Annotated in this window: 98 protein-coding genes, 11 tRNA genes, 3 rRNA genes and 1 pseudogene (1 of these 113 running past the window's edge); 61 read left to right on the top strand and 52 right to left on the bottom strand. The window is 18.2% G+C overall.

Annotated elements, in window-relative coordinates:
• Nucleotides 1-189 carry the 3' portion of a 50S ribosomal protein L31 gene (rpmE, locus tag ACMCL3_RS00565; RefSeq protein ID WP_412728644.1) on the top strand. Its footprint begins 18 nt before the window's first position, so the window shows 189 of its 207 coding nt (coding positions 19-207); the start codon falls outside the window, past its left edge; the stop codon is at nt 187-189.
• A 6-nt stretch (nt 190-195) separates the two neighbouring features.
• Here the strand turns inward: rpmE and hslU are convergent, their stop codons facing one another.
• The 4 genes from hslU to glyQ are packed head-to-tail and all read right to left on the bottom strand — an operon-like array spanning nt 196 to nt 4929.
• Nucleotides 196-1506, bottom strand: coding sequence for an ATP-dependent protease ATPase subunit HslU (gene hslU / locus ACMCL3_RS00560; RefSeq protein WP_412728854.1), 1311 nt, complete (start codon nt 1504-1506; stop codon nt 196-198).
• A gap of 17 nt (nt 1507-1523) precedes the next feature.
• Nucleotides 1524-2045: an ATP-dependent protease subunit HslV gene (gene hslV / locus ACMCL3_RS00555; RefSeq protein WP_412728853.1), complete on the bottom strand. Its 522-nt coding sequence runs from the start codon at nt 2043-2045 to the stop codon at nt 1524-1526.
• A 56-nt stretch (nt 2046-2101) separates the two neighbouring features.
• On the bottom strand, nt 2102-4051 hold the full coding sequence (gene glyS, locus ACMCL3_RS00550; protein WP_412728852.1) for a glycine--tRNA ligase subunit beta: 1950 nt from the start codon (nt 4049-4051) through the stop codon (nt 2102-2104).
• Nucleotides 4052-4062: 11 nt separating this feature from the next.
• Complete coding sequence (gene glyQ, locus ACMCL3_RS00545) at nt 4063-4929, bottom strand: glycine--tRNA ligase subunit alpha (RefSeq protein WP_412728851.1); 867 nt, start codon at nt 4927-4929, stop codon at nt 4063-4065.
• A 165-nt stretch (nt 4930-5094) separates the two neighbouring features.
• On the opposite strand from glyQ, the gene rsmH reads away from it, so the two are divergent.
• Together rsmH and secA are read left to right on the top strand one after the other, a co-directional pair.
• Nucleotides 5095-5991, top strand: a complete 897-nt coding sequence (rsmH, locus tag ACMCL3_RS00540) for a 16S rRNA (cytosine(1402)-N(4))-methyltransferase RsmH (protein ID WP_412728850.1) — start codon at nt 5095-5097, stop codon at nt 5989-5991.
• 91 nt (nt 5992-6082) lie between these two features.
• Nucleotides 6083-8557, top strand: a complete 2475-nt coding sequence (gene secA / locus ACMCL3_RS00535) for a preprotein translocase subunit SecA (protein WP_412728849.1) — start codon at nt 6083-6085, stop codon at nt 8555-8557.
• Between the two features lie 88 nt (nt 8558-8645).
• Here the strand turns inward: secA and fbaA are convergent, their stop codons facing one another.
• From fbaA to cysG, 7 genes are all read right to left on the bottom strand, one after another.
• On the bottom strand, nt 8646-9704 hold the full coding sequence (gene fbaA / locus ACMCL3_RS00530) for a class II fructose-bisphosphate aldolase (protein ID WP_412728848.1): 1059 nt from the start codon (nt 9702-9704) through the stop codon (nt 8646-8648).
• 211 nt (nt 9705-9915) lie between these two features.
• Nucleotides 9916-11934, bottom strand: a complete 2019-nt coding sequence (gene tkt, locus ACMCL3_RS00525; RefSeq protein ID WP_412728847.1) for a transketolase — start codon at nt 11932-11934, stop codon at nt 9916-9918.
• A 270-nt stretch (nt 11935-12204) separates the two neighbouring features.
• Complete coding sequence (gene ssb / locus ACMCL3_RS00520) at nt 12205-12693, bottom strand: single-stranded DNA-binding protein (protein ID WP_412728846.1); 489 nt, start codon at nt 12691-12693, stop codon at nt 12205-12207.
• 90 nt (nt 12694-12783) lie between these two features.
• The gene (gene cysC, locus ACMCL3_RS00515; protein WP_412728845.1) at nt 12784-13404 is read right to left on the bottom strand and encodes an adenylyl-sulfate kinase; all 621 of its coding nucleotides are present in this window, start codon (nt 13402-13404) and stop codon (nt 12784-12786) included.
• A gap of 57 nt (nt 13405-13461) precedes the next feature.
• The gene (gene cysN / locus ACMCL3_RS00510) at nt 13462-14853 is read right to left on the bottom strand and encodes a sulfate adenylyltransferase subunit CysN (RefSeq protein ID WP_412728844.1); all 1392 of its coding nucleotides are present in this window, start codon (nt 14851-14853) and stop codon (nt 13462-13464) included.
• Entirely contained in the window at nt 14786-15688 is a 903-nt protein-coding gene (cysD, locus tag ACMCL3_RS00505) for a sulfate adenylyltransferase subunit CysD (protein ID WP_412728843.1), read from the bottom strand. The genes cysN and cysD overlap by 68 nt, the downstream gene beginning before the upstream one ends.
• 41 nt (nt 15689-15729) lie before the next feature.
• Nucleotides 15730-17103, bottom strand: coding sequence for a siroheme synthase CysG (gene cysG / locus ACMCL3_RS00500; RefSeq protein WP_412728842.1), 1374 nt, complete (start codon nt 17101-17103; stop codon nt 15730-15732).
• A gap of 336 nt (nt 17104-17439) precedes the next feature.
• On the opposite strand from cysG, the gene ACMCL3_RS00495 reads away from it, so the two are divergent.
• Genes ACMCL3_RS00495 through ACMCL3_RS00485 form a run of 3 tightly spaced genes read left to right on the top strand, consistent with a single transcriptional unit; the run spans nt 17440 to nt 19411 of the window.
• Nucleotides 17440-18657 carry an IscS subfamily cysteine desulfurase gene (locus ACMCL3_RS00495; RefSeq protein WP_412728841.1) on the top strand — a complete coding sequence of 406 codons (1218 nt, stop codon included), beginning with the start codon at nt 17440-17442 and terminating at the stop codon, nt 18655-18657.
• A gap of 11 nt (nt 18658-18668) precedes the next feature.
• Nucleotides 18669-19052, top strand: coding sequence for a Fe-S cluster assembly scaffold IscU (iscU, locus tag ACMCL3_RS00490; protein WP_412728840.1), 384 nt, complete (start codon nt 18669-18671; stop codon nt 19050-19052).
• Nucleotides 19053-19090: 38 nt separating this feature from the next.
• A complete protein-coding gene (locus tag ACMCL3_RS00485; protein ID WP_412728839.1) occupies nt 19091-19411 on the top strand; it encodes an iron-sulfur cluster assembly accessory protein in 321 nt (106 codons plus the stop codon).
• 273 nt (nt 19412-19684) lie between these two features.
• Here the strand turns inward: ACMCL3_RS00485 and ybeY are convergent, their stop codons facing one another.
• Both ybeY and ACMCL3_RS00475 read right to left on the bottom strand, forming a co-directional pair.
• Complete coding sequence (gene ybeY, locus ACMCL3_RS00480; RefSeq protein WP_412728838.1) at nt 19685-20179, bottom strand: rRNA maturation RNase YbeY; 495 nt, start codon at nt 20177-20179, stop codon at nt 19685-19687.
• Nucleotides 20155-20227: transfer RNA gene (locus ACMCL3_RS00475), tRNA-Trp, on the bottom strand. The genes ybeY and ACMCL3_RS00475 overlap by 25 nt, the downstream gene beginning before the upstream one ends.
• A 95-nt stretch (nt 20228-20322) precedes the next feature.
• On the opposite strand from ACMCL3_RS00475, the gene hemC reads away from it, so the two are divergent.
• Complete coding sequence (gene hemC / locus ACMCL3_RS00470) at nt 20323-21237, top strand: hydroxymethylbilane synthase (protein ID WP_412728837.1); 915 nt, start codon at nt 20323-20325, stop codon at nt 21235-21237.
• A gap of 60 nt (nt 21238-21297) precedes the next feature.
• Here hemC and tgt read toward each other — a convergent pair whose 3' ends face one another.
• The 4 genes from tgt to dnaB form a co-directional block, all read right to left on the bottom strand.
• Nucleotides 21298-22422: a tRNA guanosine(34) transglycosylase Tgt gene (gene tgt / locus ACMCL3_RS00465; protein WP_412728836.1), complete on the bottom strand. Its 1125-nt coding sequence runs from the start codon at nt 22420-22422 to the stop codon at nt 21298-21300.
• A gap of 40 nt (nt 22423-22462) precedes the next feature.
• Nucleotides 22463-24496, bottom strand: coding sequence for a phosphate acetyltransferase (gene pta / locus ACMCL3_RS00460; RefSeq protein ID WP_412728835.1), 2034 nt, complete (start codon nt 24494-24496; stop codon nt 22463-22465).
• 46 nt (nt 24497-24542) lie between these two features.
• A complete protein-coding gene (locus ACMCL3_RS00455) occupies nt 24543-25763 on the bottom strand; it encodes an acetate kinase (protein WP_412728834.1) in 1221 nt (406 codons plus the stop codon).
• Nucleotides 25764-25931: 168 nt separating this feature from the next.
• Nucleotides 25932-27308 carry a replicative DNA helicase gene (gene dnaB, locus ACMCL3_RS00450; protein WP_412728833.1) on the bottom strand — a complete coding sequence of 459 codons (1377 nt, stop codon included), beginning with the start codon at nt 27306-27308 and terminating at the stop codon, nt 25932-25934.
• 305 nt (nt 27309-27613) lie between these two features.
• Between dnaB and ACMCL3_RS00445 the strand changes: the two genes are divergently transcribed.
• Nucleotides 27614-28171 (top strand): YggT family protein, encoded by a 558-nt coding sequence (locus ACMCL3_RS00445; protein ID WP_412728832.1) that lies wholly within the window; start codon nt 27614-27616, stop codon nt 28169-28171.
• 64 nt (nt 28172-28235) lie between these two features.
• On the opposite strand, the gene ACMCL3_RS00440 is transcribed toward ACMCL3_RS00445, so the two are convergent.
• Nucleotides 28236-29150 (bottom strand): RluA family pseudouridine synthase, encoded by a 915-nt coding sequence (locus ACMCL3_RS00440; RefSeq protein WP_412728831.1) that lies wholly within the window; start codon nt 29148-29150, stop codon nt 28236-28238.
• 129 nt (nt 29151-29279) lie between these two features.
• Here ACMCL3_RS00440 and rplJ point away from each other — a divergent pair, with 129 nt between their 5' ends.
• The 4 genes from rplJ (at nt 29280) to rpoC (ending at nt 38530) form a co-directional block, all read left to right on the top strand.
• Entirely contained in the window at nt 29280-29780 is a 501-nt protein-coding gene (gene rplJ / locus ACMCL3_RS00435; RefSeq protein ID WP_412728830.1) for a 50S ribosomal protein L10, read from the top strand.
• A gap of 7 nt (nt 29781-29787) precedes the next feature.
• The gene (gene rplL, locus ACMCL3_RS00430; RefSeq protein ID WP_412728857.1) at nt 29788-30153 is read left to right on the top strand and encodes a 50S ribosomal protein L7/L12; all 366 of its coding nucleotides are present in this window, start codon (nt 29788-29790) and stop codon (nt 30151-30153) included.
• 79 nt (nt 30154-30232) lie between these two features.
• Complete coding sequence (gene rpoB / locus ACMCL3_RS00425; RefSeq protein WP_412728829.1) at nt 30233-34273, top strand: DNA-directed RNA polymerase subunit beta; 4041 nt, start codon at nt 30233-30235, stop codon at nt 34271-34273.
• Nucleotides 34274-34354: 81 nt separating this feature from the next.
• A complete protein-coding gene (rpoC, locus tag ACMCL3_RS00420; RefSeq protein ID WP_412728828.1) occupies nt 34355-38530 on the top strand; it encodes a DNA-directed RNA polymerase subunit beta' in 4176 nt (1391 codons plus the stop codon).
• A 64-nt stretch (nt 38531-38594) separates the two neighbouring features.
• On the opposite strand, the gene rpsT is transcribed toward rpoC, so the two are convergent.
• Entirely contained in the window at nt 38595-38855 is a 261-nt protein-coding gene (gene rpsT / locus ACMCL3_RS00415) for a 30S ribosomal protein S20 (RefSeq protein WP_412728827.1), read from the bottom strand.
• A gap of 198 nt (nt 38856-39053) precedes the next feature.
• On the opposite strand from rpsT, the gene fdx reads away from it, so the two are divergent.
• From fdx to ACMCL3_RS00385, 6 genes and pseudogenes are all read left to right on the top strand, one after another.
• Nucleotides 39054-39389 carry an ISC system 2Fe-2S type ferredoxin gene (gene fdx / locus ACMCL3_RS00410; RefSeq protein ID WP_412728826.1) on the top strand — a complete coding sequence of 112 codons (336 nt, stop codon included), beginning with the start codon at nt 39054-39056 and terminating at the stop codon, nt 39387-39389.
• A gap of 155 nt (nt 39390-39544) precedes the next feature.
• A pseudogene (locus tag ACMCL3_RS00405) lies at nt 39545-39616 on the top strand (UvrD-helicase domain-containing protein); the annotation flags it as partial.
• Between the two features lie 8 nt (nt 39617-39624).
• On the top strand, nt 39625-40290 hold the full coding sequence (locus ACMCL3_RS00400; RefSeq protein WP_412728856.1) for a UvrD-helicase domain-containing protein: 666 nt from the start codon (nt 39625-39627) through the stop codon (nt 40288-40290).
• Nucleotides 40256-40420, top strand: a complete 165-nt coding sequence (locus ACMCL3_RS00395; protein ID WP_412728825.1) for a hypothetical protein — start codon at nt 40256-40258, stop codon at nt 40418-40420. Before ACMCL3_RS00400 ends, ACMCL3_RS00395 begins: the two co-directional genes overlap by 35 nt.
• Nucleotides 40387-40581, top strand: a complete 195-nt coding sequence (locus ACMCL3_RS00390; protein WP_412728855.1) for a hypothetical protein — start codon at nt 40387-40389, stop codon at nt 40579-40581. Before ACMCL3_RS00395 ends, ACMCL3_RS00390 begins: the two co-directional genes overlap by 34 nt.
• A 338-nt stretch (nt 40582-40919) precedes the next feature.
• The gene (locus tag ACMCL3_RS00385; RefSeq protein WP_412728824.1) at nt 40920-41375 is read left to right on the top strand and encodes a 3'-5' exonuclease; all 456 of its coding nucleotides are present in this window, start codon (nt 40920-40922) and stop codon (nt 41373-41375) included.
• A gap of 17 nt (nt 41376-41392) precedes the next feature.
• Here ACMCL3_RS00385 and ACMCL3_RS00380 read toward each other — a convergent pair whose 3' ends face one another.
• Nucleotides 41393-41884, bottom strand: coding sequence for a ferritin (locus tag ACMCL3_RS00380; RefSeq protein ID WP_412728823.1), 492 nt, complete (start codon nt 41882-41884; stop codon nt 41393-41395).
• A 306-nt stretch (nt 41885-42190) separates the two neighbouring features.
• Here ACMCL3_RS00380 and tpiA point away from each other — a divergent pair, with 306 nt between their 5' ends.
• From tpiA to rpmA, 4 genes are all read left to right on the top strand, one after another.
• Entirely contained in the window at nt 42191-42955 is a 765-nt protein-coding gene (gene tpiA / locus ACMCL3_RS00375) for a triose-phosphate isomerase (RefSeq protein ID WP_412728822.1), read from the top strand.
• Between the two features lie 39 nt (nt 42956-42994).
• Nucleotides 42995-44455, top strand: coding sequence for a glucose-6-phosphate dehydrogenase (gene zwf, locus ACMCL3_RS00370; RefSeq protein WP_412728821.1), 1461 nt, complete (start codon nt 42995-42997; stop codon nt 44453-44455).
• A gap of 76 nt (nt 44456-44531) precedes the next feature.
• Nucleotides 44532-44846, top strand: a complete 315-nt coding sequence (gene rplU, locus ACMCL3_RS00365; protein WP_412728820.1) for a 50S ribosomal protein L21 — start codon at nt 44532-44534, stop codon at nt 44844-44846.
• A gap of 10 nt (nt 44847-44856) precedes the next feature.
• Nucleotides 44857-45114 carry a 50S ribosomal protein L27 gene (rpmA, locus tag ACMCL3_RS00360; RefSeq protein ID WP_412728819.1) on the top strand — a complete coding sequence of 86 codons (258 nt, stop codon included), beginning with the start codon at nt 44857-44859 and terminating at the stop codon, nt 45112-45114.
• A 64-nt stretch (nt 45115-45178) separates the two neighbouring features.
• On the opposite strand, the gene rrf is transcribed toward rpmA, so the two are convergent.
• From rrf to ACMCL3_RS00335, 5 genes are all read right to left on the bottom strand, one after another.
• Nucleotides 45179-45294: ribosomal RNA gene (rrf, locus tag ACMCL3_RS00355) — 5S ribosomal RNA — on the bottom strand.
• A gap of 66 nt (nt 45295-45360) precedes the next feature.
• Nucleotides 45361-48247: ribosomal RNA gene (locus tag ACMCL3_RS00350) — 23S ribosomal RNA — on the bottom strand.
• 50 nt (nt 48248-48297) lie between these two features.
• Nucleotides 48298-48370 (bottom strand) — tRNA-Ala (locus tag ACMCL3_RS00345).
• Nucleotides 48371-48402: 32 nt separating this feature from the next.
• A tRNA-Ile gene (locus tag ACMCL3_RS00340) sits at nt 48403-48476 on the bottom strand.
• Between the two features lie 55 nt (nt 48477-48531).
• Nucleotides 48532-50080: ribosomal RNA gene (locus tag ACMCL3_RS00335) — 16S ribosomal RNA — on the bottom strand.
• The 16S, 23S and 5S rRNA genes sit together here with 2 tRNA genes alongside, the layout of an rRNA operon.
• Before the next feature lie 361 nt (nt 50081-50441).
• On the opposite strand from ACMCL3_RS00335, the gene ACMCL3_RS00330 reads away from it, so the two are divergent.
• Nucleotides 50442-50514: transfer RNA gene (locus ACMCL3_RS00330), tRNA-Lys, on the top strand.
• A gap of 39 nt (nt 50515-50553) precedes the next feature.
• Entirely contained in the window at nt 50554-51654 is a 1101-nt protein-coding gene (gene dnaN, locus ACMCL3_RS00325; RefSeq protein WP_412728818.1) for a DNA polymerase III subunit beta, read from the top strand.
• Nucleotides 51655-51658: 4 nt separating this feature from the next.
• Here dnaN and grxD read toward each other — a convergent pair whose 3' ends face one another.
• The 5 genes from grxD to rpsL form a co-directional block, all read right to left on the bottom strand.
• Entirely contained in the window at nt 51659-51979 is a 321-nt protein-coding gene (gene grxD / locus ACMCL3_RS00320) for a Grx4 family monothiol glutaredoxin (protein ID WP_412728817.1), read from the bottom strand.
• A gap of 89 nt (nt 51980-52068) precedes the next feature.
• The gene (gene tuf, locus ACMCL3_RS00315) at nt 52069-53256 is read right to left on the bottom strand and encodes an elongation factor Tu (protein WP_412728816.1); all 1188 of its coding nucleotides are present in this window, start codon (nt 53254-53256) and stop codon (nt 52069-52071) included.
• A 42-nt stretch (nt 53257-53298) separates the two neighbouring features.
• On the bottom strand, nt 53299-55410 hold the full coding sequence (gene fusA / locus ACMCL3_RS00310) for an elongation factor G (protein ID WP_412728815.1): 2112 nt from the start codon (nt 55408-55410) through the stop codon (nt 53299-53301).
• Nucleotides 55411-55445: 35 nt separating this feature from the next.
• Nucleotides 55446-55916: a 30S ribosomal protein S7 gene (gene rpsG, locus ACMCL3_RS00305; protein ID WP_412728814.1), complete on the bottom strand. Its 471-nt coding sequence runs from the start codon at nt 55914-55916 to the stop codon at nt 55446-55448.
• A gap of 42 nt (nt 55917-55958) precedes the next feature.
• A complete protein-coding gene (rpsL, locus tag ACMCL3_RS00300) occupies nt 55959-56336 on the bottom strand; it encodes a 30S ribosomal protein S12 (protein ID WP_412728813.1) in 378 nt (125 codons plus the stop codon).
• Nucleotides 56337-56621: 285 nt separating this feature from the next.
• Between rpsL and eno the strand changes: the two genes are divergently transcribed.
• The gene (gene eno / locus ACMCL3_RS00295; RefSeq protein ID WP_412728812.1) at nt 56622-57923 is read left to right on the top strand and encodes a phosphopyruvate hydratase; all 1302 of its coding nucleotides are present in this window, start codon (nt 56622-56624) and stop codon (nt 57921-57923) included.
• 3 nt (nt 57924-57926) lie between these two features.
• Here eno and tadA read toward each other — a convergent pair whose 3' ends face one another.
• From tadA to ACMCL3_RS00280, 3 genes are all read right to left on the bottom strand, one after another.
• Nucleotides 57927-58394, bottom strand: coding sequence for a tRNA adenosine(34) deaminase TadA (gene tadA, locus ACMCL3_RS00290; protein WP_412728811.1), 468 nt, complete (start codon nt 58392-58394; stop codon nt 57927-57929).
• 38 nt (nt 58395-58432) lie between these two features.
• Nucleotides 58433-59032, bottom strand: coding sequence for a 16S rRNA (guanine(966)-N(2))-methyltransferase RsmD (gene rsmD, locus ACMCL3_RS00285; RefSeq protein WP_412728810.1), 600 nt, complete (start codon nt 59030-59032; stop codon nt 58433-58435).
• 150 nt (nt 59033-59182) lie between these two features.
• Nucleotides 59183-61645, bottom strand: coding sequence for a DNA topoisomerase (ATP-hydrolyzing) subunit A (locus ACMCL3_RS00280; RefSeq protein ID WP_412728809.1), 2463 nt, complete (start codon nt 61643-61645; stop codon nt 59183-59185).
• Between the two features lie 138 nt (nt 61646-61783).
• On the opposite strand from ACMCL3_RS00280, the gene ACMCL3_RS00275 reads away from it, so the two are divergent.
• The 7 genes from ACMCL3_RS00275 to ACMCL3_RS00245 all read left to right on the top strand — a co-directional run bounded on the left by ACMCL3_RS00275 (nt 61784) and on the right by ACMCL3_RS00245 (nt 64192).
• A tRNA-Thr gene (locus ACMCL3_RS00275) sits at nt 61784-61856 on the top strand.
• A gap of 12 nt (nt 61857-61868) precedes the next feature.
• A tRNA-Tyr gene (locus ACMCL3_RS00270) sits at nt 61869-61950 on the top strand.
• Between the two features lie 27 nt (nt 61951-61977).
• Nucleotides 61978-62049, top strand: a tRNA-Gly gene (locus tag ACMCL3_RS00265).
• Between the two features lie 190 nt (nt 62050-62239).
• Nucleotides 62240-62608: a preprotein translocase subunit SecE gene (gene secE, locus ACMCL3_RS00260; protein WP_412728808.1), complete on the top strand. Its 369-nt coding sequence runs from the start codon at nt 62240-62242 to the stop codon at nt 62606-62608.
• A 125-nt stretch (nt 62609-62733) separates the two neighbouring features.
• Nucleotides 62734-63162 (top strand): 50S ribosomal protein L11, encoded by a 429-nt coding sequence (rplK, locus tag ACMCL3_RS00255; RefSeq protein ID WP_412728807.1) that lies wholly within the window; start codon nt 62734-62736, stop codon nt 63160-63162.
• Between the two features lies 1 nt (nt 63163).
• Nucleotides 63164-63853, top strand: a complete 690-nt coding sequence (rplA, locus tag ACMCL3_RS00250) for a 50S ribosomal protein L1 (RefSeq protein ID WP_412728806.1) — start codon at nt 63164-63166, stop codon at nt 63851-63853.
• Nucleotides 63854-63955: 102 nt separating this feature from the next.
• Nucleotides 63956-64192 carry an oxidative damage protection protein gene (locus ACMCL3_RS00245; RefSeq protein WP_412728805.1) on the top strand — a complete coding sequence of 79 codons (237 nt, stop codon included), beginning with the start codon at nt 63956-63958 and terminating at the stop codon, nt 64190-64192.
• A 73-nt stretch (nt 64193-64265) separates the two neighbouring features.
• Here the strand turns inward: ACMCL3_RS00245 and rpoD are convergent, their stop codons facing one another.
• From rpoD to ACMCL3_RS00225, 4 genes are all read right to left on the bottom strand, one after another.
• Nucleotides 64266-65942, bottom strand: coding sequence for an RNA polymerase sigma factor RpoD (gene rpoD, locus ACMCL3_RS00240; RefSeq protein ID WP_412728804.1), 1677 nt, complete (start codon nt 65940-65942; stop codon nt 64266-64268).
• Nucleotides 65943-66043: 101 nt separating this feature from the next.
• On the bottom strand, nt 66044-67807 hold the full coding sequence (gene dnaG / locus ACMCL3_RS00235; RefSeq protein WP_412728803.1) for a DNA primase: 1764 nt from the start codon (nt 67805-67807) through the stop codon (nt 66044-66046).
• Nucleotides 67808-67831: 24 nt separating this feature from the next.
• Nucleotides 67832-68047, bottom strand: a complete 216-nt coding sequence (gene rpsU / locus ACMCL3_RS00230; protein WP_412728802.1) for a 30S ribosomal protein S21 — start codon at nt 68045-68047, stop codon at nt 67832-67834.
• Between the two features lie 39 nt (nt 68048-68086).
• Nucleotides 68087-68158: transfer RNA gene (locus ACMCL3_RS00225), tRNA-Asn, on the bottom strand.
• A gap of 122 nt (nt 68159-68280) precedes the next feature.
• On the opposite strand from ACMCL3_RS00225, the gene trpD reads away from it, so the two are divergent.
• The 4 genes from trpD to trpA all read left to right on the top strand — a co-directional run bounded on the left by trpD (nt 68281) and on the right by trpA (nt 72710).
• Nucleotides 68281-69279, top strand: coding sequence for an anthranilate phosphoribosyltransferase (trpD, locus tag ACMCL3_RS00220; protein ID WP_412728800.1), 999 nt, complete (start codon nt 68281-68283; stop codon nt 69277-69279).
• 5 nt (nt 69280-69284) lie between these two features.
• A complete protein-coding gene (gene trpCF, locus ACMCL3_RS00215) occupies nt 69285-70649 on the top strand; it encodes a bifunctional indole-3-glycerol-phosphate synthase TrpC/phosphoribosylanthranilate isomerase TrpF (protein ID WP_412728799.1) in 1365 nt (454 codons plus the stop codon).
• Nucleotides 70650-70710: 61 nt separating this feature from the next.
• Nucleotides 70711-71901, top strand: coding sequence for a tryptophan synthase subunit beta (gene trpB, locus ACMCL3_RS00210; RefSeq protein WP_412728798.1), 1191 nt, complete (start codon nt 70711-70713; stop codon nt 71899-71901).
• Nucleotides 71901-72710 carry a tryptophan synthase subunit alpha gene (gene trpA, locus ACMCL3_RS00205; RefSeq protein WP_412728797.1) on the top strand — a complete coding sequence of 270 codons (810 nt, stop codon included), beginning with the start codon at nt 71901-71903 and terminating at the stop codon, nt 72708-72710. The genes trpB and trpA overlap by 1 nt, the downstream gene beginning before the upstream one ends.
• Before the next feature lie 8 nt (nt 72711-72718).
• Here trpA and trpS read toward each other — a convergent pair whose 3' ends face one another.
• The 3 genes from trpS to htpX all read right to left on the bottom strand — a co-directional run bounded on the left by trpS (nt 72719) and on the right by htpX (nt 75022).
• The gene (gene trpS / locus ACMCL3_RS00200; protein WP_412728796.1) at nt 72719-73711 is read right to left on the bottom strand and encodes a tryptophan--tRNA ligase; all 993 of its coding nucleotides are present in this window, start codon (nt 73709-73711) and stop codon (nt 72719-72721) included.
• A 79-nt stretch (nt 73712-73790) separates the two neighbouring features.
• Complete coding sequence (rplY, locus tag ACMCL3_RS00195; RefSeq protein ID WP_412728795.1) at nt 73791-74075, bottom strand: 50S ribosomal protein L25; 285 nt, start codon at nt 74073-74075, stop codon at nt 73791-73793.
• 83 nt (nt 74076-74158) lie between these two features.
• A complete protein-coding gene (htpX, locus tag ACMCL3_RS00190) occupies nt 74159-75022 on the bottom strand; it encodes a protease HtpX (RefSeq protein ID WP_412728794.1) in 864 nt (287 codons plus the stop codon).
• A gap of 192 nt (nt 75023-75214) precedes the next feature.
• On the opposite strand from htpX, the gene ACMCL3_RS00185 reads away from it, so the two are divergent.
• The 6 genes from ACMCL3_RS00185 to tyrS all read left to right on the top strand — a co-directional run bounded on the left by ACMCL3_RS00185 (nt 75215) and on the right by tyrS (nt 80583).
• Nucleotides 75215-75288 (top strand) — tRNA-Arg (locus ACMCL3_RS00185).
• A 91-nt stretch (nt 75289-75379) separates the two neighbouring features.
• The gene (cyoA, locus tag ACMCL3_RS00180; RefSeq protein WP_412728793.1) at nt 75380-76234 is read left to right on the top strand and encodes a ubiquinol oxidase subunit II; all 855 of its coding nucleotides are present in this window, start codon (nt 75380-75382) and stop codon (nt 76232-76234) included.
• A 36-nt stretch (nt 76235-76270) separates the two neighbouring features.
• A complete protein-coding gene (gene cyoB, locus ACMCL3_RS00175) occupies nt 76271-78232 on the top strand; it encodes a cytochrome o ubiquinol oxidase subunit I (RefSeq protein WP_412728792.1) in 1962 nt (653 codons plus the stop codon).
• Nucleotides 78233-78236: 4 nt separating this feature from the next.
• Nucleotides 78237-78854, top strand: coding sequence for a cytochrome c oxidase subunit 3 (locus tag ACMCL3_RS00170; protein WP_412728791.1), 618 nt, complete (start codon nt 78237-78239; stop codon nt 78852-78854).
• Nucleotides 78851-79228, top strand: a complete 378-nt coding sequence (cyoD, locus tag ACMCL3_RS00165) for a cytochrome o ubiquinol oxidase subunit IV (protein ID WP_412728790.1) — start codon at nt 78851-78853, stop codon at nt 79226-79228. The genes ACMCL3_RS00170 and cyoD overlap by 4 nt, the downstream gene beginning before the upstream one ends.
• A 77-nt stretch (nt 79229-79305) precedes the next feature.
• The gene (tyrS, locus tag ACMCL3_RS00160; RefSeq protein ID WP_412728789.1) at nt 79306-80583 is read left to right on the top strand and encodes a tyrosine--tRNA ligase; all 1278 of its coding nucleotides are present in this window, start codon (nt 79306-79308) and stop codon (nt 80581-80583) included.
• A 26-nt stretch (nt 80584-80609) separates the two neighbouring features.
• On the opposite strand, the gene metG is transcribed toward tyrS, so the two are convergent.
• Nucleotides 80610-82232 carry a methionine--tRNA ligase gene (metG, locus tag ACMCL3_RS00155; protein ID WP_412728867.1) on the bottom strand — a complete coding sequence of 541 codons (1623 nt, stop codon included), beginning with the start codon at nt 82230-82232 and terminating at the stop codon, nt 80610-80612.
• Between the two features lie 49 nt (nt 82233-82281).
• Here metG and sppA point away from each other — a divergent pair, with 49 nt between their 5' ends.
• From sppA to rplT, 8 genes are all read left to right on the top strand, one after another.
• Nucleotides 82282-83922, top strand: coding sequence for a signal peptide peptidase SppA (gene sppA / locus ACMCL3_RS00150; RefSeq protein ID WP_412728788.1), 1641 nt, complete (start codon nt 82282-82284; stop codon nt 83920-83922).
• Nucleotides 83923-84064: 142 nt separating this feature from the next.
• Nucleotides 84065-85027, top strand: a complete 963-nt coding sequence (manX, locus tag ACMCL3_RS00145; protein ID WP_412728787.1) for a PTS mannose transporter subunit IIAB — start codon at nt 84065-84067, stop codon at nt 85025-85027.
• A 37-nt stretch (nt 85028-85064) separates the two neighbouring features.
• Nucleotides 85065-85865 (top strand): PTS mannose/fructose/sorbose transporter subunit IIC, encoded by an 801-nt coding sequence (locus ACMCL3_RS00140; protein ID WP_412728786.1) that lies wholly within the window; start codon nt 85065-85067, stop codon nt 85863-85865.
• A 14-nt stretch (nt 85866-85879) separates the two neighbouring features.
• On the top strand, nt 85880-86704 hold the full coding sequence (gene manZ / locus ACMCL3_RS00135) for a PTS mannose transporter subunit IID (protein WP_412728785.1): 825 nt from the start codon (nt 85880-85882) through the stop codon (nt 86702-86704).
• Between the two features lie 226 nt (nt 86705-86930).
• On the top strand, nt 86931-87881 hold the full coding sequence (gene trxB, locus ACMCL3_RS00130) for a thioredoxin-disulfide reductase (protein ID WP_412728784.1): 951 nt from the start codon (nt 86931-86933) through the stop codon (nt 87879-87881).
• Nucleotides 87882-87956: 75 nt separating this feature from the next.
• The gene (gene infC, locus ACMCL3_RS00125) at nt 87957-88502 is read left to right on the top strand and encodes a translation initiation factor IF-3 (protein WP_412728866.1); all 546 of its coding nucleotides are present in this window, start codon (nt 87957-87959) and stop codon (nt 88500-88502) included.
• A gap of 23 nt (nt 88503-88525) precedes the next feature.
• Nucleotides 88526-88720, top strand: a complete 195-nt coding sequence (gene rpmI, locus ACMCL3_RS00120) for a 50S ribosomal protein L35 (RefSeq protein ID WP_412728783.1) — start codon at nt 88526-88528, stop codon at nt 88718-88720.
• A 40-nt stretch (nt 88721-88760) separates the two neighbouring features.
• A complete protein-coding gene (gene rplT, locus ACMCL3_RS00115) occupies nt 88761-89126 on the top strand; it encodes a 50S ribosomal protein L20 (RefSeq protein ID WP_412728782.1) in 366 nt (121 codons plus the stop codon).
• Nucleotides 89127-89132: 6 nt separating this feature from the next.
• Here rplT and ACMCL3_RS00110 read toward each other — a convergent pair.
• The 3 genes from ACMCL3_RS00110 to lpdA form a co-directional block, all read right to left on the bottom strand.
• Nucleotides 89133-89206, bottom strand: a tRNA-Pro gene (locus ACMCL3_RS00110).
• A gap of 35 nt (nt 89207-89241) precedes the next feature.
• Nucleotides 89242-89314 (bottom strand) — tRNA-His (locus tag ACMCL3_RS00105).
• A 40-nt stretch (nt 89315-89354) separates the two neighbouring features.
• Nucleotides 89355-90776 carry a dihydrolipoyl dehydrogenase gene (gene lpdA, locus ACMCL3_RS00100; protein WP_412728781.1) on the bottom strand — a complete coding sequence of 474 codons (1422 nt, stop codon included), beginning with the start codon at nt 90774-90776 and terminating at the stop codon, nt 89355-89357.
• 156 nt (nt 90777-90932) lie between these two features.
• Here lpdA and typA point away from each other — a divergent pair, with 156 nt between their 5' ends.
• Both typA and dnaX read left to right on the top strand, forming a co-directional pair.
• Nucleotides 90933-92765 carry a translational GTPase TypA gene (gene typA, locus ACMCL3_RS00095; RefSeq protein WP_412728780.1) on the top strand — a complete coding sequence of 611 codons (1833 nt, stop codon included), beginning with the start codon at nt 90933-90935 and terminating at the stop codon, nt 92763-92765.
• 174 nt (nt 92766-92939) lie between these two features.
• Nucleotides 92940-94214 carry a DNA polymerase III subunit gamma/tau gene (gene dnaX / locus ACMCL3_RS00090; RefSeq protein ID WP_412728779.1) on the top strand — a complete coding sequence of 425 codons (1275 nt, stop codon included), beginning with the start codon at nt 92940-92942 and terminating at the stop codon, nt 94212-94214.
• A 183-nt stretch (nt 94215-94397) separates the two neighbouring features.
• Here dnaX and rpe read toward each other — a convergent pair whose 3' ends face one another.
• Together rpe and greA are read right to left on the bottom strand one after the other, a co-directional pair.
• Nucleotides 94398-95072, bottom strand: a complete 675-nt coding sequence (gene rpe / locus ACMCL3_RS00085; protein WP_412728778.1) for a ribulose-phosphate 3-epimerase — start codon at nt 95070-95072, stop codon at nt 94398-94400.
• 137 nt (nt 95073-95209) lie between these two features.
• Nucleotides 95210-95686 (bottom strand): transcription elongation factor GreA, encoded by a 477-nt coding sequence (greA, locus tag ACMCL3_RS00080; RefSeq protein ID WP_412728777.1) that lies wholly within the window; start codon nt 95684-95686, stop codon nt 95210-95212.
• Between the two features lie 155 nt (nt 95687-95841).
• Between greA and ACMCL3_RS00075 the strand changes: the two genes are divergently transcribed.
• The 5 genes from ACMCL3_RS00075 (at nt 95842) to pnp (ending at nt 100883) form a co-directional block, all read left to right on the top strand.
• Entirely contained in the window at nt 95842-96096 is a 255-nt protein-coding gene (locus tag ACMCL3_RS00075; RefSeq protein ID WP_412728776.1) for a hypothetical protein, read from the top strand.
• 81 nt (nt 96097-96177) lie between these two features.
• Nucleotides 96178-98019 carry a translation initiation factor IF-2 gene (gene infB, locus ACMCL3_RS00070; protein WP_412728775.1) on the top strand — a complete coding sequence of 614 codons (1842 nt, stop codon included), beginning with the start codon at nt 96178-96180 and terminating at the stop codon, nt 98017-98019.
• 31 nt (nt 98020-98050) lie between these two features.
• Nucleotides 98051-98413, top strand: a complete 363-nt coding sequence (gene rbfA / locus ACMCL3_RS00065; protein WP_412728774.1) for a 30S ribosome-binding factor RbfA — start codon at nt 98051-98053, stop codon at nt 98411-98413.
• Between the two features lie 83 nt (nt 98414-98496).
• Nucleotides 98497-98706, top strand: a complete 210-nt coding sequence (locus ACMCL3_RS00060) for a 30S ribosomal protein S15 (RefSeq protein ID WP_412728773.1) — start codon at nt 98497-98499, stop codon at nt 98704-98706.
• A gap of 89 nt (nt 98707-98795) precedes the next feature.
• Complete coding sequence (gene pnp, locus ACMCL3_RS00055) at nt 98796-100883, top strand: polyribonucleotide nucleotidyltransferase (RefSeq protein ID WP_412728772.1); 2088 nt, start codon at nt 98796-98798, stop codon at nt 100881-100883.
• 47 nt (nt 100884-100930) lie between these two features.
• Here the strand turns inward: pnp and cgtA are convergent, their stop codons facing one another.
• From cgtA to grpE, 3 genes are all read right to left on the bottom strand, one after another.
• On the bottom strand, nt 100931-101941 hold the full coding sequence (gene cgtA, locus ACMCL3_RS00050; protein WP_412728771.1) for an Obg family GTPase CgtA: 1011 nt from the start codon (nt 101939-101941) through the stop codon (nt 100931-100933).
• A gap of 213 nt (nt 101942-102154) precedes the next feature.
• Nucleotides 102155-105034: a valine--tRNA ligase gene (locus tag ACMCL3_RS00045; RefSeq protein WP_412728770.1), complete on the bottom strand. Its 2880-nt coding sequence runs from the start codon at nt 105032-105034 to the stop codon at nt 102155-102157.
• Between the two features lie 187 nt (nt 105035-105221).
• The gene (gene grpE, locus ACMCL3_RS00040) at nt 105222-105797 is read right to left on the bottom strand and encodes a nucleotide exchange factor GrpE (RefSeq protein WP_412728769.1); all 576 of its coding nucleotides are present in this window, start codon (nt 105795-105797) and stop codon (nt 105222-105224) included.
• A 114-nt stretch (nt 105798-105911) separates the two neighbouring features.
• On the opposite strand from grpE, the gene ACMCL3_RS00035 reads away from it, so the two are divergent.
• From ACMCL3_RS00035 to ACMCL3_RS00020, 4 genes are all read left to right on the top strand, one after another.
• Complete coding sequence (locus ACMCL3_RS00035; protein WP_412728768.1) at nt 105912-106892, top strand: DNA polymerase III subunit delta' C-terminal domain-containing protein; 981 nt, start codon at nt 105912-105914, stop codon at nt 106890-106892.
• 197 nt (nt 106893-107089) lie between these two features.
• The gene (locus ACMCL3_RS00030; protein ID WP_412728767.1) at nt 107090-108838 is read left to right on the top strand and encodes an assimilatory sulfite reductase (NADPH) flavoprotein subunit; all 1749 of its coding nucleotides are present in this window, start codon (nt 107090-107092) and stop codon (nt 108836-108838) included.
• Nucleotides 108838-110556 (top strand): assimilatory sulfite reductase (NADPH) hemoprotein subunit, encoded by a 1719-nt coding sequence (cysI, locus tag ACMCL3_RS00025; protein WP_412728766.1) that lies wholly within the window; start codon nt 108838-108840, stop codon nt 110554-110556. The genes ACMCL3_RS00030 and cysI overlap by 1 nt, the downstream gene beginning before the upstream one ends.
• Before the next feature lie 50 nt (nt 110557-110606).
• The gene (locus tag ACMCL3_RS00020) at nt 110607-111338 is read left to right on the top strand and encodes a phosphoadenylyl-sulfate reductase (protein ID WP_412728765.1); all 732 of its coding nucleotides are present in this window, start codon (nt 110607-110609) and stop codon (nt 111336-111338) included.
• A gap of 74 nt (nt 111339-111412) precedes the next feature.
• Here ACMCL3_RS00020 and groL read toward each other — a convergent pair whose 3' ends face one another.
• The 3 genes from groL to mnmG form a co-directional block, all read right to left on the bottom strand.
• A complete protein-coding gene (gene groL, locus ACMCL3_RS00015) occupies nt 111413-113062 on the bottom strand; it encodes a chaperonin GroEL (RefSeq protein ID WP_412728763.1) in 1650 nt (549 codons plus the stop codon).
• A gap of 32 nt (nt 113063-113094) precedes the next feature.
• Nucleotides 113095-113388, bottom strand: a complete 294-nt coding sequence (locus ACMCL3_RS00010) for a co-chaperone GroES (protein ID WP_412728762.1) — start codon at nt 113386-113388, stop codon at nt 113095-113097.
• A gap of 116 nt (nt 113389-113504) precedes the next feature.
• Entirely contained in the window at nt 113505-115343 is a 1839-nt protein-coding gene (gene mnmG, locus ACMCL3_RS00005; RefSeq protein WP_412728761.1) for a tRNA uridine-5-carboxymethylaminomethyl(34) synthesis enzyme MnmG, read from the bottom strand.

Genomic DNA, 115343 nt, shown 5'->3' with positions numbered 1-115343 from the left:
CCAAAATATAAAAAAGTTAATTTTAATTGTTCATGTGGAAATATAATTAAAATTTATTCAACTTTATGTAAAAATATAAATTTAGATATTTGTAATAATTGTCATCCCTTTTATACTGGTTCACAACGTAATAATATTTCTGGAAGTAGAATTAATATATTTAATAAACGTTTTAAAAATATTAATTAATTTATATTATAAAATAAATTTATTTAAATCTTCTTTAACATAAAAATTTTTAAATTTTTTTTTAACATATTTTTTATCTATAATAATTATTTTATTTTTTATATTTTCAATATTATATAAAATATCTTCTAATAATATTTCTAATATTGTATGTAAACGTCTTGCACCTATATTTTTTATTTCTTTATTATATATATAAGCAATTTCTGCTAATTTTAAAATACTATCTTTTGTAAATTCAATTTTTACACCTTCAGTTAAAATAAGTCTTTTATATTGTTCAATTAATGAAAATTTAGGTTCAATTAAAATTTTTTCAAAATCTTTTTTTTTCAATGAATTTAATTTTACATATATTGGTAAACGTCCTTGTAGTTCTTGCATTAAATCAGATGGTTTAGAAGAATGAAAAGCTCCTGAAGCAATAAATAAAATATTTTCTGTTTTAATATTACCATATTTTGTTAAAACATTACATCCTTCAATTAAAGGTAATAAATCACGTTGTACTCCTTCTCTAGAAATTTCTGAATTACTATAATTTGAAATTTTACAAATTTTATCTATTTCATCAATAAAAACAATTCCTTTTTGTTCAACGTTATCAATAATTTCTTTATTTATTTTTTTATTTTTAAATATTTTTAAAATTTCTTCTTCTTCAAAAAAAAATAAAATTTTTTTAATTGATATTTTTTTTTTAAAATTATTAAAATTATTTATAATATTTTGTATTTGATTAACAATTTTATTTGTTTTATTATTTATTAAAATTTCATTATTTGTTTTTTTTAAAAATAATTTTGTTTTAATTTTTATATTATTTATTTCATTATTATATAATTTTTTAATTAAAATTTTATATAAATATATTATTTGTTTAAATGTTTTTTTTATAATAATATTTTTAATTAAAATATTTATAATACGTTTTGCTGATAATTTTTTAATTTTTTTTATATTTTTTTTAATATTTTTTTTTTTAACTATTTTATATGAATTTTCAACAAGTTCATGAATAATTGAATCTACTTCTTTTCCTACATAACCAATTTCAGTAAATCTTGTAGCTTCTACTTTAATAAAAGGAGAATTGGTTATTTTTGATAAAATACGAAAAATTTCTGTTTTTCCAACTCCAGTTGGTCCAACCATTAAAATATTATTTGTTTTTATTTTTTTTTTTAATTTTTTTTCAAGATTTTTTATACGCCAACGATTTCTTAAAGCAATTGCTATCTTTTTTTTTGCATTATTTTGTCCAATTATATGTAAATTTAATTTAGAAACAATTTTATTAGATGTCATTTTAAACATATTTTATTTCCTTATATTTAATTTAATTCTTTAATTGTAAAATTATTATTTGTATAAATACAAATATCACTAGCAATTAATAAAGATTTTTTAACTATTTTATATGCATTTAATTGTGTATTTTCTGTTAATATTCTAGCAGCTACTAATGCATATGTTCCACCAGATCCTATAGCAATTATATCATTTTCAGGTTTTATAATATCTCCATAACCAGTAATAATTAAAGAATTTTTTTTATCAACTACAGCTAAAAAAGCTTCAAGTTTTTTTAAAAATTTATCGTTTCTCCAATCTTTTGCTAATTCTACTGCAGCTTTTATTAATTTACCATTATTTTTTTCTAATTTATTTTCAAAAATTTCAAATAATGTAAATGCATCTGCTGTACTTCCTGCAAAACCAGCAATTATTTTTTTATTATACATATATTTTACTTTTTTAGAATTTGATTTAATTATTGTATTTCCTAATGTAGCTTGTCCATCTCCACCCATCACTGTTTTACCATTTCTACGTACACTTATAATAGTTGTCATATTAACCTTATATTTTTTTAAAATAATTTAAAATTAATAAATAAAATTAATTAATTTTAATTTAGTTTTGAAATATTTAAAATTTTTAAAAATATTTTTTTAATTTCATTTAATAATTTTAAACGATTAACACTTAATAATTTATTTTTGTCCATAATTAAAACATTTTTAAAAAAAATATCAATTATTTTATTAAATTTTATATATTCTTTAAATATATCTTTATATTTTTTTTTATTTATTAAATTTTTAATTTTTTTTTTTAAAATATTTATTTTTTTATATAATTTTATTTCATATTTTTTTATTAATAGTTTTTTATTAATTTTATTATTTAAAATTTCTTTTGTTTTTTTTAAAATATTTAATATTCTTTTATTAGAAAAAATTAAATTTTTAGATTCTTTAAAATTTAAAAAATATTTAATTGATTTTAAAATTTTAATAAAATTTAAAATATTTAAAAATTTATTTTTATTTATAGATTTAATAATTTTTTCTGAATATCCTTTTTTAATATATAAATAACAAAATCTTTTAAATATATAATTAATAACATCATTTATTACATTATTATTATTTAATTTATTTCCATATAATAAAATTGATTTTTTTATAATATTTATAAAATTTATTTTTATTTTATTTTTTATTATTGTATTTAATATATTTGAAACACAACGTTTAATTTCAAAAGGATCATTTTTTTTTTTTGGAAAATTTTTAATTCCAAAAATTCCAACTAAAAAATCTATTTTATCAGAAATTATTAATAATGATGTTAATTTATTAATTTTTTTATTTAAAAAAATTTTTTTTTTATTTATTGAAATAGAAATTATTTCAGATTCTTTATAATAATGTAAATAATACATTCCTATTATACTATGTAAATTAATATTTTCATAAACTATATTAGTTAATAAATCACATTTAAAAAATAAACTAGAACGTATAATATAATTTACATTTATATTATTTTTAAATAAAAAATAAAAAGATAAAATTTGATTTCTAAAAGTTTTTTCATATAATGAACCTAATTTTTTTTTAAAAATTATATATTTTAATTTTTTTAAATTATTTTCTAAAGGTTTTTTAAAATCATTTTTTAAAAAATTATTAATTTCATTAAAACGTGAATTTAAAAGATTTTCATTATCTTTAATAATTATATTACTATTAATTGATTTAATATTTATTATTAAAATAAATTTAGAAATTATTTTTTTTTTATTATTATAAATTGGAAATATTTTTTGAGAATTTTTCATAATATTAATAAGTAACTCTATTGGACATTTTAAAAAAATTTTTTTAAAATGTCCAATTAAAATTACAGGCCATTCAACTAATGAAGTTACTTCATTTAAAAGATTTTTATCAAAATCAATATTTTCTTTTTTTTTTTTAATTTTAAATAAAGATTTTTTAATAATTAAAAATTTACGAATATTATAATCTGCTATTACTTTACATTTTAAATATAAAATATTTGGATATTCATTAACATTTTTAATATTTATACTTTTTTTACTCATAAAAAGATGTCCATACAATTTTCTTTTAGATTTAATTCCAAAAATATAAATTGGAATTATATTATTATTTAACATAACTATAATATTACGGATTGGACGTATAAAATAAAAATTATTATTATTCCATCTCATTTTTTTAAAATTGTTTATTTTATTTAATGAATTATTAATTATTTTAATTATTTTTTTTTCAAATATTTTTTTTTTATTTTTATTATTTTTTAATATATTATCAATTTTTATTTTTTTTTTTTTATAATTTAAAATAGTTTTATTTATTTTTAAATTATTTATTTTAATTGCTAAACGACGTAATGTTGAATATAAATAAATTTTATAATATTCAATTTTATTTTTTTTTAATTCTTTAATAAAATTTAAAAAAAAATTTTTTGAAATTTTAATTAATAATTTAGAAGGTAAATCTTCTGTTCCTATTTCTATCAAAAAATTTTTTTTTTTCATTTTTTTTAATATTATTTTTTTAAATAAAAATTACTATATATTTTTGCAACTTTTTTACTTAAATTTCTTATATTAAGAATATATCTTTGTCTTTCTGTTGATGAAATAGCTTTTCTAGAATCTAAAATATTAAATATATGAATAGATTTTAAAATATATTCATATGCAGGTATTGGAAGAGGTTTTTTAAATGTTAATAATCTTATTATTTCTTTATTATATTCTTTAAAACAAATTTTTAAAAAATCTATATTAGCATATTTATAATTATATTTAGAATATTCTAATTCATTATTATAAAACATTTCACCATAAGTTATTTTACCAAATTTTCCAATATTCCAAACAATATCATAAATATTATATATTTTTTGAATATACATAGCAATTCTTTCTAATCCATAAGTTATTTCAACAGTAACAGGATTACAATTTAATCCTCCCATTTGTTGAAAATATGTAATTTGTGTTATCTCTAAACTATTTAACCAAACTTCCCAACCTAAACCTGAAGCTCCTAATGTTGGATTTTCCCAATTATCTTCAATAAAACGAATATCATAAATATTTAAATTTAAACCTAAATTATTTAATGAATTTAAATATAATTCTTGTATATTATTTAAAGGTGGTTTTATAATTACTTGTAATTGATAATATCTTTGTAAACGATAAGCATTTTTACTATAACGTCCATCAGTAGGTCTACGTGATGGTTGCACATAAACTGCAGATATTGGTTTTTTCCCAATAGAATTAAAAAATGTTATTGGATGTGTTGTAGCAGCACCAACTTCTAATTCTAATGGTTGAATTATAGTACAACCTTTTTTAAACCAATAATTTTTTAATTTTATTATTAAATCTTGAAAAGTCATTTAAAATTTTAAAAATATTTAAATATTTAATAATTTTAAATTATTTTTATATTTAAATTAAATTATTAATATAATTATATTTATATATTTTTAAAAATTTTATATAAATTAAATAATATAATTATTTAAAATTTAATAATTTTATAATTATTTATAAATAATATTTTGAAAAAAAAATATCATATTTCAGTTTTATTAAAAGAATCAATAGAAAATTTAAATATTAAAAAAAATGGTATTTATATTGATTCTACATTCGGTTGTGGTGGTCACTCTAAAATGATTTTATCAAAATTAGGAAAAAAAGGCAAATTATTTTCATTTGATAAAGATCCAAAAGTTATTTATTTTATAAATAAAATAAAAGATAAAAGATTTTTTTTTATTAATCAAAATTTTTCAAATTTACATAAAATAAAATTGGAAGGTAAAATAAATGGTATTTTATTTGATTTAGGTTTATCTTCTTTTCAATTAGATGATCCTAAAAGAGGATTTTCTTTTATTAATAATGGACCTTTAGATATGCGTATGAATCAAAAAGAAAAAATAACAGCATTAAAATGGATTAAATCAACTAATATTAAAAAATTAAATTTTGTATTAAAAAATTTTGGTGAAGAAAAAAATTCAAAACGTTTAGCTAAAGCAATATATGAATATAATAAAGTAAAACCAATAAATAATACTAAAGAATTATCTAATTTAATTAAATTAAATTATAATCAAAATAATATAAAAAATAAACACCCTGCAACACGTAGTTTTCAAGCAATTAGAATATATATTAATAATGAATTAAAAGAATTAGAGTGTGCACTTAAATATTCTTTAAAATTACTTTCTAATAAAGGAAGAATATCTATTATTAGTTATCATTCTTTAGAAGATAGAATTGTTAAAAATTTTATTAAATTTAATAATATTAAATATATTAAAAATAATAAAAATATTAAAAAAAATAAATTAAAATTTATAGGTAAATTTAGACCTTCATTATTTGAAATTAAAAATAATTATCGTTCTAGAAGTGCAATACTTAGAATAGCTGAAAAAATATAATTTTAAATTTTTAAAAAATATTTATTATTTATAAATTTTTTAAAAAAATAAAAAATTTATTTATATTTTAAAATTATTAATAATTTTAAATATGATATATAAAATAATTAAAAAAATATTAAATAAAAAAAATTATAATTTAAAAAAAATTTATAGAATTATTAAAAAAATTAATGATTTAGAATTATATTATAAAAATTTATCAAATATAGAAATTAAAAAATTTACTAAAAAATTTAAAAAATATTTAAAAAAAGGTAAAACTTTAGAATATATATTACCAGAAGTTTTTGCAATAGTTCGTGAAGTTAGTAAAAGAATTTTTGGTATACGTCATTTTAATGTTCAATTATTTGGTGGTATAATTTTAAATAATAGATGTATTGCAGAAATGAAAACAGGAGAAGGTAAAACTTTAACATCAACTTTACCTATTTATTTAAATGCTTTAACTGGTTTAGGTGTACATGTTATAACAGTAAATGAATATTTAGCAAAACGTGATTTTGAAAATAATAAATTTTTATTTGAATTTTTAGGCTTAACAGTTGGAATAAATTTATCAAATATGTCAATAGAAGAAAAAAAAAAAGCATATTTATGTGATATTACATATGGTACTAATAATGAATTTTGTTTTGATTATTTACGTGATAATATGATATTTAAAAAAATATTAAAAGTACAACGTTGTTTAAATTTTGCTTTAATTGATGAAATAGATTCAATATTAATAGATGAAGCTAGAACACCATTAATAATATCTTCTAGTTTAAAAAATATTTCTAAAATATATTATAAAATTAATAAAATTATATTAATTTTAATTAAAAAAAATAAAAAATTTAATAATTATAAAAAAAAAAATTTTTTTATAATTAATAAAAAAAATAATGAAATATATTTAACTGAAAATGGATTAATATTAATTGAAGATATTTTAATTAAAAATAATTTAATTAAAGATAAAAAATCACTTTATTTATCAAAAAATATTTATTTAATGTATCATATAAATAATGCTTTACGTGCTCATTTTTTATTTAATAATAATATTGATTATATTATAAAAAATAATAAAATTGAAATTATTGATGAACATACTGGAAGAATTATGAATGATAGAAAATGGTCAGACGGTTTACATCAAGCTATTGAAGCAAAAGAAAATTTAAATATAAATAATGAAAATCAAATTTTAGCTTCTATTACATTTCAAAAATATTTTCTTTTATATAAAAAATTATCTGGAATGTCAGGAACTGCATTTTCTGAATATAATGAATTTAAAGAAATATATGATTTAGAAACTATTGTAATACCTACTAATTGTAAAAATATTAGAAAAGATATGCCTGATAAAATTTTTTTAACAGAAAACGAAAAATACAATGCTATAATTAAAGAAATTAAAAATTATAAATTAAATAATCAACCTATTTTAATAGGTACAACATCTATAAAAAATTCTGAAAAATTATCAAAAAAATTAAATAAAAATAATATTAAACATCAAGTATTAAATGCTAAATTTCATTTAATAGAATCTGAAATAATTTCAAAAGCTGGTAAAAAAGGTTCAATAACTATAGCAACTAATATGGCTGGTCGTGGTACAGACATTATATTAGGTGGAAATTATAAATTTAAAATTAATAATTATATAGATAATAAAAAAAAAATATATTGGAAAAAAAAACATGATATAATTGTTAAACTTGGTGGTTTACATATTATAGGCACTGAAAGAAACGAATCTAGACGTATTGATAATCAATTAAAAGGGAGATCAGGTAGACAAGGTGATCCTGGTTCTACACAATTTTATTTATCATTAGAAGATACTTTAATTCGTATTTTTTCTTCATATAATATATCTAATTTAATATATAAATTAGGATTTAAGAAAAATGAATTTATTGAAAATAATTTAATAACAAAAATAATTAAAAATGCTCAAAAAAAAATTGATCATAGAAATTTTCAAATTCGTAAACAATTATTAGAATATGATAATATTATTAATGAACATAGAATTATTTTTTATAATAAAAGAAATAAAATTTTAAATACTTTAAAAATTTATAAAATAATTAATAATATTAGAAAAGATGTAATAAAATCTATAATTAATCAATATATTTATAGAATATTTTTTTTTAAAAAAATAAATTTAATAAATTTAGAAAAATTTTTAAAAAAAGAATTTTTTTTAAATTTTAAATATTTAAAAAAAATAAATAATAAAAAAAATAAAATTAAAATATTAAAATACATTTTATTAATTTTTAAAATTAATTATATTGAAAAAGAAAAATTAATAGGTTTTAAAAATATGAGAAATTTTGAAAAATATATTACATTAAAAATATTTGATTTATTATGGAAAGAATATTTATATTTAATAGATAATTTAAAAAAAGGAATTTATTTATTTATTTATTTACAAAAAGATTTAAAACAAGAATTTGAACGTGAATCTTTTTATATTTTTTTAAATATTTTAGAATCTATTAAATATGAAATATTTTATATAATTACAAAAACAAATTTTATTAAAATATAATAATTTATTTTTAAAAATTTTATAAATTTTTATTATTTAAATTATTAAAAATAAAATATTTAAATTAAAAATTTATTTAAATATTTTATTATAATTTTACTTTATTAATTGTTTTTTTTAAATGTGAAATTATACTTTTTTGTCCATTTCTAATCCATTTTCTTGGATCATAATATTTTTTATTTGGTTCATTAATTCCTTTAGGATTACCTAATTGTGTTTGTAAATAATTTTTATATTTTTTATAATAATTTAATATACCTAACCAATTAGCCCATTGAATATCTGTATCAATATTTATTTTAACCACACCATATTTAATAGATTCTTTAATATCTTTTTCAAGAGATCCTGAACCTCCATGAAAAACAAAATTTAAATTATTTTTAGGTAAATTAAATTTATTTGAAACATATTTTTGAATATCTTTTAAAATAGTTGGAATTAATTTAACATTTCCTTGTTTATATACACCATGTACATTTCCAAAAGCTGCTGCTATTGTAAAGTTTGAACTTATTTTTATTAAATTTTTAAAAATATATGAAACAGTTTTTGGATTTGTATAAAAATTAGATTTTTCTATATTATTATTATTTACTCCATCTTCTTCACCACCAATACAACCTAATTCAATTTCTAATAATATTCCCATTTTTTTCATACGTTTTAAATATTTAGAATATATTTTAACATTTGTGTCAATAGTTTCTTTTGATAAGTCTATCATATGAGAAGAAAATAATGGTTTTTTATTTATATTATAAAATTTTTCATTTTCATATAAAAGACCATCAATCCATGGTAATAATTCTTTTGAACAGTGATCAGTATGTAACATAACATTTGCTCCGTAATGTTTTGCTAATTTATGAACATATTTAGCTCCTGTTACAGCTCCTAAAATAGCTGTTTCAGTAATAGATTTTTTTTTTAATAAACCATTTCCAGTTAAGAAAATTGATCCTCTATATGAAAATTGAATAATTAAAGGTAAATTAATTTTTGCTGATATTTCTAAAATAGAATTTATAGAATCTATATTTATACAATTAATTGCTGGTATAGCAAAATTTTTTTTTTTAGCAAATTCAAATGTTTTTTTAACATTTTTTCCTAAAATAACACCTTTTTTTAAAAAATTCATTTTTTCCTTAAATATTAATATTTTAAAAATAATAAAAATATTTAATATTTTATTAATAATTATAATTATAAAATTTATTTAATAAAAATTTTTTTTAAAATATTTAATATAATAATTTTATTTAATATTAATATAAAATATATTTATTTTATTTTTTATAATTTTTTTATTAAAAAATATTTATAAATTAATTTATATTATTTGATAATTTTTAAATGTCATTATTTGAATAATTTTTAATTAACATTTTTTTTGTTTTTTTTATTATATTATTAATTGTAAAACCAAATTTATTAAATAATTTTTCTGCTGGTCCTGATTCTCCAAAATTTTTCATACCAATAATTTTTCCATATAATCCTGTATATTTATACCAATAACCTTTAAAACTTGCTTCTATTACAATACGATTTTTAATTATTTTTGGTAATATTTTTTTACGATATTTTTTATTTTGAATTTCAAAAACATTTGTAGATGGTAATGAAACAACACGTACATTTATTCCTATTTTTTTTAATTTTTTTGAAGATTTTATTGTTATATCTAATTCTGAACCAGTAGAAATAAATATTACATCTGGAAAATTATTACATTCCTTTATTATATAACCACCTTTATATACATTATTTATTTGTTTTAAATTACGTATTTGTTGTTTAACATTTTGACGTGTTAAAATTAAAGCAATTGGTTTTTGTTCCTTTATAGCATATTTCCAAGCAATTGCTGTTTCAACTTCATCACAAGGTCTCCAAACATATAAATTAGGAATCATACGTAAATTTGATAATGTTTCTATAGGTTGATGAGTAGGACCATCTTCTCCTAAACCAATAGAATCATGTGTATAAATAAATATTATATGTAAATTCATTAATGATGCCATTCTTATTGCATTATGAGCATATTCAAAAAATATTAAAAATGTTGCAGAATATGGTAATAAACCTCCATGTAAAGCTATTCCATTAGTAATTGCACTCATACCAAATTCACGTACTCCATAATGTATATAATTACCATAACTATTATTATTAAAAGATATTGAACCTGACCAATTACTTAAATTACTTGGTGTTAAATCTGCTGATCCTCCTATTAATTCAGGTAATATTTTTCCTAAAAATTCTAATGTATTTTGAGAAGATTTTCTTGTTGCTATATTTTTAAAAATTAATTGTGTATCTTTAATAAATTTATCTATATTTTTATTAAAATTAATAGGTAATTTTTTATTCAAACATCTTTTATATTCAATATATAATTCTGGATATTTTTTACTATATTTTTTAACAAGTAAATTCCATTTATTTTCTAATTTTTTTCCTTTTTCTTTAGCATCCCATTTTAAATAAATATTTTTAGGAATTATAAATTCTGGAAATTTCCATTTTAATAATAATCTAGTATTATAAATTTCTTTTTTACCTAATGGTGCACCATGTACTTCACTGTTTCCAGCTTTATTAGGAGAACCATAACCTATAATTGTTTTACATATAATTAAATTTGGTTTATTTTTTGATTTATGTGCTTTTTTAATTGCATATTTTATTTCTTCACTATTATGACCATTTATTTTATCAATTACATTCCAACCATAAGATTCAAAACGTTTTTTAACATCTTCATTATACCATTCTTTAATATTACCATCAATAGAAATATTATTATTATCATAAAAAACTATTATTTTATTTAATTTTAAAGTACCTGCTAAAGAACAAACTTCATGTGAAATACCTTCCATTAAACATCCATCTCCTATAAATATATAAGTTTTATGATTAATAATTTTATAATTTGGTTTATTAAATTTTTTTGATAAAATACGTTCAGCAATTGCAAATCCTACACCATTTGCTAAACCTTGTCCTAAAGGACCTGTTGTAGTTTCTATACCATTTATATTTTTTTCGTATTCAGGATGTCCTGGAGTTTTAGAATTTAATTGTCTAAAATTTTTAATATCATTTATTGATAAATTATATCCTGTAAGATGTAATAAAGAATATAATAACATTGATCCATGACCGTTAGATAATATAAATCTATCTCTATTAAACCAAAAAGGGTTATTTGGATTATGTATTAAAAAATCTCTCCATAAAACTTCAGCAATATCTGCCATACCCATAGGCATACCTGGATGACCTGAATTTGCTTTTTGTATAGCATCAATACTTAATATTCTAATTGCATTTGCTAATTCTTTACGATTAATCATTTTTATTCCTTAAAATAATATTTTAATTTTATATTATTAAAATATTTTAATAAATAATATTTTTTTAAAAAATTATATTATACAATAATTTTTAAAAAAAACAACAAAATATATTTATTTTTAATATTATAAATATAATTAATTAATAAATTTTTAAAAAATATTTTTTTTTAAAAAATTTTTTATAATATTTAAAATTTTAAATTAAATTAAAATATTTTATAAATAATAAATATTAGGGATGTTTAAACATCCCCTTATTTTAATTTATTAAAATGGAATATCATCTTCAAAATTTATTTCATTATTATTTATATTATTAGAATTTTTAAATTCTTTTTTATTATTTAAAATAGAATCATCATTTTTTTTATTCCAAAAAATTTCTTGTGGGTCTTTTTGATTATTATTACGACTACTTAACATTAACATTAACCCTCCCATATTAACTATAATTTCTGTTATATATCTTTCAATATTATTTTTATCAATCCATTTACGTGTTTGTAAAGATCCTTCAATATATACTTGTGATCCTTTTTTAAGATATTCTCCAGCAATTTCAGCTAATCTACCATATATAACAACTTTATGCCATTCAGTTTTTTCTTTTTTTTCATTAGTTTTTTTATCTCTCCAATTTTCTGAAGTAGCAATACTTAAATTAGTTACTGCATTACCATTTGACATATAATGCACTTTAGGGTCATGCCCTAAAAAACCAATTAATATTACTTTATTTATACCTTTTATTGACATTTTTTTTTCCTTTTTAAATTTATTTAAATATATTAATTTATTTTTTATAAAAGTATAAATTAAATATTTAAATATTTTTGTTAATAAAAATTAAAAATTAATTATTTTTTTATTACATAATATTTTAAAAATTATTAATATTAAAGATTTTATAGAATTTTGACCATTTAAATATATATCTGGATTTAAAGGTTTTTCATAAATACTATCATAACCAGTAAAATTTTTAATTTTATTTTTTTCCATTTTTTTATATAAATTTTTAGGATCTCTTATTTTACATATTTCTAATGGAGTATCTACAAAAATTTCTAAAAAATTTTGATTTTTTAATATTTTACGAATATTTTCTCTACCTTTTCTAAAAGGTGCAATAATTGATATTAATACTATTAATCCAGCATCTGCTAAAATTTTAGATACTTCTCCTATACGACGCATATTTTCATTTCTATCATTATTTGTAAATTCTAAATCATTACATAAACCAAATCTAATATTATCACCATCTAATATATATGTATTAATATTTTTTTTAAATAAAAAATTTTCTAATTCATTTGAAATAGTAGATTTTCCAGAACCAGATAAACCAGTAAATAATAATACTGCACTTTTATGTTTATTTTTAATTTCACGTTTTTTTTGATTAATTTTTGATTTGTTCCAAATTATATTTTTTTTATTTTTAAATGTATTTAATTTATTCATTTTTCCTTTTTAGATTATATAAAAAATAATAAATTTATTAAATAAATAATTTATTATTTAAATAAAAATTTTTTTAATTAAACCTGCTCCTATTGTTGAATTGTTATTTTTATTAATAAAAATTAAATTTCCAGTATTACGATTATTAAAATAAGTATCTAATATTAATAAATCATTAAAAACAACTTCAATTAAACCTATATTATTTAAATATATATTATTTGAAGAATATTGTACTAATGTATTTACATCACATTTATATTGAATAGTTATAATTTTTGCTTCTATTTTTTTTCCTAATATTTTAACATTATATATTTCATTTAATGATAATAGAATTTCATTTAACCAAACAATTTTAATTAATGCTCTATTAGATAATGTTATATTATCTAATTCATTAATAATTATATCTCCTTTACTAATATCAATATTATCTTCTAAAACTAAAGTAATAGATTCACCTACAATTGCATCTGGTAAATCTTTATCAAAAGTTACAATACGTTTTATAGTTGATTTAATATTATAAGGTAAAATTTTAATTTTTTGACCTACTCTCATAATACCTGAAGAAATATTTCCTGAATATCCACGAAAATTTTGATTAGGTCTATTAATATATTGAACAGGAAAACGTAATGGTTTAAGTTCTAATTCACTTATTACATCTACAGTTTCTAAAACTTCTATAATAGTTGGACCTTTATACCAATTCATAAAATTACTTTTTTTAATTATATTATCACCATTTAATGCAGAAATTGGTATAAAAATAACATTTAATTTATTAGGTAAATATTTTACAAAAGATAAATAATCTTTAACAATTTTATTAAATATTAATTTATTATAATTTATTAAATCCATTTTATTTATAGTTACTAATAAATTTTGTATTCCTAATAATGTACAAATATAACTATGTCTACGTGTTTGTTTTAAAACACCTTTTCTTGAATCAATTAATAATATTGCTAAATCACAATTTGAAGCTGCTGTAGCCATATTTCTAGTATATTGTTCATGTCCAGGAGTATCAGCTATAATAAATTTACGTTTTTCAGTTGAAAAATATCTATATGCAATATCAATAGTTATACCTTGTTCTCTTTCTGCTTCTAAACCATCAACTAATAAAGATAAATCTAATTTTGAACCTTGTGTACCTTTAATATCTTTTTTTAATTCAAATAAATGATCTTCACAAATTTGTTTAGTATCATGTAAAAGACGACCTATAAGAGTACTTTTACCATCATCTACACTTCCACAAGTTAAAAATTTCAATAAACTTTTATTTTTATGTAATTTTAAATATTTTTTGAAAATATTTTTTTTAGTTATTATATTATATTTATTACATATCATTTTTTGAAAATTAAAAATAACCATTTCGTTTTTTATATTCCATTGATCCAGATTGATCAATATCAATTGCTCTTCCATAACGTTCACTACTATTTATAAAAAGTGTTTCTTCTATAATATCAGATAAAGTAATTGCATTTGATTTTGTTGCACCAGTTAATGGCCAACATCCTAAAGTTCTAAATCTAACCATTAAATACATTGGTATTTCTTTAGATTTCAAATTTATACGATTATCATTTAACATTATTAACATATTATCACGTTTTACAATTTTTCTAAGTTTTGAAAAATATAAAGATACAATTTCTATATTTTCTAAATAAATATATTCCCATATATCTAATTCAGTCCAATTAGATAAAGGAAAAATTCTAATATTTTCACCCTTATTTATTTGACAATTATAATTATTCCATAATTCAGGTCTTTGATTTTTAGGATTCCAACGATGAAAACGGTCTCTAAAAGAGAATATACGTTCTTTAGCTCTTGATTTTTCTTCATCTCTTCTAGCTCCACCAAATGCAGCATCAAATTTATATTTATTTATAGCTTTTTTAAGACCTATAGTTTTCATAATATTAGTATATTTGTTACTTCCATCTATAAATGGATTAACATTATTATTTTCTTTATTTTTATATATTAATAATTTGATATCATAATTTTTTGATGTATTTTTTCTAAATTTATACATTTCATTAAATTTCCAACCAGTATCAACATGTAAAAAAGGAAATGGAATTTTACCTGGGAAAAATGCTTTTCTTGATAAATGTAACATTACAGAAGAATCTTTACCAATAGAATATAACATAACTGGATTTTTAAATTCTGTTACTACTTCACGTATAATATTTATACTTTCAGCTTCTAATTGTTTAAGATGAGTATATCTATTATAATTCATAAAAAATTTTAATATTTTTAAAATAAATAATTTTTTAAAAATTAGTTTTTTTTATACCAATGTAATTTATAATGTAATTTAACAACTTCACCAATTATAATTAAATTTGGTAATTCTATATTTTTTATTAAATAATTAATTTTTTTTAAAGTACTAATAATTATATTTTGGTTTAAATATGTTCCTTTACTTATAATTGCTATAGGTAAATTTTTATTTAAACCATCATTTATCATTTTTTTTATAATATTATTAATTTTAATTGTTCCCATATAAATAACAAATGTATGTTTTTTATTATTAAAATTTAAAAAATTTAAATTATTATTTAAATAATTATGACCTGTAATAAAAGTAATACTTTGTGAATATTTTCGATGAGTTAATGGTATTCCGGCATAAGCTGTAACTCCATTTGCAGCTGTTATTCCAGGAACAACATTAAATTTAATATTTTTTTTATAAACTAATTTTAATTCTTCAGCTCCTCTACCAAATATAAATGGATCTCCACCTTTTAATCTAACAACACGTTTTCCTGATTTTGCTAAATATATTAATAAATAATTTATTTTTTTTTGTAATACTGAATGTAAACCAATTCTTTTTCCAACACATATACGTTTTGCATCACGACGTATTAAATTTAATATTTCTTTATTTATTAAATAATCATATAAAACTACATCAGCTTGTTGAATAACTTGCAAACCTTTAATAGTTAATAATCCTACATCTCCAGGTCCAGCACCTACTAATGAAATTTCTCCATTATTTTTAATTTTAAAATTTTTAAAATTTTTAATAATTTCATTTTCAGCATTATTATATTGAAAATTTAAAATTAAAGAAAAAAATTTTTTAGAAAAAATATTTTCCCAAAAATAACGACGTATTTTAATAGATTTTATTTTTTTTTTAATTTTTTCTCGCCATTTTGAAGTAATTTTAATAATTTTTCCAAGTTTAAATGGTAATAAAGATTCAAATTTTTCTCTTATTAATTTTACTAATATAGGTGCTTTACCACATGAAGAAATTGCAATTAATAATGGTGTTCTATTAATAATTGATGGAAAAATAAAAGAACAATTTTTTGGGTTATCAACTGTATTAGTAAATATTTTACGTTTATTTGCTTCAAAAAATATTTTTGAATTTAATTTATTATTATTAGTAGCAATAATTATTAAAAATACATTAATTAATTTATTTGTACAAAATTTATGACCTATCCAATTAATATATTTTTTATTATTTTTTTTTTTAAGTTCAGGTGTAAGTTTTTTAGCAATAATTTTAATTTTCGCATTAGTTTTTATTAATAAATCAATTTTACGAGAAGCAATAGATCCTCCACCAATTACTAAAACTGTGCGATTTTTTAAATTAATAAATATTGGTAAATATTTCAAAAATTATTTTTAAAATAATAATATTTAAATTTTAAAAATATTTAAATATTAAAAATATTTAATTATTAAATTTTAAAATTTAAAATTAATATTTGATGATTAATTTTTTAATTATTATTAATTTTTTTATATTAAATAATAAATAAAAAAAATTTAAAATTAATATTTTAAATTTATATTTAAAAAATATTTTTTAAAAATTAAATATTCATTATTTAATTAATAAATTTTTAATATTAATATTTTAAAATATTTTTAGTAATTATTTTATATTAAATTATTTATAAAAAATTTTAATAAATTGAATATTTTAAAAAATGTGAATATATATATATAATGATATTACCAATTTATATGGATTATTCTGCTACCTCCCCTGTAGATAAACGTATAGTTAAAAAAATGTTTAAATATTTAACATTAGATGGAAATTTTGGAAATCCTTCTTCAAGATCTCATTGCTTTGGTTGGAGAGCAGAAGAATCAATAAATATTTATAGAAAAAAAATTGCTAAATTAATAAAAGCTAACTATAAAGAAATTATTTTTACTTCAGGCGCAACTGAATCAATAAATTTAGCAATTAAAGGTATTGCAAATTTTTATAAATATAAAGGAAATCATATAATAACATCTAAAATTGAACATAAATCTGTTTTGGATAGTTGTAGACAATTAGAAATTAATAATTTTAATATAAGTTATATAAAACCTGAAAGTAATGGTATTATAAATTTATATAAAATATCTAAAATTATTAATAATAATACAATTTTAATTTCTATTATACATGTTAATAATGAAATAGGAGTTATACAAAATATTAATGAAATTGGTAAAATATGTAAAAAAAAAAAAATTTTTTTACATATTGATGCAACTCAAAGTTTTGGAAAAATTAATATTGATGTTAAAAAAAATAATATAGATTTAATGTCTTTTTCAGCACATAAAATATATGGTCCTAAAGGAATAGGAATTTTATATATTAATAATAAACCTAAAATTCATATAACACCTCAAATACATGGTGGAGGTCATGAAAAAGGTTTACGTTCTGGTACATTAGCTGTTCATCAAATAGTTGGAATTGGTGAAGCATGTAAAATTATAATAAAAGAAATGAAAAATGATAATTATTTATATCATATATTAAAAAGTAGATTTTGGAATGGTATTAAAAAAATAGAAGAAATATATTTAAATGGAGATTTTAATAATAGTGTTCCAAATATAATAAATATTAGTTTCAATTATATTGAAGGTGAATCTCTTATAATGTCTTTAAAAAATATTGCTGTATCTTCTGGTTCAGCATGTACTTCATCAAGTTTAGAACCTTCTTATGTATTATTATCATTAGGAATTAATGAACAATTAGCACATAGTTCTATTAGATTTTCATTTGGTCGTTTTTCTAAAATTGAAGAAATTGATTATAGTATAAATATTATTAATAAATCTATTAAAAAATTAAGAAATATTTCACCTTTATGGGAAATTTTTAAACAAGGAATAGATATTAATTCTATTATTTGGGAAAAAAATATTTAATATTAATTATTATGTCTTATAGTAAAAAGTTATTAGATCATTATGAAAATCCTAGAAATGTTGGTTCTTTAGATAATAAAGATAAAAATGTTGGTAGTAGTTTGATAGGTTCACCATCATGTGGCGATGTAATAAAATTACAAATAAAAATTAATAATAAAGGTATAATTGAAAATGCTAAATTTAAAACTTATGGTTGTGGTTCAGCTATTGCATCAAGTTCTTTATTAACTGAATTAATAATAGGTAAAACTATTAAACAAGTAAAAAAAATTAAAAATATTAATATAGCTAAAGAACTTTCATTACCACCAATTAAATTTCATTGTTCTATATTAGCAGAAAATGCAATAAAAGAAGCAATTAAAAATTATTATAGTAAAAATAATTTTTAAAATTTTTTATTATTAATTAATTAATATTTTTATAATTTATGATAATAAATATAAGTGATAATGCTATAAATTATTTTTTTAATTTAATAAAAAAAAATAAAAAATTTGGAATAAGATTAGGAATAAAAAAATCAAAGTGTTTAAATTTTAAATATAATTTTAAATATATTAATGATTTAAATAATAATGACTACATTTTTAAAAAAAAAAAAATTATTATTTTTATAAAAAAAAAAAATTTAATATATTTTAATAATATTAAAATCGATTTAATTAAAAAAAAATTTAAAACATTTCTTATTTTTAATAATCCAAATATTAAAAATAAATGTAAATGTGGAAAAAGTTTTAATATATAAATTTTTATTAAAATAAATCTATTATTTTAATAATATTTAAAAATATTATATTTAAATATTTTATTTTTTAATTATTTATTAAAGATATTATTATTAAACATTAATATTTTAATAATATTAAAAATTCTCGTTTTTTTTATAATTAATAATAAGTTAAATTTATCAATATTTAATTAAAAATTTAAAAATGTTTAATAAAAATATAATAATAATTATTAATATTATAATTTTAAATATGTAAATAAAATATTTAAAAATAAAAATATTAAAATATTAATTTATTATATAATATGGATTATCAAATCCTAGATTTTTAAGGATTTCTATTTCTAATATTTCCATTTGTTTTTTTTCATTGTTTTTAATGTGATTTAAATTTAATAAATGTAATAAACCATGAATAATAATATTTAAAAAAAAAATTTTTTTTTTATTTTTTTTAAATGTAATTAATTCATGACAAATTATTAAATCACCTATATAATTTTTATTATTTATTATATCTTTAAAATTAAAAGTTAATATATTTGTATATTTATTAATTCCTCTAAAAATTAAATTAAATTTTAAAATTTCATTTTTATTAACTAATTTAATTAATACTTTTGTTTTTTTTTTAAATTTTTTAACTGTATTTTTAATTAAAAATATAATTTTATTTTTTTTTTTTTTTTTAATATTAAAATCACATTGTAAAATTAATTTTAAAGATTTCATATTATAATTAATTAAATAATTAATATCAAGGGTGGAGAGAATTGAACTCACGACATACGGTTTTGGAGACCGGTGCTCTACCAACTGAGCTACACCCCTAATTAAATATAATTTATAATATTTAAATATTTTATAAAATATTTATAAAATTTAAAAAATTATTAAATAATTTAATAATATTAATTTTTTTAAAAATGTCTAAAATAATTAAAATAGCAACTCGAAATAGTCATTTAGCTTTATGGCAAGCAGAATTAATTAAAAAAAAAATTATTAATTTTTATCCAAATTTTAAAATAAAAATAATACCTATTATAACAAAAGGTGATATAATAATTAATAAATCATTAAAAAAAATAGGTGGAAAAAATTTATTTGGAAATGAATTAGAAAAATCACTTAAAAATAAAAAAACTGATATTGCAGTTCATTCAATGAAAGATATTTCAAATATTTTTTCTAAAGAATTTGGTTTAACAATTATTTGTGATCGTGAAGATCCAAGAGACATTTTAGTATCTAATAAATATAATTCTTTAAATAATTTACCTTACGGTAGTATAGTAGGAACTTCAAGTTTAAGAAGAAAATGTCAATTATTAATTAAAAGACCAGATTTAAAAATTTTAAATATTAGAGGAAATATTAATACTCGTATTAAAAAATTAAATAATAATGAATATGACGCAATAATTTTAAGTATTGCAGGACTTAAAAGATTAGGATATAATAATTATTTAAGATCACCACTTAATATAAAAGATTTTATACCTGCTGCAGGTCAAGGAGCTATAGGAGTAGAATATCGTTTAAATGATATAAAAATTTTAAATATATTAAAATCATTGTTTAATTATAAAATTAATTCTTGTATATTAACAGAAAGAATTTTTAATAATATTTTAAATTATGGTTGTCATGCTCCAATTGGAAGTTATGCAAAAATTATAAAAAAAAAAATTTGGCTTCGTATTTTTATTAGTTCTTCAAATGGTAAAAATTATATAAATGATGAATATTTTGGAAATATAAAAGATTTTAAAATTATTGGTTATAAATTAGCTAAAAAAATAATTAATTCTAATATATATAAATTCTTAAAAAAATAAAATAATTAATAATTTATTTTAAATAATATATTAAATTTTTTAAATTTAATTTATTAAAAATTAAAAAATATTTTTAGGTACTTTTTTCCCAATTTTTTTATAAAAATTTGAAACAAATAGATTAAATTTATTTAATTTAATTGAATTTCTTAAATTTAGCATTAAATTTTGATAATATCTAATATTATGAATAGTATTTAATCTTATTCCTAATATTTCTTTATTAATATTTAAATTATATAAATATGATAATGTATAATTAGAACATGTATAACAATCACAATTAATATCTAAAGGTTTTGTATTATATTTATATTTATGATTAGAAATATTTATTAAACCATTACTTACAAACAATTGACCATTTCGAGCATGTCTTGAAGGAATTACACAATCAAACATATCAATACCTCTACGTACACTTTCTATTATATCTTCAGGTTTACCTATTCCCATAAGATATCTAGGAAAATTTTTAGGAATTTTAGGACAAATATATTCTAAAATATCATACATATTTTTTTTTGGCTCACCAACAGCTAAACCACCAAAAGCATATCCATTAAAGCCAATATCAAGTAATCCATTTAAAGAAAATAATCTTAAATCTTTATATATTCCACCTTGAATAATACCAAATAATTTTTTTTTACTATTAATTTTATTAAATTGTTTTTTACTACGTTTAGCCCAACGTAATGACATTTCAACAGAATTTTTAATATAATTCCAATTATTTAAATAAGATAAACATTCATCTAAAATCATAAAAATATCAGAATTTAAAAAATATTGAATATTAATTGATTTTTCAGGACTTAAAAATAAATTATTTCCATTATTTGGATTTTTAAAATAAATACCTTCTTCTTTTATTTTATTTAATGTATTAAGACTAAATATTTGAAACCCTCCTGAATCAGTTAATATAGGTTTATTCCAATTCATATATTTATGTAAATCATCATGTATTTTAATAATTTTTATACCAGGACGTAACCAAAGATGAAAAGTATTGCTTAATATAATTTGTACATCAAGTTTTTTAACTTCTTCTGTTGTTAAAGTTTTAATAACTCCATAAGTTCCAACTGGCATAAATGTTGGAGTTTCTATTATAGAATTTTTAAAATTAAAATTTCCTAAACGAGTATAACCATTTGTTTTTATTAATTTATAATCCATATAAATTCCAAACTATATAATTATAAAAAAATTAATATTTTTAAAAATTATTATTTTTAGATTGAATAGCTGTAATTGCAATAGTATAAACTATATCATCAATAAGTGCACCACGAGATAAATCATTAACCGGTTTTCGAATACCTTGTAGTATAGGTCCTATTGAAATTATATTAGCAGATCTTTGAACCGCTTTATAAGTTGTATTACCTGTATTTAAATCTGGAAAAATTATTACATTTGCTTTTCCAGCAACCTTTGAATTTGGTGCTTTTTTTTTAGCTACATTTGAAATTATTGCAGCATCATATTGTAAAGGTCCGTCAATTATTAAATTTGGTTTTTTTTTTTTAATTAAAATTGTTGCTTGTTTAACTTTTTCTACATCTTTACCTATACCTGAATTACCAGTAGAATATGAAATCATAGCTATTTTAGGTTTAATATTAAATAATTTAGCTGTTTTAGCAGATTCAATAGCAATTTCAGAAAGTTGTTCAGATGTAGGATTTATATTAATTGCACAATCACCATATATTAAAACTTTATTTTGTAATAACATAAAATTAATTGAAGAAACTAATGAAATACCAGGTTTAGTTTTTATTATTTGTAATGCTGGACGAATTGTATTTGCTGTTGTATTTATTGAACCTGATACTAATCCATCAACTTCATTATTTTCTAACATCATTATACCTAATACTGTATTATTTTTTAATTCATTAATAGCTTTTTCTACATTCATACCTTTATGCTTACGTAATTGAACTAATTTATTAATATAATTATTTCTAATATTTTTAGGATTAATAATTTTTATTTTTTTATTAAATTTAATATTATTTAATATTGCAATTTTTTTAATTTTATCTGGATTTCCTAATAATATACATTCAGCAATATTTTTATTATAACAAATATTAGCAGCTTTTATAATACGAGGTTCGTAACCTTCTGGTAAAATTATTTTTTTATTTATATTTTTGGAAACTTCTGTTATTTTATAAATAAATTCTTTAGGTGTAAAATTTTTATATTTTGAATATTTTTTAAATTTAAATAAATTTAAATTTATATATTTAGAAATATATTTTTGTGTTTTTTTGATATTTATATAATCTTTATTAAATATTTTAAAATTTATTTTTTTTATAATTTTAAAAATTTTTAAACTTGTTTTATTAATTACAAAAACTGTTAAATTTGTTAAAAATATACAATTTAAAAATTTTTTTATTAATAAATTAGATACATTATAATCTGTTATAAGTATTGCTCCTAATTTTATACCATTATATACAGATAAACAAATTTTAAAAATTTCATTTATTTTATTCAATGAAATTATTATAAATGAATTTAAACAAAAATATTTAAATATATTTTTAATATTATTTTTACAAAATATTATATTTTTAATACGTTTAGTTAATATTTCACCTTTATTAATTATATTTGATTTAATATAATAACCAATATCAATAATACGAATTGAAAATAAATTTGAATTTAATGGTATATAATTTACTTTTTTATTTTTTTTAAATTTTTTAATATTTACATTATTATAAATCTGATTAATAATAAATTTATTAATTTTTAAATTTATATATTTTTTAAAATTATTATATATTATATTAATATATTTATTTATATTTTTATAATTAATAAATTTATTAAAAAATAATGGAATAATATTTTTAAAATTTAAAGATTTTGATATTTCATAATTTAAAAACATATAATTATAATTATTATTAATTAAATAAAATCCTTCTATTATAAAAATATCATATTTTTTAATATTTTTATAATAATAAGAAATTAATTCTTTTATTAATATATTTTTTTTTTCTAAAATTGTTAAATTTTTTATTTTTTTTGTATATATTTTATTATTATTTAATATAAAACAATTTTTTTTTTTTTTAATAATATTTTTTTTTTTAAAATTTATAATTGGTTTCATAAAACAAAATTTTATTTTTTTTTTTTTAAGAATATTAATAATACTTAAAGATAAATTATTAAATTTATTATTTACAGGCATTAACATAATTGTTTTTGACATTTATTCCTTTTTAAATTTTTATATTTAATATTTTTTAAATTAACATTTAATTAATAAATTTATTATTATTTATTATATTATATGAATCTTTTGCAATTATTAATTCTTCATTACTAGGAATTACTAAAGCTAAACGACTATTAAATTTAGTTATAATACCAGATTTTTTATAATAAATGTTTTTATTAAGTATTTTATCTATTTTAAAATTTAATATATTTAAAGAATTAATAGTTAATTCTCTTATTAATTCTGAATTTTCACCAATACCTCCAGTAAAAACAAGAGCATCAAAATTTTTATTAAATAATGTTATATAAGAACCTATATATTTTGATAATCTATGACAAAAAATATCTATTGCTAATTTAAAATTTTTTTTATTTTTATAATTTTTTTCTATATATTTTAAATCATTACTTATTTCACTTATTCCTAATAATCCTGATTCATTATTTAAAATTTTATTAATTTTATCAATTTTTATACCTAAAAAATTATATAAATAAAATATTATTGATGAATCTATATCACCGCATCTTGTTCCCATTACTAAACCTTCTAATGGTGTTAGTCCCATAGAAGTATCAATACATTTACCATTTTTAATAGCAGATATTGAACATCCATTCCCTAAATGACATGAAATTATATTAATATTTTTAATTTCTTTATTTAAAATATTAGCAGTTTTTAAAGTTATAAATTTATGACTTATACCATGTGCACCATATTTTCTTATTTTATATTTTTTATACAAATTATATGGTAAAGCATATAAAAAAAACTTTTTTGGAATACTTTGATGAAACGCTGTATCAAAAACAGCAATATTCTTTTTAATAAAATTTGGAAAATATTTAAAACTTTTATAAATTCCAATTAAATGTTCAGAATTATGAAGTGGTGCAAATTTTATTGAATCTTTTATAGAATTAATTACTTTATCATTAATTATTACAGAATTTGAAAAATGTTCTCCTCCATGAACTATACGATGACCTATAGAAAATAAATTTTTAAATATTTTTTTATTTTTAATTATAATTGAAGTAAAAATAAATTTTAATATTTCTAAATTAGAATTTATTTTATTTATTTTTTTTTTATAATTAATATTATTTATTTTCCATTTTATTAAATATATTTTATTTTTTAAATGTTTAGTTATTCCTGTAAGAATTTTTTTTTCATTAATTGGATTAATAATTGAAAATTTAATAGATGAACTACCACAATTTATAACTAAAATATTTTTTTTAATCATTTTATATTAATAATAAATAATATATTAAAGATATAATTATTTAAATATTTTTAAAAAATATTTAAATAATATTATATTATAATTAATAAATTTTTTTTAAAAAAATAAATTTTTTATATTATTTAATTTTTATTAATTTAATAAAAATATAATAATTTAAAAAATTCATTATCTATCTAAAATATTTTCAAAACGTGCTAATTTTGCATTAAAATTTAAATATATAGAACCAATAGGACCATTTCTTTGTTTACCTATTATAATTTGTGCTATATTTTTAAAATTACTATTTTTATTATATATTTCGTCTCTATAAACAAACATTATTAAATCTGCATCTTGTTCAATAGAACCAGATTCTCTTAAATCAGAATTAACTGGACGTTTATCTAATCTTTGCTCAAGTGATCTATTTAATTGAGATAAAGCTAATACAGGGATATTTAATTCTTTTGCTAATGCTTTTAATGAACGTGAAATTTCAGTTATTTCTAATGTTCTATTATTGAATAAATATGGAACACGTATTAATTGAAGGTAATCTATCATTATTAAACTTAATCCATTATTTTCTCTAAAAATTCTTCTTGATCTTGATCTAATCTCACTAATAGTTAAACATGAAGAATCATCAATATATATATTACGATTTTCCAATAAAATACCCATAATTTTAGATATACGTGACCAATCTTTATCATTTAATTGACCAGTACGAATATTATTTTGATTAATTCTTGTTAATGATGATAACATTCTCATCATAATTTGTTCACCTGACATTTCTAAACTAAAAATTAATACAGGTTTTTTTTTAATCATAGAAATATTTTCACATAAATTCATAGCAAATGTAGTTTTACCCATAGATGGACGTGATGCAATAATGATTAAATCTGATTTTTGTAAACCGCCTGTAATTTTATTTAAATTATGATATCCAGTATTTATACCAATAATACCGTTATTAGGGTTTTTATAAAATAATTCAATACGCGAAATTGTTGTATCTAAAATTTTTTCAACATTTTGAGGACCTAAATCTTTTTTAATTTTATTTTCTGCAATTTTAAAAATTTTTGTTTCAGCAAAATCAATTAACTCTTCACAATTTCTACCTTTAGGATTATAACCAGCATTAGCTATTTCATTTGCAACTGTTATCATTTCTCTTACAATTGCTCTTTCATGTATAATATCTGCATATGCTATAATATTTGAAATACTTGGAGTAATTTGAGATAATTCAGCTAAATATGCAAATCCTCCTACTATTTTTAATTTATCTTTTTTTTTTAAAGATTCTGATAAAGTAATTAAATCAATTGGTTTACCAATACCTAATAAATAATCCATTTCATTAAAAATAATTTTATGTTGAATACTAAAAAAATCATTCATATCAATTCTTTCTATAACATTTTCCCAATGACTATTCTCTAATATTATTCCACCTAATATAGATTGTTCAGCTTCTAAAGAATGAGGTAATATTTTTATATTATTAACTTTTATATCGTTTATTTTATTTTTTTTTTTAATCATTTTTCCTTTTAAAAAATTAAATAATTTAATATTATTAAAAATAAATTATTAATATTAATATTTATTATTAAATTAAATAAAAATAAATTATTATAAATATTTATAAAAAATTAATTTGTAATATTATATTAAATATTTTATTTTAAAAAAAACTTGATTTTTTTAAAATTATATTATATTATATTTTTATTTATTTAATATTTTAATCTTAAATATTCATTAATTATAAATATTTTGTTATTTTTAACATTATAAATTAATTATAAATTAATTTATAATTATAATATAAATATAAAAGGATAAAAATGTTAACATTTAATTTTTTAATTAAAAATATAATAGATTTTTTAACTATTAGTATATTACTAAGAGCTTGGATAGAATGGACTTTAAAAAAATTTAAACATCCATTTGCTAATTTTATTATTAAAATTACACAATTTCCAATTAATTTATTTAAAAAATTTATTCCTATATTTAATTCAATATATAAAATATCATTTTTAATATCTTTTGGATTAATGATAATAAAATTTTTAATATTATCTTATATACAAAATACATCTCCTGTTATTAGTTTACCAACAATTTTAATTTTATCTTTAGTATCATTAATAAAAATATTAAATTATTTAATTTTTTGGATATTTAGTATGTTTATTTTAATGAATTTTTTTAATCAAAAAGAAAGTTTATTTAAACAATTTATTTCACAATTATCAAATAAAATTATTAATTTATTTAAGATTTTATTACCTAAAATAAAAAGTAATAATTATTATTCTTTATTTATAATATTAATACTTTATTTAATAAATTATTTAGGTATTGATTTATTTGGAAATGTTTGGTTTATGTTATAATTAAAAAATTATTTTTATTTAATTAAATAATTAATTATAAAATAATAAAAATATTAAATTATAATTATTTATTTAATAAATTAATTAATTTTATAATATCAAAAGTATTTTTTAAATAACATTTTATATTAAATCCATAAATTGGATGATAAAAATCTATTAAATATGCATGTAATATTTGTTTATTTATTTTATTTAAAAAATTTTTTTTAGATTTTTTATTTAAATTATATTTTTTATCTCCTATAATTGGGTGTTTTATGTATAACATATGAACTCTTATTTGATGTGTTCTTCCACTTTTTATTTGAATTTTAAGTTCAGTATAATTTTTAATTTTTTTTAAAACTTTAAAATATGTAATAGCATTTTTTCCATTTTTATTAATATTCATTTTAATACGATTATATTTATTTCTTAATATTGGTATATTAATTATTCCATTTATATTAATTTTACCCTCTACTATTGTTTTATATTGTTTAATAATTTTATGATTTTTGAACATATTTAAAAAAAGTTTTTTTGTTAAAAATGTTTTTGCAATTATAATTAATCCTGATGTATCTTTATCTAAACGATGTACTAAACCTATACGATTAATAAAAATTAAATAAATGTTATAATATAATAAAGAATTTATTAATGTATTATTATAATTTTTATATCCAGGATGAACTATAAAATTAGAGGGTTTATTAATAATTAATATATATTTATCTTCATATAATATATTTAATTTAATATTTTGAATTTTTATTTTTTTTATATTTTTATTTAAAAAAATTTCAATTAAAGTTTTTTTTATTATTTTTTTTTTAGGATTATTAATTATTTTAAAATTAGATTTTACTTTATTATTTAAAATTATCTTTTTAATATATGTTCTGGAATAATTTGGTAATAAAATAGATAATATTTTATCTAATCTTTTATTTAAATAAATATTATTAATTTTAATTATTTTTTTTATAATCATTTAATATTTTTATTAATAATATTTTATAAAATTTATAATAATTATTAATAATAATTATTTAAATATTTAAATAATTTAAAATTAAATAAAAATATTTAAATATTTTATTATAATTTTATATAATTAAAAATGAATAAAAATAAAAAAAAAAAAATAATTAAAAAAGTTAAAAAAATAATTAATAATTCTATTTTTATAACAATGATAAATATTAATAAAATTAATTCTAATTTAATTAATGAATTAAGAAAAGAAAGTAGAAAAATAAAAGTTAAAATATTGTTAATACAAAATAACCTATTTAAAATAGCTTGTATTAAAACAAATTATGAATATTTAAAAAATGATATATATGGAAATAATATAATGTGTTTTTCAAAAGATAATCCTGGATTATCTATTAGACTTTTTAAAAAATTTGAAAAAAAAAATAAAAATTTTAAAATTAAATTAGCAGCTTATGAGGGAAATATTATTAAAAATAAAGAAATTGATAATTTAGCTAATTTACCTACTTTAGAAGAAATATTATCAAAATTAATTTGGGTATTAAAAGAAATTTCTTTAGGTAAATTTATTCGTGTTTTAAATAATTTAAAAAAAAAAAAAATAAATAGTAATATTTTATAATTAGGATATAATGAATAATAAAGAAAAAATGTTAGAAATTATAGAATCTATGACAATTAAAGATATTACTGAACTTGTTCTAAATATTGAAAAAAAATTTAATGTTTCATCTAATTTTGTAGTAAATAATACTAATAATAATGATAAAATTATTGAAGAAAAAACTGTATTTGATGTTATTTTAAAAAGTTTTGGTTCTAATAAAATTTCAGTTATTAAGACAATACGTAGTATTATTGGATTAGGATTAAAAGAATCAAAAGATCTTGTTGAATCTGCACCAACTATTATTAAAAAAAATTTAAATAAAATTGATGCAGAAAATTTAAAAAAAAAAATAGAAATTTCTGGTGCAATTGTTGAAATTAAATAAAAAATTATTTATAAATAAAAGACTGATATTAATTTCAGTCTTTTATGAAAAATTTAAAAATTTTAAAATTGGAAAATAAATGAAATATTCTAATATTGAAAAAATCTGTATAAGAAAAAATTTTAGTAAAATTTCTCAATCTTATAAAATTCCACATCTTCTTTCTATTCAAATAGAATCTTTTAAAAAATTTATTAAAAATGATTCAAAAAAAAAAATAGGTATTAGAAATTTATTAAATAATTTTTTTCCAATTTATAATAATAATGGTAATATTAAATTACAATATATTAAACATTATATAAGTAATTCATTATATGATTATCAAGAATGTAAAAATAGAGGTATTACTTATTGTGGAATATTAAAAATAAAATTAAAATTAATTATATTTGATAAATCTAAAAAAAAAATTAAATTTACAAAAATTAGAGAATTTAATATGTGTGAAATTCCTTTAATGACAAAAAATGCTACATTTGTTGTTAATGGTGTTGAAAGAGTTGTTGTATCTCAAATACATCGTAGTCCTGGAATATTTTTTGAAAGTGATAAAGGTAAAAAACATATATCTAAAAAGATTTTATATAGTGCTAAAATAGTACCTTATTCAGGGTCATGGTTAAATATAGAGTTCGATATTAAAGATATTTTGTTTGCACGTATTGATAAAAATAAAAAACTTCCAGTAACTATGATATTAAAAGCATTAAATTATAATGTAGAACAAATTATTGAATTGTTTTTTAATAAAATTACAATTGATATAAGTGATGAAAATATAAAAATAGATATTTTATCAAATAACCTAAAAAATGAAATAGCATTATTTGATATTATATCAAAAAATAAGTTATATGTAAAGAAAGGTAAAAGAATAACAGAAAGTGTTTTAAAAAAATTAAAAAAAGATAAAATTAAATTTATTAATATACCTTATAATTTTATTTTTACTAGAGTAATAGCAAAAGATTATTATAATAATAATAATGAATTAATTTGTATTGCAAATATGACAATATCTGAATATATTTTAAAAGAATTAAAAAAAAATAATTATAATAAAATAGAAGTTATATTTACAAATAATATAGATAATGGAGATTATATATTAAATACTTTACATTTTGATCAATCTTATGATCGTTTAAGTGCGTTAATTGAAATTTATCATATTTTAAAACCTGGTGTACCTGCTACATTAGAAATTGCAGAAAAATTTTTTGAAAATTTATTTTTTTCTGGGAAAAAATATAATTTATCTGAAATAGGTAGATTAAAAATAAATTATTCTATTTATAACAAAATTAAAAAAAAACCTAAATCATTTTATTTAAATAAAAAAGATATTATTTTAATTATTAAAAAATTAATAAATATTAAAAATGGTAAAGAAAAAATAGATGATATTGATCATTTAAAAAATAGAAGAATTCGTTCAGTTGGTGAAATGATTAATAATCAATTTTATTTAAGTTTATTAAGTACTAAAAAATATATTAAAGAAAAACTTTCTACACATAAAAAAAAAACTTTTCCAAAAGATTTAATTAATTTTAAAATAATAACAATTTTATTTAAAGACTTTTTTATTTCTAATCCACTTTCTCAATTTTTAGATCAAAATAATTCTCTTTCTGAAATTACACATAAAAGACGTATTTCAGCATTAGGTATAGGTGGATTAAATAAAGAATGTGCTAGTTTTGAAGTTAGAGATATACATTCATCACATTATGGACGTATTTGTCCAGTTGAAACACCTGAAGGTCCAAATATTGGACTTATTAATTCTTTAGCATTATATTCACAAACTAATAGATATGGTTTTTTAGAAACACCTTATAGATATGTTGAAAACGGTAAAATTACTAATAAAATTTGTTATTTATCACCAGCAAAAGAAGAAAATTCTATAATAGCTCAAATTAATTCTAATATTAATAAAAAAGGATTTTTTATTGATAAATTTGTGATTTGTAGATATAATGGAGAAACAAATTTATTTGAAAATAAAAAGATAAATTATATAGATATATCAAGTCAACAAATTTTATCAATTGGAGCTTCTTTAATACCATTCATAGAACATAATGATATTAATCGTTCTTTAATGGGTTCAAATATGCATCGTCAAGCTATACCAATGTTTATTACCGAAAAACCATTAATAGGAACTGGTATAGAACGTATTATTGCATCAGATTCTGGTTCTTTAATAACAGCTAAAAGAGGTGGAATAGTTAAATATGTAGATTCTAAAAAAATTATAATAGAAGTTGAAAATAAAGATATTATTTTTAATAAATCTAATACTGATTCATATAATTTAATAAAATATACAAGATCAAATCAAAATACTTGTATAAATCAAACACCTATTGTATCTTATAATGAAAAAGTTTCTAAAGGTGATGTATTAGCTGATGGTTCATCAACAAATAATGGAGAATTAGCATTAGGTAAAAATATACGTGTAGCATTTATGACATGGTATGGATATAATTTTGAAGATTCAATATTAATTTCAGAAAGAGTATTACAAAAAGATAAATTTGCTACTATTCATATACATGAATTAATATGTGAAATAAAAGATACTAAAGAAGGTTATGAAAAAATTACTACTAATATACCAGGAATTTCTAAAAATGATTTATTAAAACTTGATAAATTTGGTATTATAAAAATTGGTTCTGAAGTTAATGAAGGTGAAATATTAGTAAGTAAAGTTACTCCAAAAATTGAAAAACAATTAAAATCAGAAGAAAAATTATTATATGCAATATTTGAAAAAAAAATATCTGAATATCAAGATTCTTCATTACGTGTACCAAATGGAATTTCTGGTAAAGTTATTAATATAAAAATATTTAAAAAAAAAAAAAAAAAAATTAAAAATAAAAAAAAATATATATATAAAGAAAAAAATGAAAAAGAAAATTTAAATTATTTAAGAGAAAATATTAAAATTGAAATAAATAAAATTTTCAAAACATTTTTTAATTGTTTTTATGAATTATTTAATTATAATAATATAAATTATAAAATAATTAATAAAATTAAAATTGAAAAATTATTTAAATTTATTTTAAAAAATAATAAAGAAGAAAAAAAATTAATAAATTTAAATAATATATATATAATTATTATAAAAAAATATATAAAAAAAATAAAAAATTTTGAAAAAAAATATAAAGATTCATTTTCTTTAAAACCTGGAATATTAAAAATTATAAAAATATATATAGCAACTAAAAAAAATATTAAAATAGGTGATAAAATGTCAGGTAGACATGGAAATAAAGGTGTTGTATCTAAAATTATTCCTATAGAAGATATGCCATATGATGAAAATGGTATTCCAATAGATATTATTCTTAATCCTTTAGGAGTTCCTTCAAGAATGAATGTTGGACAAATTTTAGAAGTTCATTTAGGTATGGCAGCAAAACAATTAGGTAAATTAATAAATAAAATGTTGAAACAAAAAAAAGAAATATATAAAATAAGAAATTTTATAGAAAAAATTTATAATTTCGGAGATAATAATATTCAAAAAATTAATTTTAATAATTTTAATGATAAAGATATATTATTATTAGCAAAAAATTTAAAAAATGGTATTCCAATTGCATCACCTAATTTTGATGGAGCTAATGAAAAAGAAATTAAAGAGTTTTTAAAGTTTAGTGGTTTACCATCATCAGGACAAATTACCTTATATGATGGACAAACTGGTGAAAAATTTGATAAACCAATCACTGTAGGTTATATGTATATGTTAAAATTAAATCATTTAGTAGATGATAAAATTCACGCACGTTCTACAGGGTCATATAGTTTAGTAACTCAACAACCATTAAAAGGAAAAGCACAATTTGGTGGACAAAGAATAGGTGAAATGGAAGTATGGGCACTTGAAGCATATGGAGCAGCATATACATTACAAGAAATGTTAACTATAAAATCTGATGACATAATAGGACGTACAAAAATATATAAAAAAATTATAGATAATAAATATTATTCAGAACCAAATATTCCAGAATCTTTTAAAGTATTATTAAAAGAATTTAAATCTTTAGGAATTAATGTAGAATTATTTAAAAATAAATAATTTAAATTTTATTTTTTAATTTAATAATATTTTTTATTAGCGTATTATAAATACGCTTTTAAAAAAAATAAAAAGGAAAAAATGTCAAAAACTTTAAAATTATTATCTAATCAAGATAAAGTTACTGAATTTGATGCAATTAAAATTTCTTTAGCATCACCAAAAAAAATTATTTCTTGGTCTTATGGAGAAGTAAAAAATTCTGAAACAATTAATTATAGAACTTTAAAACCAGAAAAAGATGGTTTGTTTTGTTCAAAAATATTTGGACCAATTAGAGATTATGAATGTTTATGTGGAAAATATAAAAAAAAAAAATATTATGGTAGAAAATGTGAAAAATGTGGAGTAGAAATTACTAAAAAAAATGAACGTAGAAAAAGAATGGGACATATTAAATTATCTATTCCTATTGCACATATTTGGTATTCAAAAACATTACCTTCATATATTTGTTTATTATTAAATATGTCTATGAAAGATCTAGAAAAAATTTTATATTATGAATCATATATAATAATAAAAAAAGGAAAAGTAAATTTTAAAAAAAAAAAATTAATAAATGAAAAACAATATTTATTATTAAAAAAAGAATTTGGTAATAAATTTATTGCTAAAATAGGTGCTGAAGCTATTTTATATTTATTAAAAAAAATTAATTTAAAAACAGAATATGTTAAATTAAGATATAAATTAAATGAAATAAATTCTAATAATAAAAAAAAAAAAACAATAAATAGAATTAAATTAATTGAATCATTTATAAATACTTCTAATAAACCTGAATGGTTTATATTAACTGTATTACCCGTTTTACCACCAGATTTACGTCCATTAGTGCCATTAGATTCAGGACGTTTTGCATCATCTGATTTAAATGAATTATATAGACGTATTATAAATAGAAATAATCGTTTAAAAAAATTAATAAATTTATCTGCACCAGAAATTATTTTAAAAAACGAAAAACGTATGTTACAAGAAGCAGTTGATTCATTATTTGATAATGGTCGTAGAGGAAAAATAATATTAGGTTCAAACAAACAACCATTAAAATCTTTATCAGATATAATTAAAGGTAAAACAGGTAGATTTAGACAAAATCTTTTAGGAAAAAGAGTAGATTTTTCAGGAAGATCTGTAATTACAGTTGGACCATTTTTAAAATTAAATCAATGTGGTTTACCAAAAAAAATGGCATTAGAATTATTTAAACCATATATTTTAGGTAAATTACAATCATTAAAAATTTCAGATACAATAAAAACTGCAAAAAAAATGATAGACGATAAATCTGATATTGTAATGAATTTATTAGAAGAAATTACTAATTTACATCCAATATTATTAAATAGAGCACCAACTTTACATCGTTTAGGTATACAAGCATTTAATCCAATATTAACAGAAGAAAATTCAATACAACTTCATCCATTAGTATGTTCTGCATATAATGCAGATTTTGATGGAGATCAAATGGCTGTTCATATACCTTTAACAAATGAATCTCAATTAGAAGCACGTATATTAATGATGTCAACAAATAATATTTTATCTCCAGCTAATGGTGAACCAATAATTACTCCTTCTCAAGATATTGTTTTAGGGTTATATTATATGACAAGAGAATATATAAATTCAAAAGGTAGTGGTATGTTAATTACAAATATTAAAGAAGCAAAAATTTTATATTTAAATGGAATTGTTTCATTACATGCACGTGTAAAAATTAGAATTAGTGAAAATATTAAAAAAGAAAATATTTGGTTTAAAACTAAAAAAATTGTTAATACAACTATTGGTAGAGCAATTCTTTGGTCAATATTTCCTAAAGGTTTATCATTTAATATTATTAATAAAAATTTAGTTAAGAATGAGATTTCAAATATTTTAAGTATTTGTTATCATACTTTAGGAATTAAAAAAACAATTGTTTTATTAGATAAATTAATGTCTATTGGATTTAAATATTCTACTAAATCAGGTATTTCAGTTTCTATTGATGATATGAAAATACCTAAAAAAAAAAAACAAATTATAGAAGATGCTCAAAAAGAAGTAATTAAAATTCAAAAACAATTTGAATTTGGTTTTATAACAGATTATGAACGTTATAATAAAATAATTGATATTTGGTCAATAGCAAATGATAAAGTTACTAAAGAATTAATAAAATATTTATCATTTGAAAAAAATATTATATATAATGGAAAAAAAGTAAAACAATTTTCTTTTAATAATATTTTTATGATGGCAGATTCTGGATCTAGAGGATCAATTGCTCAAACTAGACAACTTTCAGGTATGAGAGGATTAATGATGAAACCTGATGGATCAATTATTGAAACTCCTATTATATCAAATTTTAAAGAAGGATTAAATATAATACAATATTTTATTTCAGCTCATGGTGCGAGAAAAGGTTTAGCAGATACAGCGTTAAAAACATCAAATTCTGGTTATTTAACAAGAAGATTAGTAGATGTTTCTCAAGATTTAGTAATATCTGAAAATGATTGTGGAACAAAAGAAGGAATATGGATAACTTCTATAATTGAAGGAGATTCTATTAAAGATTCTATGTCTGATCGAATAATTGGAAGATTAATATCAAAAGATGTTAAAATTAATAATGGAACAAAAATTTTATTTAAAAAAAATACATATATTAATAGAGAAATATGTAAAATTTTAGAAAAATATTCAATTAATAAAATAAGAGTTCGTTCTGTTGTAACTTGTGAAACTAATTTTGGAGTATGTGTAAAATGTTATGGAATGGATTTATCTAAAGGTAGTATAATTAATAAAGGTGAGGCAATTGGAATAATTGCAGCACAATCTATAGGTGAACCAGGAACACAATTAACAATGAGAACATTTCATATTGGAGGTGTTGCATTTCGTGAAATTATTGAATCTTATATACAAGTTAAAAATAATGGTATTATTATATTAGAAGATTTTAAATGTATTAAAAATATTAAAGGAAAATTTATTGTTACTTCACGTAATTCAAAATTAAAAATAATTAATAAATTAAATCAAATAAAAGAAATTTATAAAATTCCTTATGGAGCAAATATTTTAAAATTAAATAATAAAATTGTTAAAAAAAATGAAATTATAGTTAATTGGGAACCACATACTAAATTAGTAATAAGTGAAATATATGGTTTTGCTAAATTTTTAGGTGTTATAGAAGGTGAAAATGCTATATTTCAAAATGATAAATTAACTGGAATATCATCAATGATAATAATAAATAATAATAAAATTAGTGATGAAGGAAAAAAAATAACACCAGTTTTAATGATAGTAGATTATTATAATAGACCTAAATTTTTTCCAAATTCTAAAATATTTGCACATTATATATTAACTCCAAAATCAATAATTAGAATTAAAGAAGGTGATGAAATTAATATAGGAGATGTAATTTCAAGAAAACCACAAGAAACAGAAAATATTAAAGATATTACAGGAGGTTTACCACGTGTTGTAGATATATTTGAAGTTAAAAAATCTAAAAACCCTGCAATTTTAGCTGAATTTGATGGTATTATTACATTTAATAAAAAATTTAAAAATAAAATTCATGCAACTTTAAAATCAAACGATAATAAAATTATTAATTTTGTTATTCCAAAATGGAGAGAAATAAATGTTTTTGAAGGTGAAAATATTAAAAAAGGTGATATAATTTGTGATGGTGAAATTATTCCAAATGATATTTTACGTCTTAAAGGAATAAGTGAACTTACTAAATATATTGTTGATAAAGTACAAGAAGTTTATCGTTTACAAGGTGTTAAAATCAATGATAAACATATTGAAGTAATTATTCATCAAATGTTAAAAAAAGTAATTATAATAAATTCTGGAGATAGTGAATTTTTACCTGGTGAAAGTATTGATTTTTCACGTATAAAAATTATCAATGAACAATTAAAAATGCAGAATAAAAGAATAATAACATTTGTTCGTTATTTATCAGGTATTACAAAATGTTCTTTATCAACTGATTCATTTATTTCTGCTGCTTCTTTTCAAGAAACAACTAGAATTTTAACAAAAGCTTCTGTTTTTCAAAAAATTGATGAACTTAGAGGATTAAAAGAAAATGTAATTATTGGACGTCTTATACCTGCTGGAAGTGGTTATATGTATCATAAAAAAAAAATATTAAAAAGTATTGAAAGAATTAAAGAAGATAAAAAAAAGAAAACTGATAAATTATTTAAAAATAAAGAATAATGATTTACTTTTCCACGAACCTAAATGGTTCGTGGGAAACAATTTTAATAAATATTTAATATTTTTACATTTTATTTATTTTTTTAGATATAATAGATTTATAACGAGATGCTTTATTTTTATGAATTATATTTTTTAAAGATTGTCTATCTAAAATTTTTTGTGTTTTTATATAAAAATTTTTTGCTAAAGTTATATTTTTATTATTTATTATTAAGAAATTTTTTTTGATAAAAGTTTTAATCATTGATTTATAACATGAATTATGTTTTTTTTTTTTTTTTGATTGTATAATACGTTTTATTGATGATTTATTATTTGCCAATTATTTTATTCCTTATTAATTTATTTTTTTAATATTTATTAAATATTTAATAAATATTAAAAAAAATAAAAATATTATAAATATATAATTATTTAATAATTTACAAATATTTAAAAATTTAATATAATATAATAAATATTTTATTTTAAATTTTAAAATATTTTATAATTTTTTTAAAAAATATATTAATAATTAAAAATGACAAAAATTTTTTTTTTACCAAATAAAAAAAAATGTTTAAATGGATTTATTATAGAATCAAAAAATAATACTAATTTATTAGAATTAGCTCATAATAATAATATAAAAATTGAAAATGCATGTAAAAAATCTTGTGTTTGCACAACATGTCATTGTATAATACATAAAGGTTATAATTCATTAAATTGTTTAAGAGAATTTGAAGAAGAAATTTTAGATAAAGCATGGGGTTTAGAAAATAAAAGTAGATTATCTTGTCAAATAAAAATTAAAAAAAAAGATTTAGTAATTGAAATACCTATATATAATATAAATTATATTAATGAATATTAATAAAAAATTTTATTTTTAATTAATTTAATTTTAAATAATTAATATTTATAAATATTTTAAAATATTTATAAATATTAATTATTTAAAAAAGGGAAAAATATTTTAAAAAATGAATAAAAATTAAATTAAAATTATAACATCAAAAAGAAAAAGATTTAATAGTATTAGCAAGTGCTGGTAGTGGTAAAACAAGTGTTTTAGTTAATCGTATAATTTGGTTAATTTAAAATAAAAAATATCTTCAGAATCTATTTTAGTAATTACTTTTTTGAAAAAAGCAGCTAGTGAAATATATAAAAAAGTTAAAAAAATATTAAATAATAATATTAAAAATATTAAAATTGGTACTTTTCATAGTATAATATATAAAATTTTATATTCTTATTATTATGAAAAATTTAATGTTAAAATAAAAATAATTAAAAAATTTGAACAAATTAATATAATTAAAAATATTATTAAAAAATTAGGTATTGATTTTAATAAATATAATATTGAATTATTAATAAAATATATTAATAATAAAAATTTAGATTTATTTTTTAAAAATTATAAAAATAAAAAATTTAATAAAATTGATAATTTTTTATTAATATATAAAAAATATAAAGAAAATTGTAAAAAAAATTATTTATTTGATTTTGAAAAAATTATATTAAAAATAAATTTTTTATTATTAAATAATTCAAATTTTTATAAAAAATATTTTAATAAAATAAAATATATATTTGTTGATGAATTTCAAGATATTAATAAATTAATATATAATTTTTTAAATTTAATTAAAAATAAAAATAATAATATTATGTTAATCGGAGATGATGATCAAGCAATATATAATTGGAGAGGATCAGAAAATGAATTAATTGAAAAATTTAAAAAAAAAAATTCCAAAAATTAAAATTTTTAATTTAGAAGAAAATCATAGATCAAATAATAATATTATATTAGCAGCAAATAAATTAATTAATAATAATTCTAATCGTATTAAAAAAAAATATGGACTAAAAAAGAAAATGGAGAATTTATAAAATTATATTATGATAAAAATATTTATGATGAAGCTTTATATATTTTAAGAAATATTTTAAAATTATTAAAAAAAGGTTATAAATATAGTGATTGTGCAATTTTATATAAAAACAATTTTCAATTATATATACAAAAAAAGTTTTATTTGATAATAATATAGCATTTGAAGTAATTAATGAAAAAAAATTTATAGATAATGAAGAAATTCAAAATTCTTTATTTAATTTATTTTTTTATAAATTTAAATAAAAATTAATATTTATTGAAAATTATAATTTTTTCAGAAAATAATATAAATATTGAAATTATTAATAAAATATATAAAAAGTATAAAAAAATATAAAAAAAATCATTATAGAAAATGATAAATATATTTTTAGAAAAAAAAATAATAAAAAATACAATGATTTAAAAAATTTTATAAATTTAATAAAAAAAATTAAAAAAAATATATTAAATTTAAAATTATATGAACAAATATAATATATTTTAAAAAATATGGGAATATTTTTATTATATAAAGATAATAATAAAAAAATAAAAAATTTAAATAAATTTATTAAATTAAGTAAAAGTTATTATTTAAAAAATAAATTTAAAAAAAATATTTTAAATTCTTTTTTATTATATTTTGAAATGATTTATGAAAAAAACTCAAAAAATGAAAATTCAGTAAAATTAATGACTTTACATTCTTCAAAAGGTTTAGAATTTAATCAAGTTTTCATAATAGGAATGGAAGAAGGAATTTTACCAAGTAAATATTCTAAAAGACTTAAAATCTTTAGAAGAAGAAATAAAACTTACTTATGTTGGTATAACAAGGGTAAAAAAAATTTTTACATTTTATCTGTACAAAAAGAAAGGGTTTTGTATGGGAAAAAAAATTTTCCCATCCAATCTAGATTTATAGATGAAATAACATTTAAATATATTAAAATAGTAAATAAATAAATATTTGATTATTTATTTTAAATATATTTTGATAAAAATAAATTATCAAACATAAGCATATTTTTTTTATTATAATTAAAAAATTTTAAATTTTCTAAAATTGTTTTTAATATTTTTTCTTCATCTTTTTGTTTTAAAATATACCAACTTAAAAAATGAAATGTTTTAAAATCTTTATTTTTAAATGAAAAATCAGATATTAAATTAATATTATAAGTATTTTTAATTTCATTTTTATAAGCATATTTAAATACATCTAATAAAGAATTAAAATTTGTTTTAATTTTAATATTTGAATTTATTATTGGTAATATATTAATATCACATAAATAATTAAATATTTTTTCCATATGTTCTAATTCTTCTTTTGAATTTTTTTTAAAAAAAATTGATGCATTTTTAAAGTTTTCTATTTCACACCAAGCACTCATTTGTAAATATAGATTAGAAGAATATTTTTCTAAATTTAATTGATTATTTAAATTTAAAATATTTTTATTTTTAAGCATTTGGTTTTGTCTCCTTTGTTATAAATAATTTTTTTAAATTATTTAAAATTAATATTAATTAATATTAATTATATTATAATGTTATATTTTATAATTAAATAATTTTAAATTTTTTATAAATATAAAATTTAAAATATTTAATAAATACAATATAATTATTTTTTTAAAATAATCAAGTATAAATAATAAATTATTTAATATCAATATATATATTTTTATTTTTTTTTATTAATTTAAATATTTATTTATGTATTTAAAAATTATTTTTTAAATAATCAATAAATAATATTTTAAATATATTAAAATATGAAAAAATCTTTAATTATTGCAAATTGGAAATTAAATGGAAATAAATATTTTATTAACGATTATATAAAAAAATTACTTTATGAAATAAATAAAAATAAAATAAATAATGTTATTATAGCTCCTCCATTAATTTATTTACAAAAAATTATAGAAAAATTAAAAAATAGTAATATAAAAGTATGTGCTCAAAATGTTGATATTAATTTATTTGGAGCGTTTACTGGAGAAATTTCTGTTGCAATGTTAAAAGATATAGGTGTAAAATATGTATTAATTGGTCATTCTGAAAGAAGAATAAACCATAATGAAAATGATGAAATAATTTATAAAAAATTTAAAATTGTCAAAGAAAATAATTTGATTCCTATATTATGTATTGGAGAAACATATAACGAAAAAAAAAATGGTAAAACTAAAGAAGTTTGTTATAATCAAATTAATTATATTATAAAAAAAATGGGTATAAAAGTACTTGAAAATTGTATTATCGCATATGAACCCGTATGGGCAATTGGTAAAGATATATCAATAAATTATTTAGAAATTCAAAAAATACATAAATTTATACGTTCTAAAATTTATTTATATGATAAAAAAATATCAAAAGAAATTGTAATACAATACGGAGGTTCTGTTACAGATAAAAATATAAAAGAATTATTAATTCAACCAGATATTAATGGTGTTTTAGTAGGAAATTCATCTTTAAATTTTGATATTTTTTTAAAAATAATAAAATTTTCAAAAAATTTTCAAAATTAAAAATTTTTTAAAATAATTAAATTTAAAATTAGAGAAAAAATGAATAAAATAATGAAAGCTTGTGATTTTATAATTTTTGGAACTAAAGGAGATTTAGCAAAAAGAAAATTATTACCTTCATTATATTATTTAGAAAAATTTAAATATATTCATAAAGATACTCGTATAATAGGTGTTGGACGTGCAAATTGGAAAAATGAAGAATATATTAATTTAGTAAAAAAATCATTAATTAATTTTTTAAATGAAAAAATTGATAAAAAAATTTGGATAAAATTTAGTTCTCGTTTAAAATTTTGCAATTTAGATATTTATCATATTAATAATTTTTTAAATTTAAAAAATATTTTAAACAAAAAAAATAATATTCTAATTAATTATTTTGCTATGCCTTCTAATACTTTTGTTGATATATGTAAAGGATTAAAAAAAATAAAAATTAATAATAAATTATCACGTATTGTATTAGAAAAACCTTTAGGAAATAATTTAAAAACATATAATCAAATAAATAATAAAATTTTAAAATATTTTAATGAATCGCAAATTTATAGAATTGATCATTATTTAGGTAAAGAAACAATTCTTAATTTATTAATATTACGTTTTGCAAATAATTTATTTTTTTCAAATTGGGATAATAATATTATTGATTCTGTTCAAATAACAATTTCAGAAGAAGTTGGAATTGAAGGAAGATTTGAATATTTTGATAAAGTTGGACAAATGAGAGATATGGTTCAAAATCATTTACTTCAAATATTATTATTAATCACTATGTCAATTCCATTAAATTTAAATTCTAAAAGTATTAAAAATGAAAAAATTAAAATTTTACGTTCTTTAAGATGTATTGATTACAATAATGTTGAAAAAAAAACAGTAATAGGTCAATATACATCTGGAATAATTAATAATAAAACTGTGTCAAGTTATTTAGAAGAAATTGGTTTAAATAAAAAAAGTAATACTGAAACCTTTGTTTCTATTCGTGTAGATATAGATAATTTTAAATGGTCAGGAGTACCATTTTATTTACGTACTGGGAAACGTTTAAATAAAAAACTTTCAGAAATTGTAATATATTATAAAAAATTACCTATAAATTTATTTAATGATAATATTAAAGAATTACCACAAAATAAACTTATTATTCGTTTACAACCAAATGAAGGAATTGAAATACATATATTAAATAAAATATTAAATTTAAAAAATAAATATAATTTACAATTAAATAAATTAAATTTAAATTTTTATAAAAAAAATGATAAAAATCATAAACCAGATGCTTATGAACGTTTAATATTAGAAATTATGAAAGGTATTAAAACGCTTTTTATAAGTCATGAAGAAATTGAAGAGTCTTGGAAATGGGTTGATTCTATAATAAATGGATGGAAAGAAAAAAAAATGACACCTATCTTATATAAGTCCGGTTCTTGGGGACCTGAAGAATCAAATAATTTATTAAAAAATGATAAAAGATATTGGAATTAAAAAAATATTAAATATTTTATTTTATTAGATATATTAATTATAAATTTTTTTATTATTTTTAAAAAGGCTTTTAAAAATGTATGCAATTGTTGAAAATGGTGGTAAACAATATAAAGTAGAAGAAAATAAAATTTTATGTATTGAAAAAATAAATGATAAAATCGGAAATAAAATAAAATTAAAAAAAATTCTTTTATTTGTTAATAACAAATATATTAAAATTGGTAAACCTTTTATTAATAATATCATAATTAATGCAGAAATTATTAATCATATAAAAGATATTAAAAAAAAAATAATAAAATTTAAACGTAGAAAACATCAAAAAAAACATTTAGGACATCGTCAAAAATATACAATTATTAAAATTATTAAAATATTAAAAATATAAAAAGGAAACAATGGCACAAAAAAAAGCTGGGGGTTCTACAAAAAATGGACGTGATTCTAAATCTAAAAGATTAGGAATAAAAAAATTTGGTGGTGAATTAGTTTTTCCTGGTAATATTATTATAAGACAAAAAGGAAATAAATTCCATGCTGGTAATTATGTAGGTTGTGCTAAAGATCATACTTTATTTGCATTAAAAAAAGGTAAAATTGAATTTAAAAAAAAAGGTCAAAAAAATAAAAAAATTGTAAATATAAAACTTTTTTAATTTTATATAATATATAATAAATTATATAAAATAAAACACTATCTAAAATAATTTTTAAAATAATGCCTGGCAATTTCCTACTCTTGCATGAGGGAACCTCACACTACCATTGGCGTTACAGCATTTCACTTCTGAGTTCGGAATGGGATCAGGTGGTACTACTGTGCTATCTTTGCCAGGCGAAAAATTTTAAAAAATAACCAAAATATTTATATATCAATTTAATATAAAATTTTTAAATTAAACAAAGTTAAGTCTCACGGTTCATTAGTATTGGTTAGCTAAATATATTGCTATACTTACACATCCAACCTATCTACGTCTTAGTCTTAAACGTTCCTTTAGGAATCATAAAGATTCGGGAAGACTTATCTTGAGGAAAGTTTCGCACTTATATGCTTTCAGCGCTTATCTTATCCGTACTTAACTACCGGGCAATACCATTGGCATGATAACCCGAACATCAGCGGTACGTTCACTCCGCTCCTCTCGTACTAGGAGCAACTCCTCTCAATCTTCCAACGCCCACGGCAGATAGGGACCGAACTGTCTCACGACGTTCTAAACCCAGCTCGCGTACCACTTTAAATGGCGAACAGCCATACCCTTGGGACCTACTTCAGCCCCAGGATGTGATGAGCCGACATCGAGGTGCCAAACACCGCCGTCGATATGAACTCTTGGGCGGTATTAGCCTGTTATCCCCGGAGTACCTTTTATTCGTTGAGCGATGGCCTTTCCATACAGAACCACCGGATCACTAAGACCTGCTTTCGCATCTGCTCGAATCGTCACTCTCGCAGTTAAGCTAGCTTATGCCTTTGCACTAATATTACGATTTCTGACCGTAATTAGCTAACCTTTGTGCTCCTCCGTTACTCTTTGGGAGGAGACCGCCCCAGTCAAACTACCCACCAGACATTGTCTTTATTTCAGTTAATGAAATTAAGTTAGAATATTAAATTTTAAAGGGTGGTATTTCAAGGACGGCTAAATTAAAACTAGCATTTCAATTTTGATGCCTCCCACCTATCCTATACATTAAAAATTAATATTCAATATCAAGCTATAGTAAAGGTTCACGGGGTCTTTCCGTCTTGCCGCGGGTACACTGCATCTTCACAGCAATTTCAATTTCACTGAGTCTCGGGTGGAGACAGTCTGGCCATCATTACGCCATTCGTGCAGGTCGGAACTTACCCGACAAGGAATTTCGCTACCTTAGGACCGTTATAGTTACGGCCGCCGTTTACTGGGGCTTCGATCAAAAGCTTCATATTACTATTAACTTTATCAATTAACCTTCCAGCACCGGGCAGGCGTCACACCGTATACTTCCACTTAAGTGTTTGCACAGTGCTATGTTTTTATTAAACAGTTGCAGCCAGCAATTATCTGCGACTGGTTTCAGCTACATTCGTTTAGAATTTCACATAATACCAGCGTGCCTTATCCCGAAGTTACGACACAATTTTGCCTAGTTCCTTCACCCGAGTTCTCTCAACGCCTTAGTATTCTCTACTTGACCACCTGTGTTGGTTTATAGTACGGTTTTATTTTTATTTTAATTTTAAAAGCTTTTCTTGTAAGTATGGCATCAACTAATTCATCAATTTAATGATTATTCATCACATCTTAAAGTTTAACTTCTACATGTTTAAACCAAGATAACCGACACTTGGCTAGCTTAGCCTTCTTCGTCCCTTTTAAAATAATAAAAATAAAGTACAGGAATATTAACCTGTTAATCATCGACTACGCTTTTCAGCCTCACCTTAGAAACCGACTTACCCTGCCTTGATTACCATTGGACAGGAAACTTTAGTCATTCGGCGAGCAGGTTTTTCACCTGCTTAATCGTTACTTATGTCAGCATTCGCACTTCTGATACCTCCAGAAAATTTTTCAATTTTCCTTCAACGGCTTACAGAACGCTCCTCTACCTAACAATATTAAATTGTTACCACAGCTTCGGTATATAGTTTAAGCCCCGTTAAATCTTCCGCGCAAGCTGACTAGACCAGTGAGCTATTACGCTTTCTTTAAATGATTGCTGCTTCTAAGCCAACATCCTGGCTGTTTATGCCTTCTCACATCGTTTTCCACTTAACTATAATTTAGGGACCTTAGCTGGTGGTCTGGGTTGTTTCCCTTTTCACGACGAATGTTAGCACTCGCCGTGTGTCTCCCATGATAACATTCTTTGATATTCGGAGTTTGCATTGGTTCAGTAAATCGGTAGATTCCTTACCCAAAACAGTGCTCTACCCTCAAAGATGAATTACATGAGGCGCTACCTAAATAGCTTTCGAGGAGAACCAGCTATCTCCCGGTTTGATTGGCCTTTCACCCCTAACCACAAGTCATCCGCTAATTTTTCAACATTAGTCAGTTCAGTCCTTCAATTAATTTTAATTAATTTTCAACTTGCTCATGGTTAGATCACCGGGTTTCGGGTCTACATTTTGAAACTATACGCCCTTTTAAGACTCGGTTTCCCTTTGGCTCCCCTATATGGTTAACCTTGCTACAAAATATAAGTCGCTGACCCATTATACAAAAGGTACGCAGTTACATTTTTTAAAAAAATGCTTCTACTGCTTGTACGTATACGGTTTCAGGTTCTATTTCACTCCCCTCCCGGGGTTCTTTTCACCTTTCCCTCACGGTACTAGTTCACTATCGGTCAATCAAGAGTATTTAGCCTTGGAGGATGGCCCCCCCATATTCAAACAGGATTACACGTGTCCCGTTTTACTAATAGAGAAAAATATATATATTTTTTTCGTATACGGGACTATCACCCTATATTGTGTTATTTTCCAAAAAACTTCTACTAAAAATATTATTTTTTTTATATCTCTTGGCTTTTCCCATTTCGCTCGCCACTACTAAGGGAATCTCAATTGATTTCTTTTCCTCAGGTTACTTAGATGTTTCAATTCACCTGGTTTGCTTTTTGTCACTATTTATTTATGACAAAATAGTGTTTTTTAAAACACTGGGTTTCCCCATTCGGGAATCATTGGGTAATATCGGGTCAATCACCTAACCAATGCTTTTCGCAGATTTGCACGCCCTTCTTCGCCTTTGATTGCCTAGGCATCCACCGTATACGCTTAATTTCTTAACTTTGTAATAATAATATAATAAATAAAAAATTAAAATAATTTAATAAAAAGATGGAGCTAAGCGGAATCGAACCGATGACCTTCTACTTGCAAAGCAGATGCTCTACCAATTGAGCTATAGCCCCTAATTTAATATTTAAATCAATTATATAAAAAATAGGCCTGAGTGGAATTGAACCACCGACCTCACCCTTATCAGGGGTGTGCTCTGGCCATCTGAGCTACAAGCCTATTATTTAATAGGTTGTATAAAAAGTAACTATGGGCACTCACGATTTAAATAAAGTAAGGAGGTGATCCAACCGCAGGTTCCCCTACGGTTACCTTGTTACGACTTCACCCCAGTTATGAACCACAAAGTGGTAATTGCCCTTCCTTAGATTAAGCTAATTACTTCTTTTACAGTTCACTTCCATGGTGTGACGGGCGGTGTGTACAAGGCCCGGGAACGTATTCACCGTAGCATGCTGATCTACGATTACTAGCGATTCCGACTTCATGGAGTCGAGTTGCAGACTTCAATCCGAACTGAGATGTACTTTAAAGATTTGCTTGCTCTCGCGAGTTAGCTACTTTTTGTATACACCATTGTAGCACGTGTGTAGCCCTACTCATAAGGGCCATGATGACTTGACGTCGTCCTCACCTTCCTCCAATTTATCACTGGCAGGTTCCTTTGAGTTCCCGACTTTAATCGCTGGCAACAAAGGATAAGGGTTGCGCTCGTTGCGGGACTTAACCCAACATTTCACAACACGAGCTGACGACAGCCATGCAGCACCTGTCACAAATTCCTTTTTAAAGGTTCATTTTATTTCTAAAATGCTTTTTTTGGATGTCAAGAGTAGGTAAGGTTTTTCGCGTTGCATCGAATTAAACCACATGCTCCACCGCTTGTGCGGGCCCCCGTCAATTCATTTGAGTTTTAACCTTGCGGTCGTACTTCCCAGGCGGTCAATTTAACGTGTTAACTACGAAAGCTATATCTCAAGGATACAACTTTCAAATTGACATTGTTTACAGCATGGACTACCAGGGTATCTAATCCTGTTTGCTCCCCACGCTTTCGCACCTCAGCGTCAGTTTTTGCCCAGGGGGTCGCCTTCGCCACTGGTATTCCTCCAGATATCTGCGCATTTCACCGCTACACCTGGAATTCTACCCCCCTCTACAAAACTCTAGTTTATTAGTATCAAATGCAGTTCCTAAGTTAAGCTTAGGGATTTCACATCTGACTTAATATACCGCCTACGTGCTCTTTACGCCCAGTAATTCTGATTAACGCTAGCACCCTCCGTATTACCGCGGCTGCTGGCACAGAGTTAGCCGGTGCTTCTTTTGTAGGTAACGTCAATTATTAACATATTAAATTAATGTTTTTCTTTCCTACTGAAAGTGTTTTACAACCCTAAGGCCTTCTTCACACACGCGGCATAGCTGCATCAGGCTTTCGCCCATTGTGCAATATTCCCCACTGCTGCCTCCCATAGGAGTCTGGACCGTGTCTCAGTTCCAGTGTGGCTGGCCGTCCTCTCAGACCAGCTAGAGATCGTTGCCTAAGTGAGCCGTTACCTCACTTACTAGCTAATCTCATCTGAGCGCATTCAATGGCGTGAGATTAATTACTCACTTTAATCTTTTTTAAATTAGATATTATATGGCATTAGCAATCATTTCTAAATGTTATTCCTTACCATTGAGTAGCTTCCCAGATATTACTCACCCGTTCGCCGCTCGCCGACAAAACAAAATTCCGTTTTTCGTTGCCGCTCGACTTGCATGTGTTAAGCTTGCCGCTAGCGTTCAATCTGAGCCATGATCAAACTCTTCAATTTTAAAACATTTTTTATTTCTAATTCATAATTTACATGTTTATTTACTGTATATAAAAAATTAAATAAATCTCAAAAGAGATTAAAATTTTCTGTGAGTGCCCACAAATTACCCAAAAGTTTAAATAAAAAATATTTATTTAAACTTTTGAATTAATATTATATTATTTTTTTATTTTAATGTCAAGCATTTAATTAAAAATATTTATAACTTGTTTAATTATTTTTAATTATAAATATTTAAATAGTTTTAAATATAAAATAAAAAAATATTATTTAATATTAAATATAATAAATTTTTAAATAATAAATATTAGTTGCAATTTTTTTTTTTTATGTTATAATATATTTATAAAAAAAAATTGGGTCGTTAGCTCAGTCGGTAGAGCAGTTGACTTTTAATCAATTGGTCGCAGGTTCAAATCCCGCACGACCCATTTTAAAATAATTTTATTTTAATATAAAAATGGAGTAATATGAAATTTATAATTAAAAGAGAAACATTATTAAACAATATTCATCAATTAAATTACACATTAAATATTAATAATTTATATATATATAATAATATTTTATTAGAAATTAAAAATAATATTTTAACTATAATAAATTCAAATCAAGATATAGAAGTAATATCAAAAATTAACCTTTTAGGAAAAAATGAAAATGGTAGAATAACAGTTTCTACACGTAATTTTATAAATATATTTAAAAATTTATCAAAAAATTCTGAAGTATTAGTAAAATTAAATAAAGAATTAATAATTATAAAATCAAAATTTAGTAAATTTTGTTTATCTACATTACCTGCTGATAATTTTCCAAATATAGATAAATGGAAAATTTTAACTCAATTAGAATTTAAATTAAATCAATGTATATTTAAAAAAATAATTAAAAGTACATTTTTTTCAATATCTAATAATGATATTAGATATTGTTTAAATAATATTTATTTAGAAATTAAAAAAAACATAATTAAATGTACTACTTCAGATGGACATAGATTATCTATTGCAACATTATATATTAAAGAAGATTTACCTTTTTGTTCAATAATTATACCAAAAAAAATAATTTTTGAAATATTAAAAATATTAAAAGAAGGAAATTTAAAATTACAAATTGGAAAAAATAATATACGTATATATATAAAAAATTTAATTTTTACTTCTAAATTAATAAATGGTAATTATCCTAATTATAAAAAAATATTAAATGATAATGAAGGTGAAAATTTTGAAATAAATTCTGAAAATTTAAAAAATGCAATAAAACGTGTTTCTATTTTATCAAGTGAAAAATTTAATATTGTATATTTAACTTTAAATAATAATAAATTAAAAATTAAAACACATAAACCTCCTAAAGAAGAAGCTATAGAGTATATAAAAATAATTTATAATGGACCTAAAAAAAAAATTGGAATTAATTTAAATTATATCTTACCAATATTAAATTATTTAAAAAAAAAAAATATAAATATTTTAATTAAAAATAACGATAATAGTATTCAAATAAAATATTTTAATAAAAATATAAAATATTTATATATTATAATGCCAGTAATAATATAAAATTTTAAATATTTTTTTTAATTTTTTTAATTACATTTTGTAATTCACCTGTTTTATAAAGATATTTAAGAATATCATAACCACCTATGAATTCTTTATTTATAAATATTTGAGGAAAAGTAATCCAATTTGAATATTTAAATAATTCAGATTTTACAAATTGTTTTTTTAAAATATTAACATAAGCAAATTTATTACAACATTTACTTAAAATTTTTACAGCTTTTTCAGAAAATATACAACTTGGATTTTTTGGAGTTCCTTTCATATATATTAAAATTAAATTGTTATCTATTTGTTTTTTTATTTGATCAATTACTTTCATAAAAAATAATTTTTAAAATTTATATTTATAAATTATTATTAATTTGAAATAAATTTATTAAATCTTAAAAAAAATTAAATTTTAATAAATTATGAAATTATTTTAGTAACCAATCCTGCTCCAACAGTTTTTCCACCCTCTCTAATTGCAAAACGCAAACCAACATCCATAGCAATAGGATTAATTAAAGTAACTAACATTTTTATATTATCACCAGGCATAACCATTTCAATTTTTTTATTTAAAAATTCAATTGTACCAGTTACATCAGTAGTTCTAAAATAAAATTGAGGTTTATAACCTTTAAAAAAAGGAGTATGTCTTCCACCTTCTTCTTTATTTAATATGTAAACTTCTGATTCAAAAGTAGTATAAGGTTTAATTGATCCAGGTTTTGCTAAAACTTGACCTCTTTCAATATCTTCACGTTTAATTCCACGTAATAAAATACCAATATTTTCTCCTGCTCTACCTTCATCTAATAATTTTCTAAACATTTCAACACCTGTACAAATAGTTTTAATAGTTTTCTTAATTCCTATTATTTCAATTTCTTCACCTACTTTAATAATTCCTTTTTCTACTCTACCAGTTACTACAGTACCTCTTCCAGAAATAGAAAAAACATCTTCAATAGGTAATAAAAAATCTTTTTCAATTAAACGCTTAGGTTCAGGTATATATGAATCTAAACAATTAGAAAGTTCTAAAATTTTTTCAATCCATTTTTTATCTCCTTCTAATGCTTTTAACGCTGAGCCTCTAATTATTGGTGTTTTATCTCCTGGAAAATTATATTTTGTTAAAAGTTCTTTTATTTCCATTTCTACTAATTCTAAAAGTTCTTCGTCTTTTACCATATCACATTTATTTAAAAAAACTATTATATAAGGTACACCTACTTGACGACTTAATAAAATATGTTCTCTAGTTTGAGGCATAGGGCCATCAGTTGCAGCAACAACTAAAATTGCACCATCCATTTGTGCAGCACCAGTAATCATATTTTTTATATAATCAGCATGTCCTGGACAATCAACATGAGCATAATGGCGAATATTTGTATTATATTCAACATGAGAAGTATTTATTGTAATCCCTCTAGCTTTTTCTTCTGGAGCATTATCTATTTGCTCAAAAGCTTTTGCAATACCTCCAAATTTTTTTGATAATACTGTAGTAATTGCAGATGTAAGAGTTGTTTTCCCATGATCTACATGACCTATTGTACCAACATTTAAATGAATTTTTTTACGTTCAAATTTTTCTTTAGACAATTTTTTCCTTTCAAAATAAAAATAAATATTTAAAATAAAAAATTATTTATATCCTCTTTTTTCTATAATTTTTTTTGATATATTATTAGGTAATAAATCATATTTTAAAAATTCCATATAATAAAAAGCTCTTCCTTTAGTTAAAGATCTTAAACTTGTTGAATATCCAAACATTTCAGATAAAGGTACTTCACATAAAACAATAATATTGTTTAAATTATTTTTTTGACTTTTTAAAATTCCTCTACGTCTAATTAAATCACCAATTATATCACCTATTTTATTTTTTGGTGTTTCAATTTCTACTTTCATAATTGGTTCAAGTAATACTGGATTTGATTTTTTAAAACCTTTTTTAAATGCTATAGAAGAAGCAACTTTAAAAGCTATTTCAGAAGAATCAACATCATGATATGATCCATAATGTAAACGAACTCCTACATTTACAACTGGATATCCTGATAATGGTCCTGATTTTAATTGTTCTTTAATTCCTTTTTTAATAGCTGGAATATATTCATTAGGAATAACACCTCCTTTAATATCATTTATAAATTCATATTTTTCTAAATTTAAAGTTGATTTTAATGGATAAATATCAATAACTACATGACCATATTGTCCTCTACCACCTGTTTGTTTAATATATTTACCTTCAATATTAATACTTTTTTTAATAATTGTTTCTTTATAAGCAACTTGAGGTTTTCCTATATTTGCTTCTACTTTAAATTCACGTTTCATTCTATCTATTATTATATCAAGATGTAATTCTCCCATTCCAGAAATTATAGTTTGATTAGTTTCTAAATCTAAATTTACACGAAAAGAAGGATCTTCTTTTGCTAAACGATTTAAAGCAATTCCCATTTTTTCTTGATCAACTTTTGTTTTTGGTTCAACTGCTATAGAAATTACAGGTGTAGGAAATTCCATTTTTTCTAAAATAATAGGATTTTCAATATCACATAAAGTATCACCAGTAGTTACACTTTTTAAACCTATAGCAGCAACAATATCACCAGTAAAAATTTCTTTAATTTCTTCTCTTTTATTAGCATGCATTTGTAAAATTCGACCAAATCTTTCACGTAAAGATTTTGTAGAATTTAATATAACACTACCAGAATTAATTTTACCTGAATATACTCTAAAAAATGTTAGATTACCTACATAAGGATCAGTAATTATTTTAAATGCAAGAGCTGAAAATGATTCATTATCATTTGTTAAACGTTTTATTTTTTTTTTATTTTTATCTATTCCATAAATATATGGAATATCTTTTGGAGATGGTAAATATTCTATAATTGAATCTAATAATGCTTGAACACCTTTATTTTTAAAAGCTGATCCGCAAGTAATTAAAGTTATTTCATTATTTATTACACGTTTTCTTAATGCTTGTTTAATTTCATCTTCATTTATTTTTTTATCATCTAAATATTTTTGCATTAATTCTTCTGATACTTCTGCTGCAGATTCTATTATTTTTTTATTCCAATTTTCAGATATTTCTTTCATATCATTTGGAATATCTTTGTAAATAAATGTATTTCCTAAATCATTTTTATTCCATATAATTGCTTTCATTTTTATTAAATCAATTATTCCAATAAATTTTTCTTCTTTTCCAATAGGTAATTGTAATAATACAGGTTCAGCATTTAAATTATCTTTAATTTGTTTTATAACTTTAAAAAAATTTGCTCCAATTCTATCCATTTTATTAATAAAAACAATACGTGGAACATTATATTTATTAGCTTGTTTCCATACAGTTTCAGTTTGAGGTTGAACACCTCCAACAGAACAAAATACAATTATTACACCATCTAATATTCTCATAGAACGTTCTACTTCAATAGTAAAATCAACATGTCCAGGTGTATCAATTATATTAATTCTATGAGGTTTAAATTGTTTTAACATACCTGACCAAAAAGTAGTTGTAGAAGCTGCTGTTATAGTTATTCCTCTTTCTTGTTCTTGTTCCATCCAATCCATAGTAGCTGTACCATCATGAACTTCACCTATTTTATGATTTATACCAGTATAAAATAAAATACGTTCAGTAGTTGTTGTTTTTCCTGCATCTATATGTGCGCTAATACCAATATTACGATAATTTTCAATTGGTGTTTTTCTTAACATTTTTAACTCCTTTATTTTAAAATTTATAAAAAATTCTACCATTTATAATGCGCAAATGCTTTATTAGCTTCTGCCATTTTATGTATATTTTCACGTTTTTTTATTGCTAAACCTTTATTATTTGATGCATCAAAAATTTCTTTTGATAATTTCAATGACATTGATTTATTTTTTTGTTTTTGAGCAGATTCAATAATCCATCTAATTGCTAAAGTATTTTTCCTTATAGAATTTACTTCAATTGGTACTTGATATGTAGTTCCACCTATTTTACGTGATTTTACTTCTACTTTTGGACCTACATTATTAATAGCTTTTATTAAAACATCTAAAGAAAATTCTTTAGTAAAATTAACTAAATTTTTTAATGCATTATATACTATAAATTCTGCAATTGTTTTTTTACCATTTACCATTATTATATTAATAAATTTTGATATTAATTTTGAATTAAATTTTAAATCTGGTAAAATTTTATGTTTTTTAATATTTTTACGACGTGGCATAAAAAATTCCTTTTTAAAATAATAAAAAATATAATTTAAAATTTATTTATTTATATTTTTTTTAACACCATATTTAGAACGAGATTTTTTTCTATCTTTAACACCATTACAATCAAGTTTTCCTCTAATTGTATGATATCTTACACCAGGTAAATCTTTAACACGCCCACCTCTAATTAATATTACAGAATGTTCTTGAAGATTATGCCCTTCACCACCAATATATGATGTAACTTCAAAACCATTAGTTAAACGAACTCTGCAAACTTTTCTTAATGCTGAATTTGGTTTTTTAGGCGTAGTAGTATATACTTTAATACAAACTCCACGTTTTTGTGGACTTTTTTTTAAAGCTGGTACATTACTTTTAAAAATTTTATTATGTCTAGGTTTTCTAATTAATTGATTAATTGTTACCATTTAATCCTTTATTTTTTAAAAATAATTTATTAAATAAAATAAAATTATTATAAATTTTAAATATTAAAATTTATAATTTTAAAATTAATTTTAATATTTATAAAAGATATTTTTTTTATAATATTTAAAAATTTTTAAAAAATATTATATTTATTAATTATAATAATATAATTAGATTTTATTTAAATTATAAACTAATTAATATTTTAAAAAAATATTAATAAATAATTAATTTAAATTAAATATTAATTATTTAATATAATATAAATTAATATAAAGGATAAAATGTCTAAAATAAAAAAAGTAATATCACGCGAAATTTTAGATTCTAGAGGTTTTCCAACAATAGAAACTGAAGTTCATTTAGAAAGTGGATTTATAGGTATAGCATCAGTACCATCTGGAGCTTCTACAGGAACTTATGAATCTTTAGAATTAAGAGATAATGATAAATCAAGATTTTTTGGAAAAGGTGTATTGAAATCAGTTTATATAATTAATAAAAAAATTTCAAAATTTATTATAGGAAAAAATTCTTTAAATCAAAAAAATATAGATAATTTAATGATTAAATTGGATGGTACAAAAAATAAATCAAATTTAGGAGCTAATTCAATTTTAAGTGTTTCTTTAGCAAATGCAAAAGCAGCAGCTTCTTATAAAGGTATTCCTTTATATGAATATATTTCAGAATTAAATAAAACACCTAAAATTTTTTCTATGCCTTTACCAATGATAAATATTATAAATGGAGGAAAACATGCAAATAATAATATTGATATACAAGAATTTATGATACAACCAATAAGTGCAAAAACTTTTAAAGAATCTTTAATAATAGGAGCAGAAGTTTTTCATAATTTAGGAAAAATTTTAAAATATAAAAAAATGTCTACATCAGTAGGTGATGAAGGTGGATATGCACCAAATTTAAAATCTAATGAAGAAGCATTTAATTTAATTATTGAAGCTGTTGAAAAATCTGGTTATAAATTAGGTAAAGATATTACCTTTGCAATTGATTGTGCAGCTTCAGAATTATATAAAAATAAAAAATATATAATTAATGAAAATAATAAAAAAATTTTTTATACATCTAAAAAATTTAGTGATTTTTTAAAAAAATTAACAAAAAAATTTCCAATTTTATCTATAGAAGATGGTTTAGATGAATCAGATTGGGAAGGTTTTATATATCAAACAAAAATTATGGGTAAAAAAATACAATTAGTAGGTGACGATTTATTTGTAACTAATCCAATTTTATTAAAAAAAGGTATATTAAATAATATGGCTAATGCTATTTTAATTAAATATAATCAAATAGGTACTCTTACTGAAACTTTAAAAACTATTAAAATAGCTAAAAAATATGGTTATAATACTATAATATCACATCGTTCTGGAGAAACTGAAGATACAACTATTTGTGATTTAGCGGTAGGTACTTCAGCAGGTCAAATAAAAACAGGTTCTATAAGTAGAACAGACCGAATAGCAAAATATAATAGATTAATAAGAATTGAAGAAAATTTAAAAAATAAAGCACATTTTAAAGGTTTAAAAGAAATTAAAAAATTAAAATAAATATTAATAAAAATTAAATTTTCTTTTTTTTTTAAAAAAAATTTTTAAAATATTTTGACATTTATTAAATAAAATTCCAGAAGTAATTTTAATTTTATAATTAGTTCCTAAATTACCTAAAGTATTTAATAAAAAATTTATTGCCCCTATTTTATTACAAGAAGCTCCATAAACTAATCTTTTTATATGACTATTAATTATAGCACCAGTACACATTATACAAGGTTCTAAAGTAACATATAATGTTGTATTTAATAAATGATTATTTTTAAAAATCTTTCCACTATTTCTTAAAACAATAATTTCAGAATGTGCTGTAGGATCATTATTTTTAATAGTTTTGTTATATGACATACTAATAATTTTATTTTTTAAAATAAGTATTGATCCAACAGGAAATTCACCTTTATAATAAGCATATAAAGCAATTTTATATGCTTTTTCCATCCAATAAATATCATTATTTATCATTTTTTAATTTTTTAAAAAATAAAATTATTTAAAAAAAATTAAATATTTAAATATAAACAAAGATAAATTGAAATATTTCCAACAGTTTTTTTTTTTTTAATATACCAATTATTTGGAAAATTAATTATATTTTTTTTTTCTGTTTCTATATAAATTAATGTTTTATTTGATAAATATTTTTTTTTTTCTAATAAAAAAATAATTTTATTTATTAAATTTTTACCAAAAGGTGGATCTAAAAAAATAATATTAAAATATTTCATTTTTTTAAAATTTAACCATTTAAAAACATCAATATAAATTACATTATTATAGTAATTAAATAAATTTAAATTTTTTTTTAATTGTTTAAAAATATTTATATTATTTTCTAAAAAAAAAACACTTTTAGCATTACGAGATAATGCTTCTAAACCTAATGAACCACTTCCTGCAAAACAATCTATACATTTTGAATTTTGTATATAAGGATTTAACCAATTAAATAAAATTTTCTTAATTAAACTTATAGATGGTCGTAAAATATAATTATTAGTAATAAATAATTTACGATTTTTCCATTTACCTCCAATTATTTTAATTTTTCCAATTTTTTTTTTTTTAATTTTAAATAAATTATTTTTTTTATACTTTAACATAAAATTATTTTGAATTTATATTAATTATTATAAATATTAACTAATTAAATATTTATATAATTTTTAAATTATTTATTTAAAATATTTTAATTTTTAAAAAATTAAAATAATAAAAATATTTTAATTTGTTATTTAAAAATAATAATTAATTTAAATTTTAATATTTGAATAATTTTCAAAAAAAATTATTTTTTCATTTTGTTTTTTATTAATTATTAAAAATTTATTTTTATTTTCAAAAATGTTATTATTAATATTTATTTTAAATATATTATTTTTATTAGTAATTAAAATAATATAATTTTTATTAATATTATGTATAATTGAAATTATTTTTTTTTTATTATTTAAAAAAAATAATTCATTTTTATTTAAATTATTTATATTTTTTTTATAAATATAATTATCTTCTGTTAAAATTAAATAATTACTTTTTTTTTCATTATTAATAATTAAAAAAATTAATTTATCTTTTTTATTTAAAAATTTTTTTTTAATATTTATTATATTATAATTTTTTTTTTTTATTTTATTTTCATTTAAATATATAATTTGACCATATAAAGTAAATAAAATTATATAATCATTTGATTTAATACAATTAATATTTAATAATTTATCATTTTCATCTAAATCAATAATTTTTTTAATTTTAGATTTAAATTTTAAATATTCTTCTATATTAATTTTTTTAATTATACCATTTATAGTTGAAATAATTAAAAAATTATATTTTTTAATAATATTAAATGATAAAATTTTTTGAATATATTCATTTTTTTTTAATATTATAAAATTATTTATTTTATTATTTTGTTTAAAAATATATTTTTTAAATTTTTCAACTTCTATTAAATAATAAAAACCTAAATTTGAAAATAATATAATTTTTTCATAAATATTTATTAATATAAAACAACGTAATAAATCATGATAATTAATTTTAATTTTTTTAATATTTAAATTAATTTTATTTAATTTTATATATCCTTTATAAGATATTGAAAATATAATATTTTTATTAAATATGTTTTTTTTATCATAATTGTTAAATTTAATTATTGTACGTCTATTATCACCAAATTTTTTTTTTAAATATATTAATTCTTCAATTATAATATTTGTTAAATATTTAGAATTTTTTAAAATTATTAATAAATCAATACTTTTTATTATTATATTTTTATATTCATTGATTAAATTATGATATTCCATTCTAATTAATTTATGTAAACGTAATTCTAAAATAGCTTTTATTTGTTTTTTTGTAAAAAAATATTTTTTTTTATTAATAATATATTTTTTATTTAACCAATTAGGATAAATTAAATTTTTTTTAGAATATTTAATAATATAAATAAATTTATCAATTTTCCATGTATTTAAAGATAATAAAATTTCTGCTTCTTTTAATGTTTTTACTTTTTTTAATATTTTAATTATATTTTTGATATTTATTAATGCAATAATTAAACCTTCTAAAATATGTATTCTTTCTTTAATTTTATTTAATAAAAAAATTGTTCTTCTTGTTACAATTTCACGACGATGATTTAAAAAAGCTTCTAAAATATTTTTTAAATTTAATAATTTAGGTTGTCCTTTATATAAAGCAACCATATTTATATTAAAAAAAGTTTCTAATTTTGTTAATAAATATAATTTTTTTATAATTTTTTTATATATAGCATTTTTTTTAAGTTTTATAACAATTCTCATACCATCTTTATCTGATTCATCATTTAAATTTTTAATATTTTTTAAAGTTTTATTTTTAATTAATTTAGAAATTTTTTTAATTAAAATTAATTTATTTACTTGATAAGGTAATTCATTTATAATAATTTTTATGACTTTATTTTTTAAATTTTTTTGTAATTTTATTTTTGCTCTTATTATAATTTTTCCTTTACCAGTCTTATAAGCTTTTTTAATTTCATCAATACCATAAATTATACCAAATGTAGGAAAATCAGGTCCTGGAATATATTTCATTAATTTTTTTATAGTAATATTTTTGTTCTTAATATATTCTAAACAGGCATTAATCACTTCAGATAAATTATGAGGTGGAATATTAGTTACCATACCAACAGCAATTCCAGATGACCCATTAATTAATAAATTTGGTAATTTTGTAGGTAAAACTACTGGAATTAAATGAGTATTATCATAATTATTAACAAATTCTACTGTATTTTTTTCTAAATCAGATAATAATTCAAAAGTAATTTTAGACATACGTATTTCAGTATATCTCATAGCGGCAGCATTATCACCATCAATAGAACCAAAATTACCTTGTCCATCTATTAATGTATATCTTAAAGAAAATGTTTGAGCCATACGAACAATAGTATCGTACACAGCTTTATCCCCATGGGGATGGTATTTACCAATAACATCACCAACAATTCTTGCAGATTTTTTATATGTTTTAATCCATTTTTCATTCATTTTATACATTGCATATAAAATTCTACGATGTACTGGTTTTAAACCATCCCTAACATCTGGTAAAGCTCTACCAATAATTACTGACATAGCATACTCAAGATATGATTTTTTAAGTTCTTTTTCTATATTTATAAAATATTTTTTATTATTTAACAATTTTTTCCTTTAAAATATTTAAATATTAAATATTCAATAAATTAATTCAATTAATATAATTTTAAAATATTAAATATTGATTTTATTTTTAAAATATATTACAATTGTAAAAATATTTTTTTAAAAAAATATAAATATGCCGGCTTAGCTCAGTAGGTAGAGCAACTGATTTGTAATCAGTATGTCACCAGTTCAATTCCGGTAGCCGGCATATTTATAATTCGGTGGGATTCCCGAGAGGTTAAAGGGAGTAGACTGTAAATCTACCGTCAAAGACTTCGAAGGTTCGAATCCTTCTCCCACCATTTACTATTACATTATTTTATATATATGCGGATATAGTATAAAGGTTATTATATTAGCCTTCCAAGTTAATGATATGGGTTCAATTCCCATTATCCGCTTTTTAAAATAAATAATCTTCAATAACAAAACATTTGTTTTAATAATTAACATAAAATATTTTTATTTAATTATTTCTAATAAATAAAAGTTTAATTAATTTAATTAAAAACATTTTTTTTTCCTTTTAAAAAAAAATAATAATTTTTTAAAAATTTAATATTAATAAATTATTTAAATATGTAAGGGTTTATGAAAATAAATAAATATTTTTATAATATTAAAAATAAATTAAATTTTAAGTTATTTTTAACAATATTTATTATATTATTAATTAATTTATATATTTATAATAAATATAATAAATTATTTAATATTTTATTTTTTTCAACAATTGTAATTATAAATGTTATTTTAACTATTAAAATATTAAATAAAAAAAGTATATCATTGATATTTAATGAAATATATTTTGAAATTAAAAAAATATTTTTTCCAACATTTTTAGAAGTATTATATAACTCTTTAATTATTACTATATTTATTATTTTTTTTTCATTTATTTTATATTTATTTGATAATATTATATATTATTTAATTAATTCAATAATTAAATTTTGAATATTAAAAAAATAATATAAATTAAAATTTTAAAAAAGTAAAATATTTATTATATAAACATAAAAAAAATATTTTTATTAAATATTATAAATTATTTAATTATTTTTTAAATAAGGTATATTAAAATGTCAAAAAAAATTAAATCTTTTTTAAAATTACAAGTATTAGCAGGAATGGCAAATCCTAGCCCTCCAATTGGACCTGCATTAGGCCAAAAAGGATTAAATATTATGGATTTTTGTAAAAAATTTAATAATATAACTAATAATATGGAAAAAGGTATACCTATACCAGTAATTATTACTATATATTCAGATAAATCTTTTACATTTATTATTAAAACTCCACCAACTTCTTTTTTAATTAAAAAAAAGATAGGATTAAAAATAGGTTCAAATAAACCTAATAAAAATATAGTAGGAAATATTACTTATTCACAATTAAAAGATATAGCAAAAATTAAATCTAAAGATATGACTGGTTCAAATATAGAATCAAATATAAATTCTATCAAAGGAACTGCTATTTCTATTGGATTAACTATAAAAGGATAAAATGTCAAATTTAAGTAAACGTATAAAATTTATAAAAAAAAATATAAATTTTTATAAAACTTATAAAATACAAGATGCAATTAATATTTTAAAAAAATTTAGTATTGTTAATTTTATTGAAAATCTTGATGTTTCAATTAATTTAGGAATAGATACTAAAAAAAAAAAACAAAATATTTTAGGTAATGTTTTATTACCATTTGGTACTGGAAGAAATATTAAAGTTGCTGTTTTTGCTGAAGGTTTACAAGCAAATGATGCAAAAAAAGCAAAAGCTGATTATATTGGTATGAAAGACCTTTATGAAAAAATTAAAAAAAAAAAAATAAATTTTAAAATTTTAATTTCTTCTAAAGAAGCTTTACCTTTAGTGAATAAATTAGCAAAAAAAATTGGACCAAAAGGATTGATGCCAAGTTTAAAATTTGGAACTATTACAAATAATTTATATAAAACAATTAAAAATATTAAATTTGGTCAAATTATTTATAAAAATGATAAAAATGGTATTATACATGCGACTATAGGAAAAATAAATTTTAATACATATAAATTAATAGCAAATTTGGAAACATTAATTAATAAAATAAAAAAAGAAAAACCTCAAGAAATAAAAGGAATTTATATTAAAAAAATAAATTTATCAACTACAATGGGTATAAATTTAATAATTGATAAAAATGAATATTAAAAATTTTATTTATTTTGAAATATTAAATTTTAAAAATAATTTTAAATTTTATAATTATTTTTTTTAATATTTTAAATATTTAATAATTTTAAAAAATATAATATGATTAAAAAAATTTTTTGTTTTTATTCTAAAAAAATTGAAAATGGTTATAATTTTCAAATATATCCAGGAAAAATAGGTAAAAAAATATTAAATAATATATCAATAAAATCGTGGAAAAAATGGATAAAATTTCAAACAATTTATATTAATAAAAATAATTTAAATATGTCAAATAGTAAACATATTAATAAAATAGAAAAAAAAATGTTAAATTTTTTATTTTTTAAAAAATAATTTATTAAAATATTTTTAAATATTATAAAAATAAATTTAATAAAATTTTTAAATTTAATATTTAAAAAAAATATTATATAAAATTATTTTCTAAAAAATTTATTAAAATTTTTGAACGATTATGATGTCTTAATTTTTTAAGTGCTTTTGCTTCAATTTGTCTAATACGTTCACGAGTAACATTAAATTTTTTACCAATTTCTTCAAGAGTATAATCAGATTTCATATTAATTCCAAATCTCATTCTTATAACTTTAGATTCACGTGGAGTAAGATCAGATAAAAGTTTATTTGTAGTTAATTCTAAATTTTTATAAATAGCATTTTTTAATGGAGTTTCAATTGATGTATCTTTAATTAAATCACCTAAATTTGTTTCATTTTCATCATTTATAGGAGTTTCTAAAGATATAGGTTCTTTAGTAATTTTTAAAATATTATAAATTTTATTTTCTGAAATTGACATATGTAAAGATAATTCTTTAGAAGTTGGTTTAACACCTGTTTTATTAATAATTTTTTTTTTAATTTTATTAATTTTATTAATTATTTCAATCATATGTGTAGGAATTCTTATAGTTCTAGCTTTTTCAGAAATAGATCTTGTGATAGTTTGTCTAATCCACCAAGTTGCATATGTTGAAAATTTATATCCTCTTCTATATTCGAATTTTTCTATTGCTTTTATTAAACCTATATTCCCTTCTTGTATTAAATCTATAAATTGCATATTTTTATAACTATATTTTTTAGCTATAGAAATTACTAAACGTAAATTTGATTTTATTAATTCTCGTTTAGCAATATTTATTTTATTTTTACCTAAAAATATTTGAAAATTAATATTTTTAATTAATTTTATATTTATACCTATATCATTTTCAATTTTTTTTACTTTTTTAATAATTTCTTTAATATTTTTATAATTATTTTTTAATATTAAAGAAAATATTTTTTTTTTTTTTTTTTTTAAATAATTAATATTAATATTAGAATTTGAAAATAAAAAATTTAAAATTTTTGGTTTCATTTTAAATTTTTTTTTATAAATTTTTATTTTTCTTTTTTTAATTTTATTAATATAAAAAATTATAGATTTAACAATTTTTATTAAATTATCTATTTCTTTTGGAACAAATTTAATTTTTTTAAAACATTGAATTAAATTTTTAATTTCTTTAAAATAATATATTGAATTATAACCAAATTTTATATTATAATAACATATTTTTTTATAACTAATTCTTAAATTATTAAAAATTTTATCTGATATACTAAAATTAATTTCTTGATCTAAATCAAAGTTTTTTTTATTTTTAATTATATATTTTTCATATTTTCGTCTTCTCTGTTTAAAACTAACATATACATTTTTACCAGTAACTTCATTTTTTTCAATAAATCCAATAATAAATTCAGATAAACGATAATTTCCTTTTTTAATTTTATTATATTTATTAAAAATATAATTAATAATTTTAGGATATTTTATTAAAGAACACAAAATTTGATTAGTACCTTGTTCTATTCTTCTTAAAATATCTATTTCTTCTTCACGAGTTAATAATTCTGTATTATTAATTTCCCTCATATATATTCTTACCGGATCATTTTTTTGACATATTTCTAATTTAATATTATTTATAATTTTATCTATATTTTTATTAATTTCTTCATCATCTTTATCATTTAAATTATATTCATCTAATATAATTTTTTTTTTTTTATTTTTTTTTTTTTTAATATTCATTTTGAATTTTTAAAATTTATTTTTTATTATTTTATTAATTTAATAATTTTAAAAATATAACATTAATAAAAAATTTAAATATTTATTATTTTTTTTAAATATTAATTTTTATTAAATAAAATTTTATTTAAAAAAATTATTTTTTTTTTTTCTTCTAAATTTAAACCAATAAATCTAGATTTTAATATTAATTTTTCTATTTTTTTTTTAATTAAATTATTTAAAAAAAAAATAATATTTTTTAAAAAAAATTTTTTAATTTTTTCATTATTATATAATGAAATATTTAATTTTGATAAAATTTTAATAATTTTATTTGTTTTTTTATCACGATAAATTTCTAATAATTGTCCAGTATTAATATTAGGATTAGAAAAAATAATTTTTAATAAACCTATAAGAAAATCTATTCCAGGATAATAAAATTTTATATTTTCTAAATTATTAATTGAAGGTATAAATTTTGATAATTTAGGATTTTGTATAATTAAAGAAATTATATTTCTTATATTTGTTCTTTTAATGTTTAAAAAATTATTATAATTATTTTCTGATTTTGTTTTAATCCAATTTTCTAATTGTATATCATCTAATAATCCAATTTTAATACTTAATATTTTTCTTAAATTTATTCTAAGTAAATCTCCAGGAATTTTAGAAATTAAATTTAAAGCTTTAATACTAAATTTAATACGATCATTTAAATTACTTATATCTAAATTAAATAATAATTTATCAAATAAAAAATTTGTAAATGTTTTTGCATTATCTATTCTTTTTTGAAAATTTTTAATTCCTTCTTTTTTTATTAATGTATCTGGATCTTCATTATCTGGTAAAAAAACAAATTTAATTTGTTTTCCATCTTTCATATATAAAATACTTAACTTTAATGAATTCCAAGCTGCTTGAAATCCAGCTGAATCTCCATCATAACAAAATATAATAGTATCTGTATTTCTAAATAACAGTTGAATGTTATATATTGTTATATTAGTTCCTAAAATAGCTACTACATTATAAATTTTATATTGATAAAGCATTAAATAATCAATATATCCTTCTACTATCAAAATATATTTATATTTTTTTTTTTTATTAATTAAATTATAAAATCCATAAAGATTTTTACCTTTTTTAAATATTGCAGTTTCTGGTGAATTTATATATTTACATATTCCATTATTTAATTTACGACCTCCAAATCCAATTGTTTTACCATGTCTATCTATAATCGGAAACATTATTCTAAAATTAAATCTATCGTATATTATTTTATTTTTTGTAAATAATATACCTATTTCATGTAAAAGTTTAATTTTATATTCATCATATTTAAATTTTTCAAATATGCTATTTTTTTTAAATGTAGTAAAACCAATTGAAAATTTTTTAATTATATTTTTACTTAAACCTCTTTTGATAAGATAATTTAATACTTTAATATTTTTTTTATCAAATAAATTTTTTTTATATAAAATTTCTATTTCTTTTATAATTTTATATAATTTTTTTTTATCAATTTTTTTAAATTCATTTAATGATGATTCATTTTCATAAATTATATTAACAGAATTTAATATTGATAATTCTTCAATACTTTCTATAAAATTAAATTTTTCATAATTTATTAAAAAATCAATTACATTTCCATGTACTCCACAACCAAAACAATAATAAAATTGTTTTTCATAATTTACAGTAAAAGAAGGATTTTTTTCAGAATGAAAAGGACAACAAGCAACATAATTATTACCTTTTTTTTTTAAATGTATACTTTTATTAATTACATCAATAATATTAGTCATTTGAATTAAATCTTTTATAAAGATTTTTGAAATTGTTTTATTAATATTATTTTTCATTATATTTTAAAATATTTTAAAAAATTAATATAAACGAGGTTTTTTAAAATTTCCTTTTGTTATTTTTTTAATATTTCTTTTAATTGCAATTTTTTTTTTTTTTTTTTTAATAATAGAAGGTTTTTCATAAAATTCTCTTTTTTTCAATTCTGATAAAATTCCAGATTTTTCACATATTCTTTTAAATCTTCTTAAAGCAACTTCAAATGGTTCAAATTTTTTAATTTTAATTTTAGGCATATTTTTTAAAAAAAATTAATTAATATTAATTTATAAAAACTCCTCTGACTGGATTTGAACCAATGACACGCGGATTAACAGTCCGCTGTTCTACCACTGAACTACAGAGGATTTTTAATTTATATAATTTAATTATATTAATTATTTTTAAAATGTCAAATTAAAATTTATTAAAAATATAGTTATTATTTAATATAATATTTAAATTTAATATATTTAAAAAATAAGGAATAATGGTATATAAAATTTTAGAAAAAATTTTTAAATATAATTTTATAAATAAATTTGAAACATATAAACTTTTTAATAAAATTTATTATAAAAAAATAAATAAAAAAAACATAATTTCTTTTCTTATAACTATAAAAATAAGAGGTTACTATATTGATGAATTATTAGGATCAATAAATTTATTATTAAAAAAATCAAAAAAAATAAATAAACCTAATTTTATATTTTCTGATATTGTTGGAACAGGTGGAGATAATATAAATAGTATAAATATTTCAACAATAAGTGCTTTAATTGCATCAACTTATGGTATTAAAGTTATAAAACATGGAAATTATGGTATTTCAAATGTTTCTGGATCTTTTAATATTTTAAAAAAATTTAATGTAAATTTTAATATTAATTCATCTAAAATATTAAATTATTTAAATAATTATAATATTTGTTTTTTATTTGCTTCTAAATATAATTCTATTTTTAATAAAGTAATAGAGATTAGGAAAAAAATTAAAAGTAGTACATTATTTAATATTATTGGACCTCTTATCAATCCTTTAAAACCTCCAATAATTTTAATTGGTGTAAATGATATTAATTTAATTTTAATAATTATAAAAATTTTAAAAATATTAAAATATAAAAATGCTGCTGTTGTTCATGGAGGAGGTTTAGATGAAGTTGCTATACATTCAAATACATATATATCTGAACTTAAAAAAAATAATATTAAAACTTATCAATTAGAACCTGAAATAATAGGATTAAAAAGATTTTCTTTAAATAAAATTTTAAATTTTAAAGAAAAAAAAAAATATGAAAATTTTAAAAACATATTAAAAGGTAAAGGTAATTTAGCTCATAATTCAATTATATCAGCTAATATTGGTTTATTATTAAAATTATTTAATAAAAATAATTTATTAAAAAATGTTAAAGAAATATTAAAAATAATAAAACATGGGAATAGTTATAAAAAAATATTACATTTAATAAAGGAATAAAAATTGTGAATTATACAATTCTTAATAATATTATTAAAGATAAAATAAATTGGATTATATATAAAAAAAAACAATTTTCATTAAATTACATTAAAAAAAATATTATTAAAAGTAATCGTGATTTTTATAAATCATTAAAAAAAAAAAAAACTGTTTTTATTTTAGAATGTAAAAAAGCTTCTCCTTCAAAAGGTATAATAAGAAAAAATTTTAATATTTCAAAAATTATTTCAATTTATAAAAAATATGCAGATGCTATATCAGTTTTAACTGATGAAAAATATTTTAAAGGTGATTTTAATTTTTTAAATGAAGTCAATAAGAAAACAAATTTACCTATTTTATGTAAAGATTTTATTATTGATGAATATCAAATATATTTAGCAAGATATTATAAAGCTGATGCAATTTTATTAATGTTATCTATATTAAATGATGAAAAATATATAAAATTTAAAAAAATAGCAGAAAGTTTAAATATGAATGTATTAACTGAAATTATAAATGAAGATGAATTAAATCGTGCGATAAAATTAAATGCAAAAATTATTGGTATTAATAATCGTAATTTGCATGATTTAAGTATTGATTTAAATAGAACTATTAAATTATCTATTAAAATACCAAAAAATATTATAATTATTAGTGAATCTGGAATAAAAAATAATTTACAAGTTAGAAAAATTAGTAAATATGTAAATGGATTTTTAATAGGTAGTATATTAATGTCTGAAAAAAATTTAAATTCTGCAGTATGTAAAATAATTTTAGGAGAAAATAAAATTTGTGGTTTAACTAATATTGAAGATTCTAAAATAACTTATAAAAATGGAATAATTTATGGTGGTTTAAATTTTGTAAATAATTCAATTCGTAAAATTAATATAAAAATAGCATTTAATATAATTTCTAAAATACCTTTAAAATATGTAGGTATATTTAAAAATGAAAATATTAAAAAAATAGTTAAAATTTGTGAATATTTAAAATTATATTCTATTCAATTACATGGTAAAGAAAATCAGAATTATATAAATATATTAAAAAAACTAATACCTAAAAAAACAAAAATTTGGAAAGTTTTTAGTATAAATAAAAAAATTCCTGAAAGAAATTTAAAAAATATTAAAAGATATGTTTTTGATAATAAACAAGGTGGAACAGGAAAACAATTTAATTGGTCTTTAATGAATGATAAATATAATTTTAATAATGTTATTTTAGCTGGAGGAATAAATATTGAAAATTGTTATAAAGCTATTAATTTAAAATGTTTAGGATTAGATTTTAATTCAGGAATTGAAATAAAACCAGGTATAAAAGATCATAAAAAAATAAATTTATTAAATAAAATTTTAAGAGATTATTAAATTTATTCATATAATATAAAAATATAAATATCAACATTGTATTAAATATTAAAGGAATTTTATGAAAAAAATATTAAATCCTTATTTTGGTAAATTTGGAGGTCAATATGTACCTCAAATTCTTATTAAACCTTTAAAAGAATTAGAAAAAAATTTTATAAATTCATTAAATAATAAAAAATTTAAAAAAATATTTTTAAATTTACTTAAAAATTATGCTGGTCGTCCAACACCCTTAACTTTATGTAAAAATATAACAAAAAAAACTAAAACAAAATTATATTTAAAACGTGAAGATTTACTTCATGGAGGTGCTCATAAAACTAATCAAGTACTTGGGCAAGTATTATTAGCTAAAAAAATGGGAAAAAAAGAAATAATTGCTGAAACTGGAGCTGGTCAACATGGAGTAGCTTCTGCATTTGCTAGTTCTTTATTAGGATTAAAATGTAGAATATATATGGGTTATAAAGATTTAAAACGTCAATCATCTAATGTATTTAGAATGAGATTGATGGGAGCAGATGTAATACCAGTATATACTGGTTCTAAAACTCTTAAAGATGCTTGTAACGAAGCATTAAGAGATTGGTCATATAATTATAAAAATTCTTATTATATGTTAGGAACTGTTGCAGGACCTCATCCATATCCAACAATTGTTCATGAATTTCAAAAAATAATAGGAAAAGAAACTAAAAAACAAATACTTAAAAATGAAAAAATTCTTCCAAATAAAATTTTAGCATGTGTTGGAGGTGGTTCAAATGCTATAGGTATATTTTCAAATTTTTTAAAATATAAAAAAGTTAAATTAATTGGTATAGAACCTGCTGGTTATGGAATTAAAACTAAAAAACACGGTGCACCTATTAAACATGGTACTTTAGGAATTTATTTTGGTATGAAATCTTTAATTATTCAAACTAATGAAGGACAAATAAAACAATCTTATTCTATTTCAGCAGGTTTAGATTTTCCTTCTGTTGGACCTGAACATGCTTTTTTAAATAGTATTAAAAGAGTAAAATATGTATCAGTTACAGATAATGAAGCATTAGAAGCATTTTTACTTTTATCTCATTATGAAGGAATTATACCTGCATTAGAATCTTCTCATGCATTAGCTTATGCAATTAAAAATATATATAAAAAACCAAAAAAAAAACAAATTATAATAGTAAATTTATCTGGACGTGGAGATAAAGATATATTAACTGTTTTTAATATTTTAGAAAATAAGGAAATTTGATGAAACGTTATCAAAAAATGTTTAAAAAATTAAATATTAAAAAACAAGGTGCTTTTATTCCTTTTTTAATTTTAGGTGATATTAATCCAGAAATATCAATCAAAATAATTGAACATTTAATTTTAAATGGTGCCGATGCTCTAGAATTAGGTATACCATTTTCAGATCCATTAGCAGATGGAATAATTGTTCAAAATTCAATATTAAGATCATTTAAATATAATATTACAATTAAAAAATGTTTTGAAATGATTTATAATATACGTAAAAAATTTAATAATATTCCAATTGGAATATTGACTTATACTAATTTAGTTTTTAACAATGGTATTAAAAATTTTTATTATAATTGTAAAATTTCAGGTGTAGATTCAGTTCTTATTGCTGATTTACCTTATGAAGAATCTAAAATATTTCTAAAAACTTCTTTAATTTATGATATAAAACAAATTTTTATTTGTCCACCAAATTCAAATAATAATTTATTACGTGAAATTTCTTCAAACAGTAAAGGTTATATATATTTATTATCTCGTAGTGGAGTTACAGGAACAGAAAAAAAAAATATAAAACCTAATATTAAAATAATTAATAAATTAATTGAATATAATTCAGCTCCAATAATTCAAGGTTTTGGAATTTTTAAACCATCACAAATTAATTATTCAATTAATTTAGGAATTTCAGGTGTTATTTCTGGTTCTGCTATAATTAAAATAATAGAGCAAAATCAAAAAAATTATTTTAAAATGTTTAAAAAATTAACAAAATTTATTAAAATTATGAAAAAAGCAACTTTATATGATTAATATTTAATTTAATATAATTTAAGTTTAGAATTAATTTTTGATATAGTTTTTTTTGCTATTTTATTAGCTTTTTTTGATCCTTCAAAAATTATATTTTTTAAAAAATCCTCATTTTTTCTAATATTATAATAATTTTTTTGTATTCTTTCTAAAAAAATTGATAAAATTTTAATTATTTTATATTTTAAATCAATATATAATTTTCCATAAAATTCTTTTTCTAATTGTTTAATTGTTTTACCTGTAATTCCAGAAAAAATATTTAATAAATTTGATAAACCAGGTTTTTTAATAATATCATATTTAATTTTTGGATTCTTTTCTGAATCAGTTTTTGCAAATTTTATTTTTTTAAAAATATCTATTTTATTATCTAATAAATAAATAACATTATTTGAATTATTATCAGATTTTGACATTTTTTTATATGGTTCTTGTAAAGATAATATACGACTACCATTTTTTAATATACATGGTTTTGGAATATTAAATATATTACCAAATATTTTATTAAATCTATTAGCAATATTTCTACATAATTCAATATGTTGTTTTTGGTCTTCTCCTATTGGAACATAATTTGTGTTATATAATAAAATATCTGATGACATTAAAATTGGATAAAATAAAATTCCAGAATTTATATTTTTATTTTTAATTTTATTATTTTTAAATTGTGTCATACGATTTAATTCACCATAATAAGTATAACAACTTAAAATCCAACTTAATTTGGTATGTTCAGAAACATGTGATTGAACAAATATGATACTTTTATTAGGATTTATTCCACAAGCTAAATATAATGCTAATGTATCTAAAATTGTTTTATCTAATTTTAATTTATTATTACATTGAGTTAATGAATGTAAATCAACAATGCAAAAAATACAATTATATATTTCTTGCATTTTAACCCATTGTTTTATTACTCCAATATAGTTACCAATTGTTAAATTACCTGACGGTTGAATACCACTAAATACTATTTTTTTTTTCATTTTTTTAAAATTTAATTTTAAAATATTTAAATATTTAAATATTTTTTAAAAATAATAATTTTTAAATTAATTATAAATATTAAATTATTAAAAAATCAATATGTAAAATTTTTAGTTTAATTGAATGCCATTGAATATCTTTAATTTTAACATTTAAAATATTATTATTAATATTTATAAAAAAATGTTTAAAATATATATTTTTTTTTTTTATAATATTTTTTATATAATCATGTTCTAGTTCAATATTTATATTAATTTTATTATTTCCATAAATAATAGCAGGAAATTTATTTTTTTTACGTAACCTTCTACTTGAACTTTTACCTATAAACTTTCGAATTTTAGCATTTATTATTAACATTTTTTTATTTTTCTTATTTAAATTTAAATTTTAATTATATAAATTTTTTTTAAAAAATAAATTCATATTTACAATATATAATATTATTTAATATTTTTTATTGCTTTAATACGTTCATCAATTGAAGGATGTGAATTAAATAAATTATTTAAAATATTAAAATTTTTACCATTTATATAAAAAACTTTTAAATTATTTTTTAAATTTAATTTATTACTAAATTTTAATCTATTAAGTGCAGATATCATATTATATTTTCCAACAAATTTTATTGCATCAGCATCTGCACGAAATTCTCTATAACGAGAAAACCCCATTACTACAATATTTGCTAAAGATCCAAATAAAATTTCAAAAAATGAAAAACTAAATGAATTAAATATATTTAAAAAAATATTTTTTTCATTATCTTGATTTTCTTTTTTATATATTAAATTTGAAATAAATTGAGAAAAAAATAAAACAAATGTATTCATTACACCTTGTAATAATCCCATTGTAACCATATCACCATTATTAATATGAGAAATTTCATGTGCAATAACTGCTTTTATTTGATTATAATTCATATATTTTAATAACCCACTACTTAAACCAATTAAAGAATTATTACAATTAAAACCTGTAGCAAATGCATTTATATCATTTGAATTATATATAATTATTTCTGGTGTCTTAATATTACTTATTTTAGAAAATTTTGAAATAGTTTCTAATAACCATATTTCATTTCTATTAATTGGATTTTTAATTATTTTTCCATTTATAGAATTTAATGTTACAAATTTAGAAAGTAATAAAGATATAATTGAACCAAAAAAACCAAATAAAATCATTATAAAAATTGAAATTTGATTAATGTTATTTTGTAAACCTAATAATTTAAAAAAAAATCCAAAAACTATTACTATCAATAAATTTGTTAAAATAAATAAAATAGTTCTCATTTTTTTCCTTTTAATGTATTTTATATAAAAATAAAAAATTTATTTAAATATAAAATAATATTAATAATAAAATATTATAATATATTAATTTTTTATATTTTACAAATTTTTATTATTTATTTTTAATTAAAAATAAATATTTAAATATAATTTAAAATATTTTAAAATAAATATTATAATAAAAAATTTAACACGTCCTTAGCTCAGTAGGATAGAGCAGCAACCTTCTAAGTTGTTGGTCACAGGTTCGATTCCTGTAGGACGTAAATAAAAATTTTAATATTTAAAAATATTTATTTAAAAAATAAATATTTTAAAAATACTTTTATATCAAATATTTTTATTAGGATTTTAAAAATGAAAATTAAAAATAAAAATATTTTTTTAACTATATTTTTTTTTATAATTACATTAATTATATTTATTTTTAGTAGTGCTCCCTTTTTTTTAATTAAGACAAAAGGTGATATTAGTTTATTAGAAAAAAAATTAATAATTACATCTATTATTTTAATGTTAATTATTATAATTCCTGTTATATATATTACTATATTTTTTTTTTTAAAATATAATGAAAAAGAAAAAAAAATATATAAACCTAATTGGTGTAATTCAAAAAAAATAGAATTTTTAATATGGACAATACCAATTATAATAATTTTAATACTTGGAACAATAACTTTAAAAACGACACATGTTTTAGATCCTTATAAACCATTAATTAATTGTAATGAACCTATTGAAATTGAAGTTATATCATTAGATTGGAAATGGTTATTTATTTACCCTAATAATAAAATTGCTACTATAAATGAAATTTGTTTTCCTAAAAATACTCCAATAAAATTTAAAATTACTTCAAATTCAGTTATGAATTCTTTTTTTATTCCTAAATTAGGTAGTCAAATTTATTCAATGGCTGGAATGGAAAGTAAATTAAATTTAATAAGTAATGAATCTGGTAATTATGAAGGTTTTTCAAGTAGTTTTAGTGGTAAAGGATTTTCTAATATGAAATTTAAAGTTATTGTAACTGAAAATAATAATGAATTTAAAAAATGGTTAAATATAGTAAAAATGTCAAAAAAAACTATATTAAATAATAGACAATTTTATTATATTAGTAAACAAAGTGAAAATAATCCAATAGAATATTATTCTAATGTAGAAAATAATTTATTTAAAAAAATAATATTAAATTTTATTAAATAATAAAATATAAAAAAAAAATTAAAAAAGGAATTATTTATGTTTGGAAAATTAACATTTAATGCTATTCCAATACATGAACCAATTATAATGTGTACTATAAGTATAGTTTTAATATTTTTTATATTGTTTATAGTTACTATGACACATTTTAATAAATGGAAATGGTTATGGAATGAATATATTATATCATTAGATCATAAAAAAATAGGAATAATGTATATAACAATTTCAATAATTATGTTTATAAGAGGTTTTGTAGATGCTTTAATGATGCGTAGTCAACAAGCTATAGTTTCTTCAGGTAAAACTGGATTTTTATCTTCAAGTCATTATAATCAAATATTTACTGCACATGGTGTTATAATGATTTTTTTTATGGCTATGCCTTTTATAGTAGGTTTTATGAATTTAATTATACCTCTTCAAATAGGAACACGTGATGTTGCTTTTCCATTTTTAAATTCTCTTAGTTTTTGGTTATTTTTTTTTAGTGCATTATTAATTAATATATCACTTGGAATTGGAGAATTTGCTCAAACTGGATGGTTATCATATCCACCATTATCAAATAAACAATATAGTCCAAGTGTAGGAGTTGATTATTGGATATGGAGTTTACAAATATCTGGTATAGGAACATTATTAACTGGAATTAATTTTATAGTAACTATATTAAAAATGAGAGCTCCTGGTATGTCATTAATGAAAATGCCAATTTTTATTTGGACATCTTTATGTAGTAATATATTAATTGTTTTATCATTTCCTATACTTACAGTTACTATTTTATTATTAACTTTTGATAGATATATAGGAACACATTTTTTTACTAATAATATGGGCGGAAATATAATGATGTATATAAATTTAATTTGGGCTTGGGGACATCCAGAAGTGTATATATTAATGCCTATTTTTGGAATTTTTTCTGAAATTACTTCTACATTTTCTCAAAAAAAATTATTTGGTTATAAATCTTTAATTTTAGCAACTATATCAATAACTATATTATCTTTTATAGTTTGGTTACATCATTTTTTTACTATGGGAGCGGGTGCTAATGTTAACTCATTTTTTGGAATAGCTACTATGATAATAGCTATACCAACAGGAGTTAAAATATTTAATTGGATTTTTACTATGTATAAAGGACGTATAAAAATTAATTCTGCTATGTTATGGACAATTGGATTTATAATTTCATTTTCTATTGGTGGAATGAGTGGAGTTTTATTATCTGTTCCAGGTGCTAATTACTATCTTCACAATAGTTTATTTTTAATTGCTCATTTTCATAATGTTATAATTGGTGGTGTAGTTTTTGGGTGTTTTGCTGGTGTTACTTATTGGTTTCCTAAATTTTTTGGTTTTAAATTAAATGAAAAATGGGGAATAAGAGCATTTTGGTTATGGATTATTGGTTTTTTAATAGCATTTCTACCATTATATTTATTAGGTTTTATGGGAATGACAAGAAGATTAAGTCAAAATATAAATAAAAATTTTCATTTTCTTTTATTTATCGCAGAAATAGGAGCTATATTAATTTTAATAGGTGTTATATTTCAAATAATACAATTTTATGTGAGTTTTCGTGATAAAAAAAAAAATATTGATATTTCTGGTGACCCTTGGAATGGAAGAACTTTAGAATGGTCTACTTGTTCTCCTCCAAATAAATATAATTTTGCTGTAATTCCTAAAGTAAAAGATATTGATGCATTTTGGCATATTAAAAATGAAAATTTACAATATAAAGAAAAAATTTATAAAATTATTAAAATACCTAATAATACATCTTCAGGATTTATAATAGGAATATTTAGTTTATTATTTGGATTTTCAATGGTTTGGTATATTTGGTGGTTAGCAATATTAAGTATATTTTTTATTATTTTAATTATTATTTTAAGAAGTTTTATTATAAAAAATTATTATGAAATTTCTGTAAATTATATAAAAAAAAATGAATTTATAAATAATAAAGGAATAAAATAGAATTATGAATATAAATAATATAAATAAAAAAAAATCTTTTTTAGATTATAAATGTTTAGATATAAATTATAAAAAAATTTTTGGTTTTTGGATTTATATTATGAGTGATTGTATTTTTTTTGCTTGTTTATTTGCTATATATATGGTTTTAAATAATAATAAAATTAATTTTTTTATTAAAAAAGAAATATTTAATTTAAATAGTGTATTATTAGAAACAATAATATTACTTACAAGTGCATTTACTTTTGGAATAGCAATTTCAAAAATTAATTCTAATAATATAAAAAGTTTAAATAATTGGTTATTTTTAACTTTTTTATTAGGTTTAACATTTTTAATTATTGAATTTAATGAATTAAATCATTTTATTAAAATACATATTGGACCTAATTATAATGCTTATATGTCAAGTTTTTTTTCAATTCTTTTTATTCATGGAGCACATGTCTTTTTTGGATTAATATGGATTTTAATTACTATTTTACAAATAAAAACAGATAATTTAATTCCAGCTAATAAAACTAGATTAATTTGTTTAAGTTTATTTTGGCATTTTTTAGATATTATATGGATATGTGTATTCACTATAATATATTTTTTAGGTTATTTAAATAAATGAAAAAAATAATTAATAATAATAACAACAACAATAATAATAATAATAATAATAATAATAATAATAATAATAAATATAAGTTTTATTCAATTAAAAATTATTATATTGGATATATAATATCAATAATATTAACAATAATTCCATTTATTACAATAAAATATGAATTTTTAAATAAAATATTTAATATTTATATAGCAATTTTATTTTCATTAATTCAAATAATTATACAATTAAAATTTTTTTTACATGTTAATACTTCTAAACAAGAAAAATTAAATTTTATTACATTAATTTTTACTTTTATGATAATTTTAATACTTATATTTGGTTCTATTTGGATAATGTTTAATTTAAATAAAAATATGTTATTAAATTAATTTTAATAATTTTAAAAAATATTTTATATTTTAAATAAAATTTAAAAAAATATTTTAAAATATTTTTTAAAATTAATATGAAATATAATAATTTAATTAAAATTTTAAATAAAAGACTATTAATAAATCAAATCACAAAAGAAGAAGAAATTAAAAAAATATTATTTAAAAAAAAAATAGCACTATATTGTGGTTTTGATCCAACAGCTGATAGTTTACATTTAGGTCATTTATTACCAATTATATTATTAAAAAGATTTCAATTATTAGGACATAAACCTATAATATTAATAGGTGGTGCAACTAGTTTAATTGGTGATCCAAGTTTTAAATTAAATGAACGTAAATTAAATAATAAAAATGATATTAAGATATGGTCAAAAAAAATTGAAAATCAAATTAAATATTTTTTAGATTTTAATTATGATTTTAATAATGCAATTATAATAAATAATTATAAATGGTATAAAAAAATAAATATTTTATATTTTTTACGTAATATTGGTAAATATTTTTATATAAATAAAATGATTAAAAAAGATTTTGTTAAACAAAGATTAAATTTTGAAGATAAAAGTATTTCTTTTACTGAATTTTCATATAATTTATTACAAAGTTATGATTTTTTAAAATTATATAAAAAATATAAAGTAATATTACAAATTGGAGGTTCTGATCAATGGGGTAATATTGTTTCTGGTATTGATTTAATATATCGTATTTATAAAAAAAAAGTTTTTGGTTTAACTTCACCTATTATAAAACAATCAAATGGTATTAAATTTGGTAAAACAGAAAAAAAAACTATATGGTTATCTAAAAAAAAAACTAGTCCTTATAAATTTTATCAATTTTGGATTAATGTAAGTGATAAAGATGTTTATAATTTTTTAAAAATTTTTACATTTATAAATATTAAAAAAATTGATAAATTAGAAAAAGAAGAAAAAAAAAATACAAAAAAACCAAAAGCACAATATATATTAGCTAAAGAAATTACAAGATTAGTACATGGTAAAAAAGAATTAAATATTGCATTACGTATTACAAAAAATTTATTTAAAGATTGTTATAATAATTTAACAAAATTTGATTTTTTACAACTAGAATTAAATATACCTACAATATCATTTTATATTAATGTTAGTTTAAAAAAATCAATTATAAAAGCAGGTTTTGTAAATTCTTATAGTAAAGCTTATAAAATTATAAAATCTAATTCAATTAGTATTAATAATATTAAACAATCTAATCCTGAATATATATTTAATAAAAAAGATCGTTTATATAATTATTATACTATAATTAAAAAAGGGAAAAAAAATTTTTGTTTAATTTTATGGAAAAATTTTTAAATATTTTAAAATAATTTAATTATAAATTATTTTAAAATATGTTTTTTTTTAATTCTTTTAAATAACATTTTAAATTTTTTAATTTTATGTCCTAACATAGGTTTTTTAATTCCATTCCAAGTTAATTTTATATTTAAAAATTTTTCAGAATTTAAAATAAAATTTGGAATAATAGGTTTTAAATAAGTAATTAAAATTTTAAATAAATTTATACACATTGAACAAATTTTATGTAAATTATCATATTTTTTAATTTTAAATAATAACCAAGGTTTTTTAATATTTATATAAATATTAGCTAAATCAACTAATTTTATTACTATACGTATTATAGAACTAATTTTCATATTTAAATATAATTTTGAAATTTTTTTTGATTCTTTTATAAAAATTTGATATATTTTTGAATTTTTAAAATTATTTGATAATTTATTAAAGAAATATTTATTTATAAAAGAAGAACTTCTAGATGCTAAATTTGCTAATTTATTAACAATATCTGTATTAATACATTTTAAAAAATCATTAATATTAAAATTTATATCATTTATAGAATTAGAAATTTTACTTGCATAATAATAACGTAAACAATCAGAATTTATATTTTTATAATATGATTTAGCATTAATAAAATTATATTTTGATTTTGACATTTTTATATCATTTATTGTTATATGTCCATGAATAAATAATTTTGTAGGTTTTCTTAATTTTACACCTTCTAACATAGATGGCCAAAATAAACTATGAAAATATATAATATCTTTTCCTATAAAGTGATATAATTCAAAATTAGAATTTTTATACCAAATTTTATCAAAATTTAATTTTTTATTAAAATTACATAATTTTTTAATAATTCCTATATATCCTATTGGTGCATCAAACCAAACATAAAAAAATTTGTTTTTTTCTTTTGGAATTTTAAAACCAAAATATGGTTTATTTCTAGAAATATTCCATGATTTTATTCCATTTTTATACCATTCTAATATTTTATTTAATATTTCATTTTTAATTACTCCAGATTTTATCCAATAATAAATTTTTTTTTTTAATAAAATTAAATTTAAAAAATAATGTTTAGAATTTTTAATAATAGGTTTTATTCCTGTTATTACAGATTTTGGATTTATTAATTCTGTTGACTTATAAAAATTTCCACATATTATACAATTATCTCCATATTGATCATATGAATAACATTTTGGACAAATACCTATAACATAACGATCTGGTAAAAAAAATTTTTTTTTTTTATCATATAATTGATTATAATTTTTTTTTTTAATAAATCCATTATGTTTAAGTTTTTTAAAAAAAAAATTTATCAATTTTTTATTTTCTAAATTATGAGTTAAATAATATTTGTCATATATTATATTAAAATTTTTAAAATCTAATATATGTTCATTATATATTTTTAAAATTATATTTTTAGGTAATTTATTTTCTTTTTTAGATTTTAACATAATTGCAGTACCATGTGCATCATCTGAACATACAAAATATACTTTATTCCCAATTAATCTATTATAACGTACTAAAATGTCAGCTTGAATATGTTCAAATAAATGACCAATATGAATAGAACCATTTGAATATGGAAAAGCACATGTAATAATCATTTTTTTTTTAATTATTTTAATCATATAAATTTAATTTAATTATTTTAATTAATATAAAATTATTTAAAAAATGAAAATAATTAAAAATTTAATTTCAATTTATAAAAAAATTATAAATTATCTATTTAAATTAATAAAAAAAATAATAATAATTTTTATTTTTTTAAAAATTATTTTTTATGTTTTTAATTATTTAATAATATATAAAAATAAAATAATATTAAATTATAATGTTAAAAAAGTTTTACTATTTGATATAAAAGGTATAATAAGTGATGAAAAAAATACAAATAATATAAAAGAAAAAATAAATTACAATTTATTTAAATTTAAAAATACATTATTTGATATAATTAAAATTATACGTTCAGCTAAAAAAAATAAAAATATTACAGGAATAATATTAAAATTAAATAAATTTTTAGGTGCTAATCAAACATCATTAAAATATATAGGTAAAGTATTAAATGAATTTAAAAAAAGTGGTAAACCAATTTTTGCTATTAGTGATAATTATAATAAATCTCAATATTATTTAGCTAGTTTTGCAAATTATATATATATATATCCTAATGGTATATTAAATTTATATGAATTAAATAATGATAAAATTTATTATAAATCTTTATTAAATAAATTAAAAATAAATTGTCATATTTATAGAATAGGAATAGAAAAAACAGCTATTGAGCCTTATATATATGATAAAATGCCTAAAAAAACAAAACATTTAGAAAATAAATTATTAAATAAATTATGGTTAAATTACATTTATGATATATCAAAAAATAGAAAAATTAAATTATATGAAAATCCAAAAAATATTTTAAAATTTATTAAATTTACATTAAAAAAAAAAAATAATAATAAATATAATTTTAATAGAATATTAATAGATAAAATTATTACTAAAAAACAAATTAAAAAGGAATTTATTGATTTTTTTGGTTTAAATAAATATAAAAATAATTATAAATTTATAAGTTTTTATAATTATAAAATTAAAAATATAAATACAAATATAAATAAAAATGAAATAGCAATAATTTTTATAAATGGTAAAATTATAAATTCTAAAAATATATATCAAGTTTCAAGTAGTAAAAAAATAATTAATAAATTAAAAAAAGCAAAATTAAATAATAACATTAAAGCGATAATATTATTTATTAATAGTCCAGGAGGAAGTATTGAAGCTTCTGAAAAAATAAGTTCAGAAATATTAAATATACGTAAATTAGGTAAACCTGTAATTGCATTAATGGGTAATATATGTGCATCAGGTGGATATTGGATATCTACTGCAGCAAATTATATAATTGCTGATAGTAATACAATAACAGGTTCTATAGGTGTATTCACAATAATTAATACTTATGAAAAATTTTTAAATTCATTTGGAATTCATTATGATAGTTCTAATGAATCACCTTTATCAAATTTAAATTTTGTAAAACCATTATCAAAATATTTATCAAAATTAATTGAATTAAATGTAAAAAATGGATATATAAAATTTATAAAATTAATTTGTAAAAGAAGAAATATTGATGTTAAAAAAATTATTCAATTATCACAAGGTAATATATTTTTAGGTGAAGAAGCAAAAAAAAACAAACTTATAGATCAAATTGGAGATTTTGATGATGCAATTAAAAAAATAATTGAATTATCAAAATTAAAATATTGGCATTTAAATTGGATAATATAAAAAAAATATAATTTAATAATTTATTAAAAAAATATAAAATTTTTAATAAAAATTTATATTTTATTTTTAAAAATATTATTTTAATATATTTATAATTAATAAATATATTAAATAATTATTATACTATAAAAATAAGGAAAATATGACTGTAGCAATAATAATTTCAACACATGGTATTGCTGCAAAAGAAATGTTATCAACAACTGAAATGTTAATAGGGAAACAAAAAAATGTAAATTGTATAGATTTTTTATCTGAAGAAAATTCTGAAAATTTATTTTTAAAATATAATAAATCAATAAAATCTTTAAATATAAATAAAGGACTTATTTTTTTAGTTGATATATGGGGTGGAAGTCCTTTTAATATTGCTAGTCGTATTGTAACAAAACATAATAATTATGAAATTATTTCTGGCGTTAATATTCCAATGTTAGTAGAATTATTTTTAGCTAGAGAAGATAATATAACATTTAAAGAATTAATTAATATAGCATATTTAAATGGTAAAAATGGAATAAAATTATTTAAAAATAAATATATTAAAAATAATAAAATAAATAATTTTAAAGAAAATAATAAAATAGAAAAAATTAAAAATAATAATATACATATGAAAATTGTTTTAGCGCGTATTGATGATAGATTAATACATGGTCAAATTGTAACAAGTTGGGTTAAAGAAACAAAAATTGATCGTATTATTGTTATTAGTGATGAAGTTAATAATGATTATATTAGAAAAACTTTATTAAAACAAGTATCACCTCCTGGAATTTCATCACATGTTGTTGGAATTGAAAAATCTATTCGTGTTTGGAATAATATAAAATATTCTAATGATTATGTTATGTTACTTTTTACTAATCCTAGTGATGTTTTAAAAATTGTTGAAAAAGGTATTATAATAAAATCTATAAATATTGGTGGTATGTCATATAAAAAAGGTAAAACTCAAATAAATAATGCAATTTCAGTAGATTCAAAAGATATTGAATCATTTAAAAAATTAAATAATTTAGGTATTGAATTAGAAGTTCGTAAAGTACCTAGTGATAGAAAATTAAAAATTATGGATTTAATAAAGAATATAAATATAAATTAAAATATTTTATATATTTTAAAATAAAATTGGAAAATATATGGAAATTAATAAATTTCAATTTTTTTTATTATTTATTATTTTTTTAATTATTGGTATGGATTCTATATTAGATGAATTTCAATTTCACAGACCTTTAATTGCATGTACATTAATTGGATATATATTAAATGATATTAAAACAGGATTTACAATTGGTGGTACATTAGAAATGATATCATTAGGTTGGATGAATGTTGGAGCTGCCGTTGCTCCTGATGTTGCATTAGCTTCAATTATATCTACTATTTTAGTTATTTTAGGTGGTCAAAAAATTGGTTCTGGTATAGCATTAGCAATTCCAATTGCTGCAACTGGCCAAGTACTTACTATTATTATACGTACTTTTACAATATTTATTCAACATTTAGCTGATAATGCAGCTAAAAAAAATAATTTAAAAATAATTAGTATATTACATATTATTGCATTAATTATGCAAGGTATGAGAATTGCAATACCTTCAATTTTTTTTATATTTTCAATAAAATCTCCTATTATTAATAATATATTAAATTCAATTCCAGAAAGTATTACAACAGGTTTAAATATTTCAGGAGGTATTATTGTTGTTATTGGGTATGCTATGGTAATTAATATGATGAGCGCAAAATATTTAATGCCTTTTTTTTATGCTGGTTTTGTAATAGCTGCTTTTACAAATTTTAATTTAGTAGCATTAGGAATTATTGGTATAGTAATAGCTATTATATATATACAATTAAATCCAAAATATTATAAACATATTTGTGAATATAATAATAAAAACAATAAAAAAGAAATTGATAATGAATTAGATTAAAGGTAATTTTTTTAATGAAAAAAAAACTTACTTTTATAGATATCAATAAAGTTATTATACGTTCAAATTTATTTCAAGGATCATGGAATTTTGAACGTATGCAGGCTTTAGGTTTTTGTTTTACAATTATTCCTGCTATACGTAAATTATATCCTAAAAAATCAAATGAAAGAAAAGAAGTAATTTTAAGACATCTTGAATTTTTTAATACTCATCCATATATTGCAGCTCCTATAATTGGTGTAGTATTAGCATTAGAAGAACAAAAAATTAATGGTGCTAATATTAATCAAGTTGCTATAAACAATGTTAAAATTGGTTTAATGGGTCCTTTAGCAGGAATTGGAGATCCTATTTTTTGGGGTACAATACGTCCAATTTTTTCAGCTTTAGGTGCTGGATTAGCAATGAATGGTAGTTTATTAGGTCCTTTAATTTTTTTTTTTTCTTTTAATTTAATTAGATTAACAACTCGATATTTTGGAATTTTTTATGGATATAAAAAAGGAATTAATATAATAAAAGATATTAGTGATGGAGTATTAAAAAAAATTACTGAAGGTACTTCAATTTTAGGTTTATTTGTTATGGGAGCATTAGTAAACAAATGGACACATATTAATATACCTATTGTAATTTCTAAAATTAAAGATTCTTCTGATAATATTAAAATTACAACATTACAAAATATTTTAGATCAATTAATGCCAGGTTTAATACCTTTATTATTAACATTTTTTTGTATGTGGTTTTTAAAAAAAGTTAATGCACTTTATATAATATTAATATTTTTTTTAATAAGTATAATTAGTTATAAATTAGGTATTTTAGGAATTTAATTATTTATTAAAAAAATTAAATTATTTAATTAATAAAAATATTAATTAAAAAATTTTTAAATTTTTAAAAATATTAAAATTAAAATTTATTATAATATTTTAAAATATATTTTTTTTATATTTTAAATAATATTTTTAAAAATATTAAATTTTATAATAATTTATATTATTAATAATTTTTTTTAAAAATATTTTATATTTTTATTAATTAATTTTTTAAAAAAAAATGTTAAAAACTAAACATAATAAATTAATAATAATTGGTTCTGGCCCAGCTGGTTATACAGCTGCAATATATAGTGCACGTGCAAATTTAAAACCATTATTAATTACTGGTTTAGAAATAGGTGGACAATTAACAACAACTGAAAAAATTGAAAATTGGCCTGGAAATAAAAATAATTTAACAGGAAAAAAATTAATGGAACGTATGAAAAAACATGCAGAAAAATTTAATACTAATATTATTTTTGATTATATTAAAGATACTAATTTAAAAAATAATCCATTTATTTTATTTGGTGAATATTATAAATATTCTTGTGATTCATTAATAATAGCAACTGGTGCAACAGCTAAATATTTAAATATTCCTTCTGAAACTAATTTTAAAGGAAAAGGGGTTTCTACTTGTGCAACATGTGATGGATTTATATATAAAAATAAAACAGTAGTTGTAGTAGGAGGAGGTAATACTGCAATTGAAGAAACATTATATTTATCAAATATTGCTAAAAAAGTTTATTTAATTCACCGTAGTGAAAAATTTAAAGCAGAAAAAATTTTAATTAATAGACTTAAAGAAAAACAAAAAAAAAAAAATATTTTTATATATACTAATTATATTGTAGAAGAAATTTATGGTAATAAAACAGGAGTAACAGGGATAATAATAAAAAATATTAAAAATAAAATTTTAAAAAATTTTTTAGTTGATGGAATTTTTATAGCAATAGGTCATAAACCAAATACAGATATTTTTAAAAATCAATTAAATTTAATAAATGGATTTATAAAAGTTAAAAATACAGAATTTAATAAAACTCAAACAAATATTTCTGGAATATTTGCTGCAGGTGATGTTATGGATCAATATTATAGACAAGCAATAACTTCTGCAGCTACTGGATGTATGGCAGCAATAGATGCTGAAAAATATCTTGAAAATATTTTATAATTTTTTTTAAAATTAATTAAAAAAAAAAATATATTTTTTATATTTTAAATTTTTTAAAATAAAAAAGGAAATAATATTAAAAATAAAAAAAAAATAACTTTTAATAATATAAATGATAAAATAAAAGCAGATAAAATTAGATTAAATGATAGTAATGGAAAATTTATTGGAATATTTAATTTAAAAGATGCTTTAATTAAATCAAAAGAAAAAAAACTTGATTTAGTAGAAATTAATTCTAATTTTAATCCTCCAATTTGTAAATTAATGGATTATAATAAATATATGTATAAAAAAAAAAAATTAGTTAAAAAAAATAAAAAGAAACAAAAAATAATACAAATTAAAGAAATTAATTTTAGACCAGTAACTAATAGTAATGATTATAATATAAAAATTAAAAAAATTATTAATTTTTTAAAAAAAGGTAATAAAATTAAAATTTCTTTAAAGTTCAAAGGTAGAGAAATTAATCATAAACATTTAGGTATTGAAATTTTAAACCGTATTAAAAAAAATATTAATGAAAATTTAAATATAGTAAATATTGATTTTTTATCAAAAGAAATTGAAAATCGTCAAATGATAATGATAATTTCTTTTAAAAATAATAAAAATTAAAATTTTTTAAAATAAATTTTAAAATGTTAAAAATAAAAACTATTAGAAGTGCTTATAAACGTTTTAAAAAAAGAAATAATAATTTTAAAAAAAAAAAAGCTAATCTTAAACATATACTTACAAAAAAAACTTCAAAACGTAAACGACATTTACGTATTAAAAATACGGTTTCAAAAAAAGATTTATTTTCAATAAATTCATGTTTACCATATTTATAATTTTTTATAAAATAAATTTTTATAATAATAAGGAAATTTAATGACACGTGTAAAACGTGGTGTTATATCACATTCAAGACATAAAAAATATATTAAACAAGCAAAAGGATATTATGGTGCTAGATCTAGAGTATATAGAGTAGTTAATCAAGCAATTATTAAATCTGGACAATATTCATATCGTGATAGAAGACAATGTAAAAGAATATTTCGTAGATTATGGATAATAAGAATTAATGCAGCTGTTAAAAAATATATTTCATATAGTAAATTTATTAATGGATTAAAAAAATTATCAATAAATATTAATCGTAAAATACTTTCTGAAATTGCAATTTTTGATAAAAAAACTTTTTTAATATTAATTGAAAGAGTAAAAAAAATAATTAATATTTTAAAAAATTAATATAAATCGGCGAGGGAGGATTTGAACCTCCGACCCACTAGTCCCAAACCAGTTACGCTACCAAGCTGCGCTACTCACCGTTTTATATATTTAATTAATATTAACAAATTAATAAGGTGGCTAATGGGAATTGAACCCATGACATCTGGAACCACAATCCAGTACTCTACCAACTGAGTTATAGCCACCAATAAAATTATTATTATATAAATAAAAATTAATCAATTTTTAATTTTTTTTAAAATTATTTGTTAGATCAGTAATTGTGCCTAAATATAGTTCTGATGCTAATTTAATAGATTCATTTAATGTTGGATGTGCATGAATAGTTAAAGCAATATCTTCGGCATAACTTCCCATTTCTATAGCTAAACTAATTTCACCTAATAATTCTCCACCGTGAGTTCCAATAATTATTCCACCAATTATTCTATTTGTTTTACTTTCAAAAATTAATTTTGTAATACCTTCATGAGAATCTGAAATAATTGCACGACCTAAAACTGACCATGGAAATACAGAAACTTTATATTTTATATTTTTTTTTTTAGCTATTTTTTCTGTTATTCCAACCCATGCAACTTCTGGATCTGTATAAATTATTGAAGGAATATTTTTTTTTTCAAATATAATTTTTTTATTTCCAGAAATTACTGATGCTACAATATGTCCTTCTTGTATTCCTTTATGAGCTAACATAGGCTGTCCTGTTACATCTCCAATTGCAAAAATATTTTTAATATTAGTTTTTAATTGATTATTAACTAATATAAAACCATTTTTATCTGTTTTAATACCAATTTCATTAATATTTATATTATCTGTATTAGGTTTACGACCAATTGCAATTAATATTTTATTATATATTTTTTTTTTAATATATTCTTTGTTATTAATTTCAACATAAGCTAAATTATTTATAATTTTAATTTCTTTAATAGTAGTATTTAACATTATTTTACTTTTTTTACAAATAATATTATATAAAATTTTTGCAATATCATTATCAATTTCAGGAATTATTTGATCATTTAATTCAATTATATCTACTTTTGAACCTAATGAACTATATATGTAAGCCATTTCTAAACCAATTATTCCACATCCTATAATTAATAATTTTGATGGTATTTCTAATAATTTTAACGCATCATTTGAATCCCAAATAATTGAATTTTTTTTTTTATAAAATGGTAATTTAATAGGTCTTGAACCAGTTGCAATAATTGCATAATCAAAATTAATTATAATTTTTTTATCATTTTTTTTAATAATTATTGAATTTATATTTTTAAATTTTGCAATTCCATTAATAATTTTAATATTTCGAATTTTAGATAAATTTAAAATACCTAAATTTAATTTTTTAATTATATTATTTTTCCATTCACATATTTTATTTATATTATTTTTGAATTCACATAATATAATACCTTTTTTAGATAATTTTTTAATTTCTTCAATAATTTTTGATATATATAATAAAAATTTTGAAGGTATACATCCAACATTTAAACATACACCTCCTAAATTTAAATATTTTTCTATTAAAATAGTTTTAAAACCTAAATCAGCACAACGAAAGGCTGATGAATAACCTGCTGGACCTGATCCTATTACCACAACTTGAGTTTTTATTAAATTATTCATTTTATTTTATTTATATTAATTATATTAATAAAAATATCTAAATAAATTATTTTAAATATTAATAAAATATTATAATTATAAGTATTTATAAATTCATTTAAAGTTATAACTATTATATAAATATTAAAAAATAAAATTAAATTTAAAATGGATATAATGAATAAAAAAATTAGAAATATAGCTATTATAGCACATATTGATCATGGTAAAACAACTTTAATAGATAAATTATTACAACAAACTGGAATGATTAAAGAAAACAATTTTAATAAAAGAGTTATGGATTCTAATGAATTAGAAAAAGAACGTGGTATTACTATTATTTCTAAAAATACTTCTATATTATGGAATGGATATCGTATAAATATTATTGATACTCCAGGACATGCAGATTTTGGAGGTGAAGTTGAACGAATTATGTCAATGGTTGATGCAGCAATTTTAATTGTTGATGCTCTAGAAGGACCTATGCCACAAACTCGTTTTGTAACAAATAAAGCTCTTTTAAATGGTTTAAAAATAATACTTGTTATTAATAAAATAGATAGATTTGGAGCACGTCCTGATTGGGTATTAAATAAAACTTTTGATTTATTTGTTAATTTAAATGCTAGTGATGAACAATTAGATTTTCCAATTATTTATACATCTGCTATTAATGGTTCTTCTGGTACTGATTATAAAAAAATGGAAAATAATATGATACCATTATTAAAAACAATTATAAAAAATGTTAAACCACCTATAAATAATATTAATAAAAAATTTAGAATGCAAATTTCTCAATTAGAATATAATAATTATTTAGGTACTATAGGTATTGGAAGAATTAAAAGTGGAAAAATATATTTAAACAAACCAATTATTGTAATTAATAAAAAAGGAATTATAAGAAACGAAAAAATATTAAAAATACTTATTTATTTAGGTTTAGAACGTATTGAAGTAAAATCTGCAAATTCAGGTGATATAGTAGCAATTTCTGGTATAGGAAAACTTAATATTTCTGATACTATATGTGATATAGATAATATTAAACCAATTCAACCACTTTATGTTGAAGAACCTACTATAACTATGTTTTTTAACGTAAATGATTCACCTTTTAGTGGTAAAGAAGGAAAATATGTAACTTCAAGACAAATATTAAAACGTTTAAAAAAAGAAACATTAAATAATGTATCATTAAAAATAGAAGAAACAAAAGATACTAATATTTTTTGTGTTTCTGGACGTGGTGAATTACATTTATCAATTTTAATTGAAAATATGAGAAGAGAAGGTTTTGAATTATCTGTATCTAGACCTACTATTATAACAAAAAAAATAAATAATATTATTAAAGAACCATATGAAAATTTAATATTAGATATAAAAAAACAATATCAAGGAATAATTATAAAAATTTTAGGTAAAAAAAAAGGAATTTTAAAAAATATAATACAATATACTAAAGAATTAGTTAGATTAGAATATTTAATTTCATCTAATAATTTAATAGGTTTTAGATCTGATTTTATAACTTTAACAAATGGTACAGGATTAATACATTCTGCGTTTAGTCATTATGATAATATTTGTGAAAAAATAATAAATAAAAGATCTAATGGTGTATTAATATCTAATAATCAAGGTAAAGCTGTTGCTTTTGCATTATTTAATTTACAAAATCGTGGTAAATTATTTATAAATCATGGAGAAAAAGTTTATGAAGGACAAATAATTGGTATAAGTTCTCGTCCAAATGATTTGACTGTAAATTGTATTACAGGAAAAAAATTAACAAATTTACGTGCATCTGGTTCAGATGATGCTATTACATTAATTTCACCTATTAAAATGACTTTAGAAAAAGCACTCCAATTTATTGAAAATGACGAATTAATTGAAATAACTCCTAAATCTATTAGAATACGTAAAAAATATTTAAAAGAAAATGAAAGAAAACGTATAAATCGTAATTTTAACAAAATTAAAAATAATATTTAATTTTAAATTATAACTTTTAATATTTAATATTTAATAATTAATAATATTTAATATTATTATTTTTAATTATTTTTTTTTAAAATTAAATATTTAAAATATTTTATTTTTTTTAAAATTAAAAAATATTTATTTTTAAATTATTATTAATTTATTTATTAATTATATTTAAAAAAAATGAATGATAAAGTTCTTGCAAAAAAATGGAGACCAAATTTTTTTAAAGAAGTAATAGGACAAAATCATGTAATTATATCTTTAATAAATAGTTTTTTATTAAATCGTTTACATCATGCTTATATTTTTTATGGTATAAGAGGTGTTGGAAAAACTACAATTGCTAGATTATTAGCAAAAAGTTTAAATTGTAAAAATAATATTTTATATAAATCGTGTGGTACATGTAATAATTGTAAACAAATTGATAAAGGTGATTTTATTGATCTCATTGAAATTGATGCTGCTTCAAAAACTAAAATAGAAGATACACGTGAATTGTTAGAAAATATATATTATACTCCTATTCAAGGTAATTATAAAATTTATATTATAGATGAATTTCATATGCTTTCAAAAGGTAGTTTTAATGTTTTATTAAAAACACTAGAAGAACCTCCAAAACATGTAAAATTTTTATTAGCAACAACTGAAATTAATAAAATACCTGAAACAATTTTATCACGTTGTTTTAAATTTCATTTAAATACAATAAATAAAAAATTAATTTATAATCAATTAAAAAAAATTTTAAAATTTGAAAAAATTAAATTTGATCATGATTCATTAAAAATTATATCATCTGCTGCAAATGGTAGTATGAGAGATGCTTTAACGTTAACTGATCAAGCAATTGCAATGGGAAATGGTATAATAAATTATAATATAGTAAATAATATGTTAGGATATTTAGATAATGAAAATTTTATATATTTATTAGAATTAATTTATAAAAATGATGGAAATAAAATTATAGAAAAAATTTCACAATTACATTTAATTAATATAGATTGGGATTATTTATTAATTGAAATTTTAATGTTATTACATAATTTATATATTATAAAAATAATAAATAAAAATATTATTGATGAAAAATATATAAATATTAAAAATCGTTTATTAAAATTATCAAAAAATTTTTCTAAAAATGAAATTAAAAAATATTATCAATATTTTATAAATGGAAGAAAAAATTTAATATATTCACCAAATAAGAAGATAGGTATTGAAATTATTTTTTTAAATATATTATTTAAAAAACAAAAAAATAAAAAAAACCATATTTTTAAAAAAGTTTTATTATTAGAATATAAAAAATCTTTTTTCTTTTTAAATATAAATATTATTAAAAAATGTATAAATAATTTAATTATTATAAATCAAAATTTAAATAAAAATAAAAAAATATTTTTAAAAAAAAATTTATTTTTAATTAAAAAAAATTATTTTTGAAAATAATCAATTATTAATTAATATAATAAATTTTAATATTAATAAAATATTATTTAATAATATTATAAATAATTATTTTAATATAAAAAATTATAATAAAATATGTAATATTAAAAAAAAAAAAATAGAAAAATTTTTAATATTTAAAAAAAAAAAAATTAAATTATTAATTTTTAATATTTTTTAAATTTTAAATAATTTAAGTTCATTTTTAATTTCTTTAATATTTATTTTATAATTTTTTTCTTTAAAAATAGCTGTTCCAATAACAAAAATATTTGCACCAGATTTAGCAACTTTTAAAATATTATTTTTATTTATACCACCATCAACTTCTAAATCTATATTATAACCATTTTTATCTATTATTTTTTTAACATCTTTAATTTTATTATAAATATTTTTAATAAATAATTGTCCACCATAACCAGGATTAACAGACATTAAAATTATTACATCAATTTTATTTATAATATATTTTAAACAACTTAAAGGTGTTGCAGGATTTAAAACAATTCCAACTTTACAATTATATTTTTTTATTATTTCTATAGTTCTATCAATATGATTTGTAGTTTCAGGATGAAAAGAAATAATATTTGCACCTGCTTCAGCAAATTCTGGTATTATTCTATCAACAGGTTTTATCATTAAATGAACATCCATAATTGATTTTATTCCATAATTTCTTAAAGATTTACATATAATAGGACCAAATGTTAAATTTTTAACATAATGATTATCCATTACATCAATATGAATCATATCAACTCCAGATTTTAATACTTTTTTAACATCTTTTCCTAATTTTGAAAAATCTGCAGATAATATAGAAGAAGAAATTAAAAATTTTCTCATTTTTCCTTATTAAAATATATTTTATTTTTATTTAATATTTTATAAATAAAAAATAAATATATTTAAATATTTATTAATTTTAATAATTATATTTAAATTAATAAATTTTTTTAAAAATAAATAATTATTTAATAATATTAAATATATTCAATTTTTAAAATTTTATATTTAGTAATTTCAATTGGAGTTTTTATATATAAAATATCATTTACTTTATTTCCTAATAAACCCTTACCTATAGGTGAATTTATAGAAATTAAATTATTTACAATATCTGATTCATTATTGCAAACTATGCGATATTTAAATTTATTATTATTTTTTAAATTTAAAATAGTTACTGTTGAACCAAAAGTTACTTTTTTAGTATTTTTTATTTTAGTAATATCTAAAATTTGTGAATTTAATAATTTTAATTCAAGATCTTTAATTTTTTTTTCAATTAAATTTTGTTGTTCACGTGCGGCATGATATTCATAATTTTCTTTTAAATCTCCATATTCTCTAGCTTTAATAATTTCTTTAATTATTTTTGGACGTTTAATATTTTTTAAATTATTTAATTCTTTTTTAATTTTTTTATAACCTGAAATTGTTATTAATATTTTTTTCATTTTATTATTTTAAATTTATTTAATATTTTAAAATTTTAAAATGTTTATTATTATTTTTTTTATTAATTAATATTAATTTTTATAAAAAATTTTTAAATATTTTTTTAATAAAATTTAAAATATTTAAAAATATTAATTTAAATTAAAAGGAAATTATGTATAATTTATTAATTTATATTTTTTTAATAATTTCATTTATTATTAATATTTTAATAATTTTTCAAAAGCCTTCAAATGATAAATCAAATATATTAAATAATTGTAAAAATAATACAAATAAAATAATTATATTTTTAACTATTATATTTTTTCTTTTAAATTTATTAATATCAAATATTAATATTAAAAAATTTGAAAAACATAAAACATATCAAAATAATGAAAAAATAATTAATTTAAACAATAAATAAATAATTTTAATTTTTAAAAAAATAAAATTATTAAAAATTTTTATATTTTAAATATATTATTAAATATAAATACAAATTAAAATGGAAAAAAATATAATAATAAATAAAAAAAATAATAAAAAATTAAAAATAATTGAAAAAAAAAATATAAGTAAATATATAGAAAAATATAAAAAACATAATTTTAATATTATTATATTATATAAATATATTACATTATTAAAATTATCAAACATAATTAATTTTAAATATTTTAAATTATTAAAAAAAATAATAAAATTAAAAAAAATTATATTAAATGAAGAAATAATTAAAAGTAATATAATTTATTTAATTTTAAAAAAAAACAGTAATAAAATTTTTTTATATAAAAAAAAAAAAGAAAAAAAAAAAATTAAAAAAAAAAACCCAATTGTTACAATAATGGGACATGTTAATCATGGTAAGACATCATTATTAGATTATATTAGATCGACAAATATAGTATCAAAAGAATCTGGAAATATAACTCAACATATTGGAATATATAATATTAAAACAAAAAATGGTTTTATTACTTTTTTAGATACTCCAGGACATGAAATATTTAATTCTATGCGTAAAAAAGGTATTAAAAATACTGATATTATAGTTTTAGTAATTGCAGTTGATGATGGAATTATGCCACAAACAATTGAAACAATTGAATATTCAAAAAAATTTAAAATTCCTTTAATAATTGCATTAAATAAAATAGATAAAAAAAATTTAAATTTAAATATTATAAAAGAAGAATTAACTAAATATAAAATTATATCTGAAGAATGGGGAGGAGAAACTCAATTTGTTAATATTTCAGCAAAAACAGGAAAGGGTGTAAATAAATTAATTAATTCAATTTTATTAGAATCAGAAATATTAGAAATAAAAAAAAATAAAGATAATAATCCTAATGGAATAGTTATTGAATCTTATTACGATAAAGGTTCTAGACCTATTATTATATTATTATTAAAAAAAGGTATTATATATAAAAATGATATTATAATATATAATTTTAAATTTGAAAAAATAAAATTAATAAGAAATATTTTTGGTAAAAATATAAATATAGCATTACCATCTATGACAATTGAAATTATAGGATTAAGTTTTGTTCCTAAAATAGGAGATAAATTATATTTTTTAAATAATAAAAATAATTTAAATAAATTTTTAAATAAAAATATAATTAATAATGAAGAAAATAAAATAGAAAAAGTTAATGAAGAAAATAAAATAGAAATAGTTAATGAAGAAAATAAAATAAAAAAAGTTAATGAAATTAATAAAAATATTAATATAAATAAAAAAAAAATATTTAAAATAAATATTATTATAAAATCTGATGTATTAGGAACTTGTGAAGTAATTAAAAATGAATTATTAAAATTATCTAATGATATAATTAAAATTAATATTATAAATTTAAGTATAAATAATATAAATGAAAATGATTTAATATTAGCATTAAATAATAAAGCAATTATTTTATGTTTTAATATAAATAAAGAAAATTTATTATGTAAATTAAATAAATTTAAAAATTTAGATATTCGTTATTATTCAATAATATACAAATTAATTAAAGATGTTAAAAAAATAATTATTAATTTATCTTCTGAACATAATATAAAACAAATTGGTTCTGCTAATATATGTAGTATATTTAAAATTGAAAATTTAGGCAATGTAGCAGGTTGTATAATAACAAATGGAACAATTAAAAAAAATAATAAAATTAAAATTTTACGTAATAATAAAATAATATTTAAAGGTATAATAAATTCATTAAAACATTTTAAAAAAAATATTAAAGAAGTTAAAATTGGTACAGAATGCGGTATATATATAAAAAATTTTGATAAATTTAAAATTAAAGATAAAATTGAAGTATATAATTAATTAAATAATTATATAAAATAAATTTAAAATAATGATTAAAAGAAAAACTAATCGTATTAAAAAAATAGAACAACAAATATATAAAGAAATTTCTATTATATTACAACAAAAAAATAAAAATTCTAATTCTATTATAACTATTACAAAAGTAATTATTTCTAAAAATTTAATGTATGCTAAAATTTATGTTACAATATTAAATTGTATTTTAAAAAATAAAAAAAAAATTTTTGAAGAAAGACAAATTAAAAAATTACAATTATTTTCTAAAAAAATACGTTATTTATTAAGTAAACATATAAAATTACGTTTTATACCAAATTTAATTTTTATTTATGATAGATCATTAAAAGATAGTTTATATATAACTTCATTATTAAATAAAACAAATTAAATTTTTAAACATATTAAATATTTAAAAATTAAAATTTAAATAATTTTTTATTATTAACAAATATAAAATTATACAAGGAAATAATGTTTATTAAAAAAATATCTTTTAAAAAAAAAAATATTGATAATTCAATAAAACAAATAAATATATTTAATAAAAAAATTAAAAAATTAAAAAAACATTTTTTAATTAATAAAAAAGATAAACATAGTCTTGTTGGTTTATCAAGAATTATATCTAAAAAAAAAAAATTATTAAAATATTTTAAAAAAAAAAAATTTTTAAAATTATAATAAAATAAATTTAAAATAATTTATTTATAAAATAGTTTAATTAATAATAAATAATTATATTAAATATTTAAATTAACAGGATAATAATTTTGATTAAATCTTACATTTTAGAATTTAAATATGGTGAAAATAATGTTAAATTAAAAACAGGTTTAATAGCAAGACAAGCAAATTCTTCTGTAATTGTTGATATTGATGATACTGTAGTTTTAGCAACTGTTGTTGTAAGTAAAGAAGTGAATAATAATTACAATTTTTTACCTTTATCTATTAATTATCAAGAAAGATCATATGCTGCAGGTAAAATTCCAGGTAGTTTTTTTAGGCGTGAAGGACGCCCAAATGAAAGAGAAATTTTAATTTCTCGTTTAATTGATCGTTCTATTAGACCTCTTTTTCCAAAAAATTTTAATAATGAAATTCAAATTAATGTAATAGTTATGTCATTAAATCCACAAATTAATCCAGATATTGTTTCAATAATTGCTGTTTCAACAGCTTTATCTTTATCTGATATACCATTTCTTGGTCCTATTGGAGTTTCTCGAATAGGATATATAAATAATAATTTTATATTAAATCCAACTATTAAACAATTAAAAAATAGTAATTTAAATTTAATTATTGCAAGTACTTATGAATCAATTATAATGATTGAATCAGAATCTAATTTAATAAATGAAAAAATATTATTAAATGCAATTTCTTTTGGTCATAAAAAACAACAAATTGTTATAAAAAATATAAATAAATTTATAAAAAGAAAAAAAATTAAAAAAAAAAAATATAAAAATAATAAAATAAATGATTTTTTAATTAATGAAGTATCAAATTTATCTAAAAATTCTTTAATTGAAATATATAATATAAAAAATAAAAATGAACGTATATTAAAACTTAATAAAAATAAAGAAGAAGTAATAAATAAAATTATTTTAAATAATGAATCAATTAAAAAAAATGATATTGAAAATATATATATAGATTTAGAAAAAAAAATTTTAAGAGATAAAATAATTAATACAAATAAAAGAATTGATGGTCGTAAAATAGATGAAATTAGAAATATAGATATACATATAAATTATTTACCTCGTACTCATGGTTCTGCTTTGTTTACAAGAGGTGATACTCAATCTTTAGTAACTGTTACATTAGGTACAACAAAAGATGCACAAAATTTAGATGAATTAATATGTGAAAAAACAAATAATTTTATATTTCATTATAATTTTCCAGCATTTTCTGTAGGAGAAATTGGTTTATTATCTATTCCTAAAAGAAGAGAAATTGGACATGGACAATTAGCAAAAAAATCATTATTACCTACAATGCCAACATATAAAAAATTTCCTTATATTATACGTATTGTTTCAGAAATTACTGAATCAAACGGTTCTTCTTCAATGGCATCAGTTTGTGGTGCTTCTTTAGCTCTTATGGATGCTGGTGTTCCAATTAATTTTCATATTGCAGGTATTGCAATGGGATTAATTAAAAATAATAAAGATTTTATAATTTTAACTGATATAATAGGTGAAGAAGATAATTTAGGAGATATGGATTTTAAAGTTTCTGGTAGTTATGATGGTATTTCATCTTTACAAATTGACACTAAATCACAAGGTATAAATGAAAAAATAATTGAATTAACTTTAAAACAAGCAAAAATTGCAAGATTACATATTTTAAATAAAATGAAAAAAATAATAAATATACCTAAAAAAGAAATTTCAAAATTTGCTCCAAAAATTAATATAATAAAAATTAATAAAAATAAAATTAAAGATTTAATTGGAAAAGGTGGAAATATAATTCGTAACCTTACTGAAGAAACTGATACAATTATTGAAATTGAAAATGATGGTATTATAAAAATTTCTTCAAATGATATAAAAAAAATTAATCTTGCTATTCAAAAAATAAATATTATAACTAAAGATATTGAAATAGGAAATATTTATAAAGGTAAAGTTACACGTATTTTAGATTTTGGAGCATTTTTGATTATTAATAATTATAAAGAAGGTTTATTACATATTTCTCAAATTTCTAATAAAAAAGTAAATAGAATAACAGATTATTTAAAAATAGGGCAAGAAATTAATGTTAAAGTAATAGAAATAGATAAACAAGGTAAAATAAGATTAAGTATTAAAGATATATTAAAAAAATAAATTATATTTAAAAAAAATATATAAATAAAATTAATAAAAAAAAATATTTATTTTATTTTTTTAATAAAATTCATAATTTTACTACATAATTTTTTTATTTTTTCATTTTTAAAACATGAAATTGTATAATATTTATTTTTCCAATTTATTTTATTTATTACATTTTTAACAATATTATTTATTTTTTTTTTTTCAATAAGATCTATTTTATTAAAAATTAACCAAAATGGTTTTTTTAATAAATTTTTATTATATATTTTTATTTCATTAATAATAATTTTAATATTTTTAATTATATTTGTATTATCTAAAGGTTTTATATCAATTAATAATAATAATAATTTACAACGTTCTATATGTTTTAAAAAATTATATCCTAATCCATTTCCTTTAGAAGAATTTTTAATTAAACCAGGGATATCAACAATAATAAAATGTTCATTTTTTTTAATATATACAAAACCAAGTTTTGGAATAATTGTTGTAAATGGATATATTCCAATTTTATTTTTTGATGATGATATTAAATTAACAAAAGTTGATTTTCCAGCATTAGGTAATCCTATAACTCCAACATCTGCTAATAATAATAATTTAAAATATAAATGTTTTATTTCACCTAATTTTCCAAAAGTTTTTTTATAAGGTGTTCTATTTATTGAAGATTTAAAATGATTATTACCTAATCCTTTATAACCTCCTCTTGCTATTAAAAATTTTTTATTTTTTAAATTCATTTCACATATAAATTCTCCATTAATTTTATTTTTAATAATAGTACCAGTAGGAACATAAATAAATAAATCTTTACCAGTTTTACCAGTACGTAATTTAGATTTTCCATTTTCTCCATTTTTAGCACAAAAAATTTTTTTATAATTTAAATGTGTTAATGTGTTTAAATTTTTATTTATACATAAGTATATATTTCCTCCATTACCTCCATCACCTCCATTAGGACCGCCATACGGTTCATATTTTTCTCTACGAAAACTTATACATCCATCACCTCCTTTACCAGCAATTACTTTAATATATGCTTCATCTATAAATTTCATAATTACTCAAAAAAAATTAAATTAATATTTTTTAAATTTTATTATAAAAAAAATTTTAAATATTAATATTAACAATATTATTATATCTATTTTATCATTTTTAATATTATTAAAATAAAAAATCTATTATTATAAAAAATATATCTTTAATTTTTTGCATTTTTTTTCCTTAATAATTTAATTATTTTTTTATAAAATTAAAAATATTTTAATTTATTTAAAAATAATTAATTGTTTTATTAATTTTTTTTTATTTATATTTAAATTTAATAATTCATTAATATTATTATAAATTATTAATTTAGGTGCATATTTTAAAAAATTTATATTATTAATTTTTTTTTTTATTTTTAAAATGTTACAATTTATTTTTTTAATTTCTTTTTTAATTCTTTTAATTTCAATATTTTTATTAATAAATTTTAAAGGAAATAATAATTCATTTCCATCTATTAATTTAATTAAACAAATAGGTTTTTTTTGATTTTTAGATAATATTTTAATTTTTTTAATATTTGCTATTTTTTTAATAATTTTTTTATTTTTATTAATACGTTTTTTAATATTTTTATTAATATTCCAAAATATTATATTTATTTTTTTATTATATTTTATTAACATTTTTGATCTTATATTTCTTACAGATGAAATTATTTTTTTAATCCATTCTATATCTTCTAAGTCTTTTTTATTATAAATAATATTATTATATTTTGGAAAAGATTTTAACATTATAGAATCTTTTAAATCATTTTTTATTTTTTTTATTTTTTTCCAAATATATTCAGTAATAAATGGTATTATAGGATGTAAAAGTATTAAAATTTTTTCATATATATATAATAAAGTATAATAATTACTATATTTTTCAAATTTGTTTCCATATTTAAAAAATATTTTAGAAAATTCTAAGTACCAATCACAAAATTCATTCCAAAAAAAATTATATAAAATATTTATTGCAATATTAAAACAATAATTATCTAATAAATTACAATATTTTTTAATTATTATATTTAATTTAATTTGAATATAACGATCTATTAAAAAAAAATTAATATTTTCATTTTTTAAATTATAATTATAATCATAATTATAATTATTTTTATAAGTTAATATAAATTTAAATGCATTTAATAATTTATTACAAAAATTTTTACATTTATCTAATTTTTTAAAATCTAAAATTATATTTCTTTTTGTATTTGATAAATTTGATAAAAATAATCTTAAAACATCTGATCCATAAGGTTTTATATTATTAGAAAATTGTTTTTTAGTAAATTTTATTATTTCATAATTTTTTTTTTTAAAAAAATTATTTTTTAATCTTTTTTTAATAATATTTTTTAAATTAATACCTTCAATAATATCTATTGGATCAATAGTATTATTTTCAGATTTTGACATTTTTTTACCTTTAATATCACATATTAAACCAGTAATATAAATAAATTTAAATGGAATTTGAGGATTTCCTAATTTATCATTTATAAAATACATTGTTAACATAATCATTCTAGTTATCCAAAAAAAAATAATATCAAAACCGCTAAAAATTATATTTATTGGATGAAAATTTAATAATTCTTTATTTTTTTTAGGCCATCCTAAACTTACAAAAGTCCATAAACTAGAAGAAAACCATGTATCTAAAACATCATTATCTTGTTTTAATATAGTATTTTTTTTAATCATATATTTAATACGAATTTCTTTTTCATTATTACCAACATAAATATTTTTATTATTATCATACCATGCAGGTATACGATGCCCCCACCATAATTGTCTAGAAATACACCAATCTTGAATATTTTTAATCCATCCAAAAAACATATTTTTATATTTTTTTTGTAAAAAAATTATTTTTTTTTTTTTAATAGCATCTATTACATTTTTAGTTAAGTAATTACTTTTTAAAAACCATTGGTTAGTTAACATTGGTTCAATTATTACCTTTCCTCTATCACTATAAGGTATATTCATTTTACATTTTTCAATTTTATTTAAAAATCCTAATTTTTTTAAATCTAAAATTATTTTTTTTCTAGCTTTAAATCTATTTAAATTTTGAAATTTTTTAGGTATTGAATTTAAATAATTATTACATTTTTTATTACTTTTAATTATTTCAATTTTTTTTCTAATTTTTCCATTATAAGTAAAAATATTAATTATATCTAAATTATTTTTTTTTGCAATTTTATAATCATTAAAATCGTGTCCTGGAGATATTTTAACACATCCAGTACCTTTATTAATTTCTATACTATTATCTGATATAATAGGAATTGAACGATTTATTAATGGAATAATAACTTTTTTCCCTATTAATTTATTATATCTTTTATCTTTAGGATTTACTGCTATTGCAATATCACCGAAAATTGTTTCTGGTCTAGTAGTTGCTATAATTATATATGAATAATTATTTAATATTTTATTTTTTTCTTTTAAAGGATATTTTAAATAATATAAATAACTTTTAATAATTTTATATTTTATTTCTAAATCAGATATTACAGTATTTAATTTTACATCCCAATTAACTAATTTTTTTTTTTTATATATTATTTTTTTTTTATATAATTTAATAAAAACTTTTTTAACAGCTTTAGAAAAATTATTATCCATAGTAAATATTTCATTATTTAAATCAACAGAAATTCCTAAACGTTTTATTTGATTATTTATAATATTAACATTTTTTTTTTTCCATAACCAAGTTTTTTTAATTAAATAATTATTACTATAATTATTTTTTTTATTTTTAAAATTTGTTTTTTTTAATATCATAAGTTGAGTTGCTATTCCAGCATGATCAGTCCCAAATTTTAATAAAACATTTTTACCTTTCATTCTATTATATCTTGCAGTAATATCTATAATTGTTTGTTGTAAAGAATGTCCTAAATGTAAATTCCCAGTAATATTAGGAGGTGGAATAACAATACAAAAATTATTTTTATAATTTTTATTATTTATATTTTTTATTTTAAAATAACCTTTTTTTTCCCAAAAATTATATATTTTTTTTTCTTCTTTATTAAAATTATATAAAATATTATTTTTTTTTTTTTTTATATTCATTAAAATTATTTTATAAAATGTATTTATTTTTATATTAATATTTTCAATAATTTAAAATAAATAATATTAATTATAAAAAAATATTAATATTATTAAAAATTTAAAAATAGTTTTATTAAAATATTTAATAATTTATATGATATATAATTTATTATATTATTTTTATAATATTTAAAAAATTTTAATTTTATTTAGAATTTTTAGATACAATTACCATTGCAGGTCTTAATAAACGATCATGTAAAATATAACCATTTTGCATGATATTAATAACATAATTAGATTTAAATTTATTAGTTATTATTTCACTTATTGCTTGATGTTTAATTGGATCAAATGGTATATTTATTTTATTAATAACTTTAATACCATATTTATTTATTAAACTAATTAATGATTTTAATGTTAATTCTATACCTTCAAATATTTTATTTTTTTTATTATTATTTTTGTTAAATATTTTAACAGCCATCTCTAAATTATCAATAATTAATAATAAATCTTTAGAAAATTTTTCTAAAATAAATTTATATGTTTTTTCAACATCTATTAAAGTACGTTTTTTAAAATTTTCAATTTTTGCTTTATAACGTAAATAATTTTCATATTCTTTTTTTTTAAGATCTTCAATATGTAATTCTAATTTATTAATATGTTTATTTAAATTATCATTATTTTCTTTTTTAAAAGTTTTTTCGTTTATATTTTTAATATTTTCATTTTTTAAATTTTTTTCATTAGATATATTTTTTTTAATATCCATTAATTTTCCTTAAAATAATTTATTATTTTAATAATTTTTTTTATAATTATTTTAACATATTATTAAATTTAAAATATTTATAATAATAAAAATTAATTAATATTTTTATAAAATATGAATTTATATCCATGGCTTAATTCTATTTATAATAAAATTATAACATATTATAAAAAAAAAAAAATTAAAAATACTTTTTTTTTATATAGTTTATCAGGAATTGGTGGTAATATATTATTAAAAAATATTTGTAAATGGTTAATTTGTAAAAATATTAAAAAAAAAAATTGTGGAATTTGTAATAATTGTATATTAATGAATTCAAAAACTCATCCAGATTATTTTTTAATAAATAAAATAAATAATAATAAAAATGATATTAATGAATTTTTTAATAAATTGATTGATTTTATTAATATTTGTGCACAAGAAGAAAACATTAAAGTTATTTATTTACAAAATCCTGAATTATTATCTGAAAATATAATTTATAAATTATTAAAAATTTTTAAAAATTATAAAAAAAATGTTTTTTTTTTAATAAAATGTAATAAATTATCTAATTTATTAATAAATTTTAAAAAAAATTGTTTTTATTTAAATTTAAAAATACCAAATGAAAAAAAAAGTATAAAATGGTTAAATAATAATATTAATAATAATAATATTAATGAAATAAAAACTGCATTATATTTAAATAATGGTGCACCATTATTAGCAAAAAAAATGTTATGTTCAAAATTATGGTTACAAAGAAATAAAATATATAAATTATTATATAATGAAATTTTTAATAAAAAAATATTTTTATTATTAAATATATTAAAATATAAAAATTTAGAACAAATTTTTTTTTGGTTATATACATTATTTATTGATATAATTAAATGGAAACAAAAATGTAAAAATTATATAATTAATAAAGATAAAAAAGAAATAATAAAAAAATTATCTAATATAATAAATTTAATAAAATTATATAATTTTATAAAAAAATTTAGTAAATTTCAATATAAAATTAAAAATAAAAAAGGTATAAATATAGAAATATTATTTATAGAACAAATAATATTATTAAAAAAAATTTTAAATAATTAAATATTTTTAAAATAAAAAATATATATTGATTTTAAAATATATTAAAATTTTAATAAACCATTTAAATATAATATTATATATATATATAATATTTTATTAAAATTATTTAAATTAACAAAATGTTTATTTTTTTATTAAAAATAAACATTTAAAATATATTTTGTTATTTTTAAAATATTTTAAAATAAGAGAAAAAATTGACGAAAAATAATTTTTTTTCAGATAAAAATTTTCCTATAAATTTTGAACAATTTAATTTTTTTAAAAAAAATATAAATTTATATACACCTTTAGAAATTTCATGGTTATCTGGATATTTATGGGGATTAATTAGTAAAAAAAATAATAATAATATTATTAAAAATGATAAAATAACTATTATTTCTTCTTCACAAACAGGTAATGCACATTATTTATCAAAAAAATTATATGATGAATTATTAAAAAAAGAAATTAAAGTTAAATTATTTAATGTAAAAGATTATAAATTTAGAAAAATTTCAGAAGAAAACATATTAATAATAATTACTTCAACTCAAGGAGATGGAGAACCTCCAGAAGAAGCATTTGCTTTTTATAATTATTTACATTCTAAAAAAATTAAACATCTTAAAAATATAAAATACGCTATTTTTGGTTTAGGAGATAAAACATATGAAAAATTTTGTCAAACTTCAAAAGATTTTGATAAAATATTATTTAATTTAGGTGCAAAACGTATAATTGATAGAGTAGATTCAGATATTGAGTTCGAAAAAGTTGCTAGTGATTGGAGAAAAAAAATAATTAAAATTTTAAAAATAAATAAAAATATTAATATCAATAAAAAACATTTATATTCAAAAAAAAATCCTTTTAAAGCTAAAATAATAAGTAAACAAAAAATTACTGGTTTATATTCAAATAAAAATATTCAACATATTGAAATTGATTTATTAAATTCAAAAATTAAATATAATCCTGGTGATGCATTAGGTATAATTCATAAAAATGATCCAAAATTAGTTGATGAAATATTAAAATTATTAAATATTGAATGTAATAAGAAAATTGAATTTAATAATAATTTTTTAACACATAAAGAAATTTTAATTAATAATTTTGAATTATTAAATAATACTATTGATATTGTTGAAAAATATACAAAAATTTCAAATAATAAAAAATTATTAAAATTATTAAAAAATAAAAATAAAATTAAAGAATATGTTAAAAAAACACCTATTATTGAAATGTTATATGAAAAACCTATTAAAATTGAATTTAAAAATTTAATAAAAATTTTACGTCCATTAAAACCTAGATTATATTCAATATCTTCTTCTCAATTAGAAAATGAAAATGAAGTTCATATTACTGTTAATGTTATAAAATATAAAATTAATAATCATATAAGATATGGTAGTGCTTCAAGTTATATATCTAATCGTTTAAATGAAGATGATTATATTAATATTTTTATTCAAGAAAATAAAAATTTTAAATTACCTAAAGATAATAAAACTAATATTATTATGATTGGTGCAGGCACTGGAATAGCGCCTTTTCGTTCTTTTATACAACAAAGAAATTTTGAAAAAGCTACTGGTAAAAATTGGTTATTTTTTGGTAATCAACATTTTACAGAAGATTTTTTATATCAATCAGAATGGCAAAAATATTTTGAAAAAAGTTTAATTAACAAAATAAGTCTTGCTTGGTCAAGAGATCAAAAAAATAAAATATATATTCAAAATAAAATCTTAGAAAATGGTTTAAATTTTTGGAAATGGATAAAAAATGGTTCATATATTTATATATGTGGAGATGCTAATAATATGGCAAAAGATGTTGAAAAAACAATAATTAAAATATTATCTAAATATGGTAAAATGAACTATGAGAAAGCTGATAAATTTTTAATAAATATGCGTTTAAAAGGATATTATCAAAAAGATATATATTAATGATTGATAAAAAAATTTTGAATAAAATAGATAATCATTTAAATGTTGCTGAATATATTAAAAAAAATAGTAATTTTTTACGTGGTACAATATCTGAAGATTTAAATAATAGTTTAACTGGTGGTTTTATTGGTGATAATTATTCTTTAATACGTTTTCATGGTATGTATCAACAAGATGATCGAGATATTAGAAAAGAAAGATTAAAACAAAAATTAGAACCAAGATATTCAATTATGTTAAGATGTAGATTACCTGGAGGTATAATAACAACTAAACAATGGTTAAATATTGAAAAATTTGCTGGGAAACATACAATTTATGGATCTATTAGATTAACTAATAGGCAAACTTTTCAATTACATGGTATTTTGAAAAAAAAATTAAAATCAATACATCAATTATTAAATAAAATTAAATTAGATTCATTAGCTACTGCAAATGATGTTAATCGTAATGTATTATGTACTTCTAATCCAATGAAATCAACAATACATTTAGAAGCATATAAATGGGCAAAAAAAATTTCTGAATATTTATTACCAAAAACTAATGCATATTCTGAAATATGGTTAAATAAAAAAAAACTTTTAACAACTGATATAGAACCAATTTTAGGTTCTACATATTTACCAAGAAAATTTAAAACATCTATATTAATTCCACCTGAAAATGATGTAGATTTACATGCTAATGATTTAAATTTTATTGCTATTTCTGATAATGAAAATAAAAAACTTATAGGATTTAATATACTCATAGGTGGAGGATTATCTATTGAACATGGTAATAAAAAAACATATCCACGTTTATCTACAGAATTAGGATATATTCCTTTATATAAAATTATATCTATAACTAAAGCTATTATAACAACTCAAAGAGATTGGGGTAATAGAATTGATCGTAAAAATGCTAAAACTAGATATACAATTGAAAGAGTAGGGATTAATAAATTTAAAAAAGAAATAGAAAAAAGAGCTAAAATAAAATTTGAAAAAATCAAACCATATATTTTAAAATATAGAGGAGATTATATTGGATGGACAAAAGGAATTAATGGATTATGGAATTTAACAATATTTATTGAAAATGGAAGAATATTAAATTATTCAAAATTTTTAATTAAAAATGGTATAAAAGAAATTGCAAAAATACATAAAGGTAATTTTAGAATTACAGCTAATCAAAATTTAATAATTTCAGATGTATTAGAAAAAGAAAAAAAAAATATTAATAATTTAGCTATTTTTTATGGATTAATTAATAATAATATTTCAAAACAAAGACAAAACTCAATGGCTTGTGTTTCATTTCCTACTTGTCCTTTAGCTATGGCAGAAGCTGAAAGAATTTTACCTGAATTTATTACTAAAATTGAAATAATTATGAATAAAAATAATATTAATAATAATTATATTATTTTTCGTATTTCTGGATGTCCAAATGGTTGTGCAAGAGCATTACTTGCAGAAATAGGATTAATTGGTAAGTCTTTAAATAAATATAATTTATATTTAGGAGGTAATCGTGAAGGTACAAGAATTGCACGTATTTATAAAGAAAATATTAAAGAAAAAGAAATTTTTAAAGAATTAAATAATTTAATTAAATTATGGGCTAAAAATAAAAAAAAAGAAGAAAATTTTGGAGATTTTGTTATAAGAGCTAAAATTGTAAAACCTGTAATAAATTCAGTAAAAGATTTTTGGTTATAATTTTTTAGAAATATTTTATAAATATTAATAATTTTATATAATTTTATAAAATGAAAAAAATTAATTTATCAGAATTAAATAAAAAAAATAATAAAAAAAAAATTATATTATTATCAAAGATAAATAAATATTTAAATAATATAACATCTGAAGAAAGAATAATATGGGCATTAAAAAATTTAAAAAAAAATTTTATTCTTTCTTCAAGCTTTGGAATACAATCTTCAGTTTGTTTACATATGATTACAAAAATAAAACCAAATATAATAATTATTTTAATTGATACAGGATATTTATTTTCTGAAACTTATTTATTTATTGAAGAATTAAAAAAAAAATTAAATTTAAATTTAAAAATATTTCGTTCAAAATATTCAGCTGCTTGGCAAGAGGCACGTTATGGTAAATTATGGAAAAATGGAATAAATGGAATTAATAAATATAATTTAATAAATAAAATTAAACCTATGAATAAAGCAATAAAAAAATTTAAAGTAAAAACTTGGTTTGCAGGATTAAGATATGAACAATCAAAAAGTAGAGAAAAATTAAATATTTTATCTATTCATAATAAAATATTTAAATTTTTACCTATTTTTGATTGGAATAATCGTAAAATTTTTAAATATATTAAAAAAAATAATTTAAAATATCATCCATTAAAAGAAAAAGGTTATTTAAGTATAGGTGATACACATACAACAACAAAATGGATTGTAGGAATGAAAGAAGAAGATACAAGATTTTTTGGATTAAAACGTGAATGCGGAATACATGAATAAAAATATTTAAACCCTGATAATATCAGGGTTTTATTAAATAATAATATTAAAAATATATTTTTTTTATAAAAATATTACATCATATTATTCATGCCACCCATATTACCAATATTATTAATTGGATTTGACATATCTGTTTTATCTTCTTTTGATATATCTGTAATCATACATTCTGTTGTTATCATTAAACCTGCAATTGATGCAGCATATTGTAAAGCAGATCTTGTAACTTTAGTAGGATCTAATATACCCATATTTATAAGATCACCATATTTTTCAGAATATGCATTATAACCATAATTACCTTTTCCTAATTTAACATTATTTAAAACTACAGAAGCTTCTACACCAGTATTTATAACAATTTGGCGTAAAGGTGATTCCATTGCTTTTAAAGCAACTTTTATTCCAACATTTTGGTCTTCGTTATCACCTTTTAATTTATTTATCATACTAGCAGCTCTAATTAATGCAACACCACCACCAGCTACAACACCTTCTTCAACTGCTGCTCTTGTAGCATTTAACGCATCTTCAACTCTTGATTTTTTTTCTTTCATTTCAATTTCAGTAGCTGCACCAACTTTAATAACTGCAACACCTCCAATTAATTTTGCTATACTTTCTTGTAATTTTTCTTTATCATATTCAGAAGTAGTTTCTTTAATTTGTTCTTTAATTTGACAAACACGTGATTTAATTAAATCTTTATCACCAATACCATCAATTATTATTGTGTTTTCTTTATTAATAATAATTTTTTTTGATTGACCTAAATCTCTTAATTTAGTTTTTTCTAATTCCATTCCAATATCTTCAGAAATTAATGTTCCAGCAGTTAAAATAGCAATATCTTGTAACATAGCTTTTTGACGATCACCAAATCCAGGAGCTTTAACAGCAGCAATTTTAACAATTCCTCTAATAGAATTAACTACTAAAGTTGCTAATGCTTCTCCTTCAATATCTTCAGCTATAATTAATAATGGTTTACCAGTTTTAGATACAGATTCTAAAATAGGTAAAATTTCACGAATATTAGAAATTTTTTTATCAACTAACAATATAAAAGGATTTTCTAATTCTATTATACCTTTTTCTTGTTTATTAATAAAATAAGGTGATAAATATCCTCTATCAAATTGCATTCCTTCAACTACATCTAATTTATCTTTTAATCCTGTACCTTCTTCTACTGTTATTACACCTTCTTTACCAACTTTTTCCATAGCTTCAGCTATAAGATTTCCTACTTTTTCATCTGAATTTGCAGATATAGTACCTACTTGAGCAATTGATTTATAATCTGAACATGAAACTGATATTTTTTTTAATGCTTTAACAGCAGCTATTACAGCTTTATCTATACCTCTTTTTAAATCCATTGGATTCATTCCAGAAGCTACAGCTTTTAAACCTTCATTTATAATAGATTGAGCTAATACTGTAGCAGTAGTTGTTCCATCACCTGCAGCATCATTTGATTTAGAAGCAACTTCTTTAACCATTTGAGCACCCATATTTTCAAATTTATCTTCAAGTTCAATTTCTTTTGCTACAGTTACACCATCTTTAGTTATAGATGGAGCACCAAAAGATTTATCAAGTATTACATTTCTTCCTTTAGGACCTAAAGTAACTTTTACTGCATTAGCAAGTAAATTTACACCATGTTGCATTTTTAAACGTGCATCATTACTAAATTTTATTTCTTTAGCTGTCATTTTTATCCTTTTATTTAAAAAATTTTTAATTTTTATTTTTCAATAATTGCTAAAATATCACTTTCTTGTATAATTAATATTTCTTCACCATTTATTTTTTCAGATTTTATATTATATCCATCATTAAATATAACATTATCTCCAATTTTTACATCTAAAGGTCTAATAATACCATTTTCTAAAATTTTTCCTTTACCAACTGCTAAAACTTCACCTCTTGTTGATTTTTCAGTATTTAAACTAGTAAGAACAATACCACCAGAAGATTTTGTTTTATTTTTTTTTCTTTTAATTATAACACGATCATGTAATGGTCTAATATTCATTAATAACTCCTATTTCATTAAAATATTAAATAAAATATTTTTATTATATTTTTTTTAAATATATTTGCAATATTAATAAATTATATATTTTAAATTTATATTTAAGTAATTAAATTTTAAAAAAAATTTTTAAACCAAAATAATATAATTGAAATTGATGCTGGTGTTATTCCAGAAATATTTAAAGATTTTTTAAAAGATTTAGGCTGATATTTATTTAATTTTAATATTACTTCATTTGATAAACCATAAATTTTATAATAATTAAAATTTAATGGTAAAAAAAATTTTTCTTTTTTTTTTTTAATTATTTCTTTTTTTTGATGTTTAATATATCCTTCATATTTTATTTGTACTTCAATTTGTTTATAAATTTGTTTATATATTAAAGAAGGTGAAAATTTTTTAATTGAAGTTAATTTATTATATGTAATTTTTGGTATACATAATAATTTTAAACCATTTTTTTTTTTTTTATTTTTTTTTTTTTTAATAATATATATAAATAAACTTCTAATTCTTTGTTTTTCTTTTTCTATAATATTTTTTTTTTTACAAAAAATTTTCCATCTTATATCATTAATTAAACCAAGTCTTCTGCCTATTGAAGTTAAACGAATATCTGAATTATCTTCTTGTAATTGTAAACGATATTCTGATCTTGAAGTAAAAATTCTATATGGTTCTTTTGTTCCTAAATTTATTAAATCATCAATTAATACACCAATATAAGCAATATTTTTGTTAATTATAAATTTTTTTTTTCCAGAAATATATAAACTTGAATTAATACCAGCAATTATACCTTGTGCTGCTGCTTCTTCATATCCAGTAGTACCATTTATTTGTCCAGCGAAAAATAATCCATTAATATTTTTATTTTCTAATGTTGGTTTTAAATTACGAGGATCTAAATAATCATATTCTACAGCATATCCAGGTTGAATAATTTTTGATTTTTCTAAACCTTTTATTGTTCGTATAAATTTTAATTGTATATTATATGGTAAATTTGTTGAAATACCATTAGGATAGATTATATTACTTATAATTCCTTCAGGTTCTAAAAATATACGATGGGTTTTTTTATTTTTAAATCTTATTATTTTATCTTCAATTGAAGGACAATAACGTGGACCAATTCCTTTAATAATACCATTATAAGATGGACTATATTTAATAAATTTTTTAATTATATCATGAGTTTTTTCATTAGTATTTGTTATATAACATTTAATTTGTTTAGAATTTTCTTTAATATTATTTAAAAAAGAAAAAAAAGGTAAAGGATTATCACCATATTGTTTTTTTAAAATTTTAAAATTTATTGTTCGTTTATCAATACGTGGAGGTGTACCAGTTTTTAAACGATTAATTTTAAATGATAATTTATCAGAAAAAAAAGAAATATAATTTGAAGAATTATTACCTATACGGCCTCCTTTATAATTATTTAATCCAATATGTATTTTACCATTTAAAAAAGTTCCTACACATATAATAATTGATTTAGAATAAATTTTTAAATTCATTTTTATAATTACACCTACTGCACATTTATCTTTTATAATAATTTTTTTAACTGAACTTTGTAAAATTTTAATATTTTTTTCATTATTTAATGCATAAAATATTGTTTTTTTATATAAAATTCTATCTATTTGTGCACGAGTAGATTGAACTGCATAACCTTTACTAGAATTTAATAATTTGAATTGAATTCCAGAAATATCTGATGCTTTTGCCATTATACCTCCAAGTGCATCAATTTCTTTTACTAAATGACTTTTACCTATTCCACCAATTGAAGGATTACATGATAATTCTCCTAAATCATTTTTATCATTTGTTAATAATAAAATTTTTTTTCCCATTCTAGATGATGCTAATGCAGCTTCAACCCCTGAATGTCCTCCACCAACAATTATTATATCAAATTTTTCTGGATAAATCAT

Source organism: Enterobacterales bacterium endosymbiont of Anomoneura mori (assembly GCF_047159375.1).
GTDB lineage: Bacteria > Pseudomonadota > Gammaproteobacteria > Enterobacterales > Enterobacteriaceae_A.
The sequence above is the reverse complement of the archived record's forward strand: the minus strand, read 5'-3'. Positions and strand labels throughout refer to the sequence as shown.

What these genes read in the sequence shown, in the direction of transcription:
- rpoB (WP_412728829.1), top strand. Translation starts at nt 30,233, where the DNA reads ATGAAATATTCTAATATTGAAAAAATCTGTATAAGAAAAAATTTTAGT.
- ACMCL3_RS00075 (WP_412728776.1), top strand. Translation starts at nt 95,842, where the DNA reads ATGTATAATTTATTAATTTATATTTTTTTAATAATTTCATTTATTATT.
- cysN (WP_412728844.1), bottom strand. Translation starts at nt 14,853, where the DNA reads ATGGAAGAGCAATTGATATTGATCAATCTGGATCAATGGAATATAAAA.
- trpD (WP_412728800.1), top strand. Translation starts at nt 68,281, where the DNA reads ATGGTATATAAAATTTTAGAAAAAATTTTTAAATATAATTTTATAAAT.
- ACMCL3_RS00245 (WP_412728805.1), top strand. Translation starts at nt 63,956, where the DNA reads ATGATTAAAAAAATTTTTTGTTTTTATTCTAAAAAAATTGAAAATGGT.
- manX (WP_412728787.1), top strand. Translation starts at nt 84,065, where the DNA reads ATGACTGTAGCAATAATAATTTCAACACATGGTATTGCTGCAAAAGAA.
- dnaN (WP_412728818.1), top strand. Translation starts at nt 50,554, where the DNA reads ATGAAATTTATAATTAAAAGAGAAACATTATTAAACAATATTCATCAA.
- cyoD (WP_412728790.1), top strand. Translation starts at nt 78,851, where the DNA reads ATGAAAAAAATAATTAATAATAATAACAACAACAATAATAATAATAAT.
- rsmD (WP_412728810.1), bottom strand. Translation starts at nt 59,032, where the DNA reads ATGTTAAAGTATAAAAAAAATAATTTATTTAAAATTAAAAAAAAAAAA.
- ACMCL3_RS00455 (WP_412728834.1), bottom strand. Translation starts at nt 25,763, where the DNA reads ATGATTAAAAAAAATATTTTAGTTATAAATTGTGGTAGTTCATCTATT.
- ACMCL3_RS00020 (WP_412728765.1), top strand. Translation starts at nt 110,607, where the DNA reads ATGAAAAAAATTAATTTATCAGAATTAAATAAAAAAAATAATAAAAAA.
- rpsL (WP_412728813.1), bottom strand. Translation starts at nt 56,336, where the DNA reads ATGGTAACAATTAATCAATTAATTAGAAAACCTAGACATAATAAAATT.
- tgt (WP_412728836.1), bottom strand. Translation starts at nt 22,422, where the DNA reads ATGGATTATAAATTAATAAAAACAAATGGTTATACTCGTTTAGGAAAT.
- hslU (WP_412728854.1), bottom strand. Translation starts at nt 1,506, where the DNA reads ATGTTTAAAATGACATCTAATAAAATTGTTTCTAAATTAAATTTACAT.
- tpiA (WP_412728822.1), top strand. Translation starts at nt 42,191, where the DNA reads ATGAAAAAATCTTTAATTATTGCAAATTGGAAATTAAATGGAAATAAA.
- rbfA (WP_412728774.1), top strand. Translation starts at nt 98,051, where the DNA reads ATGATTAAAAGAAAAACTAATCGTATTAAAAAAATAGAACAACAAATA.
- groL (WP_412728763.1), bottom strand. Translation starts at nt 113,062, where the DNA reads ATGACAGCTAAAGAAATAAAATTTAGTAATGATGCACGTTTAAAAATG.
- rplU (WP_412728820.1), top strand. Translation starts at nt 44,532, where the DNA reads ATGTATGCAATTGTTGAAAATGGTGGTAAACAATATAAAGTAGAAGAA.
- glyS (WP_412728852.1), bottom strand. Translation starts at nt 4,051, where the DNA reads ATGAAAAAAAAAAATTTTTTGATAGAAATAGGAACAGAAGATTTACCT.
- ACMCL3_RS00485 (WP_412728839.1), top strand. Translation starts at nt 19,091, where the DNA reads ATGATAATAAATATAAGTGATAATGCTATAAATTATTTTTTTAATTTA.
- trxB (WP_412728784.1), top strand. Translation starts at nt 86,931, where the DNA reads ATGTTAAAAACTAAACATAATAAATTAATAATAATTGGTTCTGGCCCA.
- cyoA (WP_412728793.1), top strand. Translation starts at nt 75,380, where the DNA reads ATGAAAATTAAAAATAAAAATATTTTTTTAACTATATTTTTTTTTATA.
- hemC (WP_412728837.1), top strand. Translation starts at nt 20,323, where the DNA reads ATGTCTAAAATAATTAAAATAGCAACTCGAAATAGTCATTTAGCTTTA.
- trpS (WP_412728796.1), bottom strand. Translation starts at nt 73,711, where the DNA reads ATGAAAAAAAAAATAGTATTTAGTGGTATTCAACCGTCAGGTAATTTA.
- ACMCL3_RS00035 (WP_412728768.1), top strand. Translation starts at nt 105,912, where the DNA reads ATGAATTTATATCCATGGCTTAATTCTATTTATAATAAAATTATAACA.
- fbaA (WP_412728848.1), bottom strand. Translation starts at nt 9,704, where the DNA reads ATGAATTTTTTAAAAAAAGGTGTTATTTTAGGAAAAAATGTTAAAAAA.
- rplJ (WP_412728830.1), top strand. Translation starts at nt 29,280, where the DNA reads ATGAATAAAAATAAAAAAAAAAAAATAATTAAAAAAGTTAAAAAAATA.
- rpmA (WP_412728819.1), top strand. Translation starts at nt 44,857, where the DNA reads ATGGCACAAAAAAAAGCTGGGGGTTCTACAAAAAATGGACGTGATTCT.
- rpsU (WP_412728802.1), bottom strand. Translation starts at nt 68,047, where the DNA reads ATGCCTAAAATTAAAATTAAAAAATTTGAACCATTTGAAGTTGCTTTA.
- cgtA (WP_412728771.1), bottom strand. Translation starts at nt 101,941, where the DNA reads ATGAAATTTATAGATGAAGCATATATTAAAGTAATTGCTGGTAAAGGA.
- cysC (WP_412728845.1), bottom strand. Translation starts at nt 13,404, where the DNA reads ATGAATAAATTAAATACATTTAAAAATAAAAAAAATATAATTTGGAAC.
- pta (WP_412728835.1), bottom strand. Translation starts at nt 24,496, where the DNA reads ATGTCAAAAACAATTATGTTAATGCCTGTAAATAATAAATTTAATAAT.
- rplK (WP_412728807.1), top strand. Translation starts at nt 62,734, where the DNA reads ATGTCAAAAAAAATTAAATCTTTTTTAAAATTACAAGTATTAGCAGGA.
- rpsG (WP_412728814.1), bottom strand. Translation starts at nt 55,916, where the DNA reads ATGCCACGTCGTAAAAATATTAAAAAACATAAAATTTTACCAGATTTA.
- cysI (WP_412728766.1), top strand. Translation starts at nt 108,838, where the DNA reads ATGATTGATAAAAAAATTTTGAATAAAATAGATAATCATTTAAATGTT.
- ACMCL3_RS00495 (WP_412728841.1), top strand. Translation starts at nt 17,440, where the DNA reads ATGATATTACCAATTTATATGGATTATTCTGCTACCTCCCCTGTAGAT.
- ACMCL3_RS00140 (WP_412728786.1), top strand. Translation starts at nt 85,065, where the DNA reads ATGGAAATTAATAAATTTCAATTTTTTTTATTATTTATTATTTTTTTA.
- grpE (WP_412728769.1), bottom strand. Translation starts at nt 105,797, where the DNA reads ATGGATATTAAAAAAAATATATCTAATGAAAAAAATTTAAAAAATGAA.
- fdx (WP_412728826.1), top strand. Translation starts at nt 39,054, where the DNA reads ATGACAAAAATTTTTTTTTTACCAAATAAAAAAAAATGTTTAAATGGA.
- rpoD (WP_412728804.1), bottom strand. Translation starts at nt 65,942, where the DNA reads ATGAATATTAAAAAAAAAAAAAATAAAAAAAAAAAAATTATATTAGAT.
- ACMCL3_RS00380 (WP_412728823.1), bottom strand. Translation starts at nt 41,884, where the DNA reads ATGCTTAAAAATAAAAATATTTTAAATTTAAATAATCAATTAAATTTA.
- ACMCL3_RS00440 (WP_412728831.1), bottom strand. Translation starts at nt 29,150, where the DNA reads ATGATTATAAAAAAAATAATTAAAATTAATAATATTTATTTAAATAAA.
- infB (WP_412728775.1), top strand. Translation starts at nt 96,178, where the DNA reads ATGGAAAAAAATATAATAATAAATAAAAAAAATAATAAAAAATTAAAA.
- ACMCL3_RS00170 (WP_412728791.1), top strand. Translation starts at nt 78,237, where the DNA reads ATGAATATAAATAATATAAATAAAAAAAAATCTTTTTTAGATTATAAA.
- fusA (WP_412728815.1), bottom strand. Translation starts at nt 55,410, where the DNA reads ATGTTAAGAAAAACACCAATTGAAAATTATCGTAATATTGGTATTAGC.
- tkt (WP_412728847.1), bottom strand. Translation starts at nt 11,934, where the DNA reads ATGATTAATCGTAAAGAATTAGCAAATGCAATTAGAATATTAAGTATT.
- mnmG (WP_412728761.1), bottom strand. Translation starts at nt 115,343, where the DNA reads ATGATTTATCCAGAAAAATTTGATATAATAATTGTTGGTGGAGGACAT.
- rpe (WP_412728778.1), bottom strand. Translation starts at nt 95,072, where the DNA reads ATGAGAAAATTTTTAATTTCTTCTTCTATATTATCTGCAGATTTTTCA.
- trpB (WP_412728798.1), top strand. Translation starts at nt 70,711, where the DNA reads ATGAAAAAAATATTAAATCCTTATTTTGGTAAATTTGGAGGTCAATAT.
- grxD (WP_412728817.1), bottom strand. Translation starts at nt 51,979, where the DNA reads ATGAAAGTAATTGATCAAATAAAAAAACAAATAGATAACAATTTAATT.
- lpdA (WP_412728781.1), bottom strand. Translation starts at nt 90,776, where the DNA reads ATGAATAATTTAATAAAAACTCAAGTTGTGGTAATAGGATCAGGTCCA.
- tyrS (WP_412728789.1), top strand. Translation starts at nt 79,306, where the DNA reads ATGAAATATAATAATTTAATTAAAATTTTAAATAAAAGACTATTAATA.
- rplT (WP_412728782.1), top strand. Translation starts at nt 88,761, where the DNA reads ATGACACGTGTAAAACGTGGTGTTATATCACATTCAAGACATAAAAAA.
- dnaX (WP_412728779.1), top strand. Translation starts at nt 92,940, where the DNA reads ATGAATGATAAAGTTCTTGCAAAAAAATGGAGACCAAATTTTTTTAAA.
- greA (WP_412728777.1), bottom strand. Translation starts at nt 95,686, where the DNA reads ATGAAAAAAATATTAATAACAATTTCAGGTTATAAAAAAATTAAAAAA.
- glyQ (WP_412728851.1), bottom strand. Translation starts at nt 4,929, where the DNA reads ATGACTTTTCAAGATTTAATAATAAAATTAAAAAATTATTGGTTTAAA.
- dnaB (WP_412728833.1), bottom strand. Translation starts at nt 27,308, where the DNA reads ATGATTAAAAAAAAAAATAAAATAAACGATATAAAAGTTAATAATATA.
- secA (WP_412728849.1), top strand. Translation starts at nt 6,083, where the DNA reads ATGATATATAAAATAATTAAAAAAATATTAAATAAAAAAAATTATAAT.
- ACMCL3_RS00060 (WP_412728773.1), top strand. Translation starts at nt 98,497, where the DNA reads ATGTTTATTAAAAAAATATCTTTTAAAAAAAAAAATATTGATAATTCA.
- iscU (WP_412728840.1), top strand. Translation starts at nt 18,669, where the DNA reads ATGTCTTATAGTAAAAAGTTATTAGATCATTATGAAAATCCTAGAAAT.
- ssb (WP_412728846.1), bottom strand. Translation starts at nt 12,693, where the DNA reads ATGTCAATAAAAGGTATAAATAAAGTAATATTAATTGGTTTTTTAGGG.
- cyoB (WP_412728792.1), top strand. Translation starts at nt 76,271, where the DNA reads ATGTTTGGAAAATTAACATTTAATGCTATTCCAATACATGAACCAATT.
- typA (WP_412728780.1), top strand. Translation starts at nt 90,933, where the DNA reads ATGAATAAAAAAATTAGAAATATAGCTATTATAGCACATATTGATCAT.
- ACMCL3_RS00010 (WP_412728762.1), bottom strand. Translation starts at nt 113,388, where the DNA reads ATGAATATTAGACCATTACATGATCGTGTTATAATTAAAAGAAAAAAA.
- dnaG (WP_412728803.1), bottom strand. Translation starts at nt 67,807, where the DNA reads ATGAAAAATAATATTAATAAAACAATTTCAAAAATCTTTATAAAAGAT.
- rpoC (WP_412728828.1), top strand. Translation starts at nt 34,355, where the DNA reads ATGTCAAAAACTTTAAAATTATTATCTAATCAAGATAAAGTTACTGAA.
- secE (WP_412728808.1), top strand. Translation starts at nt 62,240, where the DNA reads ATGAAAATAAATAAATATTTTTATAATATTAAAAATAAATTAAATTTT.
- rplA (WP_412728806.1), top strand. Translation starts at nt 63,164, where the DNA reads ATGTCAAATTTAAGTAAACGTATAAAATTTATAAAAAAAAATATAAAT.
- htpX (WP_412728794.1), bottom strand. Translation starts at nt 75,022, where the DNA reads ATGAGAACTATTTTATTTATTTTAACAAATTTATTGATAGTAATAGTT.
- trpA (WP_412728797.1), top strand. Translation starts at nt 71,901, where the DNA reads ATGAAACGTTATCAAAAAATGTTTAAAAAATTAAATATTAAAAAACAA.
- ACMCL3_RS00445 (WP_412728832.1), top strand. Translation starts at nt 27,614, where the DNA reads ATGTTAACATTTAATTTTTTAATTAAAAATATAATAGATTTTTTAACT.
- rpmI (WP_412728783.1), top strand. Translation starts at nt 88,526, where the DNA reads ATGTTAAAAATAAAAACTATTAGAAGTGCTTATAAACGTTTTAAAAAA.
- zwf (WP_412728821.1), top strand. Translation starts at nt 42,995, where the DNA reads ATGAATAAAATAATGAAAGCTTGTGATTTTATAATTTTTGGAACTAAA.
- eno (WP_412728812.1), top strand. Translation starts at nt 56,622, where the DNA reads ATGTCTAAAATAAAAAAAGTAATATCACGCGAAATTTTAGATTCTAGA.
- tadA (WP_412728811.1), bottom strand. Translation starts at nt 58,394, where the DNA reads ATGATAAATAATGATATTTATTGGATGGAAAAAGCATATAAAATTGCT.
- rplY (WP_412728795.1), bottom strand. Translation starts at nt 74,075, where the DNA reads ATGTTAATAATAAATGCTAAAATTCGAAAGTTTATAGGTAAAAGTTCA.
- ACMCL3_RS00385 (WP_412728824.1), top strand. Translation starts at nt 40,920, where the DNA reads ATGGGAATATTTTTATTATATAAAGATAATAATAAAAAAATAAAAAAT.
- ACMCL3_RS00045 (WP_412728770.1), bottom strand. Translation starts at nt 105,034, where the DNA reads ATGAATATAAAAAAAAAAAAAAATAATATTTTATATAATTTTAATAAA.
- manZ (WP_412728785.1), top strand. Translation starts at nt 85,880, where the DNA reads ATGAAAAAAAAACTTACTTTTATAGATATCAATAAAGTTATTATACGT.
- sppA (WP_412728788.1), top strand. Translation starts at nt 82,282, where the DNA reads ATGAAAATAATTAAAAATTTAATTTCAATTTATAAAAAAATTATAAAT.
- cysD (WP_412728843.1), bottom strand. Translation starts at nt 15,688, where the DNA reads ATGAATTATAATAGATATACTCATCTTAAACAATTAGAAGCTGAAAGT.
- hslV (WP_412728853.1), bottom strand. Translation starts at nt 2,045, where the DNA reads ATGACAACTATTATAAGTGTACGTAGAAATGGTAAAACAGTGATGGGT.